Source organism: uncultured Turicimonas sp. (assembly GCF_902477955.1).
GTDB lineage: Bacteria > Pseudomonadota > Gammaproteobacteria > Burkholderiales > Burkholderiaceae_F > Turicimonas.
Window position 1 is genome coordinate 1 of sequence record NZ_CABSJB010000002.1, and the last position, 115343, is coordinate 115343.

General features: G+C 45.3%; 94 protein-coding genes and 1 riboswitch (1 of these 95 running past the window's edge). Of the genes, 44 read left to right on the plus strand and 50 right to left on the minus strand.

Annotated elements, in window-relative coordinates; all coding sequences use genetic code 11:
• The 5 genes from RDK53_RS00870 to RDK53_RS00890 all read right to left on the minus strand — a co-directional run.
• The coding region (locus RDK53_RS00870) for a hypothetical protein (RefSeq protein ID WP_308512847.1) at positions 1-1125 on the minus strand (1125 nt) is incomplete at its 3' end.
• Positions 1126-1195: 70 nt separating this feature from the next.
• Complete coding sequence (gene gpmA / locus RDK53_RS00875; RefSeq protein ID WP_308512848.1) at positions 1196-1945, minus strand: 2,3-diphosphoglycerate-dependent phosphoglycerate mutase; 750 nt, start codon at positions 1943-1945, stop codon at positions 1196-1198.
• A gap of 160 nt (positions 1946-2105) precedes the next feature.
• The gene (gene hutW / locus RDK53_RS00880) at positions 2106-3575 is read right to left on the minus strand and encodes a heme anaerobic degradation radical SAM methyltransferase ChuW/HutW (protein ID WP_308512849.1); all 1470 of its coding nucleotides are present in this window, start codon (positions 3573-3575) and stop codon (positions 2106-2108) included.
• Between the two features lie 142 nt (positions 3576-3717).
• A complete protein-coding gene (locus RDK53_RS00885) occupies positions 3718-4170 on the minus strand; it encodes a LysR substrate-binding domain-containing protein (protein ID WP_308512850.1) in 453 nt (150 codons plus the stop codon).
• A gap of 38 nt (positions 4171-4208) precedes the next feature.
• The gene (locus tag RDK53_RS00890) at positions 4209-4613 is read right to left on the minus strand and encodes a LysR family transcriptional regulator (RefSeq protein ID WP_308512851.1); all 405 of its coding nucleotides are present in this window, start codon (positions 4611-4613) and stop codon (positions 4209-4211) included.
• Positions 4614-4757: 144 nt separating this feature from the next.
• Between RDK53_RS00890 and RDK53_RS00895 the strand changes: the two genes are divergently transcribed.
• The 7 genes from RDK53_RS00895 to RDK53_RS00925 all read left to right on the plus strand — a co-directional run bounded on the left by RDK53_RS00895 (position 4758) and on the right by RDK53_RS00925 (position 10548).
• Positions 4758-5528 carry a carboxymuconolactone decarboxylase family protein gene (locus RDK53_RS00895; protein ID WP_308512852.1) on the plus strand — a complete coding sequence of 257 codons (771 nt, stop codon included), beginning with the start codon at positions 4758-4760 and terminating at the stop codon, positions 5526-5528.
• A gap of 9 nt (positions 5529-5537) precedes the next feature.
• Complete coding sequence (locus RDK53_RS00900) at positions 5538-6566, plus strand: alpha/beta hydrolase (protein WP_308512853.1); 1029 nt, start codon at positions 5538-5540, stop codon at positions 6564-6566.
• A 45-nt stretch (positions 6567-6611) separates the two neighbouring features.
• Complete coding sequence (locus RDK53_RS00905) at positions 6612-7628, plus strand: DUF362 domain-containing protein (RefSeq protein ID WP_308512854.1); 1017 nt, start codon at positions 6612-6614, stop codon at positions 7626-7628.
• A 9-nt stretch (positions 7629-7637) separates the two neighbouring features.
• Entirely contained in the window at positions 7638-8453 is an 816-nt protein-coding gene (locus tag RDK53_RS00910) for a carboxymuconolactone decarboxylase family protein (RefSeq protein WP_308512855.1), read from the plus strand.
• Positions 8454-8913: 460 nt separating this feature from the next.
• Positions 8914-9351, plus strand: coding sequence for a rhodanese-like domain-containing protein (locus tag RDK53_RS00915; RefSeq protein WP_066594325.1), 438 nt, complete (start codon positions 8914-8916; stop codon positions 9349-9351).
• A gap of 39 nt (positions 9352-9390) precedes the next feature.
• Complete coding sequence (secB, locus tag RDK53_RS00920) at positions 9391-9930, plus strand: protein-export chaperone SecB (protein ID WP_066594326.1); 540 nt, start codon at positions 9391-9393, stop codon at positions 9928-9930.
• Positions 9931-9993: 63 nt separating this feature from the next.
• Entirely contained in the window at positions 9994-10548 is a 555-nt protein-coding gene (locus tag RDK53_RS00925) for a TIGR00730 family Rossman fold protein (RefSeq protein WP_308512856.1), read from the plus strand.
• A 5-nt stretch (positions 10549-10553) separates the two neighbouring features.
• Here the strand turns inward: RDK53_RS00925 and pstB are convergent, their stop codons facing one another.
• Positions 10554-11330, minus strand: coding sequence for a phosphate ABC transporter ATP-binding protein PstB (gene pstB, locus RDK53_RS00930; RefSeq protein ID WP_308512857.1), 777 nt, complete (start codon positions 11328-11330; stop codon positions 10554-10556).
• Between the two features lie 451 nt (positions 11331-11781).
• On the opposite strand from pstB, the gene RDK53_RS00935 reads away from it, so the two are divergent.
• From RDK53_RS00935 to pstA, 7 genes are all read left to right on the plus strand, one after another.
• Positions 11782-13299 (plus strand): ABC transporter ATP-binding protein, encoded by a 1518-nt coding sequence (locus RDK53_RS00935; protein ID WP_308512858.1) that lies wholly within the window; start codon positions 11782-11784, stop codon positions 13297-13299.
• Positions 13296-14387, plus strand: coding sequence for an ABC transporter permease (locus RDK53_RS00940; protein ID WP_308512859.1), 1092 nt, complete (start codon positions 13296-13298; stop codon positions 14385-14387). The genes RDK53_RS00935 and RDK53_RS00940 overlap by 4 nt, the downstream gene beginning before the upstream one ends.
• Positions 14384-15301: an ABC transporter permease gene (locus tag RDK53_RS00945; RefSeq protein ID WP_308512860.1), complete on the plus strand. Its 918-nt coding sequence runs from the start codon at positions 14384-14386 to the stop codon at positions 15299-15301. Before RDK53_RS00940 ends, RDK53_RS00945 begins: the two co-directional genes overlap by 4 nt.
• A 66-nt stretch (positions 15302-15367) precedes the next feature.
• Entirely contained in the window at positions 15368-16507 is a 1140-nt protein-coding gene (locus tag RDK53_RS00950; RefSeq protein ID WP_308512861.1) for a BMP family ABC transporter substrate-binding protein, read from the plus strand.
• Between the two features lie 280 nt (positions 16508-16787).
• Positions 16788-17609: a PstS family phosphate ABC transporter substrate-binding protein gene (locus tag RDK53_RS00955; RefSeq protein ID WP_308512863.1), complete on the plus strand. Its 822-nt coding sequence runs from the start codon at positions 16788-16790 to the stop codon at positions 17607-17609.
• Positions 17610-17655: 46 nt separating this feature from the next.
• Positions 17656-18534 carry a phosphate ABC transporter permease subunit PstC gene (gene pstC / locus RDK53_RS00960; RefSeq protein WP_308512864.1) on the plus strand — a complete coding sequence of 293 codons (879 nt, stop codon included), beginning with the start codon at positions 17656-17658 and terminating at the stop codon, positions 18532-18534.
• 77 nt (positions 18535-18611) lie between these two features.
• Positions 18612-19493, plus strand: a complete 882-nt coding sequence (gene pstA, locus RDK53_RS00965; RefSeq protein WP_308512865.1) for a phosphate ABC transporter permease PstA — start codon at positions 18612-18614, stop codon at positions 19491-19493.
• Positions 19494-19632: 139 nt separating this feature from the next.
• On the opposite strand, the gene RDK53_RS00970 is transcribed toward pstA, so the two are convergent.
• Entirely contained in the window at positions 19633-21222 is a 1590-nt protein-coding gene (locus tag RDK53_RS00970) for an AAA family ATPase (protein WP_308512866.1), read from the minus strand.
• A 322-nt stretch (positions 21223-21544) separates the two neighbouring features.
• On the opposite strand from RDK53_RS00970, the gene RDK53_RS00975 reads away from it, so the two are divergent.
• The gene (locus tag RDK53_RS00975) at positions 21545-22840 is read left to right on the plus strand and encodes an NCS2 family permease (protein ID WP_308512867.1); all 1296 of its coding nucleotides are present in this window, start codon (positions 21545-21547) and stop codon (positions 22838-22840) included.
• 62 nt (positions 22841-22902) lie between these two features.
• Here RDK53_RS00975 and trmL read toward each other — a convergent pair whose 3' ends face one another.
• The 6 genes from trmL to ftsY form a co-directional block, all read right to left on the minus strand.
• Positions 22903-23373, minus strand: coding sequence for a tRNA (uridine(34)/cytosine(34)/5-carboxymethylaminomethyluridine(34)-2'-O)-methyltransferase TrmL (gene trmL / locus RDK53_RS00980; RefSeq protein WP_308512868.1), 471 nt, complete (start codon positions 23371-23373; stop codon positions 22903-22905).
• Positions 23366-24283, minus strand: coding sequence for an RNA polymerase sigma factor RpoH (gene rpoH, locus RDK53_RS00985; protein WP_308512869.1), 918 nt, complete (start codon positions 24281-24283; stop codon positions 23366-23368). The genes trmL and rpoH overlap by 8 nt, the downstream gene beginning before the upstream one ends.
• Positions 24284-24345: 62 nt before the next feature.
• On the minus strand, positions 24346-25203 hold the full coding sequence (locus RDK53_RS00990; RefSeq protein ID WP_308512870.1) for an ABC transporter permease: 858 nt from the start codon (positions 25201-25203) through the stop codon (positions 24346-24348).
• Positions 25203-25859, minus strand: a complete 657-nt coding sequence (locus RDK53_RS00995) for an ATP-binding cassette domain-containing protein (RefSeq protein ID WP_308512871.1) — start codon at positions 25857-25859, stop codon at positions 25203-25205. Before RDK53_RS00995 ends, RDK53_RS00990 begins: the two co-directional genes overlap by 1 nt.
• A complete protein-coding gene (locus tag RDK53_RS01000) occupies positions 25856-27319 on the minus strand; it encodes a Ppx/GppA phosphatase family protein (protein WP_308512872.1) in 1464 nt (487 codons plus the stop codon). The genes RDK53_RS00995 and RDK53_RS01000 overlap by 4 nt, the downstream gene beginning before the upstream one ends.
• A gap of 13 nt (positions 27320-27332) precedes the next feature.
• Positions 27333-28262: a signal recognition particle-docking protein FtsY gene (gene ftsY, locus RDK53_RS01005; RefSeq protein ID WP_308512873.1), complete on the minus strand. Its 930-nt coding sequence runs from the start codon at positions 28260-28262 to the stop codon at positions 27333-27335.
• 58 nt (positions 28263-28320) lie between these two features.
• Here ftsY and rsmD point away from each other — a divergent pair, with 58 nt between their 5' ends.
• The 6 genes from rsmD (at position 28321) to RDK53_RS01035 (ending at position 33842) form a co-directional block, all read left to right on the plus strand.
• Positions 28321-28896 carry a 16S rRNA (guanine(966)-N(2))-methyltransferase RsmD gene (rsmD, locus tag RDK53_RS01010; protein ID WP_308512874.1) on the plus strand — a complete coding sequence of 192 codons (576 nt, stop codon included), beginning with the start codon at positions 28321-28323 and terminating at the stop codon, positions 28894-28896.
• A gap of 2 nt (positions 28897-28898) precedes the next feature.
• On the plus strand, positions 28899-29378 hold the full coding sequence (gene coaD / locus RDK53_RS01015; RefSeq protein WP_308512875.1) for a pantetheine-phosphate adenylyltransferase: 480 nt from the start codon (positions 28899-28901) through the stop codon (positions 29376-29378).
• Between the two features lie 192 nt (positions 29379-29570).
• Positions 29571-30431 carry a Crp/Fnr family transcriptional regulator gene (locus RDK53_RS01020; protein ID WP_308512876.1) on the plus strand — a complete coding sequence of 287 codons (861 nt, stop codon included), beginning with the start codon at positions 29571-29573 and terminating at the stop codon, positions 30429-30431.
• A 298-nt stretch (positions 30432-30729) separates the two neighbouring features.
• The gene (locus tag RDK53_RS01025) at positions 30730-32253 is read left to right on the plus strand and encodes a flavocytochrome c (protein WP_308512877.1); all 1524 of its coding nucleotides are present in this window, start codon (positions 30730-30732) and stop codon (positions 32251-32253) included.
• Positions 32254-32310: 57 nt separating this feature from the next.
• On the plus strand, positions 32311-32670 hold the full coding sequence (locus RDK53_RS01030; RefSeq protein ID WP_308512878.1) for a cytochrome c3 family protein: 360 nt from the start codon (positions 32311-32313) through the stop codon (positions 32668-32670).
• Positions 32671-32699: 29 nt separating this feature from the next.
• Positions 32700-33842 (plus strand): porin, encoded by a 1143-nt coding sequence (locus tag RDK53_RS01035; RefSeq protein WP_308512879.1) that lies wholly within the window; start codon positions 32700-32702, stop codon positions 33840-33842.
• 174 nt (positions 33843-34016) lie between these two features.
• On the opposite strand, the gene RDK53_RS01040 is transcribed toward RDK53_RS01035, so the two are convergent.
• Positions 34017-34442 carry an HIT family protein gene (locus tag RDK53_RS01040; RefSeq protein WP_308512880.1) on the minus strand — a complete coding sequence of 142 codons (426 nt, stop codon included), beginning with the start codon at positions 34440-34442 and terminating at the stop codon, positions 34017-34019.
• Positions 34439-38365, minus strand: a complete 3927-nt coding sequence (locus RDK53_RS01045) for a DUF3683 domain-containing protein (protein ID WP_308512881.1) — start codon at positions 38363-38365, stop codon at positions 34439-34441. Before RDK53_RS01045 ends, RDK53_RS01040 begins: the two co-directional genes overlap by 4 nt.
• A gap of 194 nt (positions 38366-38559) precedes the next feature.
• Here RDK53_RS01045 and ilvA point away from each other — a divergent pair, with 194 nt between their 5' ends.
• Both ilvA and RDK53_RS01055 read left to right on the plus strand, forming a co-directional pair.
• Positions 38560-40077: a threonine ammonia-lyase, biosynthetic gene (ilvA, locus tag RDK53_RS01050; protein ID WP_308512882.1), complete on the plus strand. Its 1518-nt coding sequence runs from the start codon at positions 38560-38562 to the stop codon at positions 40075-40077.
• An 18-nt stretch (positions 40078-40095) separates the two neighbouring features.
• Positions 40096-40359, plus strand: a complete 264-nt coding sequence (locus RDK53_RS01055) for a hypothetical protein (RefSeq protein ID WP_066594383.1) — start codon at positions 40096-40098, stop codon at positions 40357-40359.
• 81 nt (positions 40360-40440) lie between these two features.
• On the opposite strand, the gene RDK53_RS12235 is transcribed toward RDK53_RS01055, so the two are convergent.
• The 7 genes from RDK53_RS12235 to RDK53_RS01085 all read right to left on the minus strand — a co-directional run bounded on the left by RDK53_RS12235 (position 40441) and on the right by RDK53_RS01085 (position 47043).
• Entirely contained in the window at positions 40441-40545 is a 105-nt protein-coding gene (locus tag RDK53_RS12235) for a hypothetical protein (protein WP_374041550.1), read from the minus strand.
• Positions 40546-40702: 157 nt separating this feature from the next.
• Positions 40703-40975: a type II toxin-antitoxin system RelB/DinJ family antitoxin gene (locus RDK53_RS01060; RefSeq protein ID WP_308512883.1), complete on the minus strand. Its 273-nt coding sequence runs from the start codon at positions 40973-40975 to the stop codon at positions 40703-40705.
• Positions 40976-41087: 112 nt separating this feature from the next.
• Positions 41088-42233 carry a M20/M25/M40 family metallo-hydrolase gene (locus tag RDK53_RS01065; RefSeq protein WP_308512884.1) on the minus strand — a complete coding sequence of 382 codons (1146 nt, stop codon included), beginning with the start codon at positions 42231-42233 and terminating at the stop codon, positions 41088-41090.
• Complete coding sequence (gene nhaC, locus RDK53_RS01070; RefSeq protein WP_308512885.1) at positions 42233-43675, minus strand: Na+/H+ antiporter NhaC; 1443 nt, start codon at positions 43673-43675, stop codon at positions 42233-42235. Before nhaC ends, RDK53_RS01065 begins: the two co-directional genes overlap by 1 nt.
• A gap of 102 nt (positions 43676-43777) precedes the next feature.
• Positions 43778-43947, minus strand: a riboswitch (Lysine riboswitch).
• A 169-nt stretch (positions 43948-44116) separates the two neighbouring features.
• The gene (locus tag RDK53_RS01075) at positions 44117-44497 is read right to left on the minus strand and encodes a cytochrome c-type biogenesis protein CcmH (protein ID WP_308512886.1); all 381 of its coding nucleotides are present in this window, start codon (positions 44495-44497) and stop codon (positions 44117-44119) included.
• Positions 44490-46358, minus strand: coding sequence for a heme lyase NrfEFG subunit NrfE (locus tag RDK53_RS01080; RefSeq protein ID WP_308512887.1), 1869 nt, complete (start codon positions 46356-46358; stop codon positions 44490-44492). Before RDK53_RS01080 ends, RDK53_RS01075 begins: the two co-directional genes overlap by 8 nt.
• 1 nt (position 46359) lies before the next feature.
• Positions 46360-47043: a nitrite reductase gene (locus tag RDK53_RS01085; RefSeq protein WP_308512888.1), complete on the minus strand. Its 684-nt coding sequence runs from the start codon at positions 47041-47043 to the stop codon at positions 46360-46362.
• 302 nt (positions 47044-47345) lie between these two features.
• On the opposite strand from RDK53_RS01085, the gene argH reads away from it, so the two are divergent.
• From argH to RDK53_RS01105, 4 genes are all read left to right on the plus strand, one after another.
• Positions 47346-48860: an argininosuccinate lyase gene (gene argH, locus RDK53_RS01090; protein ID WP_308512889.1), complete on the plus strand. Its 1515-nt coding sequence runs from the start codon at positions 47346-47348 to the stop codon at positions 48858-48860.
• Positions 48861-48926: 66 nt separating this feature from the next.
• Positions 48927-49544 (plus strand): cyclodeaminase/cyclohydrolase family protein, encoded by a 618-nt coding sequence (locus RDK53_RS01095; protein WP_308512890.1) that lies wholly within the window; start codon positions 48927-48929, stop codon positions 49542-49544.
• Positions 49545-49566: 22 nt separating this feature from the next.
• Positions 49567-50457 carry a glutamate formimidoyltransferase gene (ftcD, locus tag RDK53_RS01100; protein ID WP_308512891.1) on the plus strand — a complete coding sequence of 297 codons (891 nt, stop codon included), beginning with the start codon at positions 49567-49569 and terminating at the stop codon, positions 50455-50457.
• Between the two features lie 11 nt (positions 50458-50468).
• Positions 50469-51635, plus strand: a complete 1167-nt coding sequence (locus RDK53_RS01105) for an iron-containing alcohol dehydrogenase (protein WP_308512892.1) — start codon at positions 50469-50471, stop codon at positions 51633-51635.
• Between the two features lie 244 nt (positions 51636-51879).
• On the opposite strand, the gene RDK53_RS01110 is transcribed toward RDK53_RS01105, so the two are convergent.
• Entirely contained in the window at positions 51880-52461 is a 582-nt protein-coding gene (locus RDK53_RS01110; protein ID WP_308512893.1) for an NAD(P)H-dependent oxidoreductase, read from the minus strand.
• Positions 52462-52949: 488 nt separating this feature from the next.
• Positions 52950-54770, minus strand: coding sequence for a flavocytochrome c (locus RDK53_RS01115; RefSeq protein WP_308512894.1), 1821 nt, complete (start codon positions 54768-54770; stop codon positions 52950-52952).
• 138 nt (positions 54771-54908) lie between these two features.
• Between RDK53_RS01115 and RDK53_RS01120 the strand changes: the two genes are divergently transcribed.
• Positions 54909-55811: a LysR family transcriptional regulator gene (locus RDK53_RS01120; RefSeq protein WP_308512895.1), complete on the plus strand. Its 903-nt coding sequence runs from the start codon at positions 54909-54911 to the stop codon at positions 55809-55811.
• A 113-nt stretch (positions 55812-55924) separates the two neighbouring features.
• Here RDK53_RS01120 and RDK53_RS01125 read toward each other — a convergent pair whose 3' ends face one another.
• Entirely contained in the window at positions 55925-56887 is a 963-nt protein-coding gene (locus tag RDK53_RS01125) for a LysR family transcriptional regulator (protein ID WP_308512896.1), read from the minus strand.
• Positions 56888-57053: 166 nt separating this feature from the next.
• Here RDK53_RS01125 and RDK53_RS01130 point away from each other — a divergent pair, with 166 nt between their 5' ends.
• Complete coding sequence (locus tag RDK53_RS01130) at positions 57054-58490, plus strand: aspartate ammonia-lyase (RefSeq protein WP_282163420.1); 1437 nt, start codon at positions 57054-57056, stop codon at positions 58488-58490.
• A 123-nt stretch (positions 58491-58613) separates the two neighbouring features.
• Here RDK53_RS01130 and RDK53_RS01135 read toward each other — a convergent pair whose 3' ends face one another.
• On the minus strand, positions 58614-58877 hold the full coding sequence (locus RDK53_RS01135; RefSeq protein ID WP_308512897.1) for a cytochrome c3 family protein: 264 nt from the start codon (positions 58875-58877) through the stop codon (positions 58614-58616).
• Positions 58878-58886: 9 nt separating this feature from the next.
• Positions 58887-60062 (minus strand): alpha-hydroxy-acid oxidizing protein, encoded by a 1176-nt coding sequence (locus RDK53_RS01140; RefSeq protein ID WP_308512898.1) that lies wholly within the window; start codon positions 60060-60062, stop codon positions 58887-58889.
• Positions 60063-60266: 204 nt separating this feature from the next.
• On the opposite strand from RDK53_RS01140, the gene RDK53_RS01145 reads away from it, so the two are divergent.
• Positions 60267-61343 (plus strand): substrate-binding domain-containing protein, encoded by a 1077-nt coding sequence (locus RDK53_RS01145; protein WP_308512899.1) that lies wholly within the window; start codon positions 60267-60269, stop codon positions 61341-61343.
• A gap of 228 nt (positions 61344-61571) precedes the next feature.
• Complete coding sequence (locus RDK53_RS01150; RefSeq protein WP_308512900.1) at positions 61572-62552, plus strand: LysR family transcriptional regulator; 981 nt, start codon at positions 61572-61574, stop codon at positions 62550-62552.
• Between the two features lie 25 nt (positions 62553-62577).
• Here the strand turns inward: RDK53_RS01150 and RDK53_RS01155 are convergent, their stop codons facing one another.
• Positions 62578-63543 (minus strand): LysR family transcriptional regulator, encoded by a 966-nt coding sequence (locus RDK53_RS01155; RefSeq protein WP_308512901.1) that lies wholly within the window; start codon positions 63541-63543, stop codon positions 62578-62580.
• Between the two features lie 138 nt (positions 63544-63681).
• Here RDK53_RS01155 and RDK53_RS01160 point away from each other — a divergent pair, with 138 nt between their 5' ends.
• Positions 63682-65121: an aspartate ammonia-lyase gene (locus RDK53_RS01160; protein ID WP_308512902.1), complete on the plus strand. Its 1440-nt coding sequence runs from the start codon at positions 63682-63684 to the stop codon at positions 65119-65121.
• Positions 65122-65229: 108 nt separating this feature from the next.
• Here RDK53_RS01160 and RDK53_RS01165 read toward each other — a convergent pair whose 3' ends face one another.
• A complete protein-coding gene (locus tag RDK53_RS01165) occupies positions 65230-66201 on the minus strand; it encodes a LysR family transcriptional regulator (RefSeq protein ID WP_308512903.1) in 972 nt (323 codons plus the stop codon).
• A 113-nt stretch (positions 66202-66314) separates the two neighbouring features.
• Between RDK53_RS01165 and RDK53_RS01170 the strand changes: the two genes are divergently transcribed.
• The 3 genes from RDK53_RS01170 (at position 66315) to RDK53_RS01180 (ending at position 68818) form a co-directional block, all read left to right on the plus strand.
• Positions 66315-67277 (plus strand): agmatinase, encoded by a 963-nt coding sequence (locus RDK53_RS01170; RefSeq protein WP_066594415.1) that lies wholly within the window; start codon positions 66315-66317, stop codon positions 67275-67277.
• 150 nt (positions 67278-67427) lie between these two features.
• Positions 67428-67859 (plus strand): NfeD family protein, encoded by a 432-nt coding sequence (locus RDK53_RS01175; protein WP_066594417.1) that lies wholly within the window; start codon positions 67428-67430, stop codon positions 67857-67859.
• An 11-nt stretch (positions 67860-67870) separates the two neighbouring features.
• Positions 67871-68818, plus strand: coding sequence for an SPFH domain-containing protein (locus RDK53_RS01180; RefSeq protein ID WP_308512904.1), 948 nt, complete (start codon positions 67871-67873; stop codon positions 68816-68818).
• 59 nt (positions 68819-68877) lie between these two features.
• Here the strand turns inward: RDK53_RS01180 and RDK53_RS01185 are convergent, their stop codons facing one another.
• Both RDK53_RS01185 and RDK53_RS01190 read right to left on the minus strand, forming a co-directional pair.
• On the minus strand, positions 68878-69858 hold the full coding sequence (locus RDK53_RS01185; RefSeq protein WP_308512905.1) for a DMT family transporter: 981 nt from the start codon (positions 69856-69858) through the stop codon (positions 68878-68880).
• Positions 69859-69963: 105 nt separating this feature from the next.
• Positions 69964-70773: an alpha/beta hydrolase gene (locus tag RDK53_RS01190; RefSeq protein ID WP_308512906.1), complete on the minus strand. Its 810-nt coding sequence runs from the start codon at positions 70771-70773 to the stop codon at positions 69964-69966.
• Positions 70774-71046: 273 nt separating this feature from the next.
• On the opposite strand from RDK53_RS01190, the gene RDK53_RS01195 reads away from it, so the two are divergent.
• The 5 genes from RDK53_RS01195 (at position 71047) to RDK53_RS01215 (ending at position 77159) form a co-directional block, all read left to right on the plus strand.
• Positions 71047-72480 carry a lyase family protein gene (locus RDK53_RS01195; RefSeq protein ID WP_308512907.1) on the plus strand — a complete coding sequence of 478 codons (1434 nt, stop codon included), beginning with the start codon at positions 71047-71049 and terminating at the stop codon, positions 72478-72480.
• 13 nt (positions 72481-72493) lie between these two features.
• Positions 72494-73567 (plus strand): lyase family protein, encoded by a 1074-nt coding sequence (locus RDK53_RS01200; RefSeq protein ID WP_308512908.1) that lies wholly within the window; start codon positions 72494-72496, stop codon positions 73565-73567.
• Between the two features lie 15 nt (positions 73568-73582).
• Positions 73583-74533, plus strand: a complete 951-nt coding sequence (locus RDK53_RS01205) for a DMT family transporter (RefSeq protein ID WP_308512909.1) — start codon at positions 73583-73585, stop codon at positions 74531-74533.
• 41 nt (positions 74534-74574) lie between these two features.
• Complete coding sequence (locus tag RDK53_RS01210) at positions 74575-75270, plus strand: LysR family transcriptional regulator (RefSeq protein ID WP_308512910.1); 696 nt, start codon at positions 74575-74577, stop codon at positions 75268-75270.
• 569 nt (positions 75271-75839) lie between these two features.
• The gene (locus RDK53_RS01215; RefSeq protein WP_308512911.1) at positions 75840-77159 is read left to right on the plus strand and encodes an anaerobic C4-dicarboxylate transporter family protein; all 1320 of its coding nucleotides are present in this window, start codon (positions 75840-75842) and stop codon (positions 77157-77159) included.
• Between the two features lie 103 nt (positions 77160-77262).
• Here the strand turns inward: RDK53_RS01215 and RDK53_RS01220 are convergent, their stop codons facing one another.
• From RDK53_RS01220 to RDK53_RS01255, 8 genes are all read right to left on the minus strand, one after another.
• The gene (locus RDK53_RS01220; RefSeq protein ID WP_308512912.1) at positions 77263-77469 is read right to left on the minus strand and encodes a hypothetical protein; all 207 of its coding nucleotides are present in this window, start codon (positions 77467-77469) and stop codon (positions 77263-77265) included.
• Entirely contained in the window at positions 77466-78887 is a 1422-nt protein-coding gene (locus tag RDK53_RS01225) for a M20/M25/M40 family metallo-hydrolase (protein WP_308512913.1), read from the minus strand. Before RDK53_RS01225 ends, RDK53_RS01220 begins: the two co-directional genes overlap by 4 nt.
• The gene (locus tag RDK53_RS01230; RefSeq protein ID WP_308512914.1) at positions 78887-80014 is read right to left on the minus strand and encodes a septal ring lytic transglycosylase RlpA family protein; all 1128 of its coding nucleotides are present in this window, start codon (positions 80012-80014) and stop codon (positions 78887-78889) included. Before RDK53_RS01230 ends, RDK53_RS01225 begins: the two co-directional genes overlap by 1 nt.
• Before the next feature lie 22 nt (positions 80015-80036).
• Positions 80037-81119: a rod shape-determining protein RodA gene (gene rodA / locus RDK53_RS01235; RefSeq protein WP_308512973.1), complete on the minus strand. Its 1083-nt coding sequence runs from the start codon at positions 81117-81119 to the stop codon at positions 80037-80039.
• Between the two features lie 65 nt (positions 81120-81184).
• Entirely contained in the window at positions 81185-83179 is a 1995-nt protein-coding gene (gene mrdA / locus RDK53_RS01240) for a penicillin-binding protein 2 (protein WP_308512915.1), read from the minus strand.
• Positions 83180-83190: 11 nt separating this feature from the next.
• Entirely contained in the window at positions 83191-83721 is a 531-nt protein-coding gene (mreD, locus tag RDK53_RS01245; RefSeq protein WP_308512916.1) for a rod shape-determining protein MreD, read from the minus strand.
• Positions 83714-84631, minus strand: a complete 918-nt coding sequence (mreC, locus tag RDK53_RS01250) for a rod shape-determining protein MreC (protein ID WP_308512917.1) — start codon at positions 84629-84631, stop codon at positions 83714-83716. Before mreC ends, mreD begins: the two co-directional genes overlap by 8 nt.
• A gap of 15 nt (positions 84632-84646) precedes the next feature.
• The gene (locus tag RDK53_RS01255) at positions 84647-85693 is read right to left on the minus strand and encodes a rod shape-determining protein (protein ID WP_308512918.1); all 1047 of its coding nucleotides are present in this window, start codon (positions 85691-85693) and stop codon (positions 84647-84649) included.
• A gap of 167 nt (positions 85694-85860) precedes the next feature.
• Between RDK53_RS01255 and gatC the strand changes: the two genes are divergently transcribed.
• From gatC to gatB, 3 genes are read left to right on the plus strand one after another with little or no spacing between them, the layout of a single operon-like run.
• Entirely contained in the window at positions 85861-86148 is a 288-nt protein-coding gene (gene gatC / locus RDK53_RS01260; protein ID WP_066594448.1) for an Asp-tRNA(Asn)/Glu-tRNA(Gln) amidotransferase subunit GatC, read from the plus strand.
• 10 nt (positions 86149-86158) lie between these two features.
• Positions 86159-87616, plus strand: a complete 1458-nt coding sequence (gene gatA / locus RDK53_RS01265) for an Asp-tRNA(Asn)/Glu-tRNA(Gln) amidotransferase subunit GatA (RefSeq protein ID WP_308512920.1) — start codon at positions 86159-86161, stop codon at positions 87614-87616.
• A 14-nt stretch (positions 87617-87630) separates the two neighbouring features.
• Entirely contained in the window at positions 87631-89079 is a 1449-nt protein-coding gene (gatB, locus tag RDK53_RS01270) for an Asp-tRNA(Asn)/Glu-tRNA(Gln) amidotransferase subunit GatB (protein ID WP_308512921.1), read from the plus strand.
• Between the two features lie 54 nt (positions 89080-89133).
• On the opposite strand, the gene RDK53_RS01275 is transcribed toward gatB, so the two are convergent.
• The 10 genes from RDK53_RS01275 to RDK53_RS01320 all read right to left on the minus strand — a co-directional run bounded on the left by RDK53_RS01275 (position 89134) and on the right by RDK53_RS01320 (position 104828).
• A complete protein-coding gene (locus RDK53_RS01275; protein ID WP_308512922.1) occupies positions 89134-91830 on the minus strand; it encodes an autotransporter outer membrane beta-barrel domain-containing protein in 2697 nt (898 codons plus the stop codon).
• A 297-nt stretch (positions 91831-92127) separates the two neighbouring features.
• The gene (locus RDK53_RS01280) at positions 92128-92784 is read right to left on the minus strand and encodes a carbonic anhydrase (RefSeq protein WP_308512923.1); all 657 of its coding nucleotides are present in this window, start codon (positions 92782-92784) and stop codon (positions 92128-92130) included.
• A gap of 178 nt (positions 92785-92962) precedes the next feature.
• The gene (locus RDK53_RS01285) at positions 92963-95629 is read right to left on the minus strand and encodes an autotransporter outer membrane beta-barrel domain-containing protein (RefSeq protein ID WP_308512924.1); all 2667 of its coding nucleotides are present in this window, start codon (positions 95627-95629) and stop codon (positions 92963-92965) included.
• A gap of 669 nt (positions 95630-96298) precedes the next feature.
• On the minus strand, positions 96299-97225 hold the full coding sequence (gene nrfD / locus RDK53_RS01290; protein WP_308512925.1) for an NrfD/PsrC family molybdoenzyme membrane anchor subunit: 927 nt from the start codon (positions 97223-97225) through the stop codon (positions 96299-96301).
• Position 97226: 1 nt separating this feature from the next.
• Positions 97227-97895 carry a 4Fe-4S dicluster domain-containing protein gene (locus RDK53_RS01295; protein ID WP_308512926.1) on the minus strand — a complete coding sequence of 223 codons (669 nt, stop codon included), beginning with the start codon at positions 97893-97895 and terminating at the stop codon, positions 97227-97229.
• Between the two features lie 45 nt (positions 97896-97940).
• Positions 97941-99020 carry a cytochrome C gene (locus RDK53_RS01300; RefSeq protein ID WP_308512927.1) on the minus strand — a complete coding sequence of 360 codons (1080 nt, stop codon included), beginning with the start codon at positions 99018-99020 and terminating at the stop codon, positions 97941-97943.
• A gap of 22 nt (positions 99021-99042) precedes the next feature.
• Positions 99043-99876 (minus strand): hypothetical protein, encoded by an 834-nt coding sequence (locus RDK53_RS01305; protein ID WP_308512928.1) that lies wholly within the window; start codon positions 99874-99876, stop codon positions 99043-99045.
• An 18-nt stretch (positions 99877-99894) separates the two neighbouring features.
• Positions 99895-101988, minus strand: a complete 2094-nt coding sequence (locus tag RDK53_RS01310) for an aldehyde ferredoxin oxidoreductase N-terminal domain-containing protein (RefSeq protein ID WP_308512929.1) — start codon at positions 101986-101988, stop codon at positions 99895-99897.
• Positions 101989-102009: 21 nt separating this feature from the next.
• Positions 102010-102720, minus strand: coding sequence for a 4Fe-4S dicluster domain-containing protein (locus RDK53_RS01315; RefSeq protein ID WP_308512930.1), 711 nt, complete (start codon positions 102718-102720; stop codon positions 102010-102012).
• A 662-nt stretch (positions 102721-103382) separates the two neighbouring features.
• The gene (locus tag RDK53_RS01320) at positions 103383-104828 is read right to left on the minus strand and encodes an amino acid permease (protein ID WP_308512931.1); all 1446 of its coding nucleotides are present in this window, start codon (positions 104826-104828) and stop codon (positions 103383-103385) included.
• Positions 104829-105887: 1059 nt separating this feature from the next.
• Between RDK53_RS01320 and RDK53_RS01325 the strand changes: the two genes are divergently transcribed.
• Positions 105888-115037, plus strand: a complete 9150-nt coding sequence (locus RDK53_RS01325; protein WP_308512932.1) for an autotransporter outer membrane beta-barrel domain-containing protein — start codon at positions 105888-105890, stop codon at positions 115035-115037.
• Positions 115038-115150: 113 nt separating this feature from the next.
• Here the strand turns inward: RDK53_RS01325 and RDK53_RS01330 are convergent, their stop codons facing one another.
• On the minus strand, positions 115151-115343 hold the 3' portion of the coding sequence (locus RDK53_RS01330; protein ID WP_308512933.1) for a hypothetical protein. Its footprint extends 152 nt past the window's final position; only the last 193 of its 345 coding nucleotides appear in the window; its start codon lies beyond the right edge, outside the window — the gene reads right to left on this strand; it ends in the stop codon at positions 115151-115153.

The following is a 115343-nucleotide window of genomic DNA, read 5'->3' on the forward strand; positions in this document are numbered from 1 at the left end:
ACCTTTTAGATAATCGGCAAAGACCACTTTTCCGGCACGGACTGCTTTAACCGGGTGCTCTTCATTGACGCTGAATACTACGCCTTTCCAATTGCCCATGTTCTTATCTGCGGCACGTTTTTGGCCGTAAGATGCGGCGACTTTTCCAAGAACAGGAATACCGGAAGAGACGAGCACAAGTCCGCTCTGTGCCTTTGGTGCGCTAGCCGCAACCGCTTTTTCTGTCGTGCCTTTCTTTGCGACAGGAGGACGATAAGCCGTTTTCTTTTGATTCTGCAGCTTCGTCACTAAGCTGGCGAGACGTTTTTCGTCTTGCTCAAGTTTCTTGAGCGTTGTTGCCTTCATCGCCAAATCTTTTTCCAACCGAACAACCGTCCTTTGGCGTTCTCTTCTTTCACTTACCAGTTTTTGTTGCTGCTGGCGTTCGCTGCTGACATTATTTCGTAGCTTTTCTCCGGAAACTCGAGATGCATACACAACTTTTTCGAGTTGTTTTTGCTGCTCTTCCAGTTTCCTATAGGAAGTCTCAGAACGCTCCCTTAAAAGTTCGAGCAAAGCCTCAGCCCTAGCTTTCTGATGCGGATCGCTTTTCCCAAGCCAGTCCGGAGCGTCTTGAAGACTGATCTGTTCCAAGCGTTGTTTGTCGATTTCGCTCAAGATTTTTCTTTCCTGAGCCATTGCGTCTTCGATCTTTTGCTTTTGGCGAAGCTGGTTGCGAAGATCTCTTTCAACAACACGGCGCTCTTTCTGCAGATTTTGGAGGTTTTGCCGTACTTTTCCGATTTCTTTTTCTGATTTCTGCAGTTCAGCCTGGATATTTGTTCTGTTGGTCTGAGCCTCAGCCATTGAGGCCTGCAGCTTCTCGATTTTTTGCTGCGTATTACTTCTTTGTTGAGAAACTTGACTAACTGAAACATTCTTTGAGGTAGAAGAGGTTCTCTTTTTAGTTGTTTTTTGCTGAGAAGAACGTTTCGTCGCGGTTTGTTTTTTTGCGGTTGTTTTTTTAACCGTCGTTTTCTTTTTAGCGGCCGGCTTCTTTTGGACGGCCTTTTTAACCGTTTTGGCTTTCTTTTGACTAGAAGATGACGCGGGTTCCGGACTCGGAGCCGCGAAACCTGTTGTCATCGTACTAAACGAGAATGCTGCTGTCAGCAATAAGACAGCAGCCGTTCTCAAAACAACCTGAGTTTTCAGTTTACTTTCCTGCCTTACCTTGTGCAGCCACTGCAGCCATTGCGTTTTTAATGGCTTCTTGGTCGCCGAGGTAGTAACTCTTGATTGGTTTCATGTTCTCATCTAATTCATAGACAAGAGGAGTTCCCGTCGGGATGTTCAAACCAACGATGTCTGCATCGCTGATGTTGTCCAAATGCTTAATCAAAGCACGCAGGGAGTTGCCGTGAGCTGTAATTAAGATTTGCTTGCCTTCGCGGATCTTCGGAACGATTTCATTTTCCCAGTAAGGAACTACTCTCTTCACTGTATCTTTGAGGCATTCCGTCAAAGGCATCAGTTCCGGATCTTCTAAGCGATAACGAGACTGGTTAGCCGGCCACATCGGGCTTTCCTTGGACAATGCCGGAGGCGGAACGTCGTAAGAACGGCGCCAAATCATGACTTGTTCGTTGCCGAACTTTTCAGCCGTTTCTTTCTTGTTAAGTCCTTGAAGAGCACCGTAGTGTCTTTCGTTCAATCTCCAATCTTTGATAACAGGAAGATAGAGTTGGTCGAGCTCGTCTAAAGCAATGCAAAGTGTTCTGATAGCTCTCTTGAGCACTGAGGTGTAGCAGAGATCAAAGACAAATCCCTGTTCCTTTAACAGCTGTCCGGCCAATGCGGCTTCTTTACGGCCTTTTTCGGTCAAATCAACGTCTACCCAGCCTGTGAAACGGTTTTCGAGATTCCACTGGCTCTCGCCGTGTCTCATCAAAACGATTTTGTACATATAGTTTTCCGAAGGAAATTGAAAAATGAATTTCCATTTTACCAGCGCTTTAACTCAAGCCTAGTATTTACGGCCATCTCTATCTTCTCAAAAATAGAAGTTATGCTCCTTCCCAAGAACTAGGCTATTGAGAACCACGCAAATTTAGAAAAATTCTTCTCTATTCTTCTCGCTTATTAATTGTCTTGAGCCACGCCTCGGCTTGATTTGGAGAATATACGCTCTGCGTAATCGGATCGGCTTTAAAAGAATCGTCCTTGGAAATGACCATAGTCAGCGCTTCGGTCGCCAGCTGTGCCATAGTAACGTACCAAAATTGACCGGCAACCGTCGGGCTATAGAGGTCTCCTGACTTCTCTAACAGACCGGCTTTAATCCATTGATCCATCACCGGCTTCAAGGGCTTTTCGATGTCAACGTTGAAATTGTCGCCAATCTCACGCAAGTTGAAAGGTCCTGATTCCACGCTACTGGCCAATGTCCGCATTAACGTCCAATGCTCTTGAGGCTTCATCATGACAAAGACCGGCTTGAGTCCTTTTTCAACCATCTCGCTCCACTTTGCTAGTTTGCGTTCCTGCATCCAGCTATATCCGAATAATTTACCGCCCGCGCCGCAGCCAAACGGCAGACAGTCGGAAGGACCTTTTGCCAAGCGGTTATAAAGATTACGTTCCAGCGGCGTTTTAGCCCAATGCGTGTTGGTCAAACGATGCCAATCCGGATGGGAAGAAAACTTCTCAACGCTTTCTGCATACATATCAGCAGCTTCTGCCAAAGTAGCTGCAGGCTCGCATAATCCGGATTTAATGCGGGTATTCAAAGGAGATTTTTCAAAAACGTTCAGCTGATAACAATCAACCCCGTCAATCGGAAGCTCAGCGGCAATTCTCAAATCCTCGGTCCACACCTTTCCCTTTTGTCCGGGAAAGCCGAAGAGAAGATCGATAACTACTGCAAGATTGTCGTGTTCACCGAGTTCTTCTAAACGATGAATAATGAATTCGGGAGAATCCAGCCGCTGCATTTCACGACGGATCTCCGGATTAAATGTCTGGACGCCGATAGATAGACGATTTACACCTCCTTCCAAGCAAGCCTCAAGTTTTTCATCGGAAAAACCATGTAGACGGCCTTCAAAGGTAATCTCGCAATCTTTTGCAAGAGGTAAGTTTTTACGCACTGCGCCAAGGATCTTCCTGATATCGGAAGCCTCGAGAGCTGTCGGTGTTCCGCCTCCGAAATACAGAGCCTTGATAGGTGCGGAATTTTGTGCAGCTCGGCCGTTCCAGAGTTCAAATTCCTTTATGAGAGTGTCCGTGTATGCATTTGACGCTTCTTTCGAGTAAGGATTCTGGTAGAACATGCAGAAAAGACAGCGGCTTTCGCAAAAAGGAACATGAACATAAGCAATTCCTTCTGTTTTTCTAGGTTCAAACGACTTCTTCTCCAGAAAGTTTCGTGCCGAGTTCCATAACATCGGAATCCCGAACGGACCTGCATGAACCGTTGCTTTTGCTGGAAAAGCTTCGTGTAAGGCATCGCTTTCATCTGCAAAGAAAGCTGAGTAGCTCTTCTTCTTAATAAGCATGTTTTTAAGAAGTTGCACTCCCATCTCAAATGACGCCATGATGTTCTCCTTGGTTATTTTTCAGTCGTTCATTCTGGAATAAGATGATATCGAGAATTATTCGCAATAATGTTTTTCTCTCTTCATTTTTCTCATCTTCCAGTTCCGGGTATCCTCAGAGCCTAGAAGTCAGTATCCGTCATCAGGCCTCGTCCTCATGGTCTTTCCTAATTTCTTCTTCCAAAAATTCCCAAAACTGCTCGGCTATCTTGGACAGAGACTTATTCTTTTTCCGAATCAGAACATGGTCCGAGATCATTTCCGGCTCAATCCGCACAAAGCGCAATCCCGGACAGCTCCGATTGGTAAAACTGCCTTCGATACATAGCGATACACCTAGACCGTTTTGAACCATGGCTGTTGCGTTAGGTAGAAGATTATGTAAGGCAACAATCTTCAGATCTTTCTCCGAAACTCCAAGCCATTCACAAATCTCCTCGATAACAATGTCTCTTGACGGCAGAATTAATTCCAGAGATGCCGCTTCTTTTTTGGAAAAAGCGAGTCGTTCCTCTTCAACAGAGTCTTCCTTCACTACCAGGCCCCACCGCTCCTTTATCTTTAACGGAACACTTTTATATTTAGCGACTTCCACCGGCTCTATTAGGACGGCAAGATCCAGTTTATCGGCATCTATTTTTTTCTTAGCTCATCACCAGTCGCAGAATGAATATGAAATCTGATTCGAGGATATTTTTCGCGGAACTTCTTTATTTTTTTCGAAAGGTAATCCATCACGGAGCTTTCAACTACACCAAGCACAACAGTGCCGCCAAGTTCGCCCTGCTGGGAAAGTTCGCGTTTGGCCTGTGCACTCAGTTCAAGGATTTCTTGGGCTCTTAACTGGAACAAATAGCCGCTTTCCGTAAGTGACAGACTTCGAGTATGACGATTCAAAAGTTTACAGCCGAGCTCCTCTTCCAAATCTTGAATTTGCCGGGAGAGTGCCGGCTGAGACAAATAAATTTCTTCAGCTGCTTTTGTTATGTTGCCGGTCTTACAAACAGTCAAAAATGCTTTTAGAACTTTGAGATCCATAGCCTTTAGGTCATTTATGAATTTTATGCATTATTTCTATTATAAATTCTCATTGGAAATAATTGACTCTATTTCTTAAACTAATCATACGGTTAGACCTACATCCATAGCGACAATTTTTAGGCAGGAAACAAGGAGTTCAATATGCCAAAATTTTTCAGACGTCATCTATTACTTGCATCAGTTGTCGGTACAACAGGATCCTTGGCCTCGTCGGCACCGCTTCCTGAAGCTTCAATTTCTTCCGACGAAGACCTCCTTAAAATTAAAAATCGCCTACTCTCTTTGGACTCGCGCGGAAGTACGCTCACTGTTGAAGAGAAATTCATCTCTCTGCTTGCTGTATGTGCTGCTCAGGCTCTTGAAACTCAAGCCCGCAAAATTGCTTCCGATGCCCTTAGAGCCGGAGTAAAACCACTGGTTATCAGAGAAGCCGTGTACCAAACAGCTCCTTATGTTGGAATCGGACGAGTGGAACAAACAATGCGAGGCGTCAACGCCGCATTTAAAGAGCATCACATTGAACTTCCTCTGCCGTCCCAGACCACAGTCACTGACAACAACCGACTCGAAAAAGGCATTGAAGTCCAGACGGCAATTTTTGGCGATACCATTACTCAAATGCACAAAAATACACCCGACAATATGAAGCCGCTGATGATTGATGACTTATCCGGTTACTGCTTCGGAGATTTTTATACTCGAAGCGGCCTGAATATTAAAGAAAGAGAATTAGCTGTTTTCTCCTGCATTGCCGCGTTAGGTGCTTGTGAGCCTCAATTAAAGGCTCATGGGGCGGCAAATCTGAAAGAAGGATACACAAAGCAGAATCTCGTTGACGCGTTACAGATCGCTCTCCCTCTCAACGGCTTTCCAAGAACATTAAACGCTCTTGCCGTTGTTAACGGACTTTAGGAGTTTCTCATGAAAAAATCACTCATCCTTCTCTCTATCATCCTCGGCCTCCAAGGATCGATTGCATCTTCCTCCGCTCTTCCAATTCATTCCGATTTAAGTCCGGAAATGACAGCCGCAGTCAGCGCTCCGCTGTCTAATTTTTGGCTTCAGACCCCACAAACGATAGAAGATTGGGAAAACATACAAAAAGGCTATGTTGCTTCGGCCACAGTCAGTAACCTCAAACTGGCTAAATCACTTGAAGTACAAATCTTTGAAGAAAAGATGAATGGTATCCCTGTCTTTATTCTTCAGCCGAAGCACATTAAGAAGGAGGCTGAGAATAAAGTCATTCTCTATTTTCACGGAGGCGGCTACGTTCTGGGACACGGACGTTCCGGACTTGGAGAGGCTCTTTTAATGGCAGGCCTGGAAGGCTATAAGCTTGTTTGTGTCGACTACCGCATGGCACCTCAACACCCCTTCCCAGCTGCTATTGATGACGCCCTAACAGTCTATAAAGCTCTTCTTGCTCAATACAGTCCACAAGACATCGCGGTTTTTGGAACTTCGACCGGCGGCGGAATGGCTCTTATTCTGCCTATCCAGGCACATCAAAATAAACTGCCTATGCCTGCTGCAATTATCGCTGGTACACCATGGTCTGAGCTTGGCAAGAAAGGCGACAGCTACTTCGTCAACGACAAGGTTGACAATATTCTCGGCACATACGACGGCATGATTGATGCCGCGGCCAAAGCCTACGCCAATGGTCATGACTACCAGTCTCCGTTGCTCTCACCGGTTAACGCTTCCAATGACACGTTAAAAGCGTTTCCTCCAACCTTGCTGATTTCCGGAACTCGTGACTTATTTTTAAGCAACACCATCAGAATGCATCGCAACTTACTGAAGAACAAAGTACCTGCAGACTTGATTGTCTATGAGGGGCTTTCACACGCTCAATACTATTTAGTCCCCAAAGCGCCGGAAACGAAAGAGCACTACGAATTTATGGCTAACTTTTTAGACAAGGTTTGGACAACGAAACCTTAGAAGAAGCTCTCTGGGCTAAAAACGACTTACTTTCAGAGAAAGAAAATGAAACGCAGGAAACTTTTAAATAGCCTTGGCATGCTGAGTCTTCTCAACATTGGCAGTCATTTGGCCTCTGTCCTTCATGCTCAAGAAAACTTCTTAGCCGGCACGCCGATTGCGAACATCAGGCTTCCTCATCTGACCGAAGATAAAAACGCGCCGATCGTCTTCTACAGTCCTATTGTTTCTTCTGAAGCCATGCTCAAGCTTCTAGAAGCTAGTCAGTACAAGGTCTCCGGCAAAGTCGGAATCAAAATGACGTTCTCCAACGTCCGAGACAGCGCAGTAAAAATCGATCCGATGTTAATCAAGCCTCTCATTGAAAATGTTAAAGGCACCATGATCGACAGCAACTACTTTGACGGCGCCCGCAGCAATACACAAGCTCATTTGGCAACCGCAAGAGCAAACGGCTTTGACAAGGCCGGTCCAATCGACATATTAGACTCGGAAGGCGAGATTGCACTTCCGGTAAAAGGAGGTTATCACCTCAAGACATTTATCACAGGAGCTAAGCTCGCTGACTATGACTCTCTAATCTCGGTCGTTCGTTTCAAAGGACATAATCTTCCTCGCTATGGCGGCTCAATGAAAAATCTTTCCATCTGCCTGGGCACACCCAAAGGAGCTGCTCAGATCCACAGCGGAGGCCAAATAACTGACTATTTCTCATCTGCCGGAGAAAAGGTCACCAGTGAATCTATGGCGGATGCCGTCAAAGCTGCACTCGATTTCAAACCAGGCCGGTGGATTTTCTTCAACATCATTGATTCGCTTGAGCCTCAAAGACGCGACTCGTGCGACGGAGCAAAGAATATCGGCAATATCGGTATTCTTCTCAGCACCGATCCGATTGCCTGTGATCAAGCCGCAGTGGACATTGTCTATGGCTTTGCACCTAACGAACAAACCAGAATACAGTGGGAACAAGAGCATTTTGTCGAGTCTCTTGAGATGGCTGAAAAAATTGGCGTTGGTACAACTCATTATCGTCTTCAAGTCGTCCGCACCAATAAGTAATGAACGATTATGAAAAAAATTCTTTTGGTAACAATATTTAGCATATTAACTTTCAACACTATGGCACAGGAAAAAATAGTACAGACAGCAGGGCGCTCCCAACTCGGCGACTTCGCACCTAAATTTGCGGAACTCAACGACAATGTCCTCTTTGGCGAAGTATGGAGCCGCACCGATAAGCTTGATCTGCGTGACCGCAGTTTGGTCACGATTACATCGCTTATTAGTCAAGGTATAACTGATAATTCGCTCATATACCATCTCCAGTCGGCAAAGAAAAACGGAATTTCGCGCTCTGAGATTGCCGAAATCATTACTCATATCGGTTTCTATGCCGGTTGGCCGAAGGCTTGGGCGGCGTTTAACCTCGCCAAAGGCGTATGGACGGAAGAGGCGCCTGATGGAGATGCCAAAGCCGCTTTCCAACGTGAGATGATTTTTCCGATAGGCGAACCGAATACAGCCTATGCGCAGTATTTCATTGGCAACAGCTACCTCGCTCTTATATCGACCGAGCAGGTTCCCATAGCAAATGTCACTTTCGAGCCTCGCTGCCGCAACAACTGGCATATCCACAAAGCGACAAAAGACGGAGGCCAGATGCTTATCGGCGTCGGTGGCCGCGGCTGGTATCAAGAGGAAGACAAACCAGCGGTGGAGATTCTGCCTGGTAAGGTCATCCACATTCCGGCTAACGTAAAGCACTGGCACGGAGCGGCGGCCGACAGTTGGTTCGCTCATCTGGCCTTCGAGCTTCCTGGAGAAAATACTTCAAATGAATGGCTCGAACCGGTAACAGACGAGGAGTACGACAAACTGAAATGACGAAGTAATGACTTTGGACAATTCATTTTCCTCTAAGGAGCGCTTCATTATGCTCAACGCATTACGGTATTGGCGCTCGTTGGCATTGGCTCAGCCGATTACCTGGAGTTTTTGTCAAATGCGTTCCCAGGTGCCAAAACAATCAGCCAAACGCCGGCGAGAGTAGCTCAAATAGTCCGCGCCATCCCAATATTTCTTTATCGATGAGAATTGCTTTCTGTTCTCCTGTAACGGCTTTTGGATCTTTCTGTTGAAAAGTGTTTTCAACTTTTTTCTTTATTTGATTATTTTTGCAACTCTATTAGTCAGCCGTAAGAATTAAGTCTCCTTTCAAATTTATAGTTGTAATAGGAGGTCAATTTCTTCCATAATATGAAGTTTAAAGTAACTGGCATTATTTGATAGGCCAGAAGCCTATCAAATAAAACGATAAATCTTAGACTTACGAAAAGCTTCCAAAATGGAATTTCTTACTGAAAATATTCTCCTCATTCTGTGCTTTGTCGGCTCAGGTATTCTTTTGGCATTTCCATCCTTGTCCAAAGGAAAAAATTCTGGTCTGAGCCCTGCAGAAGTTGTTATCAAAGTCAACGACAAGAATGCTCAATTAGTTGACATCAGAACTCCAAAAGAATTTGCAACCGGCAGCTTGGCCGGCTCTGTCAACATTCCAACCGAAGATCTGATGGCAAAACTCGGTACTTTGGATAAAAACAGACCTGTTATTCTTGTCTGCCAAAACGGACGCCGTACAGCTCAAGCATTAAAAGACATGAAGGGTAAGGGATTCGCAGAAGTCTACACACTCGAAGGCGGTATTGTTGCATGGCAGGCTGCCAAGCTTCCGCTCACCAACCTTGCGATCAATAGAAAAGAAAAGGCAAAAAGGAAACATTAATCTGTTTCTTCAATCTCATTTTTAATAAAGGACTATTAAATGGCTGAAAACCAAAACACAGCTCCAGCACAGGAAGAAAACGGACCTCAGTTCGCCATCCAGCGCATCTACTTGAAAGATGCTTCTCTCGAGATGCCGCACGCTCCTCAGATTTTCCTTCTTCAGGACGCTCCTGAAATCAGCATTCAAGTTGACGTTGAACAGACTAAGCTTGCTGACGCTGAAGATCTTTTTGAAGTTGTCGTCCGCGGAACTGTCACAGCAAAGTCAAAAGCAAATGGTCAGGAACAGACTGTTTTCTTGGTTGAGTGCAAACAAGCCGGTATCTTCTTCATTCACAACATCCCTCAAGAACATCTCCCGATGATTCTTGGCATTACTTGCCCGGCAGCCATCTACCCGTACTTGCGTTCCAATGTGTCCGATCTTTTGACACGTGCAGGCATGCCTCCGGTTTACATGGGCGAAATCGACTTCCAAGCCATGTTCGCTCAGCGTGTACAACAAGAAGCTATGCAGGCTCAGGCTGCTCAAGCTGCTGAAGCCAACACAGTCAACGGCACCGGCACAGCCCAGTAATCTTATTTGTAAATTTTCCTCACTCACATCTTCTGTTGGGTGAGGATTTTTGTTTTTAGCAAAATGCGTAAAACAGTATGTGTATTCTGCGGTTCTCACCTCGGTGAAGATCCTGCTTTCAAGGAATTAGCGGAATCTCTCGGCAACGCCATTGGTTCACATGGAATGGATATGGTCTTCGGAGGAGGCGGAACCGGCTTGATGGGAATCGTTTCTCAAGCGGCTCTCAGTGCCGGCGCACATGTCACCGGAGTTATTCCTGAAATTCTTTATAACGTCGAGCGTCCCGAAGCCAACCTCTCTAAGCTCATTATCACGCCGACCATGGCTGAAAGAAAACGTCTGATGGGAAAGATGGCCGACTATTTTGTGGTCTTACCCGGCGGTATCGGAACCATGGAAGAAACATTCGAAGTTCTTACAAGCAATTGGTTAGGAATCTTCAAAAAGCCGTTAGGATTCTTGGACTTTAAAGGCTACTATGACGACCTCTTCCGTTTCCTGGAAAATGCCCAAAATAAAGGCTTTATTTCTAAAAGAGCTAGCGTCCTTTGGCCGCGTTCTACAGATCCTGCCGAGCTACTCGACATTCTGCAGACTACGCAGCTTCCGCGGTAACTACATCAGCCAAAAGAACCGCTGACATATTGCGCTGTTTTCATGCAATCGGGGGAGTGGAAGATCTTCTTCGTGTCTCCCCATTCAATCAATTCCCCCATATAAAAGAAGGCTGTTTTATCCGAGATTCTTTCAGCCTGCTGCATATTGTGTGTAACGATCACAATACAAACATCGTTCTTCAGCTCTTTAATACCTTCTTCCAATTTTTCCGTAGCGATCGGGTCCAACGCACTTGCAGGCTCATCCATTAATAAGACCTCCGGAGAAACCGCTAAGGCTCTTGCAATACATAGCCTTTGCTGCTGGCCCCCGGAAAGAGACAAAGCTGATTGATGGAGACGATCTTTGACTTCATTCCATAAAGCTGCCTTTTTAAGACTCTCCTCGGCAATATTCATCAGCTCTTCTTTATCTTTGACACCGTTAAGTCTTACGCCGTAGACCACGTTTTCGAAGATGCTTTTAGCAAATGGAGTTGGTTTCTGAAAAACCATGCCGACACGCCGGCGGAGTTCAACTACATCACATTCTTTAGAATTGATGTCCTCTCCTTCGAGAGTAATGAGGCCGTCTATCCTGGACGACTCAATTAAATCGTTCATACGATTCAGAGAACGAAGGAAAGTACTTTTTCCGCAGCCCGAGGGACCAATTAAAGCGGTAATTTCATTTTCCTTAAATGAGAGAGAGACGTCTTTAATTACCTGTTTTTCTCCATAGTAGAAATTTACGTTCTCTGCCGATAATTTTGTTTTTTTCTGAGTTTCTTTTGAATTCATAAAGATTTCGCGACAAGGCGATCTGTTCAACAAGTTGCCGTGATTCTATTTTTGCTTTATGACGGTTTAATTTCAGAAAGATTACGGCTCCATGACACTAATGGGGTTCCAATAAATATTTTTGTAAGTTATGTTGGTTTGCAACAAAAAACTGTGTCGGGCTTGAACAGGTAGTCCGTTACAGATGAAGGAGAAGCGAGAAAAAGAGAGGAGACCAACCTGAGACAAAAAAAACCAAGGTGTGTAATTTGTCTGAGAATCTCTCTCATCTAGACTTGTAACAAAATTTTTCTGCCCTCTCGAACCATAAACAATCTATTCTTTGTATTTGTGTGCCTTCAGCCTCCTAAATGACGAAAAGAATGTACCTAGATTTTGCGTAAAGCCTTTTGGTCCGAAGGTTAGGGTTAGTGCTGTGTTAAAATTCTCTTTCCTCTTAAGAGAACCTGAGATGACCCCACGTCTAAGACTTCAGAACATCACCAAGCGATACGGAAGCACCATTGCTAACCGAGATATTTCGCTTGAAGTAATGCCGGGTGAGATTTTGTCTGTACTTGGCGAAAATGGAGCGGGTAAAAGTACGCTCATGAAAATTATCTTTGGCTCTGTGGTCCCCGATCAAGGCCAATTTTTTTTCAACGGTAAGCGAGTCAACATTTCCAGTCCGGCTGACGCCAGAAAGCTTGGCATCGCCATGGTCTTTCAGCACTTCGTGCTCTTCGATACTCTTACCGTTAAAGAAAATATTCTTTTAGGACTTCCGGAAGGCACCAACCTGGCAAAGCTAGAAAAGGAAATTAAAGAAAAGAGTAAACACTACGGTCTCGAGGTCGACCCGAATGCCGTCATCAACGATCTTTCGATGGGAGAAAGACAGCGAGTTGAAATTCTTCGTGCCTTGCTCACAAATCCTCAGCTGCTTATTCTCGATGAGCCGACTTCCGTTTTATCTCCCTTAGCGTTAAAGGCCCTTTTCAAAACTTTGCGCCAGTTATCCTCCGAGGGCGTTTCAATTATTTTCATTACGCACAAGCTCAACGAAATTCGAGCATTGTCGAAGAACTGCTGCGTCATCAGAGGCGGCCAAGTAGTTGCTAACGTAAATCCTCAAGAGATTTCTGAGGATGATTTGGCCAAACTCATGATTGGCAATGATCTTCCGGAAATCCTGCCTAAACCTGAAGTCAAACAGGCTTTAGGCCTCGATTTAAATCTCCGGGGAGAAAAAGTTTCCTACAAGAGCCATTTCCCGCTGTCCGGTCAAATCCATGTTCCATGCGGGAAAATCGTCGGTATTGCTGGAATTTCCGGCAACGGCCAGTCTGACTTGATGAAAGCGATTTCCGGAGAAGCACTCCTTCCTAAGGATGCAATTTCAATCTGCGGAGCTCCTGTGGGGGATTTAAGGGTGAAACATAGACGTGCAATGGGGCTGAGATACGTCCCTGAAGAACGTCTCGGCCAAGCCACCGTCCCTGAAATGTCTCTTGAATCGAATACTTTGCTCACCAGCAATTTATTCTTGGCTAAGGGATTCATGAGAAATAAAATGATTCACCGCTTTACGGAAACCGTGATTGAAAAATTCAAGGTGAAGTCCGGCGGCAGTCATGCCCCGGCCGCAAGTCTCTCCGGTGGCAACCTGCAGAAATTCATCGTCGGCCGAGAACTTCTGCACAATCCTAAGATTCTGGTTCTTAATCAGCCTACCTGGGGTGTGGATGCGGGCGCTGCAGCCTTAATCCGCAACGCCCTCATTCGTCAAAGAACGGGTGGAAGTGCAGTGTTGGTTGTCAGTGAAGAATTAGATGAACTTTTCGAAATCTGCGATGAAATTGTTGTAATGAGTGAAGGCAAGATTTCTCCTCAAGTAAAAATATCAGACGTCTCCATTGAAGAAATTGGTCGCTGGATGTCAGGCCTCTGGCCGCAGAAATCCGAGGCTCCTAAGGAGGCTTCAGTATGAATTTTCCGATAGCACTGTTTAACCGCCCGAATCCCAATAAATTCTTGGCGGCTCTATCTCCTTTCATGGCTGTGTTTTTAACACTGATCATCGGAGGATTGATTTTCGCATTCATGGGAAAAGATCCCTTCTATTCCATGTATGTAGTCTGTATTGAACCTCTTCAGACTCTTAGAGGATGGGGAGAACTGGGCGTCAAGATGACGCCTCTTATTCTTTGCGCTTTGGGTCTACTGGTCTGCTATCGAGCAAACGTTTGGAATATCGGCGCAGAAGGTCAGCTTATCGTGGGGGCATTGGCCGGCGGTGTCGTGGCCCTTCAAGCCGGACCTGACCAAAGTCAGCTTTACATGATTTGGGTCCTGCTCGCCGCAATGGCCGGAGGTGCTCTATACGGGGCAATCGTTGCGTGGCTCAAAGACAAGTGCAATGCAAATGAAATTCTGGTTTCTTTGATGCTTGTTTACATTGCAGAACTCTTCTTATCATGGGCCGTACAGTCCCCTCTCAGAGATCCGCAAGGACTTGGTTTTCCCCAGAGTCCGATGTTTGAAACAGCCGCCTCCCTTCCAATCATGATTCCGGGCACCAGACTGCATTGGGGTGTGGCCCTTGTCTGCTTAGCCTTGTTCGGCATTTGGCTCATCATGTCCAAGATGTTCATCGGTTTCCAGGTTCGAGTCTCAGGCATGGCCCCGAAAGCCGCTGCGTACGCGGGCTTCTCTAACCGTGCAATGATTTACTTTGTTCTGCTGCTTTCCGGGGCCTTAGCGGGCCTGGCAGGCGTTATAGAAATTACCGGACCTATCGGACAGTTAACTCCTAAAATCTCCCCGGGATATGGCTTTGCCGCCATTATCGTTGCGTTCGTAGCACGTTTGAAACCGCTTAATACGGTTCCTGCTGCTTTCATTATGGCCCTCTTCTACCTAGGCGGAGAGCTTGCCCAATCAAGACTTGGAACTCCTGCAGCCTTAACCGGCGTATTCCAAGGTTTGCTTCTTTTCTGCATCATGGCTTGTGATTCTTTTGTGTTCTTTAAATTTAAATGGCTCGGCTTCAGCCATAAAAAGGAGGTTGCACCATGAGCGTAGCTGCTTCTTTAATCGCAACAACCATGAATGCCAGTACGCCTCTGCTTCTGGCCGCTTTAGGAATTTTAGTTGCTGAACGTTCGGGCGTATTAAACCTTGGGGTCGAAGGCATTATGCTGATGTCAGCTGTCTGCGCTTATATGGCCACGGTAGAAACCGGAAGTTTTGCCGCCGGATTCATTTTCGCCATCATTATCGGTATCGCTTTTGCTTTGTTCTTTGCAATTTTTGCGGTTGGCTTAAGAGCCAATCAACAAGCCTCGGGCTTAGGCGTCGCAATATTCGGGGGTGGTTTATCAGCCTATATCGGTGTTGCTTACCAAGGAGAAGTTCTTCCTGAAAGAGCTGCTGACGGCATTTGGCTCTTGGACCAGATTCCTTTCTTCGGTCAAGCGTTCTTTTCTCAGAATTGGATTGTCTATCTTTCCTTGCTGATGATTCCGGCCATTTGGTACTTCCTGTTTAAGACCAGACCAGGACTTGTTATAAGGGCAGTTGGAGAGTCACCAGCCTCTGCGAATGCTCTCGGTTATAACGTACCGCTTATCCGTTGTGCAGCTTTAGCTTTCAGCGGCGCCTGCATTGGCTTGTCGGGTGCTTATCTGTCGCTTATCTACACGCCATTGTGGGTAGAAGGTATGGTTGCAGGAAGAGGTTGGATTGCATTAGCTCTGGTTACGTTCGGTACATGGCGTCCGCTTAGAGTCTTTTTAGGCGCCTATCTTTTCGGCGGCATGACCATGATTCAAATGAATTTACAAAGTATTGGGATCTCCATTCCACCGCAATTCATTTCTATGGCACCATACGCCGCAACAATTATTGTGTTGGCTCTTCTCTCCAGGAATCCGACTTGGATTCGAATGAACATGCCCGCTTCGCTTGGCAAACCGTTTATTCCACACTAACTGAATGATTTTTAGGATTGTTTTTTTACTCTCATTAATTTCACTTTAGGAGACAAAAGAGTGAGAATGTCTTTGAAACTCGTTGCGGCTGCTGCCGCCCTTGCTTCCATTTTTGCCCTCACAGCTTGTGACGACAAAGGAAGCACCGCTAAAAAGGCTGAGGAGCCGAAAGCAGCTGCAGAAACAAAAACAGCAGCCAATGAGCCATTGAAGGTTGGCTTTGTCTATGTTGCTCCGATTGCTGACGTAGGCTACACAAAGCAGCATGATATCGGCCGTTTGTACGCTATTGACAAGGTTGGCAAAGACAAAATTACTACAACCTTTGTGGAAAATGTTCCTGAAACAGCTGACGCTGAACGCGTTATCCGTCAGATGATCAATGACGGCAACAAGCTTATTTTCGGAACAAGCTTCGGCTACATGAACTATATGCAGAAGCTGGCTAAAGAATATCCGGACGTCAAGTTTGAACACGCCACCGGATACAAGTCCGCTCCTAACATGACTAACTACAACATCCGCTTCTATGAAGGCCGCTATCTTGCCGGTATGCTTGCAGGCGGAGCCACTAAGAGCAATGTTATCGGTTACGTCGCTCCGTTCCCAATTCCTGAAGTTCTTCAAGGCATCAATGCCTTTACTCTCGGTGCTAAGTCCGTCAATCCGAAGATTCAGGTTAAAGTCGTTTGGACTAACGCTTGGTACGATCCACCTAAGGATACAGACTCCGCTAAGACTCTTATCGGTCAGGGAGCTGACGTCCTTACCCAGCACACCAACACCAGTGCCGTTGCTTCCGCAGCTGAAGCCGCAGGCAAGATGGTCATTCCTTACAACAGCGATATGAAGTCCGTTGCTCCGAATGCTCAGATCGCCGCTCTGGTATTGAACTGGGGTCCATACTACGCTAAGAAGATTAACCAGGCTCTCGAAAACAAATGGGAAAACAAACCTGTTTGGATGCACCTGAAGGAAGGCGCTATCTCTCTCGAGAACATTTCCGACAAAGTGCCTGCTGACGTCGTCAAGAAGATGGAAGAAGTCAAGGCTAAGATCAACAGCGGTGAATTCCATCCGTTTACAGGTCCAATCAAGACCAACGAAGGAAAAGAAGCTGTTAAAGCCGGAGAAACTCTCCCAGATGACAAGCTCGTAACTATGAATTACTACGTCGACGGCGTTGTAGGCAAAGTGCCTAATTAATCCGTCCCCAGACGTTTAGTTCTGCAAACCGGAAATATCAGTCCTTGCTCTCGGACCTTGAGAGAAAAAAGGAGTGATTTTCCGGTTTTTTTATGACATTTTGATGACTTTTTGGTGACATTTTTATTACACGCAATTATTTGATTTTATTAAATATTCTGTCATCAAACTTTCATAATTGCGTCAAGTTTTCGTCATTTTTCCTTTCTAGAATGCGCTCAGATTTTGAAGAGCACTTCAAACCACTCATATAAAAATGAATCAAAAAATAGGAAAAATGATGAAAACAAAATTATTAAAGACAGCCTTATTAACTTCCCTGTTCTCTGCCTCTATTCTCTCCGGAGCAATTGCGGCTGAGACCGTGACAGTTTCCGGATCCACAACGGTTCTGCCGATTATGCAGAAAATTTCAGAATCTTATATGCGTGAAGATCCGAACGTTGCTATCGAATTATCCGGAGGCGGTTCCGGCAGCGGCATCAAAGGTTTGTCTGACGGTTTAACTCAAGTGGCTATGAGTTCTAGAAAGATTAAACCGGAAGAAAGCAAGATTGCAGAAAAAAATAAGGTTCAGCCCTATCAAACAACCGTAGCCATCGACGCCATCGTTCCAATCGTTCACCCAAACAATAAGGTTCCCAATATTTCTTTAGATGACCTGAGAAAAATTTATAAAGGCGAAATCAAGAATTGGAAAGAAATCGGCGGCGCAAACGCTCCAATCGTGTTGGTCTCGAGAGATACTTCCTCCGGCACCTACGAAACTTGGGAAGAATTGGTCATGAAGAAACAAAGAATCTCTCCGAGAGCTTTGCTTCAGTCCTCCAACGGTACAGTCGTTCAAACCGTCTCAAAGAATCCTAATGCCATCGGCTACATCGGTTTTGGGTACATTACTCCAAGTATTAAAGCTGTCGACGTAAATGGCATTAAAGCCACATCTGAAGCAGCCGCAGACGGAAAATGGCCTCTTTCCCGTGAACTCTATCTTTACACCAACGGTGCTCCGAAAGGTGCTGTAGAAAAAGTTATTGCCTACACCCTTGCTCCTAAGGGCCAAAAATTGATTCAAGAAACCGGATTCATTCCTCTGAAATAGGAACACCATAGAGAGGGGGCTTCGGTTCCCTCTCTGAAAAACGCTCATGAATAAATATCTCAGAGAATTCTTATTTAAAAACAGCCTCATGGTCTGTGCCCTGGTCTCTTTAGCCGGATTGGCCGCCATCGTTTGGTTTCTGTTTCAAGAAGGTTTTCCCGTTCTTCAGCACGTCTCCATAAAAGATTTCTTGACGGGCCAGGATTGGTATCCGACAGAGAATCCGCCTTCATTCCAAATTCTTCCGCTGATAGCCGGCTCTATCGCTGTAACTATCTGCGCTTCGGTCCTGGCTATTCCTCTGGGCCTTATGACAGCGATATACCTTAGTCATATTGCTTCCCCTAGGGTCCGAGCCTTCTTTAAGCCCTGTATCGAACTTTTAGCCGCCTTTCCGTCCGTCATTATCGGTTTTATCGGCATGGCCGTACTCGCTCCGGTAATTCAAACAATAACGGGGGCACCAACGGGGCTGAACGTTCTGAATGCGTCCATTCTTCTCGCATTGATGGCTCTTCCGACTATTTGTACGATTTCTGAGGATGCTCTGAGATCAGTCCCTAATCATATGAAGGAAGCCTCTTTAGCCGTGGGTGCCACTAACTGGGAAACTTTAACCAAAATCACGATTCCCGGAGCTGCTTCCGGAATCTCTACTGCAGTGATGTTAGGGATGAGCCGCGTTATCGGAGAAACAATGGTAGTGCTGATGGCTGCCGGAGGGGCTGCCATTATTCCCGAAACCATTTTTGACCCTGCTCGTCCATTGCCCGCAGCAATTGTGGCAGAAATGGCTGAAGCTCCTTTCCGCAGCTCTCACTACCATGCGCTATTTGCTACCGGTATCGTGCTGTTTCTTTTCACGTTCGCATTCAATCTCGTAGCCTTCAAGATTTCGAAAAAATACAAACTGCAAGCTAGCTAAGCCTCCTTATGTACAGACTTGAACAAACTCTACCTAATTTTTCAGAAACCGCCGTTAGCGTGGACAGCAACCGCACTGTGAGACGGATAACGGCTTCCGGATCCAATAAACAAAGAAGAAAGCTCAAAGAAAAGGCTTCAAAAGTTTTTCTTAGGCTCGTCGCCTGGTTTGTGATTACTGCGTTCTTTGCCGTGGTGTTCTACATCGGCTATCAAGGACTAGAGAAAATTAGCCTCGAATTCTTGATAGGAAATCCTAAGAACATGATGACGGAGGGAGGGATTCTCCCCTGCATCGTGGGTACATGCCTTTTGGCATTAGGAGCTGTAGCCGTGGCTCTTCCTTTAGGTGTATTCAGTGCCATTTGGCTAAATGAATATGCTAAGGACGGTCCCCTCAAACGACTCATTACGCTCTCAGTCGCAAACCTGGCCGGCGTGCCTTCCATCGTTTTCGGCCTCTTCGGCTTAGCCTTTTTCGTCATTCTGTGCGATCTGGGTGTCAGTGCAGTTTCCGGTATCTTGACGCTTGCCGTCCTGACTCTGCCAATTATTATCAATACTGTTCGTGAAACGCTTTCTCAGATTCCTAATGCTTGGAAAGAGGCATCCTATGCTTTAGGAGCAACGAAACACGAAACCATTCTCAGAACCGTTCTTCCTGCTGCTATGCCAGGGATCATGACAGGGGCCGTTCTAGCAGTAGCCAGAGCAGCCGGAGAGACCAGTGCCATTATGTTTACGGCTGCAGTCGTGATGACCACGGATGCATTTAATTCGCCGTTATCTGCTGTGATGGCCCTTCCGCACCATATTTATATTTTGGCAACAACCGGTGCGGAACCGGAAAAAGTGCTTCCGATGCAAAGCGCATCCGCATTAGTTCTTCTTTTTGCGGTATTTCTAATGAACTTAACCGCCATCTACTTCAGACAAAAAGCCTCTCATTTACCTAAGTAGTCCATCGCTTTCTGAAAATCGAAAAAAAGAGGCCAAATCTCTGAGAGATTAGATTTTATCTACCTACGCAGGTAGATGGTCGAAAAGCATCTCTCCATAAGTTTCGGGATATTTTTATAGGGCCGTGCCGTGGAAGGAATCAATTAGGCACGGCTTTCCACTTTACAAATTTTCTTTTTTCAATAGAGTAAACCATCGCCACGCGGGTTAAATAATTAACCTTGTGTTGTAATCCATAGTCTTTATCTAGAATTTGGAAAACAGCTTCATTAAGTTTTGTTTCTTCATTTTCGTCAGCCCGACAAACTTTGAACTCAAATACCCAATGTCGCTCTCCGGCGCGAAGCTCTAAATCGCTGCGCCCCTTGTTATTGTGAACTTCTACTCCTGTTTGGAGTCCAAAGCTGGAAAGAAATAGTTGAACGAAAGTCCTGATCATAGATTCATCTCCTATGCAGTATTTCGTGTAATCGATCCCAAGGAACGCTTTGTTCAAGAGATGAAAGACTTCTTCAGTGTTGCCGCGAATAAGCTCTGTGATCAATCCTCCTGCACCCGCTTGCACAATACTACGTCCTCCAAGGAGTTGCTCAGTATAGAGTTGAGCCATAGAAGATTGAACTTCACTATTTGGGAAACCTAGAAAAGCAGTTCCATATTCAACTTTCTTAATAGTTAGGTAACCAGCTTGAGTTAAGAGACCTACGTCGGAAAGACCTTCCATACTGGATGAACCACTAAGTTCAGCCAATTGAATGCTTTTTTGAGCGGCATAGAAGTCAGGTTTTCGGAGAGAATGTGATTTCATATATTGAAGCAAGATTGACGGTTTACCGCCACTCTCGAACCAATAGTTTTTGAAACCTAATTGTGGGTTGCTTAAGAAATTTAATACGGACCAAGGGGCAAATACTTTGTGTTGAGCCAATTCATCAAAACAGAACCCATCATAGCTTCGTGTAAGAGTCTCAACCAAGTTTTCTTTCTTGATTCCCATTATTTCGGAAGCATGCTCCAAAAAGTCCCCAAAATAATGGTGCAGTTCTTCCAATGTGTACCCCAACATTGTCCCATAGTCTGGATGAAGAGTAATGTCCACAAGATTGTTAAGTTCGGAAAAGATACTAACCTTATTGAACTTCGAGATTCCTGTCATAAATAAGAAACGAATAACCGCGTCATTCGACTTTAGAACAGAGTAAAACGTGGCCATCGTAGAACGGACATTATCGAATAGCTCAGCGTTGTTCAAACATGTAGTTAAAGGAGCGTCGTATTCATCTATCAAGATAACCATTGAGCCAGAGGCTATAGTTTTTAGCCACCTAGACAACTGGCTGCAAACGGTTGTTCCGTCGTTACGATAAACAAACCCTAGGGGACCGAAGTTGTTGCGAAGAAGACAATCAAGCTGTTGGGAGAAAACTTCCAAACTATCAAAAGATTTGCATTCTGAAAAATCTAACCTAACTACTTGATATTTTTTGTCCTCTGTCCATAGTTTCTCAATCGCCAGCCCCCGAAAATCACGAAGCCCAAACTTAAATAAAGATTCGAAAGTTGAGAGAAGCAATGATTTCCCAAATCGTCGGGGTCGTGCTAGAAAGAATTTACGCTGTAGACGGGCCAACTCATAAACAAATTTAGTTTTGTCTACGTAAATTTGTTTTCCATTTCTCAGAGTGGAGAAATCTGAAATACCCAACGGTAAAAAGAGCGGATCCGCCATGTCGATTTCCTTATTGAATATTCTTAGTACTTTAACAAAACTATCAGCTTTAAGGAGTTAAAAATTCTAAGAGGCAGCTTGGCGATTTATGGGAGGGCCGATTTTCGAGCAAGGCAGATACTGAGAACCGTAGATTTAGTATCCGTTCGGGCCGATCTTGCTCAGAAGAATTGTTACTCAGTGTTTGCGAAAGCGGTGTTCTGTACCCATTTTGAAAACAAGTATGTAATCAATCGGTTTTGAAATGGTTCGAACAAATTTTCGGCTCTAAAATTGAATTTAAATCGTCTCTTCTCTAGCTTTTTCGAAAGCACTTTTTGCCATGCATCAATTCTTACAGAAATACTTGGGTTTTAATCCGGAAAATACCACCATCCGTACGGAAATCATTGCAGGCCTTTCTACCTTTTTAACGATGGCATATATTCTTGCCGTCAACCCTGCAATCTTGAGCGTCTCAGGAATGGATAAAGGCGCCTTGTTTACGACTACAGCGCTTGCCTCGGCGATTGCCACCCTTATCATGGCGTTCTATGCCAAAATGCCTTTCGGTTTAGCTCCGGGGATGGGCATGAATGCCTTCTTTGCCTATACGGTGTGCCTATCCATGGGACATACCTGGCAATTCGCCTTAACAGCAATTCTGATTGAAGGCATCATCTTTATTCTTCTTACCGTCACTAACGTTCGAGAAAAAATAGTTCATTCAATTCCCACCAGTCTGCAGACTGCTATCGGAGTTGGCATAGGCCTTTTTATCGCCTTTATCGGGCTTCAAAATGCCGGCTTATCCGTTAAAAATGATGCCACTTTGGTCACTTTAGGCAACATTTTTGAACCAAGCGTTATGCTCGTCATCATCGGCCTCATCGTTACAGCCGTCTTGTTAGTCAAAAAAGTGACGGGAGCTCTTCTGATCGGCATAGCTGTCACAACGCTCTGCGGACTTCCGTTAGGAATCACTCACTTCGACGGTTTCGTTTCTCTCCCACCGTCAATTAGTCCAATTTTCATGCAATTTGAGTGGCAAAATCTCTTGACCGTGGATATGGTGATGGTCGTTTTGTCATTCCTCTTCATGGATCTCTTCGATACATTAGGAACTCTAGTCAGTCTGATGATTAAAGCAGGTTTCGTCAAAGACGGCAACCTTCCTCGACTAAAAGAGTCTTTCTTCGCGGACGCAGTCGGCACCACTGTCGGTGCCTGCTTAGGTACAAGTGCAATTGCGACTTACGTTGAAAGTGCTGCCGGAGTGGCTGCCGGAGGTAAATCAGGTCTGACAGCTTTAGTGATTTCGGTATTCTTCCTTTTATCGTTGTTCTTCTCTGCAGTGTTTTTAGCCATTCCGACGCAAGCTACCGCTCCGGTGCTGATCTTGGTCGGCTTCTTCATGATTAGCTGCATTAGAGAGATTGACCTCAACGACTTTTCTGAGGCAATTCCCGCATTCATCTGCATTATTACCATTCCGTTGACCTACAGTATTGCCAACGGCATCGTATTCGGTCTTCTCAGCTACGTTCTGATTAACTTATTCAGCGGTAAAGCTCAGAGAATCAAACCCGAGATGTACATGCTTGCCGTTTTCTTCATCATCATGCTGATGCTTCATTAATTCATTTGAGCATATGGATTCGCCGCAGACTTCTGCGGCGTTTTCATTTGCAAAGGAGAAAATTAAACTCCGCCTTTGAAACCGTTCTGTCTCCAAGCCTCATAAACGGTAATAGCTGCTGAATTCGACAAATTCAGAGACCGATTGTTCGGCATCATCGGCAAACGGACGCAATGAGCCGGATCAAAAAGATCTCTGACTTCCTGAGGCAGTCCGTGCCCTTCAGAACCGAAAACAAACCAATCATTAGGTTTGAATTCCAAACCTTGCACCAGTTGAGTTGCCTTTGTCGTCATTGCAAACATTCTGGAGCGATCAGGTTTCTCCGCTTCAAGGAAGGCATCGTAGTTGGGATATATCTTGACATCCGCATACTCGCGATAATCCAGACCTGCGCGTCTCATATGCTTATCTTCAAATGAGAAACCTAATGGTTCAATAAGAATTAAACGGCATCCGGTATTCGAGCAAAGACGAATAATATTTCCTGTGTTGGGAGGAATCTCCGGATGAACCAATACGATGTTAAACATGGTCTTTTTCTGAATTCAAAATTTCTTTTAGTTTAGAGAAAGCTTTCTTTTCAATCTGCCTGACTCGTTCCTTGCTGATACCTAACTCTTTAGACATATCATCCAAGGTAGCCCCTTTTCCAGTCGTCTCATCATAAAGCCAACGGGCTTGGATAATCCTTCTGCTTCTCTCATCAAGCTGTTCAATTGCATTCGGCAAGTCACTGTTAAGGGCCTTATCGTAAAGAGACCGTTCGAGCATTTCATCAGGAGAATCTCCCTCGGCCTCCAGCCAATCTTCCATCGGTTTATCGTCCTCGTCATGCACCGGGGGCTCATCGAGAGAAACATCGTGTCCGAGGAGTCTAAGCTCCATCTCCTTGACGTCAGCAGGCCGTACTTCCAAGTCCTGAGCAATCTTATTAGTCTGCTCCGTAGTCAATGCCTCGGAACCTTCCTTCATGCTTCTGAGGTTGAAGAACAACTTCCTTTGAGCCTTAGTGGTTGCAACTTTGACCAGCTTCCAATTTTTGATGACGTAATCTTGGATCTCCGCACGAATCCAAGTCATCGCAAAGGTTACGAGACGAGCACCATTATCCGGATCAAACCGTCTTACGGCCTTCATCAGTCCTATGTTTCCTTCTTGGATGAGATCAGGGAACGGCAGCCCATACCCCAAGTATTGGCGGGCAATCGAAATAACTAAGCGCAAGTGAGAAGTAATAAGTTCGCTTGCGGCTTCTAAGTCGCCATGATCACGCAGTTTAACGGCCAGTTCTTTTTCCCGCTCTTCTGTAAGCAAAGGAGCCGCATTGGCAGCTCGTATGTATTCTTCTAAGCTTCCGGGGGTTCCGCGAAGTGCCAGCGGAGTCGGATGGTAAGGAGCAAGAGCCGTACTTTTAGGCTTATCTGTATTCTGTTTAGTCATCAAGGCGTATTCTAATACAGGTGTGATTTTTCCTTAATGTGTCAATCGGTTATAAACGCCTACTAGAAGGTAAGCGGTTTGGTTCTGCCAGCAGTGATGTAGGAGCAGACAGCTGCATAGACAACCAAAACGAAAGTCAGGAACAAACAAATCAGAATATTGACACCTAAGGACGGCAGTAAATGCACCTCGAACGCATCTTCCAGAAGCGGAACACTCACATAAGTGGTAATGAAATAAAGAACACTTCCAATAGCACTGCTGATGAGAGTTGCCGCACAGGCAATTTCGACCAACGGACCGCTTACCTGCCAACGGTTAGCTCCGAGCATTAACAGCAAAGCTTGATCGTGCTTCAGGAAACTGTTGAGTCTATGAATACCAACCACAAAGAGCAGTCCGACCAAAGCACAAGCAGGAATGCCGAAAGCAGCTGCTCCCAAAGCCAGCGCTTGTCTTAAAGAATATCTCTTTTTAATCCAATCAAGATTAGCGCTGACAACCGAGACATCTTTAGCCTCGGCAATTACATGCACCATTTGTTGGATAGAGGCAAACGGCGTGGAGATTGGGAAGGTAATGACATAAATATCAGGTATTTTGTCTTTTTTACCAATCAACTTGAGAATATCTTCTTCCAAAATATCTTTCGGCGGAATTAAACGAATCTCGGATCCCGGCGCCAATTGATCTAATTGGGAAGTTAAAAACTTTTTTGCATCTTCTGCCTTTGTACCCGGTTCCATAAAAACCGATATTTCGTCACCTGTCATGGTTCTATGATTTTCATAGAAGGAAATAAAAATCAAAGACATGTGCGCTAAAAGGCAGAATGCCAGCGAGCAAAGTGCCACGACAACCCAAAAGGATTTTTTATCTTGCTTGAGAGAGCGAATTGCCCTGACGTTGACGGTAATCACTAACTTCCTCCTAGGTTAATTACTCTCAGGGACTTGATTTCAAGAGGAAGCGGAACGCTGGAGGTCATCACCACCGCATAGCCGATCTTTGCCAGTTTTGTACAAAGATAGAGAAATTGTTCCTGTGAGGTTCCGTCCAACCCTTCCAACGGGTTGTCCGCCAAAATCATTTTTGGACGTCCCACGAGAGCACGAGCTATCACTACACGTTTTCTCAAACCTTCAGAGAGATTTTCGACTTTCTCGTCCAGGTATTTAGACAGACCGCAAAGTTCTGCACTTTCTTTGGAATATTCAATTGCCTCGTTAGGCTTAATACCCAACAGCTGAGCAGACAATCTCAAGTTCTCAAGAACTGTGTAGGTAGTAAATAAGTTGGAATGAGAAGGTATAAGTCCCAAAGTTCTTCTCCACGCCAACTTTTCTGACTCACTCATCACACTGACGCTGTGTCCCTCAACAATAACTTCACCTGTATTGGGTTCCATCAAAGCAGCAATAAGGTTCAGAAGGTAAGTTTTACCGGAACCGTTCGGTCCTTCAAGCAAAATAAAATCGGGCTCTTCAATCACAAAGGATAACAAGCCGCCCGTGTTCCTCCCTTCTTTCCGGACGGGAATTTCTGAAATCTCAACTAAGATATTCTTGGGACTCATCGTGTATAAATTTCAAATTTAATTCCAACCTTAGCCCATATTTCTTTTTCTTGACCGAGCAGATACTCAGTTAACGGATGCTCTGTGAGCCAGTTCTTTGGAATACTCATCATGAATCCATCCGCTCCGCTGAACAACTGAATGGGCGGAAGGTCTGTATCAATCTTAGCATGGCAAAGAATCACCGCTAATCTAAGGGCCAAGATTTTCTCGGCGATTGATCGATCGGCAAGGAATGAAGCGACTTTCTTCAGATTGCCTCGATGGGCCAAAACAATAGCCGCCAGTTTCTCTTGTTCTGAACGAGAGAAGCCCGGGATGTCGCTGTTTCTAATCAAATACTCGCTATGTTTGTGATAGTCGCTTCGAGAAAGACTCAAGCCGATTTCATGTAAATCAGCTGCCCAAGCAAGTTCTTTGAGTTCTTCAGGAGATGCGGACGGTTCAATCTTCTTGTAAAGTTCTTCAGCGACTCTGGCAACTCTGGAGGCTTGTTCTTCGTCAACATGCATTCTGAGCATTAACGAATGAACAGAAGCTGCTCTGGGATCTTTATCGAGTTTTCTTCCGGCCAAATCATAAAGAATGCCGTAGCGCAATGCTCCGTCGGCCGGTTTCATCGACTTAAGTTTAAATTTATTGAAAATTGCAAGCAGCACGCATACCCCGCCGGCTAATACCTCTCTTCTGTCATCTTTCATTCCTAAGAACTTAAAAGAGCTGGTATTTCCAAATTCGAGCATGGCATATTTCAGTTTCAGGAGAGCCTCTAAGGTAATCGTACCGTCAGTCCATCCCTGGTCGTGCAGAATCAAGGAAACCGCAGAGGCGGTACCCGAGGAGCCGAACGCTTCCTGCCAGCCGCATCTAAAAAACTTCTCGATACTGCTGTCGAATTCTGCTTCTGCCGAAAGCTGTGCCTTCTGCATCATGGCTGGTGTAATGATGCCGTTTTTGAAAAATGCTACGGAAGTATTAACGCATCCGACATGAAAAGAATCGGCTTCCAATACATCCCTGACGTGCCCGATGACGCATTCGGTAGAAGCACCTCCGATGTCAACGATCAATCTCTTCTTATCAGACCTTGGGAGGGCAAAGCTGCATCCTTCGTAGACCAGTCTGGCCTCTTCCTTTCCTCTTAAGATTTCAATTTTGCAGCCTAAAACCTTCTCTGCTCTTTCGATAAATTCTCTTGAGTTTTTTGCACTTCTGAGAGTCTGGGTTCCAACTGCTCTGATTTGAGAACGAGGAAAGCCTTCGATTTTTTCCGCGATACGTGCGAGAGCTTTCAGTGCTCTTTCCTGTGCCTCTTCGGTCAGATTCCCTTCACTATCTATGCCGCCGGCTAATCTAACCGTCTCCTTCCAGCTCCCTTCGCTAATAATGACTTCTTTTTCTACACGAGCTATTTCCAAACGAAAACTATTGGATCCCAAATCAATTGCAGCTAAGCGCATTTCTCTTCCTTAATTATTCTTCTATTCCGACTAACGCATTTGCAAATTGACGAGCATTAAACGGCTGCAAGTCATCAATTTTTTCTCCCACTCCAATGAAATAAATCGGAAGGGGTTCTTTGCGCATATCTGCCAAAGCCAAAAGCACGCCGCCTTTAGCTGTTCCATCCAGCTTGGTGATAATGAGGCCCGTTAATCCGGCTACATCATCAAAGCTTTTTGCCTGCATCAAGGCATTTTGACCGTTAGTTCCGTCCAACACCAAGATAACTTCGTGTGGGGCGCCTTCCATGGCTTTGCCCTGCACTCTTTTAATGCGCGAAAGTTCATTCATCAAATTGGTCTGCGTCGGCAGGCGACCGGCAGTATCAACCATCACAACGTCAGTCCCTCTTCTTTTCCCGGATGAGATAGCGTCAAAAGCTACCGAAGCAGGATCTCCCTTTTCCTGCGCAATAACTTCTATCTGGTTTCTATCGCCCCAAATTTCGAGCTGTTCTCTAGCGGCAGCTCTAAAAGTATCACCGGCTGCAAGCAGAACCGTTTTCTTTTCATTGGCGAAAAATTTAGCTAATTTTCCGATGCTGGTTGTTTTGCCGGCTCCGTTTACACCGCACATCATCCAGACTGTCGGGTGATGGGTTTCCAAATCCGGTGCTTTTTCGCAGATTTTTAATCTTTCTTCAATAACATCTCGAAGAGCTATCTTGACTTCGTCCTGAGTCTTCAGACCCTTAAGTTTGATTTGATCTTTAAGCTGACTAATGATCTTGGCGCTCGTCTCTACACCGACATCGGAAGAGATTAACTGGAATTCGAGCTCTTCCATAAACTCATCGTCAACTACACCTCCGGAAAAAATTCCGATTAAATTGATTCGACTCTTAGAAAGACCGTTTTTTAACCGGGCAAACCAACCCGTTTTTTCTTTTTTTGTGTCCATGACTGACAATTATCAATTAAAGTTTAGCTACCACTAATTTAAGTAAGTTTACACACACATGAAACAAGGCGGAAAAATCAGGATTATTGGGGGCCTCTGGAAGAGAACTCCTCTCCCCGTTTTGGACTCAGAGGGTCTTCGGCCTACCGGCGATAGACAACGTGAAACCATTTTTAACTGGCTGAATCATCTTTTTGACGGCGAGTTTTCCGACAAACGTTCTTTGGACATGTTTGCAGGTACCGGAGCGTTGTCTTTTGAAATGGCGAGCCGAGGCGCAGAAAATGCTGTGATTCTTGAGAAAAACCGTGCTGCTGCCAGGCTTATTGAGCAGAGCAAAGAAAAGCTGAATGCCGACAACATCCATGTTTTTTGCGGGGACTCGTTGAAAGGCTCAAGAGCGGAGGAGTTCGGTCCTTATGACGTTGTCTTTATCGACCCTCCTTTTGCTCTGAATCTCCAGGAAAAAGCCATAAAGAAAGCCGTTCCGCTGCTCAATTCCTCCGGTCTAATCTATGTGGAGAGCCCAACTGAAATATCGGATGAGTTTTTAGACTCTTTCGGTTTAACGGCCGTAAAACGATCAAAGGGAGGCGCAAGCCACTTACTCTTAGCCCAAAAAACGGAGGATTAAAAATGATTGCGACTTATCCGGGAACTTTCGATCCCGTCACCAAAGGTCACGAGGACCTTATTCGAAGAGCTTCAAAACTTTTTCCTCAGCTAATTGTGGCAGTTGCGGAAAGCCGAAAGAAGAACACTCTTTTTTCTTTAGATGAACGCGTAGAACTGGTTAAAGCGGTTACTCAAGACCTGCCTAACGTCAAAGTTATCGGTTTCGATTATCTTCTGGTAGACCTTCTCAAGCAAAATCATTCCTTATGCATCGTTCGAGGTGCCAGAGCGGTCAGCGATTTTGAATATGAATTTCAGATGGCAGGGATGAACCAGCTGCTCCTGCCGGAAGCCGAGACAATCTTTTTGACACCGTCCCCCGGCTATCAATTTGTCAGCGGAACCTTCGTTAGAGAAATTGCTCTTCTCGGAGGAGACGTCAGCAAGTTTGTCAGCCCTGTGGTGTTGGAAGCTTTTCAAAAAAAGCTTTCAAAAAACTAGACAAAGTGCGCTGTTTACATACGAACCTCACCAAAACAAATTCTCTTTTTATAAGGGTATTTACCTAAAATATCCTCCCAATTGCCAAGGTAGTTAACTCTTGCCTCCTCTTCTAAAATGAAGGGGTGATACTTGGTTTCGAATTCATCTCAAACCAAGTTATACGCACTGGATTTTTTGTGAGAGGCGGTTATGAGTAATGTTTCGTGGGAGTGGCTCTCTGCAGTACAGCAGGGCCGGCAATACGATCTTGATGCAAAAACGCCTGACTGTGCAGTTCCGATTGTTCCATGGATTCATCCGCCTGTTCATCCCAGACTGCAGAGCCTTATCATCAGAATCGGCAGAAAAATTCAGCTAGCACGGCAAGATAAACTCATTTCTCTAGACCGAAGCATTAGTCATCTTGCTCTTGTGACTAGCGGAGTTACAGCGCGAAATTTCGGCAATCCAATCGTAGGGACTGAAAATGCGGCGGCTATTTCTCCTCCGGGTCATCTTGCATTCGGGAATTTGAACTTTTTTACCGAACGGCCGGCTTTCGGTCATTATTTCGCTTTAACAAAAGCGGAAGTTGTCGTCTGTAACAAAGAACTCCTGCTTCCAGTGCTGAAAGCAGATCCCGAACTTTTCTTTTTGCTTGTCCGACATTTCGAAAGCTGTGCTCTATCAGACCGCATCGGCTTTGCTTACATGGCGTTTGCACCGGTTGAAGAACGCCTGAAGGCCTTTGTCATTAGCTGGGCTGTACATTATGCAAAACTATCGGAAAAAGACGGGGAAGCGTGGCTCACCATGCCGGTACCCCTGACTCGAAGCAACCGATGTCTTTTAGCAAACGCATCTTCCGTTTCAACGGATACCTATCTAAAACGTTGGAAAGACAATGGAGTCTGGATTCGAAACGGAGATTTCGTATCTTGTCCCACTTCTTTCTTAGAAGAAACCTATAAATGGATGAGAAGTTCCGAAGAGCAGAGTGCATACTCTTATGCTCCGACCCTTCTGGAACTATTTCACCATCTTCCCGAGCTCCGCTCTCATCTCTACTAGCGAGCTATTCAACGGACTTATTCTTTCTCAAGGCCGTGTCTTTCTGCCAAAGACTCGGCTTTTTATCGTGTGAAACCGGTTATTTTTCTTTGCCTCAAAGTCTGAAATAGCTAGAGTCCAAGCCATTTCAGGCTTTTTTACTGCTATTCCTCACGTAATCGAGTGATATTCTGTTCTTAATATAGGGGATACCCTAGCATTCATCAACCAAAATACTTAGGTAGTTGGCAAAACGTCTGATTTTTAGAATTGCTACTAAAGATTCACCTCACAACCACTTAACACAAGGAAAACTATTATGAATATCTCAAGACGTTCCTTCCTCCGCTCTTCCGCAGCAGCTTCCGTTGCTACTCTCGGCATGCTCGGAACAGCTCATGCTGAAGCCCTCCCGAAAGATGTTAAATGGGATGAGACTTGCTCTCTTCTCGTCATCGGAACAGGTTTTGCCGGCCTCGGTGCTGCCCTCGAAAGCCACTATCTCGGCATGAAGGACATCCTTGTTGTTGACAAAATGCCATCTGCCGGCGGCAACTCCATCATTAACGGCGGCGCTATCGCTGCAGCCGGAACCGACATGCAGGAAAAAGCAAATATCAAAGATAATGCTGACCTCCTCTATTCCGACATTCTAAAAGCCGGCGGCGGTATTGCCCATGCCAATCTTGCCAGAAGAATTGCTGACGAATCCGTCTCCAACTACAAGTGGCTTCGCGACGAAATCGGCGTTAAGTTCAAAGCTGTTACATATCACGGCGGCCACTCCGTTCCTCGCAGCCATGCTGTAATGGAAAACAACGGCTCCGGCTTCATCAATCCAATGCTTGCCAAGTGCAAAGAATTCGGCATCAAGGTTCAGCTCCGCACTATCGTCGACGATCTCGTCGTTAACGACAAAGGCTGTGTAGTCGGTGTGAAGGCCCGTATTAACCATCGCTTCAACCGTCCGGAAAGCGGCAAGGTTGTATACATCCGTGCTACCAAGGGCGTTCTTATTGCCTCCGGCGGCTTCAGCCAGAACGTTAAGATGCGCACCAGCCATGACCCGCGCTTAACCGACGCCTTCACTTCCACTAACCATCCGGGTGCTACAGGTGAAATGATTCAGGAAGCTCAGCAGATTGGTGCCAACACTATTCACATGGACTGGATTCAGCTTGGTCCATGGACCTCTCCTGACGAATCCGGCTTCGGCTTGGCACCTCTGGCTGTTGAATCCATGGTTGGCTACGGTCCAATGATCAACCCGAAGACAAGCAAGCGCTTCATCAAAGAAACCGGCAACCGCAAAGTTCGTGCTGACGCTATCGTTGCTATCGGTGCTCCCGCCATCATTTATACCAATGAACAAAACTTCATGAACAAAGTCGTTGGCAAAAATATGAAGCAGGAACAGTTCGAAGCTGCTCTGAAGAACGGAGTTATCCGCAAATTCGATGATTTGAAGTCTTTAGCTGAGTTCTACAAACTTGACTATGCAACTCTTGAAAAGGAAAACGAAACTTTCAACGGCTACATGAAAGCCAAGAAAGATCCGGAATTCGATTGCATGTTCTTCAATGACGGCGTTCAAAACGTTAAAGGACCTTTCTACGCCATCAGACTCTGGCCGCGCGTTCACCACACCATGGGCGGCTTGGAAATCAACGAAAAGGCCCAAGTTCTCAATGTTAAGGGTGAACCAATCTCCGGCCTCTATGCAGCAGGTGAAGCTACAGGCGGTGTACACGGCATGGTACGTCTCGGCACAGTGGCTGTTGCTGACTGCATCATCTTCGGACGCATCGCTGCCAGAACAGCAAACGCATGGGGCGGCTGCTAATTAGCCATGTAATCAGTGAAGTGCCTCATGGCACTTCACGCCTCGTCGGAGACTCTTATGAAAACCAAAAAACTATCTTCAATTTTATGGGCTTCTTTAGTTTGTTCCGTCGCTTTTGCTCTCTGCCAGCCTTCTTATGCTGCAGACGCTAAGATGGGGGCAGACCGTCATATCGCCAAGGGATTAAATTGTCAGACTTGCCACGGCAATGACATGAAAAATCCGCAATTCCCGGAAGAAGCCACTTGCGTGCAGTGCCATAACAAAGAAGCTTTAGCAGAAAAAACTAAAGATTTACCGGGAGCAAATCCACATAAAGCACCTCATAACGGAGACTGCATTAACTGCCATCTCCAGCATGAGCCAGCTGAAGACTACTGTGCTCAATGTCATAAATTTAACTTCAAAGTTAAATAACCAAAACAACCAATCAAAAGTGGAACATCATGAAAAAATATAGCTCACTACTCACTGCAGTTCTTGCCTCCGCTTGCTCGCTCGCTTTTGCCTCTGACGTCACTGTCTATGGCGTGGTCGACTCTTATGTTCAGGTCTACAACGGCGGTAACGGTACCGTTGTGGACATTGGAAGCGGCGGTAAAGGCGGTTCTCGCTGGGGCATTAAGGGAAGCGAAGATCTCGGAAACGGCGTCAAGGTATTTTTCCGCTTAGAAAACGGCTTCTTGCTTGATGACGGCACAAATACTCCCGCCGGAAACGGTAACGGCTGGGCCTTTCAAAGAGAATCAGTTTTAGGGTTAACCAGCAATAGTTGGGGTACTTTCTCTTTCGGCCGCCAGTACACACTGAATTTCGGAGGTATTGCTCAGTTTGATGCATTCGCCTGCAGCTTAGGAAGCACTATCAACAACTTCATGTCACCTGCTCCTTATCTTCCGGGCACTCACATTCCGGGCATCAATGGAGCATCCGGTGTTGATAACCTGACCAGACGCGACAATTCGTTTATATATGAATCTCCAAGTCTCGGCGGTTTAAAACTTTCCGCCATGGTGTCTCTAGGAGAACAGACTAAACTTAACGGAGAAACTTCCAATAAGCTCGGCAACTCCTATGCCGCACAAGCTGTCTATCGCAAAGGTGCTTTTGGAATCGGATTTACCTACACCTATCAAAATCTGGCTGGTAAAGCTCCCAATGATTTCCAGACCATTAACGCACATGAGTCTCTCTACAATGTCGGCGCCAGCTACGATTTTGGATTCACAAAACTCTATGGCAATTTCGTCTTCCGCGACGGATCCAAAGCCTTGGATCGCAACACCAATCCAAATATCGCTGTCTACAGCGTATCTACCAAAACACCTTTAGCAGGCGGTTATTTACTCAATGGTCTCGCCTTCCTGAGGAACAACACAACGGATCATGCCAACGCCTGGAACGTATCAGCCAGATACGACTATCCGTTGAGCAAACGTACAACTATTTACGGTGGTGCAGCCTATATGCACAATGGTGCAAATGTTAATTACACCATCAATGGTGGCGGCGGGTCTTCTTCGGCTCCTGCAACTAAAGTTGGCAAGAGCCCTTGGACTACTTTTATCGGCTTAAACCACAACTTTTAATTAGCTAAATAACACCTGCCGCTGAATTCGGAAAATAAGACGGAGAAGGGTTGGGAATTTGCACTCCGTCTTCCGAATCCAGCTGCTAGCTTCTCCAATTGAAGGATATTTTTTCGCCCGCACCTCTGATGCGGGCCTTTTCTTTCCCAAAAACAAATACTCTCGGTTCAACTATTAGAACTCAGTCGATGAGTCTTTAATCAATTCAGCACAAAAATCTGCCAGTTTTTTCCTAGCGGCTAACACTTCAGTGTCTGTCTGACGATGCCTCGGACTCCAAATAGAATCCGGAAATGCTGCGTCATCTTCATAGCGAGCAATCAAGTGCCAATGAAGATGAGGCACCATATTTCCGAGCTGAGCCCAGTTAACCTTAGTAGGCCTCATGTTCTCTAAAACGATTTTTTCTATCCTGCTTAAAGCCGAAATAATGCGCATTTGTGCTTCAGGGCTAAGCTCTGACATTTCTTTAACGTGATCATTGGCGATCACACGGAAATATCCCGGATAGTCCGCGTCATTGACTTGAATGACCCGGAATAAATCATTTTTGAGAAGTACGTTCTCACCCGTTGGAGAGCAAAGGGGACAATTTGTCATAGAAGCACCTTTTCAATAAGTCCGTCCTTCACCTCAGACAGAACCTTATGCATCCAATTCTTACCGTGTTTAGCTTTCATCATTTCGACAATCAAGAATTCGCTGGTAGTCTTGACCGCATCTGAGTAACGGCTCATGCCTTGATAACATCCTGGACAAGTTGTCAGAATCTTAATTTCGCCCCGGAAGTCATCTTTCTTCAATTTAGCCGAAGCTCCTTTGAGACTTTCCTCTTTGCTCTTGCGAACTTGGCTGGCAATATCAGGACGTCCGATAGCAAAAGTTCCGCTTTCGCCGCAGCACCTTTCAGAAAGTTCGATGGCAGAGCCGTCCGCAGGCTTAAGAATCTGGTTAACTGTCTTAATAGGAACGCCTTCTTTCAACGGAGTATGGCATGGGTCGTGATAAATGTAGCGCGTGTTTTTAGCACCGGGCAGTTCAATCCCTTTTTCCTTCAAAAAGTCGTGAATATCCATCACTCGGCAGCCTGGGAAGATACTTTCAAAATTGTATTCTTTAAGTTGATGCAGACACGTTCCGCAGCTGACCAACACGGTATTGATATCCTTGTAGTTCAAAGTATTGGCAATACGGTGGAAAAGCACTCGGTTGCGGGTGACAATTTCTTCGCTCTTCTGCTTCATGCCGTTGCCGGCCTGCGGATAGCCGCAGCATAAGTATCCCGGAGGAAGCACCGTTTGGATATCCAAATCATGGAGCATACCGATGACAGCTACGGAAACTTGAGAATACAGACGTTCGCTTCCGCATCCAGGGAAATAAAACACCGTTTCTTTTTCGTTCCTTTCCTTATTTCTAATAATCGGAACATATGTTGTTTCTTCAATGTCCAACAGCTTACGGGAAGTTGTCGGAATCTCAACCTTCGGAAGCTTGCGGTTGACCAAATGAATAACTTCTTCCTTCAAAGTCGGCTTCCCGGTTGAGAATCCGGGACGTCTGGCCGAGGGCGCAGCCGCCATCTTCAAGGTATCCGCCGCCATTCTTTGGACCTTAAAGCCGTACTCAATCAAGCCCTTTCTAGCTGCACGAATAAGCATCGGCTTTTCAATCTCAAGGAACTTAAGACCGAAGTATTTCGCCGGAGACTTCTTCTCTTTATTCAGACGATGAAGCATGTCTCTCATCATCATCGTGACGTGCCCGAAGTCAATCTTGACTGGACACGGCTTCTGACATTTTTGACAAATTGTGCAGTGGTCGGCTAAATCCGCGAACTCCACAAAGTGCTTCTGAGACAAACCGCGGCGGGTCTGCTCTTCATAGAGGAAAGCCTCAAGAAGCAGGGAGACTGCAATAATCTTATTTCTCGGCGAGTACAGCAGATTGGCATTGGGTACGTGAGTAGTACAGACCGGTTTGCATTTACCGCAGCGTAAGCAAGTCTTGATTTCATCAGAAATCTGCTTGGCTTCGCTGTTTTGCATAATGATCGACTCGTGACCAAGCAAATTAAAGCTGGGCGTGTAAGCCAAAGAAAGATTGGCCTCCGGTCTGAGCTTGCCTTTGTTGAAATGACCTTGCGGATCAACTCTGTCTAAGTACTCATAAAACTGATCAAACTGTCCCGGTTCAACGAACTCAATTTTCGTCATACCAATACCGTGTTCGCCGGAAATCGCTCCGCCGAGCTTCTTGGCCACACCCATCACATAGGCAACAGCTTCATTAGCGATTCTGAGCATGTTGATGTCATCGGAGTTCACCGGAATATTGGTATGAACGTTGCCGTCGCCTGCATGCATATGCAGTGCAATGAATACGCGGCCTCGCAAAACCTTGTCGTGAATTTTTTTAATCTGTTCTCTGACTGCCTCGAAGCTGTCGCCGGCGAAAATGTTGTACAACGGCGCGATAACTTCTTTTTTCCAAGAGATGCGGAGTAAGTGGTTTTGAACAAGACCCAAAAGCGTGAGGTACTTGTCCTGAGATTTAACTGATTCATCAATGACTCGGCCGAGACTTTCAAGTGCGGCAACCGCTTCAGCTAAGTTTTCATCCAAATGATTCAGGACATACTGCCACTGGGATTTAACTTTATCCAAAAGAGCAATTGCAGCAGGGATTCTTTCTTTCAGCAGTTCCTCCTTGCTCAGTCCCTGGGACGATACTGCCAACTTGCCTAAGGCGATTGGCCCGCGAAGATAAGCTTCAACGGCATCAATCATGTCTATCTTATTCTGGATGGAACAGCGGATATTAAAACGCTCGCAGGCATCGGTGTACTCGCCAATTTTGTCCAGCGGGATGACAACGTCTTCATTTAATTTAAAGGCGTTTGTGTGTTTGGAAATTGCTGAGGTCTTAGAGCGTTCCTGCCAGAATTGGTGACGGGCTTCCGGAGTCTTAGCAATAAAGGTTTCACCGTTGCCCTCAAGAGCAATTTGTTTGATTTTCTCTACTTGACGGTCGATAGCTTCTTCATTGTCCCCAATGACATCACCGACAATAACCATCTTCGGATATTCGGCGCGCACACTCTTCGGGGCATAGTTAATTGCATGAAGATAGCGGTCGTCCAAATGTTCCAAACCGGCGAGCATCACGCCCTCGGGATGAGAATCAAGCAGCTGAGAAATTGCATAAATAGCCGGACCGGCGTTGCTGGCAGCTCCGTAGAACTCTAAACAAAGAGTTTGAGTGAACGGCGGCATCTTATACAAAACGAATTTGGCAGAGGTAATGATGCCGTCAGTGCCCTCTTTCTGAAGTCCCGGCACACCGCCGAGGAACTTATTGGTTACGTCCTTTCCTAATCCCGGCTTCCTGATTGTGCTGCCGTCAATCTTGATAATTTCAGTACGAAGCACCTTGGCATTTTCAGGATCTTTGGTACCTTCTTTGTACACAACCTCAAATTCAACTTCTTTTTGTTTATGAATCTTGCCGAGGTTATGGTTTAGACGAGTGACTTCAATCCATTCGCCGTTGGGACCAACCATACGATACCAATAGACACTGTCAACTGTGGTGCCCCAAAGAACGGCCTTTTTACCGCCGGCATTTTCTGCGATGTTGCCCCCAATGGAACAAGCGTAGTTAGAGTTTGGGTCAACGGCAAAAATCCACCCGTCTTTGGCTGCCTTATCGGCCACTTGTTTATTTACAGCACCGGCCTGGGCATAAATCGTTGCAGTCGCATCGTCTCTGCCGCGCAAATGAACCATTTCCGGAGCGGCGATGGCATTAAGTTTTTCCGTATTGATAACAGCACTTTTCTCATGAAGCGGAACTGCGCCTCCGGTATAGCCTGTACCTGCACCTCGAGGAACAATCGTCAAACCCAAAGAGATACAAGCTTGAACAAGACCTGGAATTTCAGATTCGCTGTCGGGAAACAAAACCACAAAAGGATAGTGGACACGCCAGTCCGTGGCATCTGTCACATGCATTGCGCGGGAGAAACCGTCAAAACGGATATTTTCCGGCTTGGTATGTTTTTTCAGTTTCTTTATAACCAAACGTCGGAAATCCCAAGAGCGTTCGAAAGAACTCTTAAATTTTTCAACGGTCACCAATGCTTTCTGAATCAACTGAGAAATCAGCTCTTCGCGCCTAGAAGAACTTCTGCCGTCGATTCTCTTTTGAATGGCATTAATACGGTGATAAAGCGCATCAACCAACAGGTCTCTTCTCTTTTTGTTGAAGAGCATATCCTCCTGCAGATACGGGTTACGCTGAATGACCCAGATATCTCCCAGCACTTCGAACAGCATACGTGCAGAACGTCCCGTTCTGCCCTTTTGAGCTCTCAGGGTTTCTAAAATATCCCACGCCTCTTTGCCAAGCAAACGAATGACAATTTCGCGATCTGAATAAGAAGTGTAGTTATAAGGAATTTCCCTTTGTCTATGAGTCTCTTCTCGTTCGGTTTCTTTGGCTGTAATTCTTTCCTTTTCCACAGGCCTATCTCCAGGTCATTGTTTAGAAGAATCTTTTTTCTTCGAACTTTTATCAAAGTCAGTGAAAAACATTGTACCTTCTGACCTTGAAAATAGACTGATCTCAATAGATTTTTTCTCGACAAAACAAATTTTCACCGTTTCTAGTGGTATGTTTGAAAGTTCCTGTAATCAACTATTAACCGGTTAAATCAATGCTTGAACAAGAATATCTTCGCCGCGTTTTAACGGCAAATGTTTATGAGGTAGCTAAAGAAAGCCCTCTTCAAAAGGCCACACTCCTCTCCGCCAGAACTGGCAATACCGTACTTCTAAAGAGAGAGGATCTTCAAAGCGTGTTCAGTTTCAAACTGCGCGGTGCCTTCAACAAGATGTCAAAACTTTCTGAAGAAGAAAGAGCACGAGGAGTTATTGCCGCCAGCGCCGGCAACCACGCACAAGGGGTTGCCTTAGCAGCCAGCAAACTTGGCTGCAGAGCCGTTATCGTGATGCCGATTACCGCACCTGATTTAAAAGTTAATACAGTACGACGCCTCGGCGGTGAAGCCGTCCTTTTCGGCGACTCATTCTCTGAAGCCGCTGCTTATGCCGAGGAACTAAAAAATAGAGAAGGTCTAACTCCAGTTCATCCTTTTGATGACCCTGATGTGATTGCAGGACAGGGCACCATTGGTATGGAGATTATTCGCCAAGCCAACGGCAGAAAAATTGATGCAGTGTTTGCTCCGGTCGGCGGGGGCGGACTGCTTGCCGGTATTGCCGTTTATATTAAGGCCCTGTACCCTGAGATTAAAGTTTTTGGTGTTCAAACCGTTGATTCCGACGGTATGCGCCAATCTCTTGAAAAAGGTGAAAGAGTTGAGCTTCAGGATGTCGGTCTTTTCTCCGACGGTACTGCCGTAAAACTCGTCGGTAAAGAAACTTTCAAGCTTTGTGAAAAATTCGTTGACGGCATCATCACCGTGACTACCGATGAAGTCTGCGCCGCCATCAAAGATGTCTTCCAAGACACTCGCAGCATCCTTGAACCGGCAGGTGCCCTTTCTGTGGCCGGCATTAAGAAATACGTCAAAACAAATCAAGTCAAGAACGAAACTTTAGTCGGCATCTTATCCGGTGCCAATATGAACTTCGACAGACTGCGTTTCGTTGCAGACCGCGCAGAAGTCGGTGAACATCGTGAAGTACTTTTCTCAGTCACTATTCCGGAAGAAAGAGGATCTTTCAGAAGACTCATCTCTCTTCTCGGCAACCGCAACGTCACCGAATTCAATTACCGTATTTCCGATGCCAAGGACGCCCAGATTTTCGTCGGCATTCAGACTCAGCATAGAAGCGAAGCCGAGGGAATCGCTAAGCTCTTCAAGGATAACGGATTCCCCTGCTTGGACATTACTGATAACGAAATGGCCAAAACTCATTTGAGATATATGGTCGGCGGTCACTCTGCATTGGCAACCAATGAGAAACTCTTCCGATTCGAATTCCCGGAAAGACCGGGCGCACTCGGCAAGTTCCTCTCCAGCGTCAATCCTGACTGGAATATTTCCTTGTTCCATTACAGAAACCAAGGCGCTGACTACGGCAAAGTCTTAGTCGGTTTGCAAGTTCCTGACAGCGACAGAGAAAAATTAAATGACGTCCTCAAGAATCTTGGTTATTCCTATGTTGAAGAAACTGACAATCCGGCTTATAAACTGTTCTTAGGATAACTAAGGACTGTTTTCATCATGGACCCGATCTCTGACAAAAGCGTAGAACAAGTAATGTCGAGGCTTCCTCCGCAAGCCAGAACCGCCCTGCATGTCATGTCTGAAATGCAGAACAGAGAACCGGAAGACGTCCTAAGAGATGAAATCAAAAAATATATCGAAGGACGCATCCCTGCTATTGACCTCGAAGGGATCGTCCACGGTATTAAAGACAAGGCATACACTGCAGGCTATCTAGTCGGCAGTCTTAGAAAATTTGCCCGAAACTGGAACTCAAGATAGTTCTGAAAAAATTGGGCCGAGAATCTTCATAGTTCTCGGCGTTTTTGTACCTAGACAAAACAATTCTGAACATCTATTACGTCAATGAAAAACCACCAATAGAACGCTATGTGTACCAGTCCGAACCATGGTAAGTACAAGCTTCTCTATATCTGAGCAGTACACCATCAGCCAGTCATTTTGTATATGACACTATCGGACATTTCTATTCTGACGGAAATCCAGAAGCGAGTAATCTCGTTACTTTCGACCCAACGGTTTTTCGTTAATGAGGAGATTAATAACAGCTTTCAATTCGGCTTTTAACAGCCTTCTTATAGCTTTTTTGAATTGAGAACAATACTTAACGCGAAGCATTTAACGAATCCATGACGTCATCGGCAGTGGAGAAAGGTCCGACAAGATCTTTCTCTTCTATCGCTTCCTCGATAGCTTTCATGGTTTCTTGAGACGGTTTTTCGATTTGCAAAACAAAAGGAAATCCGTTTTTTCTTATCATTGCTTTAGCAAAGATATTTATGGCTGTGGAAGGAGATAGGCCAAGTTCCTCACAGACCTGAAAAAATTCAGCCTTAACTTCCGTATCCATGCGAGCGCTGACAGTACAGTAGGCCATACTTAATCCATATTTTTATAAAAGTCTCTTGCATTGTATTACGAATGCGCAACACAGCGCCTCAGTTCCTAAAGAACTGAGGCGATTTGAGGATCAAACTGGAAAAAGTATATTACCCAAGCAGTTTCTTCACAGTCTTGATATAAATATCCAGGCAGTTTCTGACCTGATATGGATATCCATATTCATTGTCGCCGTGCATATTTCCGCCGGACGGACCGAAGGTCACGACAGGAATTCCCAACGACACAGCCAAAATATTGGAGTCACAAACAGAAGGGTCGTAGGCGCATGGAAGCTTTTCTCCAGTTACTTCAGTAAAACTGTCTTGGAGAGCAAGCACAAGCTCATGATCTTCAGGAATAGCGAAAGATTTCATGTATGGGCTGCTTCTTGGTTTGAGACGCACCTCTACTTTGTCTTTCAGTCCAAGCTTTTCAGCTGCTTCCGTGAGCTGCTTGAGACAGCTTTCTTCGTTCTCTCCGGGGACCACATAGCGGTCAAGGAAGAGCAGAACAGTATCCGGCACCGTCAAAGTCGCGGTAGTGCCCCCTTCAATGTAACGAACACACCAAGTCCCTTTTTCCAGTTTCGGATGGGTTGCCGTGGGAAGGGCTTCGATCGCTTCTGCCATCTTGCCTGCCAGAATAATGGCGTTTTCTCCGCTTTCCGGATATCTGCAAGTGTGGCCGGCTCGGCCATGAACGATAACTTCAAAGCTTAGTCTGCCGCGGAATCCTACCGCCACATTGTCATAGCGGCATTCGGCCATAATGGCGTAATCAGCATGAATATTATCTTCGTCAACCAATTGGTAAGTACCTTTGCTGAGGATTTCTTCGTCGGAAACAAAGCACCCCACCAACTTTCCGGAGAACTCTTCTTTATGGTGTGCGAAGTACTCCAGCGTACAAAGGATATCGGCAAGTCCGCCTTTCATATCCATTGCACCTCGGCCGTAGACCTTATCACCTATTTCAGTCGGTTTAAAAGGGTTGGTATTCCAGTTCTTTAAGTTGACCGCCACTGTGTCGATGTGACCGATCAGCAACATGGTTTTACCCGGTTTTCCGCTATCGAGTTCGCACCAAACGGATGGACGCTGGCGTTCTTTATCATCGGGGAAATAACTGTAATGCGGTTCTATTCCCATTCCTCTCAGAACTTCAGCAACATAATTAGCGGCGTTGATTTCATGACCGTCGACGGAGTCGATGCTGATGAGGTCGTACCATCTCTTAATAACTGTATCCATCATTAATCCTTTGCTAAAGCTGCATTACCGGTTAAAACTTCTTCCTCAAGCTTGGCTTCGTCTTCTTCCATCTTGGCCAAACCGATACCTGTTAAAGCGTAAACGGCAGAGAGAATGATGGAGAGCCAAAGCATCGGAGCAAATGCCATGAATGCAATATTGGCGACGCCGAGTGTGGAAGCCGTGTAAGAACCTGTTGTGGACCAAGGAACCAACGGAGCAAGACCGGTACCTGTATCCAACATCATGCGCATCAAATTCTTACGGTGAAGTTTATATTTCGGGAACATATCCTTTGTCATAGAACCGACAACCGGATAGCTGACATAGTAGGCGCCGGTAATCATGAAGAACAGAGTATGGAGGCACATAACCCCGAAGCACATGATGCGGCCATTCTTTGCAAACTTCGTAACGTAATCCAATAAAACTTGAGCAACGCCTGCCGTTCTCAAAGGAGCCCCGAAGATAGCTGCGGCCATCAACAAACCGATTGTGCTGAGCATACTGGTGAAGCCGCCGCGGTTAAGCATCTTGTCTACAAATGCGGAATCCGTATGGATAGAAAAACCGCTATACATGAAGTTCATGATGCTCTTAAGGGTAACGCCTTGGAGAAGCATGGCAATGAAGGCTGCAACGGCAATACCGGCTACGAAAGTAGGAATAGTCGGTTTTTTCCAAACGATAAGAGCGATAACTACCAATACAGGAAGCAAGGTAATTGGACTCAGAACGAAACTCTTTTCAATAGTATGAAGAATTTCAGAATAAGTAGCGCCTTCCATGGAGCCGGAGGTAAAGCTCAGGCCGTAAACAAAGAAGAAAATCAAGCTGATGATATAAGCCGGACCGGTTGAAATCAAAGAATGTTTGATACCCTCAAGCAATGGAGTATCAGTTACAGTGGCTGTAATAACAGGAGAGTCGCTAAGCGGGGAAATCTTATCACCGAAGAATGCACCGACGCAGACGGCACCGGCAGCTGCTTCAACCGGAACGCCCAGGCCTTCGGCCACGCCCATACAGGCCACGCCGACGGTAGCCAAAGTTCCCCAAGATGTTCCTGCTAAAGTACTCATTAAAGTACAAAGAATACAGGCAACCGGTAAGAAAAGTTCAGGGGTAATGACCTTCATGCCGTAGTAAATCATAACCGGAATAGTACCGGCAGCCATCCAAGCACCGATTAAGACGCCGACTGATAACAGAATTAACATTGCCACCAGCATTGAGGCGATCATATCTTTGATGCCTTTTTGGATCTCGTTGTAGCCAATGCCGAAGGCACAAGCCATCAAGCACATAATGGCACCGTCAACCGCCAAAACAATTCTGGCGTTAACTTTAAGTGTCATCAGGCCAAAGAAAATTATTGCAATTCCAAGAAATAGCATTGACATAGCCTGCCAAGGGGCTAGTTGCTTGCTTTCAGAGTTAGCCATTTGTTCCTCCAGGGACACTAAATATTTATTTCACAGGATTGAGCCTTCCGGTCTCAACATAGTTAATGTGTCTCTGCGAGTTAGGATGAGGTATATCTGTTGAGTTCCGGTAGCGCTCCACTAAAAAGTGACAGTCCGCAAGATGTTTTCTTACGGCCCAGCGTCATTACCTCCGGAGCAGATAATGAAACTTCGGCGGGTTTTCCTTTCTGCATCTCTCAATTCTCCGAGAAGAGATACATACTGATAAAAACCGCTCCTCTACCTTTACTGATAATCCTATTCCTAAAATGTAAAGAAAAATTACTTTCTAGGAACTATCGATCTACTTATTTTCCCGAACCTTTCTTTGGTTATAGGTCCTGAAGCCGTTGGGTGATTTGAAAATTGAATACAAATTCAAAAGGCGCCTTTAACGAACTTACCTTTCTTTTGAATAGGTTAACTTTTGCGCCTTCTCCAAAACAGATAAGCTCCGCAGCCGATAAATAAGCCCAGGAAACCGGCGGGGAAAACCCACAGAGCTATCGTGGAACCATTCATCTCCGGAGCATAACGAATCTGTTGCCCATACTTATCTGCAAAGATTTTTAGGATTTCTTCTTTTGTTTTGCCTTCCTTTAGAAGCTGAAAAATCTCAGCCTTCATTCTTGAGGCCTGCGGCAATTCGGATTCATATAAATTCTGATTTATAGAATCAGGGCAACGCAGTTCTTTAGAAATTTGGATTGCTTCTTGTGTTATGGAAGAATTGCTTTGGGCCCAAGCTGCTGAGAGGACTGCACAGAAGAAAGCGCATCCAAGGAACCACTTTTTAAACATTTTTTCTCCTGCGGACAAAAAAGAAAATAGAAGACAACAGCATGATGCAGCCGCCAAGCCAAATCCAGCTGACAAGAGGCTTGATGCTTATTCGTACCAGATAATCCGTCGAGCTTAATTTATTTCCCATCGACACATACAAATCGCGGAAGAACCCGTGAGAAATACCTGCCGCCGTCATTTGCATACCATTACTCTTGAATGTTTGTCTCTGCGGGTAAAGCTCGGTCAGAACCTCTTCCTTATCATTAAGAACCATCACATGGCCTTCATCGGCATAGAAAGATGGGTAATCAACTTTAGCCGTACGATCGTAGACGAAGATTAAATCGCCTAACGGACGTCCGTATCCCGGGCCCATCCTCACGACAGCTTCTTGTTGGTATTGAGTATCCCCGACTACACCCAAGATGCTGACTGCAATACCGAAATGCGCAACCAAAGCGAACCAATTGATTTTGTTTTTATGTTGAATAATCCTGCAGATGCCCGAAAGCACGATGGCCGAAGCACTAAAGACACCTAAGGCTGTATAAACGGGAGAATTGTTTGCCGTCATAAATCCGCAATAACAGGCTATGGCAATGCTCCAGCAAACAACACCGGTCCATATCGGCCAGCGTGAATATCTGAGCTGCGCAGCGCTAATCAGAATCGCTGCCAACACAACCATCGGAACGAAAATACTATTGAAGTAGGGTGCTCCAATGCTTAGAGAACCATTCCAAATAGCTTGATAAATCAACGGATAAAGAGTCCCGAAGAGAATGCACAGGGAGCTGAAAACCAATAGTAGAACACCAAAAATGACACTGATTTCAGCGATGGTAAATGAACTGTCTTTTGGCTCGCTGACTTTATTGAATTTGGCCGCAAAATAGAAAATAGCCGGAAGCACAATCAATGCCAAGATACAAAGCAAGAAATTTCCGCGATTAGGATCGGACGCGAAAGCGTGGACTGACTGAATTACTCCGGAACGCACGATAAACGTACCGATTAGACAAAACGCAAATCCAAAAATAGAACAGGCAATTACAGTTCTTAATAACTTCTGGTTATATCTCAAAAGAAGCAGCGCATGGAGTTGTCCGGTCATCAGCAGCCATGGAATGAAAGAAGAGTTCTCAACCGGATCCCAGAACCACCAGCCGCCCCAACCTAATTCGTTGTAAGCCCACCAAGATCCGAGCATATTTCCTGCTGTCAGGAAGAGCCAAGTAATCACTGATACTGTCGTCAGGGAAGATACTTCCTGGCTTGAAAGCTTTCCTTTAACCAATCCTGCGATACCAAGGCAGAACACTAAAGCAAGACCTGCGTAGCCAAGGAACAAAAGAGGCGGATGGAAGATCATTCCGACATCTTGAAGAATAGGATTCAGATCTTTACCGTCCAAAGGATAAAAAGGCAGATTTCTAGCAAAAGGATTCGATGTAAAAATTAAGAATAGGCCGAGCAAACCAATGATACCGAGCATGGCTGCAAAGACTTTAGATTTAAAGTTTGCATCATCTTTTGAAAAAATACCGTAACAAAGACTCCACGCACAGATTGTCCAAATCCATAGAAGCATTGAGCCTTCATGACTGCCCCAAATCGCAGAGACTTTATAAAAATCCGGCAAAGACCTATTGGAGTGATTTGCGACATAGGCGATTGAAAAATCATTGGTCAAAAAAGCATAACCGAGAAGCAGCAAAGCTGCCGTAAAACCTAAAAAAGTCACCAGCATCGTCGGTTTCCAAAACCCCGTCCAGAACTGGTCCTGCTTTCCCGCTCCCACGGCAATGGGAATAAAACTAATCACCGCACAGAAAGAGGCGAGGACTAAAACAAAACTTCCTAACTCACCTATCACGTTACTCACCTTTTCTTGTCGATGTTGATTGATTTTGCTGCGCTTTCAGACGCTGCTCTGCGTTAGCAATGGCAGTACGAATTAGTTTTTCCTGCATAGGAGCATTACCGGCTTCAAGGACACTTCTCCAGTAACCGATAGCTTTTTCATAATCTTTTTTTCTGAAGGCATCTTCGGCCAAGAACATTTTGACTGACGGTTCTCTCGGATTGAGTCTCAAGGCGCTCTGTACTTCTTCTTCCACTTCCGGAGTCAGTTTTTTACCGTCGCGATAATAGAGAGCTTTGGCTTTCAATGCATAAAGAGAAGGATCCTGCTTCCTGATTTCCAGCAAAGAATTAATATTCTTAATTGCCTCTCCAAACTGGCCTGCCTCCATATACAAGGAGATAAGTTTTCTTCTCTCTACCATATCGTTGGGAGATTCTTGAAGAAGCTGTCGGGCTTCTGTAATTTTTGCGGCAAGCCGCGGATCTTGATCAACGTCTACTTGAGCAGTTTGCCAATCGTAGAATCTGCCGATTTTTAGATATGCTGCGCCGGAGGTTCCAACCAACGCAATAAGGAATAATAGAAAAGAAAGAGACAAGACGGCTTTATTCTTTTGAGTGCAAGCATAAAAAATAAAAATTGCCAACACAAAAGTGACGATGAACCCGATACTTAATACGAGCGGATTGAGCATAACTATTCAATGAACGATGCAGAGCTGCATCTTCTTAATCTGTTTCACACGAGAAAGCTCAGAGCCTTCTCTCTCCAATTTTGTTCCGAATTCGCCATTCTATAGAACGAATCTTATTGAAATCTTTTGAAAATACCACTTCCGTAGTAGTTACAACTTTTTCTAGCCTTTCTCTCCGAGCGAGCTTGTATTAATTTTTTTGATACCTCTCTATAAAGAATCTGAATTCCAATTGTCGAGAAATGGCTAATCGGCCACAATGACTTCAACATTTACTTCAACCTCAACTTAAGGAAAGAAATATGATTCAAGGAAACAACCGCGGAAAAATCAAACAGCCTCCAGCCGCTGAAGTAGTCAAGTACATGATTAATCCGACCATTAATGAAGAAGAACAAGTCCGTTCCTTCCAAAACTACGTTGAATGCAATAAGGCTCACGTTTTGATGCTGGAAAAGCAAGGAATCATCAAACCGGAAGTTGCTGCTAAGATTCTTGAAGTTGCCGAAGAAATGACAGCAATGGGCCCTACTCCTTCCTTTGAGCTTCGTCCGGAACTCGAAGAGATGTATTTCAATCTCGAGAACTACTTAATCGGTAAAGTCGGAATTGAAATCGGCGGTCAGCAGCACACAGCTCGTTCTCGTAATGACCTTTACGCAACCGTATGCCGTATGGATGTGCGCGTCTTGTATCTAGAAATCTGCAAGTTGTTCAACAAGATGAGAAGAACCATCCTTACAGTTGCACGTAATAACTTTGACGCAGTGATGGCTGGCTATACTCATTTGCAGCCTTCTGAACCGATTACATTTGCTCAGTATTGCTCAGCGATTCTCAATGCAATGGATAGAGACTACGCCAGAATTGAAACCGCTTGGAAGCAATTGAATATTTGTCCGCTTGGAGGCGGTTCCATGGGTTCAACAACTTGGCATATCGACAGAGAATTTACCGCTCGTCTGCTTGGTTTTGACGCCCCAATCGACAACTCTATCGACAGCGTAGGATCCCGCGACTACATCTTGGAAATCTTGAGTGCCTTCGGCATCGCAGCAAACACTTTCACACGTATGTGCCAAGACTTATATGTCTGGGCCACACCTGACTACGGATACGTTGAAGTAGCCGATGAGGTTGCAGTCTGCTCCTCCATCATGCCTCAGAAGAAGAATCCTTGGACTTTGGAACACATCAAAGGTAAAGCTTCCAATGTTGAAGGGTGCTGCATCGCCACTTGGATGGTAATGAAAAATACCCCTTACACTCACAACAATGAGGCCAACGGTGAAGGCCCAACAATGATGTGGACAGCATTTGCCGAAATGAAGGCTTGTATTGAATTGTTGGCCGTTACGATGCGCGGCATCAAGCTCAACAAAGAGTTGATGGTCAAAACCGCTTCCAACAACTTCTGCACGATGGCTGAATTGGCAAATACACTCGTCCGTGCTGATCACATCTCTTTCAGAACAGCCCACGATATCGTTGCTCACGTTGTTAACCATATGTTGGAAAACAACAAGAAAGCCAGTGAAATTGACCGTTCAGTTATTGTCCCGATTGCAAAAGAGCTCTTCAATATTGACTCTCAAGTCACTGACGAAGAAATTCAGCTCGGATTGGATCCGGTTAAGAACGCCAACTCTAAGTCCAGTCAAGGCGGTTCAGCACCTGAGGAAGTAGCCCGTCAATTAGACAGACTCGAAAGACTCATTGAAGCAAGCGAAGTGAAAGTTGTCGAAAGAACTCATCAGCTTGCTGACGCTAAGGTAGAGACTGAAAGACTGATACAGTCACTTTTTGCTCGAGTGTAAACTAGACCGTAACAAAGCCGTCTCTATGGCGGCTTTTTTCTTCTAACTTCCTTTTAAGTTCACTGCATGGCAGAAATATCTAGTTTTTTATCCGACGTTGCTTCATCAGCCCCGGCTCCGGGAGGCGGATCCTGTTCCGCTATTGCACTGGCACAGGCAGCTGCGTTAATCAGCAAGGTAATGTCCTTAAGCATGAAGGATGCTTCCGAAAAGCAAAAAGAAAACTATGCTGAATCGCTAAAGACTCTGGAGAAAATGCGGGAGCTCCTAATAGGACTAGCCGACAAAGATTCCCAAATTTTCTTAGATTTAATTGTTGCATTTCGGCTTCCAAAAAATAGTCCCGCAGAAATCGAGAAGAGACGAATTGAAATTCGCACTAGGTACTCTGAAGCCGCTGAGTCGCCTCTCAACATGATTAAGGCCGCCTTCCCTCTCAGAACCGACATTATTGCTCTGATGCACGATGGAAATCAGAACGCCTTGTCTGACACACTCTGTGCGGCAAAACTTTTTGAAGCAGGCATACAAGGAGCTCTTTTTAATCTCAAAATTAACATTCCGCATCTCTCGAGTGAAGAGGAACAAACCAACCTGGAAAAAGTTTGTTCGGAGTATCAAAGCGGTTTAAATGAGTTTTCCGCGGAAGCAGAGGAATTTGCGAAACAACAAAATTATCTTTAAATCTTCTTCTCAAGGAGTACAAATGAACAAAATTATTGAATGCATTCCGAACTTCAGCGAGGGAAAAAGGCAAGACGTTATAGACGCCATCAGCAATGCTGCAAACTCCGTTCCGGGAGCCAAGTTAATTAACGTTAATGTCGATCCAAGCTACAACCGTTGTGTCCACACGATCGTCGGAGAACCTGAGGCAGTCCTTGAAGCCACCTTCCGAGCCTGTCAAGTTGCGGTTGAAAAAATTGACATGAATTGCCATCACGGAGAACATCCAAGAATCGGCGCCATTGATGCCTCTCCTATTGTTCCGGTTGAAAACGTTACTATTGAGGAATGCGTTGAATACGCAAATCGTTTGGGTGAACGCATTTTCCGCGAATTGGAAGTACCGGTATATCTCTACGAAAAAGCAGCAAAAAAGGAAGAAAGAATAAAGCTGCAGAACATTCGCCATCCTGAGTACGAAGGACTTCAGCAACTCATCACTCAGCCGGAATGGCTTCCGGATTATGGAGAAGCAAAACTGCATCCTACCGCCGGCGCAATGCCGCTTGGAGTCAGAGGACCGCTTGTTGCTTTCAACATCAGCCTCAACACCACAGACGTCAAAATCGCCAAAAAGATTGCTCAGTGCATCAGAGAAGCAAAAGGTGCTTTTGCAGAGGCTCGTGCTATTGGTGTTTTTGTTGAAGAAAAACAGTGTGTTCAGGTCAGCTGCATGATCAATCACAAGATTGTTCCACTTTACCGAATCATCGAACTAGTCAGAATGGAAGCACGAAGATATGGTTTGTCCATTATTGGAACAGAAGTTTGCGGCATGATTTCCAAAGAAGCCTTAATGGATTCTTGCGCTTACTATATGCAGTTAGAAGGCTTCGATCCTAAAGCCCAAATCTTGGAAGACCAACTATAGAGAGATTTCCTATGTATCAAATCTATTTTCCGACTGATTTATATTTCGGCGCCGGCGCCCTAAAAGAACTTCACAAAATCAAGATGCCCGGAAAGAAGGCTCTTGTTGTCACCACTTCCGGTAAGAGCATAAAACGTTTCGGATATTTGGCGGAACTGGAAAAACAACTTAAAGAACAAAACGTTGAATTTTCTCTCTTTGACAAAATTCTGCCAAACCCGACTAAAGCCAGCATTATGGAAGCAGCTGCCCAAGCAAAAGCCGAGGGATGTGATTTCATCATCGGCTTCGGAGGTGGCTCTCCAATGGACTCAGCCAAAGTTATTGCTCTGATGGCAACAAACCCCGGAGATCTCTGGGATTATTGTCTCCGCGGCACGGGGAAAGGACAACCGATTCAGAAGGCTCCTCTTCCCATCGTCTGTATTTCCACGACTGCGGGTACAGGATCGGAAGCCGACTGCAGCGGCATGGTCAACAATACGGATACCAACGAAAAATTCGGGATAGGAGATGTCTCCATGTTCCCGACCATTTCAGTGGTGGATCCTGAATTAATGGTCTCGGTTCCGCCGGTTCAAACCGCTTATCAAGGTTTAGACGCTTTCTTCCATTGTGCAGAGGGATATATCTCCAAAAAGGCAAATTTATTCAATGAGATGTTTGCAATTACAGCCATTGAAAACGTCGGAAAATATCTCGTTAAAGCCTACAGAGACGGCAGCAATTTGGAAGCAAGAGAGCATATGGCCTTTGCTAACACTCTTGGCGGCCTCGTCATGACGACAGGCAAGCTCACAAGCCAGCATTCTCTGGAACACGTAATGAGTGCTTTCCACCCCGACCTTCCGCATGGTGCAGGATTGATTTTGATTTGCCGTGCTTACTTCGGCCATTTTGTACGTAAGGGGGATGAGTCTCAGAAGTTTATCAATATGGCAAGAGCGTTAGGCAATCCGACAGCCGACAAGCCGGAGGACTTCCTTGTTGTGCTCGATAAACTTCTTGACGACTGCGGCGTAGGTCAACTGAAGATGAGTGACTTTGGAATCACAAAAGAAGAGCTTCCTATTTTTTCTCGCGAAGCGAAGAAGGTCTTTGAACAACTGTTCTACAACGATCCTTCTATGCTTTCCGAGGAAGATTGCTTAAAGATCTACGAAGAGTCTTACCAGTAGAAAAAAATCATTTGAGAGAGATGTAGGTCCATCCTACATCTCCCGACTGACAGGATAGAGAAGCCAGTATTCATCAAAAAGGTGAGTATTATCCTAGCTTGTTGAAAATTGAGCTCCAATTGGATGACAAGTTTTTAATCTCTTGCAGTCAAACGACGCCACAAAACCTCACCTCTGCAGAGAAAAAAATCACCACAGATATTCAAAAACGCCGCTGAAAGGATGCGGCGTTTTTAAATTTTACCTAAGCGAAAACTTTCTTTAGATGCTCCTTGAAACGCTGTCTATCCTCTTCAAAGGTAGGATTTTTATCAACGTCATTAGCCATAAAACTTGGCATTGGTTTCATTCCCAAAAATTGGAAAGCTTTATGAACTGGTAGAAGGACACCGTCAATACCAACACCTCCGAAAAAATCATCTTTTCTCTCAAAAGCGGCTTTAGGAGCATTCCAAGTAGAACTAAGCATGTATTTCTTGTCGGTAAAAATTCCTCCGGTGCCATAACCTATTGAAGGATCGGCATGATGCCGACCATCATTTTTCACAATACCCGGCTGAATGAAAACTTCATCCTGGTATTTCTTAAATTGCCAGGGAGGACTCATCCACCAGGCTGGAGTCTGAACAATAATCGAATCTGCCCACTGGATCTTTTCGACTTCTTCAGATATTTCCCAAGAACCACCTACCAACGTAATCTGAACCTCGTGACCCATTTTCTGAAGTTCTTTCATAGCTAAGTCGGAGTAGTAGTGATTGAGGTTCCCTCCTCTGCCAAAAATTTGGCAACCGCAATCAAGAATAAGTACTTTTTTCTTTGACATAACGCTGTCCTCATAAAGGATAAATGCTGTAAAACTTTCTCAAGTAGTCTCTTATTAAGCGGAAATAAAAGAAGTAAGCTACTTGTTGGACGTATGAAAGGAACTGTATAGAAAAACTTATTTTTTTTTAAAAACAATAAAAAAAAATAATCATTCAGAATAAAAAAAATCACTTCCACAATTCTTAAATGCTGTACCAGAACAATTAAAAGAAGATCAGGACTTGCTTACATGCTGATACTTCAAGGTAACGAAGTGGGGAGGGAGAGAGAAAGCTTTGTGATTCTTAAGATGAAGATGTTTTTTAACTTCACAAAACGCCTTGAATATTCAAAGGAGCATGGCTGTCGCGGGCACTGTTTTTATAGGAGAATCGGTCAAAAAAACGCGGTATTAATTTTTATTCATGTTCACCAGTAGATGGTGAAGACAGTTATGGCAGGGATGCGTTAAGCACTCCTGCCCTTGGTCTGATTATCTGAATTTAACTATTTTTGGATTAATTCTGCCGCGCTCTGACCAGCGATCCTTCCAAACGTAATGGTTTCAGAAATCGAGTTGCCGCCTAATCTATTTTTACCATGAACCCCTCCGGTTACTTCGCCGGCTGCGAAAAGTCCATTAATAGGCTTTCCGTCTTTATTCACAACTCTAGAGTTTTTATCGATTTTTAAACCGCCCATGTAGTAGTGGATCGCAGGAGTAATCTCGATAGCATAGTATTTAGGCTGTCCAATTTTGACAGAGATTCCTGGTCTGTTGAAATCAGGATCTTTTCCTGAGTCTGCATACTTATTGTATTGTTCGATAGTCTTGACTAGGTTGTCAGGATTTATGCCTGTATTCTTTGCCAACTCTGCCAAAGAGTTGCCTTCTTTTGCCAGACCGAGCTCAAAAGCGGCTCCCAATTGTTTGACCTTATCACGTATTCCTTGGTCAAAGATTTCATAAGCAACGCCACCGGTTTGCTTAGACACTGCAGCACTCGTTACGTCCCGAGTAGTCAGCTCGCTAATGAAACGTTTTCCTTCTTTATTAACGAAGACAGCTCCAGCACCACGAACAATTTCGGAGACGATCACCGGAGAGCCGACAAGCAATGTTGGGTTCAACTGGATTTCCTTAACATCCACAACGTCAGCACCGATCTTTTGGGCCAGCAACATGCCGTCACCTTGGCTTCCGGGCTGATTAGATGTTTTGATATCTTTGCTGATATCCGAGCGCAGGGCCTGAACTAAGTCAGCGTTGGCACCGATTCCTCCGGTTGCGAGGATAACGGCTTTAGCATCAATTCTGTATATGCCGGAATGTTTACCTTTTACCAATGCCTCAACCACATTACCGGACTTGTCAGTAATCAGTTTTACAAGTTTGGAGTTCAAACGGAGGTCAAGACCGGTTTCTTCGGCCTTATCCCTAAAGAATTTCGAAAGGTAAGGGCCGACAAAAGCACCACCTGCAGGCCCGTGCATTCTGGCAGCAGAAGATCCACCTCCGCGCCCAACGTTACTCAAAACAGCGCCTTTTTGTGCCAACCATTCAATAGACGCATTGCTTTGTTCTGCTAGGATTTTTGCCAAGTCCGGATTAGAGGCGTTCTTACCGCCTTTCATCGTATCTTTAAACATCAATTCAGAATTGTCTTCAATGCCTTTTTCTTTCTGGAATTTGGTTCCCGCAGCGTTCATACCGCCTGCCGCAAGTTGACTATTTCCGCCCGGAATCGCCATTTTTTCGATCATTATGATGTCTTTTATTCCGGCATCCCGAGCAGTCATAGCTGCTACAAAACCAGCTGCACCGGACCCAACTACCAATAATTGAGTCTTTTCAACTTTTGTGGGTGCGGCATTGTCGTATTTAGCAAGATCTTCTTTAAAGTTCGGTTGATTTGCACCTTTTCCCTGTTTCATTGTTTTCATTGACGGAAAATCATGACAATTGGTGCAGTATGCAACACTGGGCTCGTGACCTGAATGGCATGCAGTGCATTGAATTTTGCCTAAATGGCTCTTATGCGGATTCGGGTTCTGCGATTGTGTTTTCGTGGCTAATGCATCCAGATCACCGTGACAAGATGTGCACTTCTGATTAATCTCTTTTTCTCCATCAGTAACTTCAGACGGATGGCAAGAAACGCACTGGAGACCCATTTTTTGATGAGTACCAGCGAGATAGTCGGATTTTGGTGATGCGGCAAATGTTTTTGTTTGAGCATCGGAAAAACCAGCAGCAAAAGCGGCTGTTGATAAGGCAGCAAGCAACGGAAGTGAAAGTACCAAAGTTTTTATTTTGAACTTACTCATTATTATCTCCTGGGAAAAGACTTCTTCATTATTTGAGATAAGAGAGTAAAAATCTATTTTGTTTTTACTTAGTCCTTGTTAGGATATTCCTAACGCTAGACTATTCCATTGATAGACAACTACCCATGCGAGATAGTGATGCTTCATTTTGATTTAAACGACCTTTCTCTTTTTCTAACAATTGCCAATCAAGGGAACCTAACTAAGGGGGCTGAAAACTTTGGCTTGTCAGCGCCGTCCGCCTCTTCAAGAATCAAAAAATTAGAAGACGCATTTCAGACCGTACTGTTAAAGAGGTCGACAAAAGGTGTCGAAACGACAGAAGCCGGAGATCTGGTTTATGAATCCGCCCGGAAAATCATGTGGGAATTAGATGCTCTCAAGTCGTCGATAAAGCCGTATGTGAGAAAAACTGCAGGCTATATCAAAGTCCATGCAAATTACGGCGCAGCATTGGACTTTCTTCCTAAAGAAATAGGTAATTTTTTACAGTTTTATCCTTACGTTAAGTTCGAACTCGTTCAGCAGCCTTCACCAAGAGTTGTTGACTCGGTACTTTCCGGAGAAGCGGACATAGGCGTCTGCGCCTACGATGGGATGAAAAAAGGAGTTATGTCCTTTCCATACAAAGAAGATGAGCTTGTCGTAATCGCCCCATTAGGCCATGTCCTTTCGAAGTACAAACAAGTCTGTTTTGATGAAACGCTGCACTTCCCCTTTGTCGCATTAACCACCGGAAGCGCAATGCAAAGGTTTGTCCAAGACAATGCTCAAAAGATCGGAAAAAGGCTAAAAATCAAGGTTCAAGTAGATAACCCGGAAATACTAATTGATCTAGTGTCCTCAGGAATTGGGATAGGAATTATTCTGAAAAAATCTTTAGAAAAGGCCGACTGCTCAAAGCTTACTTTGATTAAGTTAAAAGATGACTGGGCAAAAAGGCATCTAAAAGTTTTTATAGCCGAGAAAGTCCTTAAAGAAAACCCAGAACTTGTAGCATTTAAAGATTTTCTACTCCAGGCAGCTCCGCGCCCTCAGTAGCTACATGCGAATTCGGGCTGTTCTTTACAAACATAGTTGTCGGAGGACAGGGAACCGTAGCCTTCTCCGCATTTCTCGTCGAAGGCTTGTTAAGTCACTATTTAAGAATTTTCCTATCTTACATACACATGGCCAAGCAACTCGGGGAATTCTTTTTCAAATGAATGGAAGAGCTTCTCGGTAAGCGCATTTTTTATTTCTCCTGCTAGAAGCTCTGCAATTGGAGAATATATCTCATCGTAATAATTAATAAAAAATGTCCTGGTGGCCTTATTCGTCATAAACGGAATCAGTTTGAGATTATTCTTAAATAAACGAGTGCTCCATAATGCGAGAGCCGGTTGAATAGACCAACCATTCCCTTGACTGATAATGTCCATCATTCCTGACTTGGACCCAAAAGAAATCTTTCTTGTCTCTTTTAACCCAAGTGTTCTATAAATACGTTCGACTTGAAAAAAGTCCATCGTATCGGGTGGAAATCCGAGGAAAGACAAATTTTCTAAATGAGGTTTGACCGCCTCAATGGAACCGCCTTTGAACTCCGGCCTGTTCGGAACGACTAAGAGGAATTCTTCCGAAAACAAAGGAGCCGACAAAATATTCTTTTCCTTTGTCAGAGGATCCGTGCAAAGAGCAATATCAATTGCCTTCTTTTTCAGCAAATCCGCAACATACGGAGAGGTTCCGGACGTAATAAACAAAGACTCCGTTGCCTTCCTTAGATCCTCGAACACATACGGTATTAGATTTGCCGCGATTCCATCGGAACATCCCATCCTCAAATCTAAGTCTCCGCAACTTCCGGCAAGTGATATATTTTCAGCCAACCGAGTAATTTCTTTGATTAGACAGGGACCGCGGTTATATAAGGCACGTCCGGCCTTAGTTAGTCTCATAGGCCGTGTTTCACGTGTAAAAAGTTCGACACCAAGGTTCATTTCCATTTTCTTAATAACACTGGAAATGGCAGGTTGAGTTAGGCCTAAAGTTTCTGCAGCTCTGGTCATACTACCATCGGCTGCAACTTCAAGGAAAATTTTAATCGAGGATATCTCTAAGGGAGAGTCGAGCATATGCAGTCCTATCAAGAGAGAACTTAACGGCAGACCATAAGTTTTTTTAATAGTTATCGTTTAACTTGGTTTATTTTAGTCGCTTTCCTATCTGCCTCGTATCACAATGTCATCATGGATTCAACCTCAAAAATCCTCATCAAACATCAACCCAAAGGAAAAAATAATGGCAACAAGAATCGAGCGAGATTGTCTCGGCGAAATGGAAATTCCTGACGATTTGTATTATGGCATTCAAACTACCCGTGTTATGGGAGTTTCTGGAGTCCTCGGAGAAAAAGTCATCAAATATCCATATCTTCACAGAGCTCTCACTCAAATGAAGAAAGCTGCTGCCTTAGCCAATGCAGAAATCGGGGCTCTCTCTCCAGAAATTGCTCAGGCTATTGCATGGGCCTGTGACCAAGTTCTCACGGGCAAGTATGACGATCAATTCCCCCTCGACATGTTCCAAGGCGGCGGCTATACCTGCGTCAACATGAACATTAACGAGGTCGTAGGAAATTTAGCAAATGAACACCTGACAGGTCATAAAGGCCAGGATAAAGTTCACCCAAATACTCATGTCAACATGGGTCAGTCAACAAACGATGTGGTCACCTCCGCCGAACATCTTTGTATTTATCCAGCTCTGGATTTACTTGCTCCTGAACTCGACAAACTTGCTGACGCATTCCAGCGTAAAGCAGATGAATTTGCTGATGTCGTTAAAGTTGGAAGAACTTGTCTTCAAGACGCAGTTCCTCTTACTCTCGGCCAAGAATTTGGGGGCTATGCTGAATTCTGCAGACGACAAGCCGCCAATATCCGCGGTCTTAGAGATGAATGTTTTGAATTGATTGTTGGTGCTACTGCCGTAGGTACAGGGATGGGAGCAGCTCCGGGATATCAAGAAGCATTCTACAAACATCTTTCCGCACAGCTTGGCGAAAATGTCAGAAGTACAAAGAACCTCTTCGACGGAATGCAAAACGATGACTTCTGCGTGAAGGTCTCTGCTGCGGTTAAACAAGCGGCATGTGGTATTTCTAAAATTGCCAAAGACTTACGTATTATGAGCTCCGGTCCTCGTGCCGGCTTTGGCGAAATTACCCTACCCTCCCTTTCTCCGGGTTCTTCTATTATGCCGGGCAAGATCAATCCGATTCTTCCGGAACTGGTCTCTCAAGTTGCGCAGCAAACCTGCGGCAATGATGTAGTCATCAGCATGGCTTTTGAGCAGGGCGAATTAGAAATCAGCGTTTGGGCACCGACTCTTTACAAGAACTTATTCGAATCTTTCGACCTTCTTACTAAAGTCATTCCGCTGTTCATCGAAAAATGCATCAACGGTATTGAAGCAAATCGTGAACGCTGCAGTAAAGAAGCAAGAGAGACTATTGCTCTTTCTACCGTAGTCGCTGCAACTCTCGGCTATCCGGAAGGCGTTAAAGTTTCTCACTATGCTCAAGAGCATAACCTTGCTGTCGCGGACGCTGTGTTGGAAATGGGCATTATGACCAAAGAAGAAGCAGATCTGCTCTTGGATCCGGCACTCTTGGTAGACCCAGCCCGGATGTCTGAAGCCATCGCTAAGTGGAAGAAGCAAAAAGGAAAACTGTAAAAAATTTCCCTCCCTGAAGTTTTGACTTATTTACATAAGTCCTCCATCCTTCGAGAGCCCGATGAACTCTCGAAGGCTTTTTTATTTGTCTGCTACCTTGTTCCAAAGACAGCAGATTTTTAGTTAACGCTCTTGATGTCCTTTATGGCAAACGGAACATGGAACATCTGCGGTTTTCAATGCGGAATGCTGAGGATTTGAAGTACTAAGCCTTTCTTTTCCTCCATGGCATCCGATGCATTTGTTGTAATCGGCGAATGGCATTTGAGAATGACATCCTTCACAACTCAGGCCTTTGAGCTGGTGATTCTGTGCAACAGGTGCAGCAAACGCACATACAGCAAAAGCCAAAGAGGAAAGACAGGAACCTAGTTTAAAAAAATTCATAGCGCACTCCTAATCCGGAATGACAACCATGTTGCGGTTAATGTCTTTGATGGTTTGTGCCCCCGTCAATACCATAGCAACAGCTAATTCATTCTTGATCTTGTTTGCAAACAGAGCTACACCATCAGCCAATCCGCCATGAGCTGCTCTAACAAAGTGACGACCTGCCAAAGTACATTGAGCACCCAAACCAAGATATTTTTCAACATCGGTACCACGGGCAAGCGTTCCGTCAACCATAATGAAGCAGCGACCATTCACAACATCAGCAATCTTTGGAAGAACTGCAGCGGTTCCCGGGGTGTCAGCAAGTGTTCTGCCGCCGTGGTTAGAAACTACGATACCGGCTGCACCAGCTTTGACACACAACTCTGCTTCATCCGGAGTCATAATGCCTTTGAAGAGCAACGGAAGCTTGGAAGCTTTAACAAGTTCTTTAAGTTGTTCAAATGTTTTCGGTTCAACGGTCTGACCTTTTGTTGCACGAGCTGCACGGCCTGCGCTGTCCAAATCAATAGTCAAAGCGATAATTCCGGCCTGTTCAGCCAATCTCATTCTTTCGATGATATCTTTCTGCAGTCTTGGCTTTAATCCGACAATGGCTTTGTAGCCGTGTTCTTTCAAAGTTTGAAGACGTTTTTCGTAGACATCCAGCGGATCGCCGATTCCGTCAGCAACAGCACCCAATGTACCGGCTTGGTTGCATCCGCCGCAAATAGCATTCACAAATTCCGCTTCAGTTAACTTTCCGCCCATGTTATAGGTTGTACCTCCTGTCGGAGCTGCGATAACCGGCATGGAAATTTTGGTACCGAAAAAGTCAATGGAGGTATCTGGAACATGAACACCGTGTACAACACGTGAATTCAATTGAACAGCGGCCAAAGAATCGTAGTTAGCTTGGAATCCGCGGGAAGCTCCCATACCTCCGAAACCCGGTACTTGGCCTACGCAAGGTCCTCTGCCGTTGCATTCCGGACAGACATAGCAACGCGGGATCATCATTTCACGTGCACGATTACGAACTTCTTCATAAGTCATCTTTCCGGTCAGTGGACGGATCTGAGAAGTCTTTTCTTGAGCTGCCGCGACAGTACCTACTCCTGCCAGAGCGGATGTTGCAAGAGAAGCTACAGAACCTTTGAGGATAGTACGACGTGTAATAAAAACGTTTTTTTCTTCCATAATGTTCTCCTTGGTTATGAACGATGTAATAATAAATTAAAACATATTATGAAGTAAAGTACATATTTACCATTATTACACAGGAATATTTTGTTCATACAAAATGAATTTATTAAAAAATTTCCCTAACAAAATCCTGTTATTAAACATCTGATTCCAAAGTTATGAAGTAAAATACATTTCTCTCCTGTGAGGTTTCTGCAAATGACTCCTATCAAAGTAAGACTTAATTTCTCCTTGTTTAAGAAAGAACCAAATTCAAAATTAGTTTTAAGCAATCCTCTTTTAGACTTACTTGACGCTGTTAAGCGCACGGGCTCATTAACCGCAGCTTCTAAAGAATTAGGCTACTCATATCGTCATCTCTGGAATGAAGTCAAAGAATGGGAGAAAGAGCTTGGAGCTGATCTCTTGGTCAGTGGAAGAGGAAAGAACGGAGAATTAACGCCTTTTGCAGAAAGACTTCTATGGGCGAATAAAGAGGTTCAAGCCAAATATCACAAACAGCTTTTAGATTTGAAGGCAGGGATAGCGCAAACATTCTCCAGAGCCATCAAGGAAACCTGGAATCCAATCCAGATTTCCGGCTGTCCGGATATGGCAATAGACATTCTCCGCCAGATCGCCGTTGACAAAGGAGAAGACCTGGAAGTTAATTTCAGTTCCAGTCTTGAGGGGCTGAAAAGCTTGAATAATCATGAGTGCGATATTGCCGGTTTTAACTTTCCTCTTTCCTCCGGAAAGGACAGTCAAGCATGCAAAATCTTTTCGCCTTATCTGAACCCTGAGAGCATGGCCGTAATTACGTTTGCAACTCGTCTCCAAGGGCTCGCCGTACCAAAAGGCAACCCCAAAAAGATCTATTCCATCATGGATATTGCCTTCAAAAAAGCTAAATTTATCAACCGCAAGGAAGGAACCGGTACGCGCCTTCTCTTTGACAAGCTTTTACAGGCCTCAGGCCTTTCCTCCTCTGACATCTGCGGATATGATAATTACTCGGCATCGACGTCCATGTCGGCAGTTGCCATTGCTTCGAGCAGAGCTGATGCCGGAATCTGTACTGCCAATGTCGCAGAAGAGTTCCACTTGGATTTCATTCCGTTAGCAAAGGAAATCTATTACCTTGCCTGCAAAAAAGAGTTCTTAGCCTCTCAAAAAGGAACAGATTTCTTATCCTTCTTAAAAGGCATTGATTGGGAGCCATACTCGAAGCAGCTGCAGGGCTATGACTTTTCCCACGTCGGAGAAATTCTCAGTCCGGAAGAAATTTTTCAATAAGCTTTCAACAAAAACAGAAAACTTATATTTCGCTCGGACATAATTCCGAGCTTTAGAATCACTAGATCCAGATGTTGAAATTCCTCTCTCATAGGCAAGTGCTACTAGGTTTTACCCGCAGTTAGACCAATCATTACCCCAAATAATGATAAAACTTAGATAAAGTCTTTCAGTATTTACTATCCCGTGGAAATGGGGGTAAGTAATAGCCCAATTAGGAGTGAACAAATGACTGTAGATTCGGGGCTGGATATTGGCTGTCTAAGAATATTTCTCGAGACCGCAAAAGACTGCAACATGAGTCGAGCCGCACAGACGCTCGGTGTCTCTCAACCTGCGGTCTCTGCCTCTATCAAAAAAATTGAAACCATACTTGGTACCAGTGTTTTTGATAGGAATACCCGCCCTATTCAACTAACCACAGCGGGACGAATGCTGTGGAATCGAGGCTCATATCTTTTAGAACAATTTGATTGCCTCACCCCATCAATTAAAAGCTCCCTTGTCTGCCATAAGGTTGATTTGAGAATGGGATGCTCAGACTGCATGAGCTTTGCCCTGAGCCCCAGTCTTATGAATGCTGCCTTAGAATTCACCAAGAATCTAAGCGTTAAAACCGGAAGCACCCCTACCATTTCACAGATGCTTTCCTGCAACCAGATTGATATTGCATTGGCCTCCGATTCAATGATTGGAGTAGAAAACGTTCAAGCTCTCCCGCTATTGACTGAAGAATTTCTCTTTGTGGTTCCTAAAGATATACTTGCGTGCCCAAGTCCTTGTTACAAAGAAATTTACGAAAAACTGTCACATCTTCCTTACCTGCGGTTTGGCAAAGAAACTTTCGATTTTGTTCAGTCCGAGAGAATTTATCGGGGACTTCATTTTAAAGATGTGCAGCGCATCGAAGTTGATACAAACAAAGCCATGATGTCCCTCATTTCCAACAGAAGAGGATGGTGCATTTTGCCGCCGTTGAGCATATGGATGGGAAAAGAATTTTCTAACAAAGTCAGCTTTTTTAAATTCAATGTAGAAGCTACCCGTCGTTACTTTGTTCTCTATCAGTCACATGGATATGCGTCAATCGCAGAAAGAATCAGAAAGGTTTCCATAGAACTTTTCAAAAAAGAAATTTTTCCTCAAATTGCTAAAGAGTGGCCCGAATTGTTACGGCATATCCATCTGCATGATGATTGCACCAGCTGAGCCGGCAACAATCACGCATACTTAATCAATGGGACAGGAGATGGATGAATGATGATAGACCCGGAACAATTTTGTCCATCTTTGGCATGAGGTTATCCTGAATAGCCTTCTTTGCCGCTGCATGCACCACAGTTCTCATCCGATTGCTCGCCCCGCTCTTTCCTATAATCCAGGACTGCCTTCTCATCTGACGCCCAGGTATGGTGAAAAAGTCCACATCTTGAACGAAGTTACTGGAAGTCCATAAATTTGTGGGTGTAACAATAGACCATCCATCAAGCTCCGCCACCAAACCCACTAAAAGATAACTTGTGGAGACAGCGGTCTGGACTTTTGCATGCATTCCGATTGAGCGGAGAATTCTGTCGACTTGAATTCTGTCGGAACTTTGTTTGTTGTATTCAATCAAAGGATGAGTAAGAGCAAACTGTTGGAACTCATTTAGCGTTGAAAATTTTCCTCTTCCTTTCTTTACGATGACTAAAAAGTCCTCTTCCAACAAATCCAGCCTCTCGAAACTATTGTTTTCGAAAAGTCCCTCAGGGGAAAGAAGGATATCGATTTTGTCTGCTTGAAGAGCTCTGCTCATTGGATAAGTTAAGCCGGACTGAACTTCCAGCTCATGAGTTTTACCTTTTAAATCGCTAATCAGCCATGGTCCGTAGGATCCAGCTGCAGATTCACTTAGGCCGAGGCGTAAAGAACTTAAGTTTTTGCCTTCATCTTGGATTTCATCGTACAAAGATTCCGAAAGCCGCATCAGCTCCTGGCCTTGAGAATAAAGGCGACGCCCTGGCGCGGTAAGAGTCATCGGACGAGAATCTCGTTCAAATAATTTAACTTTTAAATGTTCTTCTAAGGCTTTAATGCTCTGGCTGATAGCCGAAGGTGTCTGATTCAACCGATGGGCTGCTTCTTTCAAGTACCGAACTTCTGAAACTATTAAAAAGACTCTTAACAAATCAGTTTCAATCCATTTTTTTTCAGTCATAAGCGGAGCCAAGTTAAGAAAAACTGAATCTTCTTTATTGTATTTCTCATTTTAATCGACCGGTAAGAAGAGTTCTGACAGAATCATATTCAAGAAAGATTTTTATGCTTACTCTCTCGAATCCAATGGAGAAAATAAATGACGAATTTCAGAACTGAAAGAGATTGCCTCGGTGAAATGCAGATCCCCGATAGCGACTACTACGGCATCCAGACGCACCGCATGGAAAAAGTTTCCGGCTGTGCAGGCCTCCCTGTCATTTTCTATCCCGACATGCATTATGCGTTAGCTCAGATCAAGAAAGCTGCAGCCAAAGCAAACGGCCGTATTGGTGCAATGCCTCAAGAAGTTGCAGACGCAATCGCCCAGGCCTGTGACGAAGTTTTAACAGGAAAGTATAACGATCAATTCCCGCTTGATATGTGGCAAGGCGGCGGCTATACCTGCGTTAACATGAACGTTAATGAAGTTGTCGGCAACCGTGCAAACGAAATCCTTACAGGCGAAAAAGGCACATCCAAGGTTCACCCGAATACGCATGTGAACATGGGACAGTCCACAAATGACACCATTCCTTCTGCCACACACCTTGGAATGATCGGCCGTGTAGACAAAATGATCTGCGAACTGACCAAGCTTGCAACATCCTTCAGAAACAAACAGGAAGAATTCAAAGATATCGTTAAAGTCGGCCGCACATGCTGGCAAGACGCGCTTCCTTTAACCCTCGGTCAAGAATTCGGCGGATTTGCATCCGTTACAGAACGCTTGGTTAGAAAACTCCAACATCTCCGTCCGGGTTGCTTCGAAATCGTTATGGGCGGAAGTGCTGTTGGGACAGGATTCAGCGCTGCACCAGGCTACAAAGAAGCTATCTATGAAGAGCTAACCAAACAATACGGTGAAAAAGTTTCTCCGATGGAAGATCTCTTCGACGGATTCCAAAATCCTGACTTTATCGTAGAAATGTCCGGTGCTGTCAAAGAAGTTGCCATGACCTTGTCTAAGATCTGCAAAGACTTACGTCTTATGAGCTCTGGGCCAAGATCGGGTTTCATGGAAATCCAACTACCGGCCCTTTCTCCTGGATCTTCCATTATGCCGGGTAAGATCAATCCGACAGTTCCGGAAATGGTTATTCAGATTTCTCACCAGGTTGTCGGCAATGATGTTGCTATAGCGATGGCTTACGATGAAGGCGAACTTGACCTTAATGTTTGGGATGCGACATTCTACAAATGCTTATTCGAAAGCTTCCAATTAGTCAACTCTGAAATTGAAATCTTGCGTGTTCATTGTGTAGACGGTATTAAAGCCAACGCTGCAAGATGCGCCCAAGAAGCTAACTCTTCTATCGCCCTATCAACCGTTGTTGCTACGGCTTTGGGCTATCCGATGGGCGTAAAAGTTGCTCACTATTGTGAAGCTAACAATAAGACAGTTAAGGAAGCCGTTATTGAAATGGGTCTGATGACTGAAGAAGAAGCGCAGAAGTTGGTTGATCCAATGCTGATGACAAATCCTCATGCAATGGCACCCGTCGTTGACGCCTTCAAGAAAGAAAAGCACGCTATTTAATTTTTAGGAAAACTCCTTTCTTCCTGTTTTTTATGCCAGCTTTTTGAAATCCATAAAAAAGCTCAAGCCTCGGTCCTGAAGCCTGAGGCTCTTTTTTTTTTCTTTGTCTCACTCTGCAAATAAATACTCGCTTGAAATCCAAGGAATTATCGGACAAAGTTCGGCTTTAATCTTCTCTTGCATAAGATAGATAAGAAGGTTCTTCACGGTCCCCAACAATTCTTTGTCAAAGCTATTTCTAGAGACTAAAAAGACTTTCCTCCGTGATATCGGAGAGGGTGCTTTTACTATGGTTACCTCTTCCAAACCAACCAATGACGAAACAGCATAGGGCTGAACGAGTCCCCAACCCAAACCGGCCTTTACGAATTTCAAGATCATATTGGTATCCTCCACTTTATAGCGCGTGGAGAACCGAAGAGAGAGACGATCAAAAAACGTTGAGATTATTCTGTTGTTTGCAGTATTTTTCCCATACTGAACGAACGGGAGTTCCAGTTTGCTTAACACTTGCCAAGTTAGAGGAGAAGGAACTTCAAAGCCTCTAGGGAAAATAAGTACCCATGGCTCTTCAAATAAAAAATCCCAGGCAAGAGAATCGTCAGAAAGTACTGGAGAGGAAAGAACCCCGAGTTCTATCTCACGGTTAAGGAGGGCGAAGAAAAGACGATCCGAGGGACCGGTTTTGATTTCCAACTCATTGATGTCCTGAGACAACCCCTTGGCCACATCCGCACCTATGAAAGAACCTACAGATTCCAACATTCCAAGTTTCAAAAAAGGTTTTGTCTGACCTTTGTTTTTTAGCTGATGTAAAAGGGCACCTAACTCTTGTGTACCTTTTTCTAAACCAGCAAGTAATAGCCTTCCTTCATGCGTCAGTCGTAACGGACGAGCGTCTCTTTCAAAAAGTCTGAAGCCCAGTTTCGTTTCAAAGCTTTTAATCGACTGAGAAATTGACGACTGAGAGACATGAAGACGCTGTGCAGTGGAAGAAAAAGAGTGAGAGCTTGCCGCTTCAAGAAAAATTGCAGCATTCCTTGTTAAAAGAGAATCCTCTAAGAGCGAATCATTTTCCATAGCCATCATAAGTAAACGCTAATACTATTAATTAAATTAATCACTTCTAATTCACAAATTCATTATAAATAACTACACTTTTTTCATAATCCTCATTTTTCAAGGAACTAAGAATGCCGAAAGTAATTCACAATCTTCCTATTACTGGCATTGCCAGCTTTGCTAAATATCCCATCTGTACCGATCTTGACCAAATCGACGACGCCGACATGGTTGTCATGGGAATTCCTTACGACATGGGTGCTCCTTACCTGAGCGGTGCTAAGTTCGGGCCAAGAAGAATCCGTGAAGTATCTTGTCATTACGGCCGTGGTCCCGCAGGTTTCTGGGATCCGGAAAGAATGGAGCAATATTTAGAAGCACCGGTCAAAGTAGTTGATGCCGGAGACGTTGATATGGATCCGATGGATTTCCACAAGAGCTTTGAAAACGTCACAGAAGCTGTCAGGAAGATCGTTTCTAAAGGTGCAATTCCTGTCATGATGGGCGGAGACCACTCTGTTACCATCCCTCAAGCCATGGCAATGGACATGTACGATGACATTTGCATCGTGCAATTTGATGCGCACTTGGACTTCGGAAAAAGAACTTGGACGAACGGAAGTCCAATGAGAATGATTTCCGAGATGCCACATTTCACAAAGATGTGCCAAATCGGCATGAGAGGTCTAGGCAGCAATACCCGAGAAGACTTTCAAGCCGCTTATGCCTATGGTTCTGTTGTTATTCCTTCTCGTAAAGCATTAGAACTCGGAGCACAGGAAGTCATCAAGATGATTCCGGAAGCCAAGAATTATTTTGTGACCATTGACATTGACGGATACGACATGAGCACCGCCCCTGGTGTTGGCTCTCCTTCTCCAGGAGGCTTGAACTACAACTTTGTCACCGATGTTCTTGAAGGCATCGCCAAGAAAGGCAACGTTATCGGCTTTGACTTAGTTGAAGTTGCTCCTCAATATGATCCGACAGGCATCACTCCAAGACTGGGAGCTATGACCATGTTGGCTTTCATGGGCTTCATCATGAAAGAAAGAGAAAAGAAAGGCTTACTGAAAAACAAAAAAGCTGAATAACTTTTCTTCTTAACAAAAGCACAGAGCGGTTGAAAGCCGCTCTTTTCTTTTTTAGGGCTTCTCCTAGGAAAAGTCTTCTCTAGACAAAGAGAACCATTCCATTATCATGGAAAGAACAACTAGAAAAAACGATAATCCTAAGGAACAAGCATGAACTTAACTTATCTTTGGCTCATCTGTGCCATATCCTTGGCATGCGCTGATTTGCTTCTCGGAACGGCTTATCTTCTTATCCTCGGCATCGCAGCCGCTCTGGCTTTTCTGGTTTCTCTTTTTACAGACTCTTTCACAGCTCAAGCTTGGGGATTTGTTCTATTTTCAGTCATCGGTGTACTTTTCTACAGCCTCCGGAGGAAGAGCTCATTAAAGCAGACAATCAATTCCGAAAAGCTTCAGAATATTAATGAAGGACAGCTTGTAGAAGTCCATTATTGGGATAAGTACGGCAGAACTAAAGTCTTTTACCGAGGGTCTCACTGGGAAGCCGTCCCTCTCAAAGGGAACCTTCCAACTCCGGGCGTATGGGAAATAATCGGCATGACCGGAAACACACTAATCATCAAATTTATCAATAACAAATAAGGAGAACTTGAATGGAAGCAGAAAATGTTGTGTTATTGGAGTGGGGGGCTCTCATTCCGGTTTTAATTATCTTTGCCGTCATTTTTATCTACAAATCCGTGAAGGTAGTTCCCCAACAAGATGCTTGGGTCGTAGAACGCTTTGGAAAATTTAATGCCGTTTTGCAACCGGGTCTGAATTTCATCATCCCTTTAATTGACAAAATCGCTTACCGTCACTCCCTTAAAGAAATTCCTTTAGATACCTCGAGCCAAATCTGCATTACCAAAGACAACACTCAACTTCAAGTCGATGGAGTGCTCTATTTTCAAGTCACAAACCCTGAGCTGGCCAGCTATGGAACATCAGACTATGTGATGGCGATTACCCAGCTAGCTCAAACTTCTTTAAGAAGTGTTATTGGAACCATGTCTTTGGATAAGACATTTGAAGAACGTGATGAAATTAACGCGCGAGTCGTACAGGCAGTAGATGAAGCAGCTCAAACGTGGGGCGTTAAAGTCTTAAGATATGAAATCAAAGACCTAACACCGCCAAAAGAAATTCTTAGAGCCATGCAGCTTCAGATTACCGCTGAAAGGGAAAAACGTGCGGTCGTAGCGGCATCAGAAGGCCAAAAACAAAAGGAAATCAATATTGCGGAAGGCAATCGTGCCGCTTTAATCGCACAATCGGAAGGTGAAATGCAAGCTGCAATTAATAAAGCGGAAGGAGAGGCCAGAGCCATCGAAGCAGTTGCCAAAGCACAAGCTGAAGCCATCCGTGTAGTGGCCGACTCAATTGCCCAGCCAAGCGGCATAGCTGCCGTTAACCTTCAAGTAGCGGAAAAATACGTAGAAGCCTTTGGAAATGTCGCTAAAACCAACAATACCATGCTTCTGCCTGCTAACTTTGCCGACATGGGCTCAATGATTGCCACTGCCATGACTATCGTCAAAGAAACCAAAGCTCAACAGTAATTTCTTCCTTCCTTGGATGAGAGAAGTTTTAAGACCAACTTCTCCATCCAATTTTTCTTCTAAATTTCCGTTGGCAATTCGTGGACAATCTCGTTTTTATCTTTCTCTTCCAGAGCACTGAAAAGTTTTAATGCGTAAACAACTCCGCCGACAAGGCAGGCCATTCCAACCACAAGAGAGACCGGAGGAAGCTTCCACTCATAGACATGGGCCCATACCACAGAAAAAATAGTTTCGAAAACCAGCATCTGACCAACGAGAGCTGTCGGAACTCTTTGGCTCATAGCATTCCAGAGTGCCGTTGCTACAAAAGAACACATGACACCGGCAAAAAGACTCCATCCTACGAAGTCGACCGGCTGAGGGCCTAAGAACTGGGGCATATCGCCCTTCAGATACCATACCAGTACATATAAAACCAGCCCGAAAGGAAGCAGAAGACTGCACTGCATGCTTGTGAAAAACACCGGGCTAACTTTCGGATGTTCTAACAGCCAATCCGCGTTTTTGATAGGGTACCAAGTCCAAGCAACCGTTGATGCAATTGCAAAAGCGGTTCCGATGGCAAAATTCACCGCGCTATTTCCTGAAGAAAAGGACTCAACTAGGCCGTTATAGTTAGAAAAGGCCAATCCGAGAAGAATCAAGCCGAGCGGGAGAACTAACTGAGAATTAGGCAGGTAACGTTTGCCTTTTTTCCGGTCTCTTTCGTTAGCAATAATAGCGACCAGCACAGGAATTAAGCCAAAGAAAGTTGCTGCAAGAGGTACACCTGCATACTGAATCGCTGTAAACAGGAACCACGGCTGAATAAGGTTGCCAATCATTGTCAGCACAAAAGCGAACTTCCAATCTTTGAAACTGATCTTAGAAAGGTACGCCTTTTGGATCCAAAGTCCGAGTAACGCAGTCAGCCCCATAACTATGGCTCTTGCAATAGAAATATATAAAGTGTCATAGCCCGGAAGGACAATCGGGAGCAAGTAAGTAAGGCCCCACAGAGCACAAGCAAGGAGGCCAAATCCAACACCTAACAGCATTTTTTATATTCTCCGAAGGAGATACCACTGTACTATTGTTCAGCTGCTTAGGTGTCCCTTATTTAAAAATTTAAGGAAGTTCAATAAATAATTTTTATGCTTTGGCTACTTGAAGGACTGTTTTAAGAACTCTGCTAGTCTGCCTCGAAAAGGTGAATTGTTGTCTGAAAAAACTCCAAGGTAACTCTTTCCCGGGACGTCCCAAACTTCAGCTTGTTCAGGCAGCACTGCCGATAGCAACGCCTGCTCCGTTTTTCTAACGAAGTCATCTTTCTGAGGTTTAACAACCACTAACGGACATTGAATCGTTGGAAGTACTTCCATCGGCTCCAATGCGTCGGATTTAAGTAATTTAGAAATCACATCCCCAACAACGGGCCCGTACCTCTCTTTGAGCCAACCTTTTCTGGTCGCATAGATAGACTCAACAACCAACGCTTTCACTTCGCTTGGATGAGCGGCAGCAAAACGAAGGGCGGCATCTGCGCCTACGCCTTGGCCCAGAACAGCCAAACGATTCATGCAGTATTTTTCTAGATTTCCCGGAACCTCATTTATGGCTTTCCAAGCAGTTTCCCCGTCTGCGGCAATACCGGCAAGAGTCGTTGAACCTTGACTATGGCCGATACCGCGATAATCAAAGAGACCTACTGCATATCCTTCCAATGCCAAATAAGCGACTTGCTGCAAGTTGTAGGACATGTTGAATTGCCCCGAATGGAAAAAAAGAACAAAACCTCTGCAAGACTGCCCTTTAGATAACCTTGGCTGAAGAACTTGATAGCAAACCGACTCTTTATCTGAAATGGATGCCTCACCATACTCAGCTGTTAACCCGTAATGCTGAGCGCTCCAATAAGGGAGCGATGTTCCTCGGAAAAACATGCTCTCAGTCATATCAGATAAAAAACTCATTCTCTTCTCCGATGAGGAAATTTTTGGGAAAGTCTTTTCAGTTTAATCTTTTGGCTTACAAATGTGCCTAAGGTATATCCATGACCTTTGGTTCTTTAACCGAGGTAGCAGGACTTCCTCGGCCTCTCAAAAATGAACTATATGTTTAGACTCTTTGTAGTCTGTTTTTATTATGAAGTATAGTTATAGTTAGTAGTCTTTTTAATTCTAAAAAGAAAACCTTTCGTACTTAAGTTTAAAGTTTAGAAAACAAACTATCTTAGGTTCAACGTCATGCGATTAGAGAAAGATTCTTTAGGAACGCTTGAGGTTCCTGACAACGCTTATTACGGCATTCAAACTGTCAGATGCGCAGCCAATCACAACGTCACCAATCACACTTTCTGCGAACTTCCACGAATCCAGAGAGCCCTTGCAGAGATAAAGAAAGCTTGTGCAATAACTAATCAACAAATTGGTGCCTTAGAGAAAGCTAAGGCGGAAGTCATCGTTCAAGCTTGTGATGAAATTATTGCCGGTAAATTCCAAGATCAGTTTCCAATCAATGTTTGGCGCTCACACGGAACAGGGGCCAACATGAATGTCAATGAAATCATTGCTAATAGAGCCAATGAAATATTGACTGGCCACAAGGGCTATGAAGAAGTCCATCCCAACACTCATGTGAATATGTGTCAGTCCTCCAACGATGTCTATCCGACCGTACAGTCCATTGTTCTATACAGACAGATTGGCGAGGCCCTAGAATCCGTCCAGCTGTTGGAAGACGCGTTAGGTCACAAAGCTAAAGAATTCAAAAACATCGTAAGGCTCGGTCGGACCTGTTTACAAGATGCCGTACCCAATACTTTCGGTCAAGTTTTTGGCGGTTGGCAGCACATGATTCATCGCTTGAAGAACAGACTTGCTGACTATCGCGATGAGTACACGAGTGTAGTTTTAGGCGCAACAGTCCTCGGTACAGGAATGGGCCAAATGCCCGGCTATTCCGAACATATTATGGACAACCTCTCCCAGGTATTAGGTTGGAAAGTTCAGTGGCCTTCATGGGACGAGGAAGTCATTCAGGACAGTGCGGCTTTTGACGGTATGCAAAACTGTGACCATTCACTTGTCCTCGCAGGTCTGTTGAAAGCTCTTTGCTGTGCGGCAGGAAGAATTTCTAAAGATCTCTGTATCCTTTCATCAGGTCCGAAACACGGTTTCGGAGAAATCAATCTTCCCCAAAAAGCAGACGAGGATTATTCCTCGGTGCCTCAGCTCATGTTCGAAATTATGCAGCAGTCCATTATTACCGATCAGGCTGCTACTTTAACAGTCAATGAAAATGACAGTGATGAAGCCATCACAGACAGTCCAAGCTTCATGGGTCTAATGGAAACATTGGACAACATTACGGAGGGCTTCAAAATCTTCGCAGAAGATTGTATTTCCGGCATCACAGTAAATGAAGAAAAAGTAAATACGAATGCAGAAATGTCAACATCTTTGGCCACGATGGTCAGCGCATTGTTCGGATATCAGGTCGGTACCAGAATTGCTCATCGTGCTTGGAATGAAGGCATCTCTTGTCGAGAGGCTGCTTTGGAAGAAAATCTTCTGACTCAAGAGCAAGCAAACGATCTATTCGATATTCAAAAACTGACCGACAGAGAGGCGTTAGTACAGATGTTTGCCAAATACGGCTCCTTGAGAAACATTAAGTAAGTTGAGGCACAAAATGAAAAACCTTACCAGCTCAATTACATGGTCCGCTTACCCTGAATATCCTCGTGCCATACTCTCCATCCTTCAGGTAATTGGAACCGCAAAATCCAAAATCGGACTCGTTTCTGAAGACACCTCTCGAGCAATTGAAGAAGCTATTCAAGAGGTTATGCAGAATTCATTTGATTGGAAGATCTTAGGAGTTTCTGATCTTTCTTTGACAAAGAAAATCCTTGAAGACGTCATATCCAAAATTCCGGAAAATTTACAGCATGAGGCCAGAGAGGCCTTAACTGCGGGATATTCTCCCTATGCGCTTTTCTTAACTGCCAAAGAGTGTGTCATTCTTCGAGAACTTCGGCTTTTGCTTGACTCAACAACCAATCTAAAAAAGACGCTTTTACAAAAAGCCGAAGTCTTTTCAGGAGAATGCACATGTGCCAGAGACCACTTGAGGGATGCAGATGAAATTAATTTCTCCAGCGTATTCGAGGTATTCGAGCAAGGTATTTCCGAACAAGCCGAACTTATTGGCTGCTCACTTAGCCGCTGGAATATTAATTATTTAACCTCTTACAGACCTGGTTTAGAGGAGGCTCCGACAAACATATCGGGATTCCAACCGGCTCTGGGACAAGAACTGGAAAAACAGTTTGATCTTAAATTAGACAATCTGCCGGGACACTTAGATTTCTTGAACTTTGGAGTAAAACTGCTTAACTCGCACGCTCTGCTGCAAGGCCTCTCCACGCAGGTTTGGAGAATTGCAAACGACCTCAGAATTCGAGCTTCCGGTCCTAGAGGCGGCTTGAGTGAAATAACACTTCCGGCAGTTGCCCCCGGTTCTTCCATCATGCCCGGAAAGCTGAATCCAGTTATTGCAGAAATGATTTACGGAACATGTGATCAAGTGGATGCAGATCACGCCGGCATCAGCATGTCTCTCAAATCAGGATGGCTAGAGACAGCTTCTACCTCCTCTCTCTCTCTAAAAGCTTACCTTCAAAGCGTTGAACTATTAAGGCGTTCCATTGACTGCTTTACCAACCTATGCATTAGCGGCGTGGAAATTAACAAAAAGGCTTAGTTTTCAGAGGTCACAATGAATATCAGTGGTTCTTATATCAAAGGCGTTCTTCTTGTTCTGCTAAGTGCGCTTTGTTTCAGCATCAGCGGGACTCTACAAGCTCTTGCCCCGGAAGGGTCCAATCCATTCATCATCACGGAGATGAGAATGATCATCGGATCCTTATTCCTTTATTTCTGGTGCCGAGCTTTTAAAAAGCTTCCCCATAGCTACAAAGACCTGCCTTGGAAATCACTTTTCATCTGTGCAATTTTCCTTCTGATAGGTCAGCTTTGCTTCTTCACGGGAATGGCCAATATCGGCGTAGCTGCCGGTGCTGTGATCTCTATTGGTTCGGCTCCGATATTTGCTGCCATTATTTCCAGAATTTTTTTCAAGATTTCTCCCCCCAGGGCTTGGTACGCTGCTACCTTTTTAGCCATAGCGGGAGTCGCGCTTATCAATGGGGGCGACCTAAATCAGTCCAGACTATTCTTTATCCTGATACTTCTCACCGACGGGTTGACGTATGCTGCCTACATCAATTTCAGCTCAAAACTCGGAGATAAGCTGGATAGCGATGCTGCAGTTATGCTGATTCTTGCCATCATTGCCGTAGCACTCTCTCCCGTCCTCTTTATCTTTCCTATTTCCTGGACCTACTCTTCTTTAAACGGAATATTCGTTTGTCTTGGACTCGGTATATTTACAGGAGGAATGGCATTTGCATTCTTAACCTCAGGCGCCAGACTTGTAAGTCCTGCCGTCGCATCCACTCTTTGTCTGGCCGAGCCTTTAGGTGCCGTCTGCTGGGGTATCTTCCTTCTTAAGGAGGAAACTTCGCTTACAACCCTACTTGGAATTGCCTCCGTCCTTTTATCTATCATTGTTCTGGTATTTTTTGCCAAAGAGCCGAAGAAACCTTCTAATCCAAAGGCTCAAGAAATCTCGCAAATACAGAGCTCTTCAACAATTCCCGATGTCTAGTACACTAGTTTCTCATTGGAAGAAATGGGGAGCAGATTTTCATGAAGCTACAAGAAACCGGAGCCTTGAAGCCGAGCTGGCGTGCTTTTCTTCTTCTTTGTGAGGCACAAAGTTTCTCCAATGTAGCCGAGACTGTGGGTATTTCACAATCCGCTCTATCCAAAACGATTAAAGGGATTGAATCAGAACTTGGCTTTCCTTTATTTGACAGAACTAAACGTCCGATTGTTCCTACGCCAGAAGCTCTACTTCTGAGAGAAGAATTATTAGTAATGTCTGCAGCAATCGATGAAAAAATTAAGAAACTGCGGCTTCAGAAAGATCTGCGTCCTACATTGCGTTTTGGCTGTGTTGACAGTGTATGCCGCTTCATCGTCCCTGCTCTTATTAATCATTTTGGAGACAGTCTTTCTAAGTTTTCACAGATCACCGCAAATTCAGGAATTCTTATCAAGAAGCTCATATCAAACGAGTTGGATGTAATTTTGGTCAGCGGTTCCTTTGATGAAATAAGCGGGCTCTACCGTAGAAAGATCTTCACGGAACCTTCCTTAATTGTCCTTCCTCCGAAATTTGGAGAAATTGAAAAACAATGGAGTTGGCAAGACCTTCAAAAGCTAGAGCTGCCTCTTCTTTCTTCATCAGAATCGAGTGAGGCAAAAAGACTGAATGAGAGGTTCTTAAGCAGTTCCAGGCTTCATTTTTTTCTCCCTATCAAATTGATTCTGATGAAATAATGATTTCATTGATTGAATCAGGAATAGGTTGGGCGATAACGCGCCCTTCAACACTCTTAGCTTCGCGAAAGGACAAACTTAGCGTGTCTTTACTTCCGCTTCCTAAAGGAAGTTTTGACCGGCACCTTTATTTGATGAGTAAAGAGAATTTTTTTATCTCAGAAGTGAATACCATTGAGTCGGTATGCAAATCGGTTCTTCAATCTGAAATTAAACCGCTTTTAAAAGAACTTTTTAAATATACCGAACTCTTTCAACTAGCTAAACAAATTAAGTAGAACTTAATTAAAAAAGAAACCTCTCTTCATTTTCTTGGCTGCTCGTATCCCCGCTTTTAGAGTGGTGTCATTCCATTGAAGAGCGCATCATCCGCCCGTTGCTCTAACCATAAATCAAATTTATAGGCACGATGTAATTTGGATTATTAGAAGTGCAAACGGACAGAGGTTCTCAGAAAATGGATATGAACCAAATATTTAAGGTCTTGAGAATATTTGGGCACCATCTTTCTAAAACAACTATCAATCCAAGGAGGAAGAAGGTCTCAGGACTCTGTACCTTCTGCTTTTATGATTACTCTTATTGAACTACTTATCGTCTTCGGAGCCATTTTCATGGGCGTCCGTCACGGGAGCTTAGCTCTAGGTTTTTGGGGCGGTTTGGGCTTAGTTGTATTGGGCGTATGCTTCGGTGTATTTCCTACTGCCCCTCCGATCGACGTTATGCTCATCATTTTGGCTGTCTGCATGTGCGCAGCCTGTATGGAAGCTGTCGGCGGCTTAGACATTCTTGTTAGAATTGCTGCCCGCATCATTCGCGCAAAACCAAAAATGGTCGGAGTTATCGCTCCGGTTGTCAGCTTCTTCCTAACATTCTTCGCTGGTACAGGAAACGCTGTCTACGCTATTCTGCCAGTGGTTTATGAAGTGTCTTACAACGCAGGTGTACGTCCTGAAAAGGCTATGGCCGGAACTGCTGTTGCAGGTCAGGTGGGTATTACTGCTAGCCCGATTGCCGCTGCTATGGCTGCTATGATTGGCTTGTTTGCTCAAAACAATCATGGAGATATTGGCCTAGGCTCAATCTTGATGATTACCTTCCCAGCCTGCTTAATCGGCGTTGTTCTTGGCTCTGCAATCTGCCTTCTTTTCGGTAAGGGTTTAGACGATGATCCAGAATACCAAGCTCGTCTTAAAGCCGGTCTGGTTCTCCCTCCTCAGCCCATCTCAAATCACAAACTTCCTCCGCAAGCCTTATGGTCTGTTCTTATCTTCTTGGGCGCCATCGTTGTCATCGTTGCAGCCGGTTTCTTCCCTGAATTAAGAGTTCTTCCGGGTCAAACGAAGAGCGTTGGGATGGCACTTGTGATTGAAGCTGTTATGCTAGCAGCCGGCGCTTTTATGATGCTCTTCTGCAAACCTGATGTTAAAAAAGTGGTTAAGAGCCCCGTCATGGAAGCAGCTGTAGTTTCTCTCGGGTGCGTATTTGGTGTTGCTTGGATGGCTGACTCCTTTATCGCTGCTAATAAAGAAATCTTCCTTCAGGTTGCTGGGCAATTAGCTCAAACCGCCCCCTGGCTGTTCTCATTCATTCTTGCCGGCATGTCTGCCTTATTGTCAAGTCAAGGTGCTACTACTCGTGCCATCATGCCTCTGGGATTTGTTCTTGGGATCAACCCCTGGTACTTAATTGCAATGTTCCCGGCCGTTAACTGCTTGTTCATTCTCCCAACTTCTGGCCCCGCACTGGCTGCCGTTGGTATGGACCGCTCGGGCACTACTCACATTGGCAAATACGTCCTTAATCACTCCTTCCAATTACCCGGAATTTTGATGGTTGCCATTGCAGTGTTGTCAGCCTTTGCAATCGTCCAAGTTTTCGTAATCTAATACAAGCTTTACGAACTAGCTAAAAGAAACCCGGCCGCGGCCGGGTTTCTTATGATCGGAAGATCGAAAGTCTGAATGATTCCTCTAAGGATTCCTCTCTAGATTAATCAACTAAGTGGATCTCTCCGCCGTCTTCTACTAACCGATAATCGTATTTCTTCTTGCCGTTAATTTCTTCAAGCCATGCGGCTCGAGGCTCCTCAATATCCAAATTGGCATTGATAAATCTTTCAGCCTCAAGTTTGGTCGCGAAATTTTCACATCCGTCCGAATACTCTACGATTACCTGCGTTACTACGTCTCTTCTCATTCCTCTGCCTTTGCCATCTTCGCAATGATATATGCCACACTAGCTGTCAGCTTCTGAGCATAATCTATATGCAGGAACTCATTGGGACCATGCGCATTCGATTTGGGCCCTAACACCCCTGCAACTACGAATTCAGCACTCGGCCATTCTCTGGAGAAGACGTTGAGCAGTGGGATGGAAGCACCCATTCCTAAATAACAGAAATCATTGCCCCACAAAGACTTAGACGCTTTTTTGAAAGATTTCTTCAGCCACTTTTTCGGCTCTTTAGCGACCCAACCGTTGCTCATCACAACGGGCTCATAATCTACCTTGGCATTAAACGGTGGATGTGCCGCAACAACATCTTTAAATGCCTGAGATGCTAAAGAAGCTTCCACGTTAGGAGGCAGTCTCATGCCAATCTTAATTTTCGTCCAAGGTCTTAAAACGTTTCCGCCGTTTTCTACTGAAGGTATCCCGTCGGCTCCGGTAACCGTCAATGCCGGTTCCCAATTTCTGCGCAAGATGCATTCCATCGGCTCATCACAGAGCGGAGAAGTCTCGCCGGCCCACGGGAATTGCTCCCAAGCTTTATCACCCAAAATCTTGGCAATCTTCTTGCTCTGCTTGAGAATATCGCTTGTCAAAACAGTGTGGAAAGGAATGCCAATGACTTTTCCGGTCTTTGAATCCTCGACTCTGTCAAGCAAACTGCGGAGAATCATAAAGGAGCTCGGAACAATCCCGCTGGCCTCTCCGGAGTGAACTCCCTCTTTCAGCACCTCGACTTTAATAGCGCCGCCAATCATTCCACGGAGAGAATTTGTAATCCACAAACGGTCATAATCCCCGCAGCTGCTGTCTAAAGCTACAACCAGACCAATATCGCCCAACTGCTCTTCTACATGCTTCAGATAGGTTTCATAGTGAGCGGAGCCCGATTCTTCGCAGGTTTCAAATAGGCCTACGCAGCGAGGATGAGAAATATTTAATTCTTGCAATGCCTTCACTGCGGATAAGGAGCAGAAGAAGGAATAACCGTCATCGGCAGCGCCGCGGCCGTAAAGTTTTCCGTCCTGGACAACGGGTTTCCAAGGACCTTTGTCCTCATCCCAGCCAAGGTTGGGAGGCTGCTTATCCAAATGTCCGTAAAGAAATACAGACTCTTTTGCCGTGTTTCCCTCGCTGGCTTCAATTTCTACGTAAAGACACGGAGGAAAGCCTTCTTCTTGAACGATTTTCGTGGAGAGACCTTTAATATCTTGTTTCTCAACCCAATCCTTAGCAAACTCTACGGCCTTGAGAAGTACTCCGTTTTCTTCCCACTTTTTATCAAAATCAGGAGAGAGAGCCGGAATCTCAATAAAATCTTTTATGCCTTGCTCTGTCGTCTGATTCCACTTATCTTTAACTTGTTCGAAGATTTTCTCTATCATCAGTTCATATCCTTGACTACTACGGCATTTTGATGGAGCAGATCTTTAAGCTGCAGGCTAAGTTCCTTAGCCGCATCGTGCTGAAAGTTACCGCCGACTAACACACGATATAAACCATCCTTATCCACAATCTTAGCCGTTGGAAGAGTGTTTTCCTTCAAAACGGATTCAATCTTCTTTTTGAGGTTCTCAGCATTAGGCTGTGATTTAAAAACACCCAACTGAACGGAATAACCGCTCGCCTCGGCCTTGTGAACGACCTTTTCTACCTTACCGACCCCCGAAGAGCCGTCAGCCATGACAAACACGCCTTCCTCGATATATTTCACTTCTGACTTATTGTTCTGGTCCGGTGCCTTCTCCTCAGATACCGAGATAGTCTCTGCTGTAAGGATAGGAGTCGGCTCTTTCTTTTCTTGAATCAGACGACTGATGGCTTGGTCTGCCAAGTCGCTTTCAGAGGCTTCGGAAATGGTCTGAACAGTCTCCGCGGCCGTGGCCGTTTTGCTGTTGGACTTCAGTATCGGCACAATAACCGGAGCTGCCGCAAGAAGAGTCTTTCGGACTGCGGAATCATTATCCCATTCACCCTTGGCAATTTGCTCTCGCGTAATTCTTTCTACTTTTAATTTTGCCGTCCCTTTACCGGCATAGCCAAGTTTAGTCGCCGCAGCATAAGACAGATCGATGATTCTGTTATGCAAGAAAGGACCTCGGTCATTAACGCGAACAATAGCGGATCTGCCGTTCTCAAGATTCGTCACTTTAGCGTAGCTCGGAAGTTCCATTGTCTTATGGGCGGCCGTCATTTTGTACATGTCATAGACTTCGCCCGAAGAAGTCTTCTTACCATGAAACTTTTTACCGTACCAAGAACCGTAGCCGATCTGAACCATGGACTTATCCCCGGTGACGGGATAGTAGCGCTTGCCCATCACCGTATAAGGTTTGTTAGTGGCAGCAATGGGTTTTTCGACAACCGGCGTGGCATCACGCATGTCCATTTTCGATAAAGAAAATACTCCGGGAGGACCGTCATCTTCGAAATACTTACCGCCTTTATTTGAAGAACAAGCCGTAAGAAGTGAAAATGCAGCAAATATCGCTATCCAACCTACGATTCTCATCCTTCTCTCCTGACAACAAAAACTATTTCTTGCGCGGTCTTCTTCTGCTTCCGGCAGAAATGCGCATCAACAAGCCACAGCAAATACCGAGTATAAGAAATGCCGTTCCGCCATAGCTCATAAACGGCAAAGGTACGCCTACCACGGGCAAAATTCCGCTGACCATGCCCATGTTCACGAAAGAGTACATCAAAAAGATTGCCGCGATTGCACCCGCAATTAAGCGCTCAAATAAGGTCTTAGCACGGCAGGCAATGTAAAGTGTTCTGAAAATCAAAGCCGAATACAAAATCAGAAGACCCACATCGCCCAAAAATCCAAACTCTTCCGAGTAAACGGCAAATAAAAAGTCACTGGTTCTCTCCGGAATAAAGTCTAGGTGAGCTTGTGTACCGTTCATCCAGCCTTTGCCGACTATCCCGCCTGACCCAATCGCAATAATGGCTTGAATGGTATGGAAGCCTGCACCGAGAGGATCTGAACTCGGATCCAACAAAGTCAGCACGCGCTGTCTCTGATAGTCGTACATCATAGTCCACGCAATCGGGATCGAGACCAAAACACCGCAGACTAAAGCCGCCAAAACTTTCCAGCTGAGTCCGGCAAAAAAGATGACCGCAAAACCGGCGCAGAATACCAAGATAGAAGTTCCAAGGTCAGGCTGCTTCAAGATTAATGCCACAGGAATGACCAAGAAAAGGGATGCAATCACGTAATCCCACCACCGCAAGTATTCGTCTCTCACCTGGAAATACCAGGCAATAAACAGAGGGACGGCAATTTTCATAATCTCGGAAGGCTGAATTCGGCCCACTCCGATATCAAGCCAGCGCGTCGCACCCTTAATGGTGACGCCAAACAGCAAAGTTGCCAGCAGCAGTAAGATCCCGATGACGTAAATAGGCACAGACATGTTCTTTACCCACTTCATCGGGACTAAGCCAACCACCAGCATCGCAGCCGCTGCAACAGCAATATTTCGAATTTGCCCCTCAATACGCCATGGGAAGCTGTAGCCGGCAGAATACAGCGCCACAAAGCCCACTGCAGTCAAAAGAGAAACAATCACAAGCAAAGGCCAGTCAATGGCCAACAAAAACTCCATTAAGCCGATAGCGGCCTTTTTATACCAAGGAACGGGTGCATCTCCGTAATAATTCTTGTAGAGGTTCATCGTTGAGCTCCTTTTGTTTCCGGAGTTGTTTTAGTAGGAGTTTTACGAACAGCCTGCACTTTCTTTGTTTTTTGTTCCTTATCCTTTTCTTTGTTTTTGTCTTCCTTCTTTGCCTCTTCTTTCTGCTGTGCAGCTTCTTCTTTGGCCTTCAAACGCTCTACTAAGTAGTAATCCAAAATCTTTCTAGCTGCGGGAGCTGCTGCTTGCGCACCGAAGCCTCCGTTTTCTACCAAGATGGCTAAAGCAATCACCGGTTTATCGTAAGGAGCGAAAGCAATGAAGAGAGAGTGGTCACGATGTCTTTCACGAATCTTGTTCTTATCGTATTTTTCACCTTGCTTAATACCTAAGACCTGAGCGGTACCAGTTTTTCCGGCTACCTCGTAGGGAGCCCCGGCAAAAGTCGAACGCCCTGTACCCTTCTTCGTTACTTCATGCATCGCACTTTTAACTAACTTCAGGTATTCGGGCTTAAATGGAATCTTTCCTACCGGCTCTCTGGCTACGTACTCCTCTTCTCCGGTTGTCGGATTTTCAATTTTCTTAACCAAGTGAGGCTTCATGACTACCCCGTCATTAGCCAAAGTTGCAACCGCATGGGCCAACTGAAGCATGGTAAAGGCGTTATAACCCTGTCCGATACCAACGGAAATGGTGTCTCCGGTAAGCCACTTGCGCTTAAATCTCTTTTCCTTCCATTCTTTAGACGGGAGAATGCCTCTTACCTCACCTTTCAAGTCAATGCCCGTAATCTGACCGAAACCGAAAGGAGCCAAAGAATCATGAATCTTATCGATGCCCATGTCCTGAGCTAAAGAGTAGTAATAAACGTCACTTGAGACCACAATCGATCTCTTCATATCCACCGGCCCGTAGCCTCTTCCATGGGTGGAATCTCGGAAAGTGTGGTTGCCGAGCTGGAAAGTACCGCGGTCTTGAATAACGCGGTTCGGATCTCTAACCCCCAACTGTGCAGCAGAAAGTGCCAAGAAGGGCTTAATGGTGGAGCCGATTGGATAAGCGCCTCTCAATGCTCGATTAAGCAGCGGTTTATCCTCATCGTTATTGAGTTCATCCCAGGTCTCTTGATCAATACCGTCGACGAATAGGTTCGGGTCAAAGCTAGGATTGGAGACAAAAGCCAGCACGTCACCGGTAGCTGGTTCAATCGCCACGATGGCACCTCTTCTGCCGTCCAAAACCTTAGTAATTTCTCTCTGCAAACCCATATCCAGAGAAAGAATCAAGTTAGAACCGGAGGTTGCAGGACTCTTAGATAAAGACCGAATCGGACGTCCGGAAGCACGAACCTCCAACTCTTCAATACCGGGTTTACCGTGCAGTACATCTTCGTAGCTTTGTTCGAGACCGAGTTTGCCGATGTTAAGAGTTCCGGAGTACTCAGCTTCTTTGCCGCTTTTTTCCAAAGCTGCTTGATCACGCTGCGAGATACGTCCGATATAACCAACGACGTGTGCAGCATCCTTTCCTTGCGGATAGTAGCGATGCATGCGCGAACGAACCTCAACGCCGGGAAACTTCCATGCCTGTGCAATAAACCTCGCAACGTCTTCATCGGTCAGATTGCTCTTTAACGGCACAGGACTCAAACGAGGCAATTCGTCCTTTAAACGATAAAAACGCTTCTTGTCATACTTAGTGATTGGAATAATTTTTTCCAAGGCTTCAATTGTCTTGGCAAGCCCAACTACCTTCCCCGGAGTAATTTCCAAGGTGTAGATTGGCTCGTTTGCTGCCAACAGCTCTCCGTTCTTATCCATGATGATGCCGCGGCGCGGAGGATGAGCAGTTTCTGTTTTTCGGTTGGCTTCTGCCTTGATGATGAAATTATCGTACTCAAGAATTTGCAGGTAAAAGAACCGACTGGCCAAGAGCAAAAAGAGAATGATCGTGACAAAACAGAAGAATATCGATCTTCTCCGAAAAGTAGAGATTTGTTTTAGTTCTTCGGCCGTTAAGCGAGTCGCCATTGCGTTCTACCTTACGATTTGAGAGAGATAAAACGACGAGTCAGAATAAAACACCAAGCTGGCCAGAGCACTACACCCATTAAGGCGCGCGTAAACCATCCCCAGTCAATTTGCAGAGAACCGAAGCAGAAGCTTTCAATAACCAGCAAAATCGGAGGAATCATGAAGACGGGCAGAATATTAATGGCTTGACCCACAGGCTGCAGCCATTGAAGACGCTGGCTCATAGCTTCCGCACAGAATACGACCAAGCAAAAAGCTAAGGAATTTTGTCCGAAAACAGCCGCCGAATCTGTATCTACCAACAAGCCTAAGAGAAATGCCAGCCAGTAGTAGATTTTCTGAGGTTGATATATGCCCCAAAAAACCAATGTCATCACCAGCAGATTAGGGAAGAAAGGCCACTCCGTAAAAGGAAGCAGACCGATACCCCAACTCAGAGCTATAGAACCGTAAATCCAATAATTGCTGGAAAAAGCCGGATCAAAGAAAGTCCGATCGGGCCTGCGCCGTGTTTCATAGCCTTTAGAGAACTCACTCACGAGGGGCCCTCCTTCTTGTCTGACCGTCTCCGCTCTCTTCCTCTGCGTCCATGCTAGGCAGAGGCTTAACATTCGGATCAACCATCAAAACCAAAACAGCATCCTGTTTGCCGATGCTCTTCGGAGCTTCAACCGTGACTTCAACATAAGCACCTGTTTCGCCCGGAACAGCGGAAATGACGGTACCGACAGGGATACCTTTCGGATAAATGCCGTCAAGACCTGAGGTGACGACTTTTTCGCCGACTTTGATTTTATCCGTATACGGCAGATCGCGGGTCTGAAGTCTCGTATCGTCACCGGTTCCGTGGACTATGCCGCGGACACCGGAATCAACAAAGAGAACCGGGACTTCTTGGTTTTTATCTTGGATAAGCTGGATTTGGCTGGCTCGAGGAGCAACATGCATCAGCTGGCCTGCCAAACCTTGATCAGAGACGACCGGCATACCGACTTCCAATCCGTCGTTAGAGCCGCCGTCGATCTGGAATCTTTGTGTGAAGCCGTCAGACAAAACTCTTCTGACGGAAAACATTTCTGAACGAACCGGCAAAGTCTTCTTTTGAACGAGCATCTGCTTGAGAATACGGTTTTCTTCGTCCAAGGTTGTCAGACGAGAGATCAGAACCTTGTTCCTAGCCAATTCTTCCTGAAGCCGCTCGTTTTCTTTAATCATGGAAGATTTGGATCGCAAACGATCTGCCGCTCCTTCAGCTAACCTTACAGGCGCGTTCAGGGTGTTGTAGGCAGCATTTGAAACAACGGACAAGCCGCTTCTGACCGGCTCCATCATCCTCATCTGATGGTCTACAACCATCAGAAGGACGGAGATTACTGCAAAGAAAGCAAAACTGGTTACAGAAGAGGGCTTCGGTCCGAAGAACTTCTTACCAGGAGTGGGTGCTGCCATTAGTTTGTATTACCGCTAACCGAAGCAGAAGATGGAGTCTTCGATCTTGCCAATACCTTCCAAAGCGATACCGCAGCCGCGGACAACGCAGCTCAGAGGATCATCAGCGACAACAACCGGCAAACCCGTTTCTTCCATCAGCAGACGGTCTAAGTCTTTGAGAAGTGCACCTCCTCCGGTAAGCATTAAGCCTCTGACGGCAATATCAGCGCCCAATTCCGGCGGAGTCTGTTCCAGAGCCTTGTTGACGGCACCAACGACCTGGTTCAGCGGTTCATTCAATGCTTCAAGAACTTCGTTGCTGGAAATGGAGAAGGCACGTGGAACACCTTCAGCGATGTTGCGGCCTTTCACTTCAAGTTCTCTCACTTCGCTTGAAACGAAAGCAGAACCGATTTCTTTCTTAATGTATTCAGCCGTCGGTTCCCCGATCAACATGCCGTAGTTTCTGCGGATGTAATCAATGATTGCCTGATCGAACTTATCGCCGCCGACGCGAACGCTGTTAGCGTAAACGATACCGCCGAGAGAAATAACACCGACTTCAGTTGTACCGCCGCCGATATCGATCACCATGGAACCGATAGCTTCGGAGACCGGCAGCCCCGCCCCGATAGCGGCGGCCATTGGCTCTTCAATTAAGAAGACCTCCTTAGCTCCCGCAGCTTCAGCGCTTTCTTTAATAGCTCTTCTTTCAACTTGAGTGGAGCCGTAGGGCACGCAAATAACGATTCTCGGGCGCGGAGTAAAAATGCTGGGAGTATGAACTTTCTTAATAAAGCTCTTAAGCATTTGTTCAGTTACGGTGAAATTGGCGATAACACCGTCTTTCATCGGACGAATAGCGTCGATGTTTCCAGGGACGCGGCCAAGCATACTTTTTGCTTCTTTACCGACAGCACGAACGTCCAATTTGTTCGAGTTTCCCTTATCAGTACGAACTGCCACTACGCTTGGTTCATTAAGAACCATCCCTTTACCGCGGCAATAAATTAAAGTGTTTGCGGTTCCTAGGTCGATTGCGAGATCGTTGGAGAAATAATTTCTCAAGCTGCCAAACATCAAAACTCCCTGCCTTTAGAGGCGGCACTCTGCGCACATAAATAATAAATAAACCAAAATGATAGACTAAAAAAGGTTATTCTTGTTCGATTGTGTGACCGTTCTTTACGTGCTGAAACAACAGGCGTAAAAAGAACAAAAAATTTTTAATTTGATTAGGTGCAAATATGTCCTTGACTTTAAGCGATGTCCGCAGAATCGCTGATCTGGCTCGTATCGACCTCTCCGATGAAAAAGCCCCGGAGTTAATGAGCCAGCTAAATGACATTCTTGGAATGGTTGAACAAATTCAATCTATTAATACCGAAGGGATTGAGCCTATGCCTCACCCGTTCGGCGGAGCTCAGCGCCTTCGTCCGGATGACGTAACCGAACATAATCGCCGGGAAGAAAATATGAAGAATGCCCCCGATGAAATGGACGGTCTTTTCCTAGTACCTAAAGTAATTGAGTAAAGGAATAGTAATGACGGATTTAACACAAGCGACGGTTGCTGAACTCAGTTCCCTGTTATCTGCTAAAAAAGTGTCTTCAGAAGAAGTCACCAAAGCATACCTTCAAAAAATCGAAGATACAAAAGAACTTAATGCTTACCTTGACGTTCGCCCTGAAGTCAGCCTCGCCCAAGCCAAAGAAGCTGATAAGAAAATCGCCGCCGGCGAGGCCGGTCCTTTAGCCGGCGTTCCTATCGCCCACAAAGATATTTTCGTAACAAAAGAATGGGCAAGCACAGCTGCCAGCAAGATGCTTGACGGATACATGAGCCCGTTCGACGCTACAGTGGTTGAAAAGCTTAAAGAGATCAACATGGTTTGTTTAGGCAAGACCAACTGTGATGAATTTGCCATGGGCTCTACCACAGCAAACAGCGCTTACGGCAAAACCTACAATCCTTGGGACAAAAATGCAGTTCCCGGCGGTTCCTCCGGCGGAGCTTCCTCCTGCGTGGCAGCTCGCATTGCACCGGTTGCTACAGGTACTGATACCGGAGGTTCCATCCGCCAGCCGTCTGCTTTCTGCGGCGTAACCGGCATCAAGCCGACTTACGGCCGTCCAAGCCGCTGGGGCATGATTGCATTTGCCTCCAGTCTTGATACGGCAGGCATCATTGCTCAAACCGCCGAAGACTGCGCTCTGGTTTTGTCACACATCATCGGGTTTGATAAACGCGATTCCACCAGCATTGAACTTCCTCCGGAAGATTTGACGGTTTCTTTAAACGACGGTGTCAAAGGATTAAGAATCGGCGTACCTAGAAAGTGGCTGGACAAAGTGGCTCCGGGCCTTAAGGCAGCTCTTAACGATGCCTTGCGTCAATATCAAGAACTCGGAGCAGTGCTTGTAGACATTGATTTACCGACCGCCGACTTAGGCGTTCCCGTCTACTACATCATCGCTCCTGCCGAAGCCAGTTCCAACCTCAGCCGTTTTGACGGCGTTCGCTACGGCCACCGAGCTCAGAAGTACGATGATCTTCTCGACATGATCAAACGCAGCCGTGACGAAGGATTCGGGCCGGAACCTAAGCGCCGTATTCTTATCGGAACATACGTTCTTTCCCACGGCTATTACGATGCTTACTACATCAAAGCTCAACAGGTACGCCGCTTGATTGCTCAAGAATTCGACAACACCTTCAAAAACAGCTGCGATGTCATCTTCTGTCCGGTTTCTACCGATGCCGCGTTCAGTTTCGATGATAAGAGTGATCCGCTTTCTCTGTACTTGAGCGACCTCTTTACAGTCCCGGGATCTCTTGCCGGTCTGCCGTCCATGAGCGTTCCCTGCGGAATCAGCTCCAATAACCGTCCATACGGTTTCCAATTAATCGGTGCAAAATGCCGCGAAGCTCAGCTGCTTGGTGTTGCTCACGCATACCAGCAAGTTACTGACTGGCACAAGAAAGTTCCCGCAGGATACTAAGAAAGGAAAAAGACATGGAATGGGAAGTTGTTATCGGACTTGAGACACACGTCCAGTTATCTACAAAAAGCAAGATTTTCTCAGGTGCTTCTGCGGCCTTCGGTGCCGAACCCAATACTCACGCATGCCCGGTTGACTTGGCTCTTCCGGGATGCCTTCCGGTTTTAAACGAAGGTGCCGTTGAAAGAGCAATCAAATTCGGTCTTGCTATCGGCGCAAAAGTTGCCAACAAGAGCGTTTTTGCCCGTAAGAATTACTTTTATCCTGACCTGCCGAAAGGCTATCAGATCAGCCAATTTGAACACCCGGTGGTCATCGGCGGCAGCCTGACCTTCCCGGTTGAAAACGCTGACGGCACCACTTATAACAAAACAGTAAACCTTACCCGCGCACACTTGGAAGAAGATGCAGGCAAGAGCGTGCACGGCGTTGTTCACGGTAAGACAGGCATTGACCTTAATCGTGCCGGCACACCGCTTCTGGAAATCGTTACCGAACCGGAAATGAGAAGTGCTGCTGAAGCCGTCGGATATGCCAAAGCCCTTCACGACTTAGTCGTTTGGATTGGAATCAGCGACGGTGACATGCAAAAAGGAAACTTCCGCTGCGACGCCAACGTCTCTATTCGTCCGAAGGGTCAGAAAGAGTTCGGCACCCGTACTGAAATTAAAAACCTTAACAGCTTTAAGTTCCTTCAGGCAGCTATCGAATATGAAGTCAGAAGACAGATCGAAGTGATTACTGAGGGCGGTAAGGTTGTTCAGGCTACACGCCTCTACGATCCGGACAGGGATGAGACCAGAGAGATGAGAAGCAAGGAAGATTCCATGGATTACCGTTATTTCCCGGATCCTGATCTTCTTCCGCTGATTATCTCCGACGAATGGATCGAAGAGACTAAGAAAGGCATGCCGGAATTGCCGCACGCCATGCGTGAAAGACTTCAGAAAGAAATGGATCTTTCCGAAGCGGATACTCAGCAGCTGACTTCTTCCAGAGAGCTTGCAGTGTATTTTGAAACGACAGCAAATGCTGTTAAAGACAAGAAAGCTGCTGTTAACTGGATTCGAGGCGAAGTTCTTTCTCAGCTCAACGCTACTGAAACAGACATTTCTGAATGCCCCGTTTCTGCGCTTCAATTAGCCGCCATTATCAACAAGATGACTGACGGCACCATCAACCAGAAAGGCGCCCGTACAATCTTTACAGCCATTTGGGAAAAGAAAGGCGACGATGTTGATGCTTTAATTGAAAGCCTCGGTCTTAAGCAGATTTCGGATACCGGCGCTATTGAAGCAATCGTCGACAGCGTTTTAGCTGCCAATGAAAAGATGGTTCAAGAATACCGTTCAGGCAAAGAAAAAGCCTTTAACGCTCTCGTTGGTCAAACCATGAGAGCAACTAAAGGCAAAGCCAATCCTGCGCAGGTTAACGCCATCTTGAAGAAGAAACTTCAGGCTTAATCATCAGACTTCAATGCAACAGCTTCCGGTTGGAAGCTGTTGTTTTATTGAGATTTAGAAGAAGATACTTGCACCGAAACGAACCTGAACGTCCGTCTTAATCCGATGACCGGATTCACGATTCAACTGAGCATATAGCTTCACTCGGTCTTTAGCCCGAACCTCAAATCCAACCCCGTAATATGCACGAGTACCTAAAGACTCATCTTCAAAATTAAACTCATTTAATTGAGTCTTCGTTTTGCCGAGAAACTCATGCAAAACGCCTCCGCGTAAATACACCTGAGCCGGTTTCTTATCACCGATCAAGAAATTCTTTCCGATATCGACACCAACTCTGCCGGTTAAACTTTTACCATCTTTCACGGAGACGTCCATACCGTTGCTAAGAGAGAAGCTTTTTCCTTTCAACCAGTAAGAAGACAGCTGTAATTGCGGTTGGATAAAGTAGTGGTCGTATTGCCCCTTCTCTAAGAATTGGAACCGGTGCCCAACCTCAGCAGAAACACCTGCGCCGACATTGGAGTATCTTGCACTTGTGGAATCCTCATCAAGCATCTTGGTAGACATACGATGACGGTAATGGTTGAAACTCATCACTAAATCGGCATAAGTACCTGCTTGATTAAACCAAGTCAAATATCCTCTGGCTCCCAGAGAATTCGTGTGGGCTTTACCTTCTCCAAAATCGTTAATTTTTAACTTAGCATAGCCAATATCAATATCTGCACCGACAATGAGATTTGGGGAAACTTTACGATTTACACCGACAGCCGTTCCATAGTTTCTCAGTTTGCCATTTACTCCCTGGAAGAAACTCAGGCGCGACTGGTCATACCGGAACAACACATATGCGCCGTCAGTATCTTCGTCGAAATTATTTCTAATTTCTCCCAATCTCTCTCTTAATTCAGCCAAAGCACCCAGATATTGAGTTACTTGTGTTCCTTGTCCCACGGCTGCCAAGGCAAGTTTTGCACTTTCGGACAAACCATCCGGTTTCGGGATTAAATAATCCGGATAAGTGGAAGGATCCTCCACATCAAAGTTTGGGGGAGGAATAAAGGTTTCCGGTTGATCCGGCTCACTGGGCTGGTCCGGAGTTTCCGGCTCGGAAGGAGTATCCCCGGCTGGGGCAAGCTTGATGTCTTTGGCCCCTACGAACCAATAGGTACGGGTGCCTTTATCAGCATTATAAAGTCCCAGCTTATATTGATAAGGACCGGCTTCGATAACGCCATTGTTTGCTAAGCTAAACACCGCTTGTCCATGCTTGTCTGTCAAACTCTCTATCACAAGCGGGCGCCATAGATAATCGGCAGAGCTGATATCTTTGCCGGTTGAGCCTAATAAAGCTTGGTGAGAACCTGCACTTTTAACAAGAATCTCTAATGTTCCTTTCGCACCTGGCCTATACCAGAGAAGACCTCCGTTGCCTCCTAATGTTTCAGTTCTTATTGTCAGGGCCGTATTAGGGTCACCCATGTCTACTACGCTGCCCTTAGACAAAGTTAAATTAGTAAGTCTTGAATCGCCAAGCGAGGCCCAGAAACTTTGAGGACCCATCGTCAAAGAGGCAGTACCAAGCTCTTTGACTACTTGAGTATGGTGAGTAACAATCTGGGCGCGCAGTGCACTTTTTTCTCCCAAATTAATATTCAGATGAGAGTTGTGGCCGACTTCTATCTTCTTATCGACATACATGACCCCATTATCTCTGACATTGAAATCTGCCTTTGCCCCAAGATTTCCTAATGTAAGGCTCTGCAGACGGATCCCGGAGGCAGTCACCTCTGACTGGCCGTTAGAAAGCAGGCTCAAGCCTTCGTTGAAAACCACGTTCCCCGCAATATCTGCTTTCAAATCAGAGTCTTTTTCTACTAAAACCGGCTTATTAAAGTAAACGTTTTCAACTTTAATGTTTGCATCCGGATCGTCTTGGATAATTAAAGAGCTGGGATGAGAAATATCGAGAAAGAGTACACCTACAGCTACCGGACGATTAAAAAGGATATTTTTTGCGCTCAGTTCCATGTCCGCAGTAAGTAAACGAAGCGGACTCTTTATCTCCACGTTTCCACCTGCGTCGGTCGGCTGCAGAAAATTAAGATTATTAGTAGCCTTGATATCAATTTTTGCGCCGTATTGTGCGTCAACCGTTCCAAAAATATAGATATCTTCGGCTTTCATTTTCAGCTGACCATCATCGCCAACTGCGATAGCAAGCTCATCTTGATAACTTTTATATTGGTCGGAATACGGAGTCATTAAAACAATTTTCCCACCGGCCTGCAGCGTCGTGGTCGTGTCATACCCTACTGAAACAGCGTACCCGAACCCTTCCTGTTCTGTCGGACGAGGGCTGATGGTGATGTCTCCGCCGGTCACAATACTGACCCCTTGTTCATCTGCCTGCAGCCCTGGGAAAAGGAGTTTGGAAGGGTTGTCCGGATTCCGATAATTCATGAAAAAACCGGAATTGACTGAATTGATAACAACGCCGCCTGCTGCCGTCACATTCCACGCAACAGGGATTTGGTTCGAGTTAAAAATAAACTCTCCGTCTTTGCGAGCCTGTTCAAAAGCCTGTTCTATTTCTGCTTGCAAACCCGGGAAATAACGTTCCCAATTCAGTTCCAGCGGGTCTCTGGAGGTTGCGCTCCTCTTTCCCGCATAAACATGATCAAACTGCCCTGCAAAAACCGGCAGACTGAGGAAAGCCAAGCTTAGCAGCGTTAATTTTGTCTTCATTTCCTTTTCCGTATTGCTCTAACCCATCCTTAAGCCAAATCCAAAAACCGGATTCTTAAGAGGGGTAACGAATTAGCTTGGGTACTAATACTCTTATTGATACCCTTACTTGTCACTCTACAGGACAAGAGAAAACCATAAGAAGTGAAGTGCACGATTTGAGTTATTCAGTCTCTGCAAGAGAGGGGATCTTCGATAGAATCACCCTTTTTTACTGTTCACATTCTTCAGGATTGAAAACGAAAAAACACCTTTGGAGCAAAACTCGAAAGGTGCTTAGACTAGAAAACGGAATTATTAAGGAAGAAATCCTTCTCCCGGAACTCTTTTGAGCGGAAGAAAATCTTCTCGGTCCGGACTGAACCGAAACAGCTCTCCCTCTCTCAAATCGTAATAGAGAGCATGCAGCTTTAATGTTCCTTGCTCTACACGGTCAAAAATCCATGGATAAGACAGAAGATTATCCAAAGACACTAAGACGGCGCCCTCCTCACAATGCCTTGTTCTGCATATATGAGTTTCATCGGCCGTCAGATTTTTGAGTCTTTCTAAGGCCGGGGACGCAATGGCCACCCAATCTTGAATATAGGTTTCCGAAGCAATCGATGCCGGCTCGATAAGACCGTGGATTCCGCCGCAATTGGAATGTCCCAAGACGACAATATGTTCAATGTTCAGATGCTTCACACCATACTCTATCGCCGCCATCACAGAGCTCGGTGCTTTGACCTGAGAGACGTCCGGTACGAGAGCCGCAACATTGCGGATGACGAAAAGTTCTCCCGGTTTGCAGTTCAAAAGCAGTGCCGGATCAACGCGCGAGTCACAGCACGAAATTACCAATGTTTTTGGGTTCTGCTGCTTCTCCAGCGACTCAAAGAAGTCCCGTTCTTTCAGAAAATATTTTTGTTTGAAATGGTGGAAACCGGCAAGCAGTTGGTGAAAATTTTCCAATCTCTTTTCCTTTCAGGCCAAAGAAGAACTATCCGAATCAAAGTTAACTTATTGGTCGGATTGTAATTTGAACAAACGCAAAAAACTGAAAACCTCTTTGGATCCTAATGAAAGAGAGTTCCAATGACAGGATGCCGAAACGTCTCGGCTTTCCATATGGAAAGCCGGTTTCTAAAAGTTAAAAGAGAATACTGGCGCCTACTCGGAATTGAAGATCACTTTTAATTCGATGCCCTGATTCCCTATTCACCTGAGCAAAAAATTTGACTCGGTCCTTTGCTTTAACTTCAAATCCAAGGCCGTAATAAGCTCGAGTTCCCAAGGACTTATCTTCAAAACTGAACTCATTTAACCGCGCTTTGGTTTTGCCGAGAAATTCATGCATTACGCCCCCTTGCACATACACTTGAGCAGGTTTCTTATCTGCAATCAAAAAGTTTTTCCCGATATCAACACCAATACGCCCGGTAAGACTCTTCCCGTCTTTTACGGAAACGTTCATACCGTTATCCAGAGAAAAATCTTTCCCTTTAAGCCAGTAAGAAGACAGTTGGATCTGAGGCTGAACGAAATAGTAGTCCTGCTCCCCACGGTTCAAGAACCGGAACTGGTGGCCTGCCTCCGCAGAAACGCCTGCCCCGAAATTAGAATATTTTGCGCTGGTGGGAACTCCATCGATCATTTGAGTTGAAAGATGATGGCGATAGTGGTTAAAGGTAAGCACAACATCGGCATAACTGCCTTTTTGATTAAACCAGGTTAAATAACCCCTTGCTCCCACGGCATCAGTTTTGACCTTTCCTTTTTCATCGTCATTAACTTTCAATTTGGCATGAGCAAAATCTATATCGCCCCCGATAATAACTTCCGGAGAAATCTGGCGGTTGATGCCGATAGCTGTCCCGAAGTTTTTGAGTCGTCCACTTACTCCTTCATGGAAAGAGAGACGTGATTTGTCATAGCGAAATAAGACATAGGTGCTGTCATGTCCCTCATCGAAATGATTCCGAATTTCTCCCATTCTCTCCCGCAGCTCACTCAAAGCTCCAAGGTATTGGGTAACTTGCGTACCTTGTCCTATGGCAGCCAATGCCAGCTTGGCACTCCATGACAAGCCCTCCGGCTTCGGCATTAAATCGTCCGGATACGTCCCGGGATTATTCGGTTCCGAAGGCAAAGGAGGAATTGGGTCTTGCGGCTCAGAAGGAATATCTGCCGGAGGTAGGCCGTTAGAAGGAGGAGCAACCGGCTTTGGATTCTGAGCAGCAGTGACTAACCAAACCTTATCTGATCCGTCGGCATATTCTCCGAGCTGAAGCTTGTACTGATAAGGACCTGCTTCTACCACACCGCCATTAGCTAAATAAAATTCACCTTTGCTGTTTTCCGGGCCCGATGCATCAATTGCAACGGCCTGAAAAAGGTAGTGAGTGTCTTGGATACTTCTTCCCGTAGATCCTAAAAGGGCAAAATGAGTGCCTTCGCTCCTATTATTAATCTTCAGCGTACCTTGAGCCCTTGGTTGGTACCATAAGACGCCGCCCTCTCCTTGCAGGGTATCGGTAGTGACCGTAATGGATTCACCGGGCGCTCCCATCTCCAAGACACTGGTCTTAGACATCGTTAGTGTATTCACATTCGAATCTGAGATAGGAAACCAAATACTGTCATGCCCCATGGTTACAGAAGCTGAGCCGAGCGGGTCTGCCTCCACATAGGCTCTGAGAATACTGCCTTGTCCAAGAGTAATATCGACATGAGAGTGGTTCCCGACTTTAATAATCTCATCGACCTGCATAACACCGTTGTCTTTGACATTGAAACTGGCCTTGGAATCGGTGCCGTTAATCAAAATATTCTTAACTCGGATTCCGGTCGCAGAAATATCGGAGTTACTGTTATTTGAAAGCGCCAGCTCTTCATTAAAAACAACGGAACCTGCAATATTGACCTTTAGGTGTGAGTAGTCATCAACAAACACGGGAAAATAAAACTGGACGTTTCCTACGGCGATGTTTTCGTCGGGATTGTCCTTAATGGTCAATTGACTGGGATGGGGCGTATCAAAAAACGTCTTACCAATATCTACCTGACGGTTGAAAAAAATATTTGAGGCGCTAAGAGTCATACCGGAGGCAATCAAGCTAATCGGCATTTCATTCGCGTTTTTAGTGCCGATCACCGGATCCGTAGGTTTTAAGAAATAGAGGCTGTTTGCCGCATTGATATTAATGGCGGCGCCGTATTGCGCATCCACGCCTCCGTAAACATACACATCTTCAGCCTTTAGATTTAGTTTTCCATTTTCAGCTACGGCAATAGAAAGCCCGTCCTGATAGCTCGAATCGGATTTCTGATCCAGCGCCTTCAGCACAATCTTTTTTCCTGCCTCTAAAGTAGTTGATGTATCCGAATTGACCGCCACTGCAAATCCATACCCTGAGTGGTCCGTTGACTTAGGAGAAACAATAATGTCTCCTTGAGTCTTGATAACCACGTCATTATTGGCGTTTTCCAATTCCGGAAATACGATTTCGTGTGTCTTAGGATCTCTGTAAGAGCGGTAAAAACCGGAATTGACAGAGTTAATGATGACGCCATTTTCGGCCGTGATATTCCATGCTACGGGGGAAAGATTAGTTTCCAGCTTGAAAATTCCATCTTTTTTTGCTTCTTCAAAGGCTTTCTTTACTTCCTCTTCTAAGCCTGGAAAGTACTTTCTCCAGGTTTCCATTGTTTTTGGCCAAGAGGGTAAGTTTTGCTCGGTATTTATCGTTTGAGAGCCGGAAGCAAAAGCCGGCAGAGCGCATAAAAATAAGCTCGAAAGTAATAATTCTTTTTTCATTTTCTGGTACTGGTATAGCGTAGCATACCCACAAGTGTGTACCCTAAATGGGATAACATATAATAGTTATTAAACAGCGTAGCTATACTTATAAATTTAAGTGAAAGTACCTAGAATTTACAGGATAGATGAGAATAGGAAAAATGCGCTTATGCCCATTTTAGGTTAATTTTCTACTATTGAAATCACAATCTTTGTAAAATTTATAGTTTGCTTACTAATCTTTAGCAAATTAACTTATGCTTCTCAGACCAAGCTTTTTTAGAAAGAAAACTTTCTAAAGATTTGCGTCTCAATGGATAGGCTGGTTTAAACCGATAGGTTGCATAAGACTCGACGCAACGTTCCAAAAGGCAACAATCTCCAGACCGACATGTTTTGATCAGTATTTACTTCAAACACAATTTGTTGCATTTAAGCAACGACAATTGCTGCTTCAGTCTTCTCAAGAACTTTCAATGAGACCAATTTGGGCTGAAATAGGACACTGTTAAAGCGTATTCAATGCTGTCTTAAGCCAGAAGTCGTTATTTCCCATCAATAGTTAGGATGACAAAAAGTGACTTTCAACAAAACCGGAGTTTTCATTTGTCTTTCGCAAAAAAAGAGGACGGCGTGTACTGCACCGTCCCGGTTTCAATTAGATCTTAAAAACTAATGGATTATTTTTTAATTCAATCCGTTGAGCTGTCCTGCGTAAAGGATGAACAAACGCAAACACATCATGCCCACAATCGCAGCTGTACATCCAGTGTAGAAGCAAAATGCTGAACGGAAGAAGCTGAGTGTAATGGGCACTACCATGCCGATAAAGATTGCGCCGAACCAGAACACACAAGCCCAAGTTCCCGTCGTAAATGCCGTAAATGCAAGCTGTGCAGCCTCCGTTCCGGTAATAAGCGAAACGGCAATCATAAAGATACACATGGCTTCAACCAAAATGATCGGATACTCGGCCACATGCAGCTGATGCATAGGAGCATCTTCGCGTTGGGCACCGAATGCCATCGCCACCAGACGAATTGCTGCTCCGCCGGCAGAAAAACCGGATGCAACGAACAGCGCCGGAAGAACGGCCGTATTGATAAGCGGGAAGCGAATCAATGCGGAAATCAGGAAGCCGGTGTAAGCGCAAATCACGATTGCTAAAATCATCACGGCCCAGTCCAACAGCGCACGGAAGCCGGCAAGGAAATCCGTAATCGGCTTTAAGAAAGCCAGAATCTTCAAATCCTTGAAAACCAACAGCGTGAGCACGAAAAGCAGAGGGATGTAAAAGAGCAAAGCCATTACACCAATGCTCATCACAGAAGTCGGGTTGTAATAAATCAGGATTCGCCAGAACTGGAATGGATCGGTCAAGTCCAGAACCAAGCAGACCATACCCAGCAAGATGGTAATTAAACCGACAATGCTGGCCGCCTTCATCTGAGGAGTATCCGCGTGAGAGTGGCTGAATAAATTCAGAATGACTGCCAGCGCCACTGCACCGCCGGAAATACCGGCAAGAAACAGATACACGGCAATCGGCCACGGCCAAGCTACGCTCCCGGATAATCCGGTCGTGAAGTCAATGATAATGTCAGTAGGTTGCATATCAGACTCCTTTCTTGATAATCGGGATATAGTGCAGATTCGGCTGCGTACCTAACATTGCACGAACACGAACGGTATCCTTAACAGCGAGCACCTTATTGACGTATGAATTCGGATTATTAGCGTCCCCGAAAATCAAAGCGTCATAGCGGCAGGCTTGGACACAAGCCGGCAATTCACCGATAGCCAACTTGGTATGCAGGCAAAAGTCGCAGTTTTCTGCCGCTTTGTTTTTTTCGTTGATAAAGCGTACATTGTATGGACAGCCGGCGATACAGTACTTACAGCCTACACAGCGATCATTGTCCATCGTAACGATATTGGTGGCCGGGTCGATATGGGCCGCTCCGGTCGGGCAGACTCTGACACAAGGCGGTTCAGAGCACTGCTGACAGGAGACACGTACATACTTCCGATTGCCGGGGGTTCCGTCCAGAGGAGACTGCCGTTCAAGGGTCATACGAAGCTGACCGGCCGGAACGTTGTTAGTCTCTGAACAAGCTTCTTTACATGCGCCGCATCCGACACACTTGTTCTGATCAAAGATCATCACAAACCGAGGCTTATACCCGCTGACATTTCCGGCTTCTGCTTCTTTGTCGAGCGGAATCATCGTTCCGACTGCGCCCAAAGCGGCAGTGGTTAAAAATTTTCTACGGTCTATTGTCATGATATTTTCCTCGCTGTCCCTTTGTGGAGGACAGCGTTGACTCGGTTACTTGAGTGGATTAACGGGAGTCTTGGAGAAACTTCCTTTGTCGAGGATACCCTGAGCCTTGCGAATATAATTCTGGGCTGCGGATAAGCGCTGGGTCAGGTAGTTGTGTGCGTGAGCACCCCAAGAGCCGTCCTTTTCGATCATGTCGGCAATCTGCGTTGCCAAGTCGACATAGGAGAGAACCTCGGTTCTCTGATCTCGATCAAGACGCGTGACTTCAAGAAGTTTGTTGATTCTTTCGGTAGCGCCGCGAATTTCTTCGTAGCCGCTCTTAATTGGATCCTGCCACTTGTTTAATTCACCGTAAATCTGCTTCTGATCTTTGTAAACAAGACCTTCTTCGAGTTTGGAAGTGTATTGGCTATGGCAGCCTTTGCCTTCAAATACCGTCCAGTCAGCCGGTGCATTACGTGCGCAGCTCCACATCAAGTCAACATAGTCTCGGCCTTTTTCGTCTTTAGCCAAAACGTACTTGGTGACTTTCTTGCCGTCGACTTCAACTTCCTGGGGAATATAGGAAGTCTGATCCGGAGAAGGATTGATCTTGTACATATGGGCTCGATACAGAGCAACGGAAGCGGCTTTTGATTGATCAGCCGTATACTGCTCCGGCATCGGCATTGTCGGCATATGACAAGCGATGCAATCAAGCTCGCTGTGTGTATCGGTGTGCTTGAATACGTCAGCTTGGACAGTATGGCAGTCCTTGCAATCCTGCTTCATCTTAGGATTACTGATGTAGGCCATCCAAGCGGTACCTTTGATCTGAGTCTGATCGTGGCAGGAGAGACAGCCGACGCCATGTTTAGCATGAACGCTCATGAAATGCTGCGCTGTCTTATCGTTGTAATTGGCTTCAGCAAGATTGCGAAGTTCTTTTTTAGAAAATTTCTTAGGTTCAGCTTTAGGATCGATGCCGAGAGACTGAAGAAAGCCGTCGACGCCTTCGATCTTGAACGGTACATTCTTAAGAGATTCAGGTACTGGGACCGGCACGTTGTCCTGCGCCGCTGCGATAGAACTGAAACCAAGGCAAGCGAATACGGTAAGAATGACGGAAGTTTTGATATTCAACATTTTTAGCCTTTGAATTCGTTAATTATGGATTGAACGGTCTTCTTTCCTGCTCTTCTGCAAGGAAATCAGCGTAGTCGTCTTCCAAATATTTATCTGAGTAAAGAAAGAGAACGCCGCTCGAGGTCTTGGTCACCTTGATGTCGCTGTATTCTTCTTTATTTCCCATCACGTCTAAAATTTCAGCAAGGCGCTGGCTTTCAAAATTGAAGGGAGTTTTAAGAAACATTTGCGCAGGCACCGGTCTCGGATAGATGCGGGAGTTTTCTCTTATCTGATCGGAGATAAGCGCTTCATCGTCATCTTTGACGGACAACAAGCGTGCATAAGAGTTAGAAAGCAGAGGCTTGAAGTAAAAGAACTCCGTGCCGTCCGGTTTTTTAATGCTCATTACACCAAGATCTCCTTCCAAAGCTGCCTTCATGACCGCTTCGAAGTATCCCGGCAACTCGGCATCCAACTCTTCATCACTTTTCAGATCAGCAGGATGAATATCTCCGTGAACTAATGAGCGGAGCATTTCACGGCGGCTGAGAGCCTTTCGGCTCGGCCGCAGATTCGGATGTTCGGCTTCGTAGAGATCAACCTTTCCCTCCGGAGTCAATTGAACCTCAAATGCCTGACGCTCTTTACGATCAAGAGCCCTTTCGAGTACCGCGTCCGTAGTGATTTCTGCGGCAGTCTTAATTTCTTCGGCTGTCGGGGCCTTGGCTGTATGAACCTTACGAAGGAAGATTTCTCTTAACTTCTCGCCGTCAACCAGCTCAGTTCTGCCGCTGAATTCGGCAACGATATCGGCCAAAAGTAAAACGTGTACTTTAAAGATGGGCAGATCGTAGATATTTTCCTGTTTACTCATAATTAATATCTTTCAGATTTACTTGATGAGACCTTCTTTTTGAAGAGCCGGGATGACGAAGTCGAGTTGATATTCTTTCAACGTATCGACAGTCGGAACGCCTGTCTGCTTGTTAAATCCCATTTGTTCAAAGAAGATATCGAAGCTCTTCTGGATATCAGCCGGATCCATGCGGACAGTACCTTTAGTGAAAGGCTTTTTATCCTTCGGATCCCAGTAAATCCAACCCGGGACGGTGTCGTGATCCTGACGCATATTAGAGCTGTCGAGCTGACGCATTGTGTAAACGCGCTGCAGGAGCCATGCGCGAGTTGCATCTTTATCCAAATCGTCGCCGCTCTTCTTAACGCCGGTTACAGCGGAGAACACCTTGGCTTCAATGTTCGGATCGCCTACATACTGGTTCTTTTCATCCGGGCAATATTCCCATGGGCCCATCCAAGAACACAGTCCCAACATGTTGTGAAGTTCCGTACGGGCGATAACCCATGCCAAACGCTTCATCTTGTATTCATTAACCGGTGTGTAATCGCCGATTTGGTCAACAGCGCTTTCGTCTCCCCATGTCACTTTAGCGATGTGCTTCATTTCCTTAATCGGAAGACCGCTGCGGGTAAAGTTAACGTGTGCGTGAGCCATCGGGTCACGGTTCCACATACAGTTCAAAACGCAGCCGAGCTGTGCATCATCTTCATTGGTATGATGTTTTGGGTGACCGTTGGACCAATACAGTGAGCGATGGTCATCACTCCATGTCTTCAGAGGGATGCCGAAATGTTCGAGCATGACAGGAGTTGTTTCTCCCATCCACTTACCGAATTCACCTTGTCTGTAGGCAATCTTCGGAAGGAATTCCTGCATAGCGGACGCGTCAACGTCATCGATCTTCTTCCATGGCAAGGAGTCGTATTCTTCCTTAGAAAGAAGTTTCTTCCAATAACCGTCGGTATACATCATGACCATATCGCGCTGGATCTGGCCGTAGTTGCACCACAAACCTAAATCATCCATCAGCTGGCTGCCGACAATTGCGATCTCGATGTTTCTTTCCGGATGCAATTTGAGATTCGGGTAGAAAAAGACCGGGAAGAGCAAGCCGCCGCAAGTTTGTTCAGTAATCGGGCTGACGTTGAATTTAGCCGCAGTCTTGACATCTTTAATAACCGGGTAGCAGCGAATCGGGCAAGCAAAGCAGCCGTTGTTGCGGACGTGCAGCCCCCATTCCTTATCACCTAAGAAGAATTCTCCGGCGTTAGTACGGAAGGCCATCTTAGAGAGACGGCGCGTATCCAAAGGAACATTAATCGGAGGATTAGCAGCACCCCATTGTTTTCCGGGCATACCGGACCAGCGGGAGTTCAAAGAATGGTATTCAAAGAGCGGGTGCGGATAGCGGGAAACGACGGTCTGCGTCAAAGCGCCGAACAATTCTTTATGGCGGTTGACGAGTTTTTCCCAGTCTTCCTTATCAGCTGCGATATGGATAGCTTGATCACCGTCAATCGCGATACCCTTCAAATTCTTGGAACCGAAGACGCCGCCGATACCGCCGCCTGTATGACTCTTGGCATTAATCACAATGGACATGGGGACAAGGTTTTCACCGGCCGGTCCAATAACGGTAACGGATGCGTTCGGAGAAGTTTCCTGGCTAATCAATTCATGGGAGCGGCATGTCCCTTCGCCCCAGATGTGCCCTGCATTGCGGATTTGAACGTCATCGTTGTTGATGTAGATATAAACAGGTTCTTTGGCCTTACCTTCAATGATGATGAAATCGTAGCCGGCATATTTAATTTTTGCACCGATATCACCGCCCAAGTGAGCACTTCCGACCATGTGTCTCGGATAAGTAGTCGGGTACATCGTTGTGATAGATGTTCTGCCGGAGCAGACAGCGCCTGTACCTGTCAGAGGTCCGGGAGCGATAACGAGTTTATTGGCTTCATCGAAAGCCTGGGTCTTAGGGGGGACTTCATCCCAAAAAATCTTATAACCGAGGGCAGTACCGCCAATCCATTGCTTATCTGTCGGAACTGTAGAGACTTCACCTGTAGAAAGATTAATTCTGAGACCCTGACCGGTCCAACCGTATTTTTTTGTATCAGACATATGCGTAACCTATAGAGAAAATCAGCCGTGACAAACACCGCATTGGTCGTTGTTGTTCTGGGGCAGATAGCCATGCTGCGGACTGCGGTTCGGTTCTTTGGAACGATCAACCCAGGGAACGTAGCGGATAGCTTCCGTCGGACAGGCTTTTACGCACTTCGGATCGCCGTCGCAAAGGAAGCATTTGCTGGCGACATTTTTTTCAACGTCAAAGCTCATCATGTTCCACGGACAAGCTTTTTGGCAGAGACCGCAGCCAATGCAGATTTCTTCGTCTACATAGCGGGCGCCGGTCTTCGGATTTACACGAATAGCGCCTTGCGGGCAAGCGTTAGCGCAAGGAACCGGATGGTCGCATTGACGGCAAGTGTCTTGGATACAAATCGGGTCAAAACCGAAAGCACCGTTATTAGGGCTGACGAGGGCCGTGCCTTGCGGACCGTACCACATGTTGCGGTTAATCTTGATTCTGGCAAGCTTGGGGTCGGCTTTTCCGTCATTAAATTCCGTACAGGCTAATTCGCAACGCTGGCAAGTTACGCAAAGGCTCGGATCTGCAATGAGGATGCCTTTTGGTGCTGAGAGAATGATATAGGGCTGGGCGCCTGTTTGGGCTTTTACGGTATTCATAGCAGCCATTGCAGCGGCAACTGTCGATACCTCTAAAAAGCCACGACGGGTAATATCTAACGGCAAACGTGCCTTAGAGAGCAGTTCTTTAAGATCTAACATTAAAGACTCCGTTGATTGCAAAGTAAATGGGGGTGCTTATTCATTAGTTCGCACTAATGAACTTATGGTTTTCGAAGGGGAGCAGATTTATAAGGATTCACGTCCGGAAAATGGACGATCCTCTTAGTTTGGAGGAGGGAGAGAGAAAGGCAGAGTCGCGTTTTGCTTTACGGGTGAGCAAAACGATTGAGAGAGAACTTGTCTACCGGTAATTTTTCTATTTATCCGGGCGGAAAGCATTTTGAGCTCCTTGCTACGAAACCATTAGTTGGGGCGAAAGAAATTGTTTCGTTTCATTTCGTTTCAGAGTATATCCCTAAGAATTAACCCGATTAAAGATCGTCAAATTTTGCAATAATCACTCAAATACGCTATCCGCTCATCCGAAAGGATGAATATAACTGCTGGGAATCAATGATTTTTAACACTTTGTTATAAATATTTTGTTACACCCAAATTGAGATCTATTGTTGGATTTTCACAAAAAATACATCAAATTAGCACGCTAAGTTATTGAAAAGGATGTCTATGTATGCGCAAAAGCTGTAATTTTTGACAATTATTGGACTGTATTGTGTCGGAGGGTTCACTCGTCAATAAACCGGTTCTTACCTCATACGTTTTCATGAGATTTCAAACATTTTTTGGAGCTTGAAAGGACTCTATTGCGGCTTTGCTACGGTTTCAATGGAATTTCTTTGTTGGCGCTGATATTGATTGAAGAAGTACAAAGGTGTTGAAATAAAAATAACCAATCCGGCAATCAAGAAAAAGATATACCCAAGGCTCGCCCAAACTCCCTTTGAGAGAATTTGTTCCGGAGGAACAAATCCGCACAAAATAGAAATAAAACAAGTAACGAAAGCAACCCCTGACATCAGACACAATCCGACTTTGCCGCCGGGTACTTGATAAGAGCCTTTCTTATCGGGATACCGCAGCTTAAGACGAATGGCAGCTGCAAACATCAGAAGGTACATCACCATATAGAGCTCTCCGCAAAGGGCTAAAAAGAGCCAAAAGGCGTCTGACACGGACGGCATTACCAACACACTCAAAGCCAAGAATGTGGCACATCCTGTCTGAAGAATCAGGATGCTGGTTTGCATACCGAATGAATTCCGGGTCTGCCAGTACTTAGGCAGGTAACCTTCTTGGGCTACTTCTAGAAGGCCGCGGGAGGGTCCGTTCATCCACGTTACGATGGAAGCTAGGGCGCCGTAGGCCAGAAAAGCAGCAAGGATAGGAGTGAACCATGAAAAACCAAGAGCTTTAAGCATGGTCTCAAAACTTTGACATACGCCCGCAGACATGGAAAGCTGGGTACCGGGGACCACTAAAGCAACGGATAAAGCACCGAAGATAGAGAAGAAAAGAATAATAAGCGAGGCCAAGAAGATAGCTCTCGGGAAGGCCGATGTCGGATTCTTCATATTGGTCACGTGAACGGAACTCATTTCCATACCCGCCAATGAAACCATCATCCCCGCCAGCAGCATCCACTGTTTTGGAGTGGACAAATCCGGAATAAGGGCTGCGCCTCCGTTAAAAGGGATCTGGATCGGTTTGTCGGTGAGAATATAGGCGGATGCAATCGCTATAAGAAAGAAGCCGGGAATAATCGTACCTACCAGCACGCCGGATTTGGAGAGAAAAACCGAAAGCCTCATGCCTCGGAAATTTAGAACCGTCGCAACCCAAAGGATGGCGATAGTGGTAAAGAAGACGTACCAGCGGTTATGCGCGAGCTCAGGACTGAAGGTGTATGCCAAGCAAGTTGCCACAAAAGTCGCTGCTGCCGGATACCAAGGTAAGTTCTGAACCCACTCCATAAAGATGGCGAGGAATCCGTATTTAGGGCCGAATGCTTCACGCACCCAAACAAAAACACCGCCGCGTTCCGGATAGGTACTAGCTAACTCAGCCGAAACCAAAGCCGAAGGAACAAAGAAACAGACAGCGGAAGCAACGAGGAAAAAGATAATATTCCAGCCGTACTCGGCCATGCTCGGCAAATTTCTCAAAGAGAAGACCGAACAAACTGTGAGCATAGCCATAGCTCCGATGCTCATCGTAAAACTTGTTTTATTTCTCTCGGTACCGCCCACGGCCTTCCCTCCCACAACTTTCAACTTCGGACTATAGCCCCATGATTCGCATGCAGATTTCTAAAGATCCCAAAACAGAACTATTCCGCTTTGACGCTAGATATATTTAATTTTTATGAGGAGGCAGAATTGTCCCATGCACGTCGAACATTCAGAATGAAGTCCTAAAAAATCGCGTTTTATATCAAAAAGTTGGAGTCCTTCTAGAAAATCACACCCTAATTCGTTAAAGATGGTTGCGAAAAGCGAAACCTTGGCCCAATAAGTTACATCGGTTTACTTCTTACAAAAATTTGACGAACCGCAAAAGACCTATTTTTGAAATTGAGAGTCTCATACATTTTTGAGATATTTGCATTCAATTTTTTTAGAACCGAACAAAAGGTATTTTTTTGAATAAATACATAAGAATTTTTTCAAAACTCTCGAGGGTGAATTGGTCTCAACCATACCTTTCATTTGATAGGTACGTAATTTGTTTTTCTTTATGCAATACCGTGGAGAATTTTTTCTTGGCGCAGCTTTCTCTTTAAAAGGAGCTGTAAAAATCAATACTTTTGCCCAATTTAAGCACTTGTTTTATTTTTTCTTGGAAGCACTTACTTTGTACGGAATGATTGTCGTTCTCGATTTATCTCCTCAAAATTTAATTTTTAGCTAACCCACCAACTTTCGAACCTATCTAGATTTGCCATTTTTATCCTTCTTCGGGCTATGATTTGCCTCAAATTATATAAATAACCTTAAGCCTGAGATAAATGTATATACATGCACGTTCCGTATGCCCGAAAAGCGGCAGAAATAAGCTCGTCGCTGCCATAGCCAGCGCGCTCGTCGCCCTTCCTCTTGGAATACCATCTGATGGGTACTCCGCCGACTCAAACGTTGCCTTCCCAGCAGACGACGTCCTAACAATTTCTGCCACGTCATATACGGAGGAGGGGGGGTACAGCGCTAACGCCCATACCTAAACAAATAACAAAAAAGAAGTATAAAAGACTCCCGGATTTCTCCACTGAAAGATGGGCATTGTTTCTCACGGATCCGAAATGGAGCACTTTGAGCGGTAATGCTGATTACAGCTCTTTGAGCGAACCTACGTACAATAATTCCCAACTCGTCATTACTGCCACTGGAAGCAATATGGCTGGAGAAGAAGAGTCAAAAAGATTCTCGATTTTCGGTGCTTACTATGACGGAGACAATAAAAATGGAACAAAGGATGGTACAGATGGCCTTAAGCGTCAAACTCCAACTGAAGACCAACGTAAGCTTTTAAGCCAATACTTTAGCCAAAGGACTCTTTCCCTTACACTCGAACCGGGCAAAGAACCTTATACCCTGTATGTTTCGGACGTTTTCGGGGCAAATAATGACTTTGCCGGAAGAGCTGTAAGTAACACAGCTACGCCTAAAGACAGCGATTTCGTAAAATCCAATAATAATTCTGTTCTTATTAATCTACAGAACAATACTTTGAACTTCAAGAGAATCAAAGGAGGCAAAGGAGTTAGCTGGAGAGAGCTCACCGGCGACAATAATGTCAAGCCTATTACTCAAGCCTCGTATAACCTAGTTGTAATAGAAGGCGCAGAAAATTCTCAAAAGCAAATTAATCTTATCGGTGTTTATGACCAGCAAGCAGAGGGAGGCACTGCTTCAATCAAACCTGTAGACAGAGAGTTTTACTTGAATCCCTCCATTTTCGGAGGAGATGCCCTTCAGGCGGATCACAATATTGTCTTTTTAAAAAATGTTAATACAGACGGGATCGCCCGCAAATTCGGCATTGTGGGAGGTAGAGCTCAAGACGGCACTGCAGTAAATGGCTCGACATCCGTTGGGGCAGACAGCCGAAACAATTTAGTCTTGATTCAAAACTCTATTATTGGTGTTGATGGGGAAAAGAGCGAAGGTACCAATGTGTACGGGGGCCTCGGCTACGCTTCTGCACAAAATAATGCTGTAGTCATAGACAACACCAAGATCTTAGGCAATGTTTCCGGAGGCTTAAGTTTTTTAGATAATGTAATGTTCGACGGCTCTTACCACAAGTTTGTCTATGGTTCAAACATTTCTAGTGACGGTTTCAATGCCGATCAAGTGCTAAGAGCCTTTAACAAAGGTCTGACCGAAGACCACAACAGCGTCTACCTTAACCAGGCTGTGCTAGAGGGAACTTCCGCCGTCTACGCAAGCTCCGGTGGCCTTATCAAAACAACAGATAATTACCCCCAGGGATATATATCTTTTGTTGATTCTAAGCTTGTCAACCTGAGAAGAGGTACCGTTTACATAAACGGGGCTAACCGAGCCTCATCGATTTATGCCGATACGGTGTACTTTGGTAAGGTATTTGACTCTTCTGGAGAAAAGCTTTTAGCGGATAGCTATACCGATGCTAAACCTATTCCCGTCACTTTTGGTCATAGCCTTTCAAAGTCATACATCCGGACCTCCGCTGGTTTCCACTCAACGTTGACACGCTTGAACGAAGACCAAAGTGATATCACACACGGAAAACACAATTACTGGACCAATGTTGTCGTGAATTTAGGCGATGTCACTGAAATTAATGGTGACGGCAAGCATTTGAATACGACTGTTCCTGTCTTTGAAAAAGAAGTAAAAGATGGAAATTCATATGCTGTCGCGAAGGACACGTTATTTTCCCTTCTCGCCCAAGATAATGTCGGAGGATCAAGTACCTTCTTGGCAATTTCTTCAGGCTACCACACCGATTCTGATGGGAAAATTCTTGACAACACACCCGTTCGTGCCCTCAATCTAAACTGGTCTCGTATCCTTGAATACCGCCTTTCTTATGCATCCGGCGGAAGATATTCGAAAGATAAGGACAAAGAACTGACGGTCACTGTCGGACAGCCTGCCCCGTCATATTCGAATGCTGCCGTACCGCTTCCGCTGCTCCAAGTATTCCAAGGAGGAACAGAAATTTATTCTCCCTCCGAAACTTATGTTTGGGTTGACGACGACAAGAACTGGTACGAAGATGCCAAACACCAAAACTTAATCACAGACAAAATCGCTTTCCTGAAAAAGGTCCAAACTCAAACCTCAGAAGAAGACATCAAGTTATCAGCCGTTATTCAACAAGATAGAAACGGAAGGTCAGTAGCTGTTGCAAATGCCACCTATTCTCTCCTCCCTTATCTGAGCGTCGGGGAACTCTATGAGGTTAAAGATACAGACGGACGCGTAGAGAACTTTAAGGGCCATATTTTTTCTTTGACCCCACTGCTTGATGAAGATGTTAAGAATTTTGTATCAGATAAGCGTGTGAAAGAAGGGGTTGATGTCTTCATAGGCAAAGGCAAAGACAACAACGAACTCGATCCTAAACGACTTTACTATTTTGAAAACGGCAAGTACTACGAAGAAGTAGCTTCAGCCGGAGATATTGTAAGCGTCACCAATCTATCCGGAACCAGTGCCGGAACCAGTGCCGAAGCCGGTGGTCTTGCCTTAGGTTCGCGTCTTATGAAACTCGAGCTCTTGGACCAAGTGGTTCTGAATGGGCTGACCGAAGATCAAACAGACATCTCTACGGATTCCTACACCGCAGAGATGGAGCTAACGGGCATAGGAGGAATTTATATTCCTGCTTCAAATACTGTCTTCATCGGAGGAGAGAACTATCAAAATTCTTTCTCTGGTAAGACGGAAGTCGGAGCATCCGGAAAACTTTCCCTAGTCGCTACCGAAGCTCTCGGAAATACCGAAAGTGTAGTGCTTGGAAGTGCGGCTACTCTTACCGTTTCCAAACGCATTGATTCCAAAGAAGATAAACCGACTACTTCTCAGACGATAAAGAATATCAATGGGGCTGACGACAAAACCTCACTGGTTATAGAGAAAGATAATTCTCTAAAACTTACGGGATCTACTGATGCAGGCCAAATCGGAATTGTCAGTGGAGCAGGAAATCTACGCATTGAAAATACTAAATTTAAAATTTTGTCTAGTGGCACCTTCTCCGGTCCTACCAATCTGACTGCATCAACCTTAACGCTTAATAAAGCCGACAGTCTGGGAACAAGTGCTGTTACATTTGTCGCCAACTCAAAGGTTATTTTTGAGTCTCCGGATGGAACCTCGAACAATAACAATACTTTCCAAGGTGAGGGTTCCCTTCTGGTAAATGGCGGATCCCTGACTTTGGCTGGAAAGTACGTTGATTTAACCCCGACCTTTACTGGCGGTCTAACCCTTGAAAATGCCACAGTTTCTACTGACAAGGAGAGCGACTACGGTTGGAAGAGAGTGGGCTCAGGAAATATCGCTTTAAACGGCACCTCTTCTCTCACGGTCTATTATTCAAACGATCAAGAGAAAGACAGTGCGTCTTTTGAAAATAAGAAGCTCTCAGGCAGTGGAACTCTGAGCCTCGTTAACTCCGGGACAAATCAAGATAGTTTTAAATTCGGATCTCAGAACAATTCCGGTACTTTTACCGGCACTCTTGCTCTCAACAACGTCGGTATTTCACTTGACGGTCAAAATGCGACCGCAATGGGAAATGCTTCACTTAAGCTCGATAATCAATCCACAGCAGCTATTGTCAAGGAAGCATTTAAAACTACAGGAAAAGTCAGCTTTCTAGCCGGTGCCACACTGGATTTTTCCTCTGTACCAAGCTACCTGGGTGCCAAAGAAATTTCCAACACCATTACCGCCTCCAAAGGATTTGACTTTTCGAATTCCCCTCAAGGAAAAATAAAAGTTAACCTCAGCGGTAAGGTAGGCAAAGGCGATGCCGCTTTGGATTTGCCTCTCTTAGATCAAGACAACGGCCCTGTAAGACTTTACTTTGGATTCGGCAATGTCACTGGAAGTTTGGCCAATATCAAATTAGTCGATGCCGACGGAAATGACCTAGACCTAGGCTCACAAACATTCGACTATAAAGATGGGACTGCTGAGTTGACCTACTCGTGGGGTCTTACTGCCGATGCCTCCGATTCTCCTCTCTTCGGCACCTCTGAAGGTTTTGGATTAGGCTACAAACTTACAACCGTCAACGTCAATAAGGACCAGACCTTGGTTTTAGGACCTGTCGAAAAAGGTAACGATTCCACTTTGTCGGCGAAGTTAACCAGCAGCAAGGGAAGCGACAGCAAAGTCGAAATTCACGGAGAACTCAACTTTGATAATCGCACCAATAACTTTGACAGTACGCTGATCCTTACCGCAGACTCTTCTTTGACAGCCGTGGCTGGAGCCCTTGGTCAGAAAAGTGAATTGTTTGCATCCGAAGTTTCGCTTGAAGACGCTTCCACACTTACTCTCAAAGATGGTTCTCATACCATCGGAAGTCTCAATACTGCTAGCTCCAGCACAGTTGTAATGAATGCAGCCACTGACCTGACGATTAGAGGAGACTCTACAGTTGAGGGAACCTTGAAAGGTGGTAATAGCCTTAATTTTGAAGGAAAAGATGGCTCGGTGCTAGATGTCACCCTCTCCTCTTCTAACGATCAATTCAAGGCACCTGTTTCTTTGAAATACACTTCCCTGACGCTTGGGGAGGTATCCTCACTCGGAAGTTCTACCATTGAGCTGGGTCAGAACAGCACGGTTCAATACCAAGGCACTGATTCCTGGAGCTCTTCTAACATCTTCGAAGGAACAGGAAGCATCGTTTATCAAGCACAAGACAGTGAAGCCAACATTTTTACTTTTAATGAAAAACAAGGAGAGTTTTCGGGAACCCTCGTGCTTCAGCAGGCACACATAGAACTTTCTGATAAGCAAAAGCAAAATGTGACGGCATTACAAAACGCCACGTTAAAGCTGGAAAGCAATTCTTCCGCACTGGTAATAGGAGAGAGGAAACTCTCCCAACTTGAAATGTCCTCCGGCTCAGTGTTGAAGTTAGGAGAAGTTGACTTAGTCAATCAAAAAGCCGCCGGCAGTCTGCAAGTCAATAAATTAGGAGCCATTGACGACCAGATTAGCCTCGACGGATTTACTGCAAATATAAATGATGAATGGTCAAAACTTCTTGATTTGGATGAAACTGCGTATACCACGTTAGTTAGTGGTCCTAAAGACACCTCAACTTCCAATCCACAGTTCACTTATTCCGTGGTTACTGCAGAAAAGAAACTTGAGCTGGCTAAAGGTGTTGAGGGAACCTTCGACATCGACTACTCAGATACAAAAGATGAAAAAATCGGTGCCTTCGTTACTTCAATCCTCACTTTATTGGATGTACAAGAAGAAAAGACCGTAACCTTTAAAAAAGGCATTGGTGCCCAAGGTGATGATTTTTCGGCGGGTATCCTCGGTGAAGGCACAATTATTATTACGGATAATCTAATCTTCAATGCCGCTAAAGGAGCTACTGAATTTAAAGGGAAACTAAAGGTTAATTCTGACAGCTCTTTGACTTTACAAAATGCAGAGGGCTTAGGAACCCAGGGTAGTCACGTCTCTGATATCGAAAACTCTGGCACTATCAATATTGACGAGCAGACGTACGCCAATAGAATTTCCGGAACAGGGAATTGGAACTTAACAAAAGCTTCCTCCTCTAGCCTACATCTGGTTAACGCAGGGGGAAGCATCGGCAATTGGAGTGAAGGAACTTCTTCATGGATTCAGGGTACCCTTGGAGGCAACGGCAACATTCTTGTGGATGAAGGAGCTCTCAGAATCGAAAGTTCTAATAAAGACCTAAAAGGGAAATTAGAGATTGGTTCTCAGCAAACTAAGGCTGAAGTTAAGCAAACTAAGGCTGAAGTTATTTTGACGAAGACCGATTCTGTCGGGTCAATGGCTATTGAAATTGCGGAGGAATCTCTCCTGACCTTGAAAGGTTTAAATGGAAACTTTGACAATGTTTTGACTTCCACTAATGGCAATGTCCAAGTCACTTCAGGCTCTGACCTCACAATTACTCACAGCGACGGGTTCCAAGGAAGTTATAAAATAAACAATGGTTCTACACTTTCTTTCGCTGAACTTACCGGCTTTGCTAATGCAACCAACGTCAGTGCGAATGTTGAGAAAGGATCCTCCCTTCTCTTGAAGTATGACGAAGAATGGGAATTAAAGAATGTCATCTCCGGCGGTGGAACGATTGCTATTGGAGCAGGAAATACTGCCCATCGAATAATGTTTACAACTGATGTCGCTCAAACGATGGGAGAACAATTCTACGGTGACATCCATGTTGAAAATGCTTTTGTCGATCTCACGGCAAATGCCCAAGCAGCCCTGACCCGAGGCTCACTTGTCTTAGATAAAAACGGAAAAGCCCTAATCCAAGTCCCCTCAAGCGATACTCCCTACAAAATCGGTGGTCTGAGCTTTAACGGAGGAACATTGGATGCTTCGAATGCTATCGTCACTCCGGGCAAAGCAGATGCCAAGACCTTATTGAATATCAGCGGCTATCTCGAATCCGGGGACAAAACAGGCACGCATGAGTTAAAGCTCTCCGGCACAGGCAAAATCCAAGTTGGCCTATCCGAAAGTGCCGTCAACTCTCAAGACAGTTACTACGAGGCCATTAAAGACTTCTCTTTACTTGACCAAGACGAAGGTACCCTAAATGGCGTTCTTCATGCAAAAATTGTCGGACTCTACAATGAAGATACTTGGAAGAACACATCACTCGTTGTAGGCGACCTTGACAAAAACAAACTGGTCAGCGAATTCTTTGATGAAAGCGGAAATGCACGCCAAATCGAGGACAGCACACACAAGCTTTATTCTGGTGATCAGGAAGATCAAAACCAAATAGGGACAGGACACTATAACTTCAGTCTCTCAGCCTTTACCTCTGAACAATCCGCAGAAAAGGCAGGTATTTACGTCGGTTACGGTCTTGTCGGCGTAGAAATTAAAGGAGGTAAGACTCTGACCTTAACACCGGGACGATTAGCCGGTGGAGATACTTTCTCTGCATGGATCAAAGACGAAGCCGGTTCAAGCGGCAACCTTGTCATTGCAAAAGGCCAACAAGAAGGAAATATTATTCGGCTGCAAAATAGTGCCAATGCTTACACAGGTACAACAACCGTTACTCAAGGCATGAAGCTTGTAGCTGCGACAGATAGCGCTCTTGGCAAGACAAGTGAACTCATCCTGGATGCCGGTTCTTCATATGAACAAGCCGCCGGAACAACTCAAACTATCGGAAAACTCAACCAATTCGCCGGACAAAGCTCTGTATTCGTGGATAAGAATGCTGTTTTGACTCTGGCTAAAGGTGGACTTTCCAACGGACATAATGCCCTGACAGGAACCGGCACCCTTAAAGTCGAATCTGAGACTTTACAGGTCTCTCACTCTAATGCCGGACTCACAGGAAATGTGGAAATCGCCAACGATGCTTCCGTCCTCGCTCTATCCTCTCAATCTTTGGGTTCTTCGGACGTTACTCTGGAAGAACAAGGCAACCTAACCTTCAAGGACATTGCTGACGGCTCCTCCGTCTCCAACACTTTCCATGGAGACGGTTCGATCAATCTGGCTAAGTCCGATATAAAGTTCTCAAAATCCTCCACTGGATTTACCGGAACAATCGTTCTAGACTCCCCCTCCCATCTGGCTGTGGAAAAACTTGATGCTTTAGGAGCCTCCGAGATTAAGAATGAAGGTACTCTGCACTTGAACCTTGACGCAGATGAAGGATGGAACGAGGTAGCGCTGGTAACTCGTTCAGCCGGTAGCAGAAAACTTACCGGCTCCGGCAATGTCATTAAGACAGGAAAAGGTGTCCTCACGCTTCATTCTAATTACGCTTCTGAAGGCACAACCACCATCGAACAAGGCGGAGCAATTTCCGGAACTGCAGAAGATCCTTTAAATCTTGCCGCTTCCTTTGATGTCCGAAAAGAGGCTTATTTACAAGCTTTCGGATCGATAAACAACCTGACAAATGCCGGTACCGTTTACCTTAACGGCATTGATGCCAAGAAGACCACGGAAAGTAAGCTGACCGTAAACGGCGACTTTGTCGGCAAAGGAGGTACTTTAGTGTTTGATGCAGATTTGGCTTCAGATACCAACTCCCATCAAAACACTCTCCTCGTCAAAGGAAACGCGACAGGGAACGGATTCATTCGAGTTAATAACTTGGATGGTAAAGGGGCTCAAACTCAAGAAGGCATAACCTTAGTCAGCATCGAGGGCAACTCTAATGTCAGCTTCCTGCTCGACGGGGCAGCCAAAGCCGGGGCCTATGATTATCTCTTGATGAATTCTGCGGACAATAAACGCTGGTACTTAAACTCTGTGAACCGACGCGTACGCTCTGAGGCCGGTACGTACATCGGCTTAGCACTAGCTGCCGAACAGATGAATATGCGCCTGCACGACAGAATGGGTCAGGCCTACGTGGTCGATCCACAATCAGGCGAGCTCCGTCAGGCTGCAGGATGGGTCCGTCAGCTTGCTTCTCACTCTCGCTTCAGTACCGAAGGAGAAAAGACTCGACTTTCTACCTCCGTTACTCAGCTGGGTATGGACGCTCTTCGCTTCAAACCCTCTGCTGAAACCAATGCTGTCGCTGGTTTTTATGCTGGCGGTCTTTACGGAAAATCCAAGACAAGGGCAGCTTCCTTCTCCAAAGGAAAAATCGATGGTTTCGCCCTTGGCGTTTACGGCACCTTCTATACCGGCGCTGATGCAGATGACGGCTTCTACACTGATACTTGGCTGCAGTACGGACGCTATGACAACCGGATTACCGGAGAAGATCCGGAGCTCAAATTCCGCTCTCACGGATTCACTTTCTCCGTCGAAACAGGTTATAGCTTCAAACTTGCCAAGACAGGCACTCAGAAAGAAACCGACTTCATTATTCAGCCGCAAGCTCAGCTCATCGTCACAGACTTGAAGAACAATTCTGTCAGCGATACCCACGGGTATAAATTTAAACAGCTCGGTAAGAATAATGCCACGGTTCGTCTTGGAGCCCGATTCATGGTTAAGCAAGATACGAAGCTAACGGCGTTTGTCGAAGGCAACTGGCTGCACAACACGAAGAAGGCCGGTGTACAGATGGGAACCGAAGGTGTTTACATGAGCGGAGGCAAAAACACCGGTGAAATCAGACTCGGTGCGGAAGGCTCTCTCAGTCGTAACCTGAAAGGCTGGGTCAGCGGATCATTCCGAGCCGGGCAGTCCGGATATCACACCGAATCTGCACAGGTTGGCCTGAAGCTGCTCTTCTAAGTACTCGCCTTATCACGCACTATCAAAATGACTGAATGGAGTCTCTGGCTCTAGACCGGAGACTCCAATGAGGTCCTTAGATGGGATTTGAGCTGAAAAAGTTAGCTAAAAACTCACATCGGAAAGGTTAATTGTTTAGGCGCTTTTTTATGTTCCAAAACCTTTTGAACAATATATGAAGTAATAATTTTGTTATTTTCGATGGATTGCGAGATCAACAGATCAACCACCAAAACATCTCCTGTGGAAAAATTCTCCTTTCCGTCAAGAACGCTATTCATGAAATCTTCATCTTTAATTGTGGCA

What these genes read in the sequence shown, in the direction of transcription:
- ftsY (WP_308512873.1), bottom strand. Translation starts at nt 28,262, where the DNA reads ATGGACACAAAAAAAGAAAAAACGGGTTGGTTTGCCCGGTTAAAAAAC.
- RDK53_RS01180 (WP_308512904.1), top strand. Translation starts at nt 67,871, where the DNA reads ATGGAAGCAGAAAATGTTGTGTTATTGGAGTGGGGGGCTCTCATTCCG.
- RDK53_RS00905 (WP_308512854.1), top strand. Translation starts at nt 6,612, where the DNA reads ATGAAACGCAGGAAACTTTTAAATAGCCTTGGCATGCTGAGTCTTCTC.
- RDK53_RS00925 (WP_308512856.1), top strand. Translation starts at nt 9,994, where the DNA reads ATGCGTAAAACAGTATGTGTATTCTGCGGTTCTCACCTCGGTGAAGAT.
- RDK53_RS01150 (WP_308512900.1), top strand. Translation starts at nt 61,572, where the DNA reads ATGACTGTAGATTCGGGGCTGGATATTGGCTGTCTAAGAATATTTCTC.
- RDK53_RS01130 (WP_282163420.1), top strand. Translation starts at nt 57,054, where the DNA reads ATGGCAACAAGAATCGAGCGAGATTGTCTCGGCGAAATGGAAATTCCT.
- RDK53_RS01310 (WP_308512929.1), bottom strand. Translation starts at nt 101,988, where the DNA reads ATGTCTGATACAAAAAAATACGGTTGGACCGGTCAGGGTCTCAGAATT.
- RDK53_RS01160 (WP_308512902.1), top strand. Translation starts at nt 63,682, where the DNA reads ATGACGAATTTCAGAACTGAAAGAGATTGCCTCGGTGAAATGCAGATC.
- RDK53_RS00890 (WP_308512851.1), bottom strand. Translation starts at nt 4,613, where the DNA reads ATGGATCTCAAAGTTCTAAAAGCATTTTTGACTGTTTGTAAGACCGGC.
- RDK53_RS00955 (WP_308512863.1), top strand. Translation starts at nt 16,788, where the DNA reads ATGAAAACAAAATTATTAAAGACAGCCTTATTAACTTCCCTGTTCTCT.
- RDK53_RS00915 (WP_066594325.1), top strand. Translation starts at nt 8,914, where the DNA reads ATGGAATTTCTTACTGAAAATATTCTCCTCATTCTGTGCTTTGTCGGC.
- gatC (WP_066594448.1), top strand. Translation starts at nt 85,861, where the DNA reads ATGTCCTTGACTTTAAGCGATGTCCGCAGAATCGCTGATCTGGCTCGT.
- RDK53_RS01155 (WP_308512901.1), bottom strand. Translation starts at nt 63,543, where the DNA reads ATGACTGAAAAAAAATGGATTGAAACTGATTTGTTAAGAGTCTTTTTA.
- RDK53_RS01105 (WP_308512892.1), top strand. Translation starts at nt 50,469, where the DNA reads ATGTATCAAATCTATTTTCCGACTGATTTATATTTCGGCGCCGGCGCC.
- RDK53_RS00970 (WP_308512866.1), bottom strand. Translation starts at nt 21,222, where the DNA reads ATGGCGGATCCGCTCTTTTTACCGTTGGGTATTTCAGATTTCTCCACT.
- RDK53_RS00910 (WP_308512855.1), top strand. Translation starts at nt 7,638, where the DNA reads ATGAAAAAAATTCTTTTGGTAACAATATTTAGCATATTAACTTTCAAC.
- RDK53_RS01295 (WP_308512926.1), bottom strand. Translation starts at nt 97,895, where the DNA reads ATGACAATAGACCGTAGAAAATTTTTAACCACTGCCGCTTTGGGCGCA.
- rsmD (WP_308512874.1), top strand. Translation starts at nt 28,321, where the DNA reads ATGAAACAAGGCGGAAAAATCAGGATTATTGGGGGCCTCTGGAAGAGA.
- RDK53_RS01275 (WP_308512922.1), bottom strand. Translation starts at nt 91,830, where the DNA reads ATGAAGACAAAATTAACGCTGCTAAGCTTGGCTTTCCTCAGTCTGCCG.
- RDK53_RS01300 (WP_308512927.1), bottom strand. Translation starts at nt 99,020, where the DNA reads ATGTTGAATATCAAAACTTCCGTCATTCTTACCGTATTCGCTTGCCTT.
- RDK53_RS01230 (WP_308512914.1), bottom strand. Translation starts at nt 80,014, where the DNA reads ATGAGAATCGTAGGTTGGATAGCGATATTTGCTGCATTTTCACTTCTT.
- RDK53_RS01120 (WP_308512895.1), top strand. Translation starts at nt 54,909, where the DNA reads ATGCTTCATTTTGATTTAAACGACCTTTCTCTTTTTCTAACAATTGCC.
- RDK53_RS01315 (WP_308512930.1), bottom strand. Translation starts at nt 102,720, where the DNA reads ATGTTAGATCTTAAAGAACTGCTCTCTAAGGCACGTTTGCCGTTAGAT.
- RDK53_RS01225 (WP_308512913.1), bottom strand. Translation starts at nt 78,887, where the DNA reads ATGATAGAGAAAATCTTCGAACAAGTTAAAGATAAGTGGAATCAGACG.
- gatA (WP_308512920.1), top strand. Translation starts at nt 86,159, where the DNA reads ATGACGGATTTAACACAAGCGACGGTTGCTGAACTCAGTTCCCTGTTA.
- mrdA (WP_308512915.1), bottom strand. Translation starts at nt 83,179, where the DNA reads ATGGCGACTCGCTTAACGGCCGAAGAACTAAAACAAATCTCTACTTTT.
- coaD (WP_308512875.1), top strand. Translation starts at nt 28,899, where the DNA reads ATGATTGCGACTTATCCGGGAACTTTCGATCCCGTCACCAAAGGTCAC.
- hutW (WP_308512849.1), bottom strand. Translation starts at nt 3,575, where the DNA reads ATGGCGTCATTTGAGATGGGAGTGCAACTTCTTAAAAACATGCTTATT.
- nrfD (WP_308512925.1), bottom strand. Translation starts at nt 97,225, where the DNA reads ATGCAACCTACTGACATTATCATTGACTTCACGACCGGATTATCCGGG.
- secB (WP_066594326.1), top strand. Translation starts at nt 9,391, where the DNA reads ATGGCTGAAAACCAAAACACAGCTCCAGCACAGGAAGAAAACGGACCT.
- RDK53_RS01145 (WP_308512899.1), top strand. Translation starts at nt 60,267, where the DNA reads ATGACTCCTATCAAAGTAAGACTTAATTTCTCCTTGTTTAAGAAAGAA.
- RDK53_RS00975 (WP_308512867.1), top strand. Translation starts at nt 21,545, where the DNA reads ATGCATCAATTCTTACAGAAATACTTGGGTTTTAATCCGGAAAATACC.
- RDK53_RS01085 (WP_308512888.1), bottom strand. Translation starts at nt 47,043, where the DNA reads ATGCTCAATCCGCTCGTATTAAGTATCGGGTTCATCGTCACTTTTGTG.
- RDK53_RS01025 (WP_308512877.1), top strand. Translation starts at nt 30,730, where the DNA reads ATGAATATCTCAAGACGTTCCTTCCTCCGCTCTTCCGCAGCAGCTTCC.
- RDK53_RS01095 (WP_308512890.1), top strand. Translation starts at nt 48,927, where the DNA reads ATGGCAGAAATATCTAGTTTTTTATCCGACGTTGCTTCATCAGCCCCG.
- RDK53_RS01020 (WP_308512876.1), top strand. Translation starts at nt 29,571, where the DNA reads ATGAGTAATGTTTCGTGGGAGTGGCTCTCTGCAGTACAGCAGGGCCGG.
- pstB (WP_308512857.1), bottom strand. Translation starts at nt 11,330, where the DNA reads ATGAATTCAAAAGAAACTCAGAAAAAAACAAAATTATCGGCAGAGAAC.
- RDK53_RS01170 (WP_066594415.1), top strand. Translation starts at nt 66,315, where the DNA reads ATGCCGAAAGTAATTCACAATCTTCCTATTACTGGCATTGCCAGCTTT.
- rodA (WP_308512973.1), bottom strand. Translation starts at nt 81,119, where the DNA reads ATGGAGTTTTTGTTGGCCATTGACTGGCCTTTGCTTGTGATTGTTTCT.
- gpmA (WP_308512848.1), bottom strand. Translation starts at nt 1,945, where the DNA reads ATGTACAAAATCGTTTTGATGAGACACGGCGAGAGCCAGTGGAATCTC.
- RDK53_RS01185 (WP_308512905.1), bottom strand. Translation starts at nt 69,858, where the DNA reads ATGCTGTTAGGTGTTGGATTTGGCCTCCTTGCTTGTGCTCTGTGGGGC.
- RDK53_RS01055 (WP_066594383.1), top strand. Translation starts at nt 40,096, where the DNA reads ATGGACCCGATCTCTGACAAAAGCGTAGAACAAGTAATGTCGAGGCTT.
- RDK53_RS01040 (WP_308512880.1), bottom strand. Translation starts at nt 34,442, where the DNA reads ATGACAAATTGTCCCCTTTGCTCTCCAACGGGTGAGAACGTACTTCTC.
- rpoH (WP_308512869.1), bottom strand. Translation starts at nt 24,283, where the DNA reads ATGACTAAACAGAATACAGATAAGCCTAAAAGTACGGCTCTTGCTCCT.
- RDK53_RS01075 (WP_308512886.1), bottom strand. Translation starts at nt 44,497, where the DNA reads ATGTTTAAAAAGTGGTTCCTTGGATGCGCTTTCTTCTGTGCAGTCCTC.
- RDK53_RS01255 (WP_308512918.1), bottom strand. Translation starts at nt 85,693, where the DNA reads ATGTTTGGCAGCTTGAGAAATTATTTCTCCAACGATCTCGCAATCGAC.
- RDK53_RS01195 (WP_308512907.1), top strand. Translation starts at nt 71,047, where the DNA reads ATGCGATTAGAGAAAGATTCTTTAGGAACGCTTGAGGTTCCTGACAAC.
- RDK53_RS01285 (WP_308512924.1), bottom strand. Translation starts at nt 95,629, where the DNA reads ATGAAAAAAGAATTATTACTTTCGAGCTTATTTTTATGCGCTCTGCCG.
- RDK53_RS01030 (WP_308512878.1), top strand. Translation starts at nt 32,311, where the DNA reads ATGAAAACCAAAAAACTATCTTCAATTTTATGGGCTTCTTTAGTTTGT.
- RDK53_RS00945 (WP_308512860.1), top strand. Translation starts at nt 14,384, where the DNA reads ATGAGCGTAGCTGCTTCTTTAATCGCAACAACCATGAATGCCAGTACG.
- ilvA (WP_308512882.1), top strand. Translation starts at nt 38,560, where the DNA reads ATGCTTGAACAAGAATATCTTCGCCGCGTTTTAACGGCAAATGTTTAT.
- pstC (WP_308512864.1), top strand. Translation starts at nt 17,656, where the DNA reads ATGAATAAATATCTCAGAGAATTCTTATTTAAAAACAGCCTCATGGTC.
- RDK53_RS01110 (WP_308512893.1), bottom strand. Translation starts at nt 52,461, where the DNA reads ATGTCAAAGAAAAAAGTACTTATTCTTGATTGCGGTTGCCAAATTTTT.
- argH (WP_308512889.1), top strand. Translation starts at nt 47,346, where the DNA reads ATGATTCAAGGAAACAACCGCGGAAAAATCAAACAGCCTCCAGCCGCT.
- RDK53_RS00950 (WP_308512861.1), top strand. Translation starts at nt 15,368, where the DNA reads ATGTCTTTGAAACTCGTTGCGGCTGCTGCCGCCCTTGCTTCCATTTTT.
- RDK53_RS01060 (WP_308512883.1), bottom strand. Translation starts at nt 40,975, where the DNA reads ATGGCCTACTGTACTGTCAGCGCTCGCATGGATACGGAAGTTAAGGCT.
- gatB (WP_308512921.1), top strand. Translation starts at nt 87,631, where the DNA reads ATGGAATGGGAAGTTGTTATCGGACTTGAGACACACGTCCAGTTATCT.
- RDK53_RS01305 (WP_308512928.1), bottom strand. Translation starts at nt 99,876, where the DNA reads ATGAGTAAACAGGAAAATATCTACGATCTGCCCATCTTTAAAGTACAC.
- RDK53_RS01215 (WP_308512911.1), top strand. Translation starts at nt 75,840, where the DNA reads ATGATTACTCTTATTGAACTACTTATCGTCTTCGGAGCCATTTTCATG.
- RDK53_RS01065 (WP_308512884.1), bottom strand. Translation starts at nt 42,233, where the DNA reads ATGATGGATACAGTTATTAAGAGATGGTACGACCTCATCAGCATCGAC.
- trmL (WP_308512868.1), bottom strand. Translation starts at nt 23,373, where the DNA reads ATGTTTAACATCGTATTGGTTCATCCGGAGATTCCTCCCAACACAGGA.
- RDK53_RS00935 (WP_308512858.1), top strand. Translation starts at nt 11,782, where the DNA reads ATGACCCCACGTCTAAGACTTCAGAACATCACCAAGCGATACGGAAGC.
- RDK53_RS01125 (WP_308512896.1), bottom strand. Translation starts at nt 56,887, where the DNA reads ATGCTCGACTCTCCCTTAGAGATATCCTCGATTAAAATTTTCCTTGAA.
- RDK53_RS01140 (WP_308512898.1), bottom strand. Translation starts at nt 60,062, where the DNA reads ATGGAAGAAAAAAACGTTTTTATTACACGTCGTACTATCCTCAAAGGT.
- RDK53_RS01115 (WP_308512894.1), bottom strand. Translation starts at nt 54,770, where the DNA reads ATGAGTAAGTTCAAAATAAAAACTTTGGTACTTTCACTTCCGTTGCTT.
- RDK53_RS01190 (WP_308512906.1), bottom strand. Translation starts at nt 70,773, where the DNA reads ATGAGTTTTTTATCTGATATGACTGAGAGCATGTTTTTCCGAGGAACA.
- RDK53_RS00900 (WP_308512853.1), top strand. Translation starts at nt 5,538, where the DNA reads ATGAAAAAATCACTCATCCTTCTCTCTATCATCCTCGGCCTCCAAGGA.
- RDK53_RS01135 (WP_308512897.1), bottom strand. Translation starts at nt 58,877, where the DNA reads ATGAATTTTTTTAAACTAGGTTCCTGTCTTTCCTCTTTGGCTTTTGCT.
- RDK53_RS00940 (WP_308512859.1), top strand. Translation starts at nt 13,296, where the DNA reads ATGAATTTTCCGATAGCACTGTTTAACCGCCCGAATCCCAATAAATTC.
- ftcD (WP_308512891.1), top strand. Translation starts at nt 49,567, where the DNA reads ATGAACAAAATTATTGAATGCATTCCGAACTTCAGCGAGGGAAAAAGG.
- RDK53_RS01210 (WP_308512910.1), top strand. Translation starts at nt 74,575, where the DNA reads ATGAAGCTACAAGAAACCGGAGCCTTGAAGCCGAGCTGGCGTGCTTTT.
- RDK53_RS00895 (WP_308512852.1), top strand. Translation starts at nt 4,758, where the DNA reads ATGCCAAAATTTTTCAGACGTCATCTATTACTTGCATCAGTTGTCGGT.
- nhaC (WP_308512885.1), bottom strand. Translation starts at nt 43,675, where the DNA reads ATGGCTAACTCTGAAAGCAAGCAACTAGCCCCTTGGCAGGCTATGTCA.
- RDK53_RS01175 (WP_066594417.1), top strand. Translation starts at nt 67,428, where the DNA reads ATGAACTTAACTTATCTTTGGCTCATCTGTGCCATATCCTTGGCATGC.
- RDK53_RS01205 (WP_308512909.1), top strand. Translation starts at nt 73,583, where the DNA reads ATGAATATCAGTGGTTCTTATATCAAAGGCGTTCTTCTTGTTCTGCTA.
- RDK53_RS01220 (WP_308512912.1), bottom strand. Translation starts at nt 77,469, where the DNA reads ATGAGAAGAGACGTAGTAACGCAGGTAATCGTAGAGTATTCGGACGGA.
- mreC (WP_308512917.1), bottom strand. Translation starts at nt 84,631, where the DNA reads ATGGCAGCACCCACTCCTGGTAAGAAGTTCTTCGGACCGAAGCCCTCT.
- RDK53_RS01000 (WP_308512872.1), bottom strand. Translation starts at nt 27,319, where the DNA reads ATGCGCTTAGCTGCAATTGATTTGGGATCCAATAGTTTTCGTTTGGAA.
- RDK53_RS01165 (WP_308512903.1), bottom strand. Translation starts at nt 66,201, where the DNA reads ATGGAAAATGATTCGCTCTTAGAGGATTCTCTTTTAACAAGGAATGCT.
- RDK53_RS01200 (WP_308512908.1), top strand. Translation starts at nt 72,494, where the DNA reads ATGAAAAACCTTACCAGCTCAATTACATGGTCCGCTTACCCTGAATAT.
- RDK53_RS00995 (WP_308512871.1), bottom strand. Translation starts at nt 25,859, where the DNA reads ATGAGTCCCAAGAATATCTTAGTTGAGATTTCAGAAATTCCCGTCCGG.
- RDK53_RS01035 (WP_308512879.1), top strand. Translation starts at nt 32,700, where the DNA reads ATGAAAAAATATAGCTCACTACTCACTGCAGTTCTTGCCTCCGCTTGC.